The sequence below is a fragment of the Streptomyces sp. GL_140 genome (assembly GCF_057834465.1).
In genome coordinates this window covers 6,128,945-6,235,367 of record NZ_CM174404.1, presented here as the reverse complement: position 1 = coordinate 6,235,367, position 106,423 = coordinate 6,128,945, and the positions used below count along the sequence as shown (strand labels likewise).

General features: G+C 70.3%; 140 protein-coding genes and 2 pseudogenes (2 of these 142 cut by a window edge). 102 read left to right on the top strand and 40 right to left on the bottom strand.

All coding sequences use genetic code 11. The features are described from left to right. Both AC3IYJ_RS29460 and AC3IYJ_RS29455 read right to left on the bottom strand, forming a co-directional pair. On the bottom strand, positions 1–557 hold the start of the coding sequence (locus tag AC3IYJ_RS29460; RefSeq protein WP_489397559.1) for a PucR family transcriptional regulator. It extends 1,024 nt beyond the left edge of the window; the window shows 557 of its 1,581 coding nt (coding positions 1–557); it begins with the start codon at positions 555–557; its stop codon lies off the left edge, out of view. A gap of 140 nt (positions 558–697) precedes the next feature. Further along, on the bottom strand, positions 698–3,037 hold the full coding sequence (locus AC3IYJ_RS29455; protein WP_489397558.1) for an ATP/GTP-binding protein: 2,340 nt from the start codon (positions 3,035–3,037) through the stop codon (positions 698–700). Positions 3,038–3,277: 240 nt separating this feature from the next. Here AC3IYJ_RS29455 and gabT point away from each other — a divergent pair, with 240 nt between their 5' ends. Next, positions 3,278–4,612, top strand: coding sequence for a 4-aminobutyrate--2-oxoglutarate transaminase (gene gabT, locus AC3IYJ_RS29450; RefSeq protein WP_489397557.1), 1,335 nt, complete (start codon positions 3,278–3,280; stop codon positions 4,610–4,612). A 168-nt stretch (positions 4,613–4,780) separates the two neighbouring features. Then, complete coding sequence (locus tag AC3IYJ_RS29445; protein WP_489397556.1) at positions 4,781–5,638, top strand: phosphatase PAP2 family protein; 858 nt, start codon at positions 4,781–4,783, stop codon at positions 5,636–5,638. On the opposite strand, the gene AC3IYJ_RS29440 is transcribed toward AC3IYJ_RS29445, so the two are convergent. The 8 genes from AC3IYJ_RS29440 to AC3IYJ_RS29405 all read right to left on the bottom strand — a co-directional run bounded on the left by AC3IYJ_RS29440 (position 5,623) and on the right by AC3IYJ_RS29405 (position 15,505). Beyond that, positions 5,623–7,470 carry a chitinase gene (locus AC3IYJ_RS29440; protein WP_489397555.1) on the bottom strand — a complete coding sequence of 616 codons (1,848 nt, stop codon included), beginning with the start codon at positions 7,468–7,470 and terminating at the stop codon, positions 5,623–5,625. The two genes, AC3IYJ_RS29445 and AC3IYJ_RS29440, sit on opposite strands and share 16 nt — an antisense overlap. A gap of 85 nt (positions 7,471–7,555) precedes the next feature. Beyond that, a complete protein-coding gene (locus AC3IYJ_RS29435) occupies positions 7,556–8,050 on the bottom strand; it encodes a hypothetical protein (RefSeq protein ID WP_489397554.1) in 495 nt (164 codons plus the stop codon). A 204-nt stretch (positions 8,051–8,254) separates the two neighbouring features. Then, positions 8,255–9,673 carry an NAD(P)/FAD-dependent oxidoreductase gene (locus AC3IYJ_RS29430; RefSeq protein ID WP_489397553.1) on the bottom strand — a complete coding sequence of 473 codons (1,419 nt, stop codon included), beginning with the start codon at positions 9,671–9,673 and terminating at the stop codon, positions 8,255–8,257. A 42-nt stretch (positions 9,674–9,715) separates the two neighbouring features. Then, complete coding sequence (locus AC3IYJ_RS29425) at positions 9,716–10,522, bottom strand: ABC transporter permease (protein ID WP_489397552.1); 807 nt, start codon at positions 10,520–10,522, stop codon at positions 9,716–9,718. Next, on the bottom strand, positions 10,522–11,451 hold the full coding sequence (locus tag AC3IYJ_RS29420; protein WP_489397551.1) for an ABC transporter permease: 930 nt from the start codon (positions 11,449–11,451) through the stop codon (positions 10,522–10,524). Before AC3IYJ_RS29420 ends, AC3IYJ_RS29425 begins: the two co-directional genes overlap by 1 nt. Continuing rightward, the gene (locus tag AC3IYJ_RS29415; RefSeq protein WP_489397550.1) at positions 11,448–12,599 is read right to left on the bottom strand and encodes an ABC transporter ATP-binding protein; all 1,152 of its coding nucleotides are present in this window, start codon (positions 12,597–12,599) and stop codon (positions 11,448–11,450) included. The genes AC3IYJ_RS29420 and AC3IYJ_RS29415 overlap by 4 nt, the downstream gene beginning before the upstream one ends. 76 nt (positions 12,600–12,675) lie before the next feature. Further along, a complete protein-coding gene (locus AC3IYJ_RS29410; protein ID WP_489397549.1) occupies positions 12,676–13,926 on the bottom strand; it encodes a polyamine ABC transporter substrate-binding protein in 1,251 nt (416 codons plus the stop codon). Positions 13,927–13,978: 52 nt separating this feature from the next. After that, on the bottom strand, positions 13,979–15,505 hold the full coding sequence (locus AC3IYJ_RS29405) for a gamma-aminobutyraldehyde dehydrogenase (RefSeq protein ID WP_489402961.1): 1,527 nt from the start codon (positions 15,503–15,505) through the stop codon (positions 13,979–13,981). A 194-nt stretch (positions 15,506–15,699) separates the two neighbouring features. Between AC3IYJ_RS29405 and ybiA the strand changes: the two genes are divergently transcribed. Next, positions 15,700–16,296, top strand: a complete 597-nt coding sequence (ybiA, locus tag AC3IYJ_RS29400; RefSeq protein ID WP_489397548.1) for a riboflavin biosynthesis intermediates N-glycosidase — start codon at positions 15,700–15,702, stop codon at positions 16,294–16,296. Then, positions 16,293–16,733, top strand: coding sequence for an NUDIX domain-containing protein (locus AC3IYJ_RS29395; protein WP_489397547.1), 441 nt, complete (start codon positions 16,293–16,295; stop codon positions 16,731–16,733). Before ybiA ends, AC3IYJ_RS29395 begins: the two co-directional genes overlap by 4 nt. A gap of 34 nt (positions 16,734–16,767) precedes the next feature. Here AC3IYJ_RS29395 and AC3IYJ_RS29390 read toward each other — a convergent pair whose 3' ends face one another. Beyond that, positions 16,768–17,634 (bottom strand): helix-turn-helix transcriptional regulator, encoded by an 867-nt coding sequence (locus AC3IYJ_RS29390; RefSeq protein ID WP_489397546.1) that lies wholly within the window; start codon positions 17,632–17,634, stop codon positions 16,768–16,770. A gap of 152 nt (positions 17,635–17,786) precedes the next feature. On the opposite strand from AC3IYJ_RS29390, the gene AC3IYJ_RS29385 reads away from it, so the two are divergent. Both AC3IYJ_RS29385 and AC3IYJ_RS29380 read left to right on the top strand, forming a co-directional pair. Beyond that, positions 17,787–18,548: an SDR family oxidoreductase gene (locus AC3IYJ_RS29385; RefSeq protein WP_489397545.1), complete on the top strand. Its 762-nt coding sequence runs from the start codon at positions 17,787–17,789 to the stop codon at positions 18,546–18,548. A gap of 472 nt (positions 18,549–19,020) precedes the next feature. Continuing rightward, positions 19,021–20,628 carry a TROVE domain-containing protein gene (locus AC3IYJ_RS29380; RefSeq protein WP_489397544.1) on the top strand — a complete coding sequence of 536 codons (1,608 nt, stop codon included), beginning with the start codon at positions 19,021–19,023 and terminating at the stop codon, positions 20,626–20,628. A 104-nt stretch (positions 20,629–20,732) separates the two neighbouring features. Here the strand turns inward: AC3IYJ_RS29380 and AC3IYJ_RS29375 are convergent, their stop codons facing one another. Beyond that, entirely contained in the window at positions 20,733–21,464 is a 732-nt protein-coding gene (locus tag AC3IYJ_RS29375) for a DUF4190 domain-containing protein (protein ID WP_489397543.1), read from the bottom strand. Positions 21,465–21,573: 109 nt separating this feature from the next. Between AC3IYJ_RS29375 and AC3IYJ_RS29370 the strand changes: the two genes are divergently transcribed. Further along, the gene (locus AC3IYJ_RS29370; RefSeq protein WP_489397542.1) at positions 21,574–22,599 is read left to right on the top strand and encodes an adenosine deaminase; all 1,026 of its coding nucleotides are present in this window, start codon (positions 21,574–21,576) and stop codon (positions 22,597–22,599) included. 27 nt (positions 22,600–22,626) lie between these two features. Beyond that, positions 22,627–23,325 (top strand): glycerophosphodiester phosphodiesterase, encoded by a 699-nt coding sequence (locus tag AC3IYJ_RS29365; protein WP_489397541.1) that lies wholly within the window; start codon positions 22,627–22,629, stop codon positions 23,323–23,325. Positions 23,326–23,370: 45 nt separating this feature from the next. On the opposite strand, the gene AC3IYJ_RS29360 is transcribed toward AC3IYJ_RS29365, so the two are convergent. From AC3IYJ_RS29360 to AC3IYJ_RS29350, 3 genes are all read right to left on the bottom strand, one after another. Continuing rightward, positions 23,371–23,835 (bottom strand): hypothetical protein, encoded by a 465-nt coding sequence (locus AC3IYJ_RS29360; RefSeq protein WP_489397540.1) that lies wholly within the window; start codon positions 23,833–23,835, stop codon positions 23,371–23,373. 83 nt (positions 23,836–23,918) lie between these two features. Further along, positions 23,919–25,097, bottom strand: coding sequence for a polyamine ABC transporter substrate-binding protein (locus tag AC3IYJ_RS29355; protein ID WP_489397539.1), 1,179 nt, complete (start codon positions 25,095–25,097; stop codon positions 23,919–23,921). A 140-nt stretch (positions 25,098–25,237) separates the two neighbouring features. Continuing rightward, positions 25,238–26,677, bottom strand: coding sequence for a gamma-aminobutyraldehyde dehydrogenase (locus tag AC3IYJ_RS29350; RefSeq protein WP_489397538.1), 1,440 nt, complete (start codon positions 26,675–26,677; stop codon positions 25,238–25,240). A 171-nt stretch (positions 26,678–26,848) separates the two neighbouring features. Between AC3IYJ_RS29350 and AC3IYJ_RS29345 the strand changes: the two genes are divergently transcribed. The 6 genes from AC3IYJ_RS29345 (at position 26,849) to AC3IYJ_RS29320 (ending at position 32,880) form a co-directional block, all read left to right on the top strand. Next, positions 26,849–27,352: an Lrp/AsnC family transcriptional regulator gene (locus AC3IYJ_RS29345; RefSeq protein ID WP_384658074.1), complete on the top strand. Its 504-nt coding sequence runs from the start codon at positions 26,849–26,851 to the stop codon at positions 27,350–27,352. Between the two features lie 3 nt (positions 27,353–27,355). Beyond that, entirely contained in the window at positions 27,356–28,717 is a 1,362-nt protein-coding gene (locus AC3IYJ_RS29340) for an aspartate aminotransferase family protein (RefSeq protein ID WP_489397537.1), read from the top strand. Positions 28,718–28,919: 202 nt separating this feature from the next. Continuing rightward, positions 28,920–29,702 carry an ABC transporter ATP-binding protein gene (locus AC3IYJ_RS29335; RefSeq protein WP_489397536.1) on the top strand — a complete coding sequence of 261 codons (783 nt, stop codon included), beginning with the start codon at positions 28,920–28,922 and terminating at the stop codon, positions 29,700–29,702. Then, a complete protein-coding gene (locus AC3IYJ_RS29330) occupies positions 29,684–30,757 on the top strand; it encodes a hypothetical protein (protein WP_489397535.1) in 1,074 nt (357 codons plus the stop codon). The genes AC3IYJ_RS29335 and AC3IYJ_RS29330 overlap by 19 nt, the downstream gene beginning before the upstream one ends. Before the next feature lie 23 nt (positions 30,758–30,780). Continuing rightward, the gene (locus tag AC3IYJ_RS29325) at positions 30,781–31,884 is read left to right on the top strand and encodes an LOG family protein (RefSeq protein ID WP_489397534.1); all 1,104 of its coding nucleotides are present in this window, start codon (positions 30,781–30,783) and stop codon (positions 31,882–31,884) included. Between the two features lie 87 nt (positions 31,885–31,971). Continuing rightward, entirely contained in the window at positions 31,972–32,880 is a 909-nt protein-coding gene (locus AC3IYJ_RS29320; protein WP_489397533.1) for a DMT family protein, read from the top strand. A gap of 32 nt (positions 32,881–32,912) precedes the next feature. Here the strand turns inward: AC3IYJ_RS29320 and AC3IYJ_RS29315 are convergent, their stop codons facing one another. The 9 genes from AC3IYJ_RS29315 to rpsB all read right to left on the bottom strand — a co-directional run bounded on the left by AC3IYJ_RS29315 (position 32,913) and on the right by rpsB (position 42,789). Further along, entirely contained in the window at positions 32,913–33,935 is a 1,023-nt protein-coding gene (locus tag AC3IYJ_RS29315) for an ABC transporter ATP-binding protein (protein ID WP_489397532.1), read from the bottom strand. Continuing rightward, a complete protein-coding gene (locus tag AC3IYJ_RS29310; RefSeq protein ID WP_489402960.1) occupies positions 33,935–35,551 on the bottom strand; it encodes an ABC transporter permease in 1,617 nt (538 codons plus the stop codon). The genes AC3IYJ_RS29315 and AC3IYJ_RS29310 overlap by 1 nt, the downstream gene beginning before the upstream one ends. Before the next feature lie 70 nt (positions 35,552–35,621). Continuing rightward, the gene (locus AC3IYJ_RS29305) at positions 35,622–36,722 is read right to left on the bottom strand and encodes a thiamine ABC transporter substrate-binding protein (protein ID WP_489397531.1); all 1,101 of its coding nucleotides are present in this window, start codon (positions 36,720–36,722) and stop codon (positions 35,622–35,624) included. 250 nt (positions 36,723–36,972) lie between these two features. Next, positions 36,973–38,085 carry a dual-specificity RNA methyltransferase RlmN gene (gene rlmN / locus AC3IYJ_RS29300; protein ID WP_489397530.1) on the bottom strand — a complete coding sequence of 371 codons (1,113 nt, stop codon included), beginning with the start codon at positions 38,083–38,085 and terminating at the stop codon, positions 36,973–36,975. A gap of 131 nt (positions 38,086–38,216) precedes the next feature. Then, a complete protein-coding gene (locus tag AC3IYJ_RS29295) occupies positions 38,217–39,296 on the bottom strand; it encodes a phosphatidate cytidylyltransferase (RefSeq protein ID WP_489397529.1) in 1,080 nt (359 codons plus the stop codon). Next, entirely contained in the window at positions 39,296–39,853 is a 558-nt protein-coding gene (gene frr / locus AC3IYJ_RS29290) for a ribosome recycling factor (protein WP_489397528.1), read from the bottom strand. The genes AC3IYJ_RS29295 and frr overlap by 1 nt, the downstream gene beginning before the upstream one ends. A gap of 99 nt (positions 39,854–39,952) precedes the next feature. After that, positions 39,953–40,732, bottom strand: coding sequence for a UMP kinase (gene pyrH, locus AC3IYJ_RS29285; RefSeq protein WP_330298815.1), 780 nt, complete (start codon positions 40,730–40,732; stop codon positions 39,953–39,955). 162 nt (positions 40,733–40,894) lie between these two features. After that, positions 40,895–41,731 (bottom strand): translation elongation factor Ts, encoded by an 837-nt coding sequence (gene tsf / locus AC3IYJ_RS29280; RefSeq protein ID WP_489397527.1) that lies wholly within the window; start codon positions 41,729–41,731, stop codon positions 40,895–40,897. A 137-nt stretch (positions 41,732–41,868) separates the two neighbouring features. Continuing rightward, positions 41,869–42,789, bottom strand: a complete 921-nt coding sequence (rpsB, locus tag AC3IYJ_RS29275; protein ID WP_489397526.1) for a 30S ribosomal protein S2 — start codon at positions 42,787–42,789, stop codon at positions 41,869–41,871. Between the two features lie 171 nt (positions 42,790–42,960). On the opposite strand from rpsB, the pseudogene AC3IYJ_RS29270 reads away from it, so the two are divergent. Next, positions 42,961–43,404, top strand: a pseudogene (locus AC3IYJ_RS29270) (peptidoglycan DD-metalloendopeptidase family protein); the annotation flags it as partial. A gap of 116 nt (positions 43,405–43,520) precedes the next feature. On the opposite strand, the gene AC3IYJ_RS29265 reads toward AC3IYJ_RS29270, so the two are convergent. The 6 genes and pseudogenes from AC3IYJ_RS29265 to AC3IYJ_RS29240 form a co-directional block, all read right to left on the bottom strand. Beyond that, a complete protein-coding gene (locus AC3IYJ_RS29265; protein WP_489402959.1) occupies positions 43,521–44,078 on the bottom strand; it encodes a TetR/AcrR family transcriptional regulator in 558 nt (185 codons plus the stop codon). A 90-nt stretch (positions 44,079–44,168) separates the two neighbouring features. Further along, positions 44,169–45,005 carry an RNA polymerase sigma factor WhiG gene (whiG, locus tag AC3IYJ_RS29260; RefSeq protein ID WP_489397525.1) on the bottom strand — a complete coding sequence of 279 codons (837 nt, stop codon included), beginning with the start codon at positions 45,003–45,005 and terminating at the stop codon, positions 44,169–44,171. A gap of 209 nt (positions 45,006–45,214) precedes the next feature. Continuing rightward, complete coding sequence (gene dprA / locus AC3IYJ_RS29255; RefSeq protein WP_489397524.1) at positions 45,215–46,402, bottom strand: DNA-processing protein DprA; 1,188 nt, start codon at positions 46,400–46,402, stop codon at positions 45,215–45,217. Then, positions 46,399–47,792: pseudogene (locus tag AC3IYJ_RS29250) on the bottom strand (YifB family Mg chelatase-like AAA ATPase); the annotation flags it as partial. The gene dprA and the pseudogene AC3IYJ_RS29250, both read right to left, overlap by 4 nt. Positions 47,793–47,802: 10 nt before the next feature. Next, on the bottom strand, positions 47,803–48,069 hold the full coding sequence (locus AC3IYJ_RS29245; protein ID WP_489397523.1) for a hypothetical protein: 267 nt from the start codon (positions 48,067–48,069) through the stop codon (positions 47,803–47,805). Positions 48,070–48,262: 193 nt separating this feature from the next. Further along, entirely contained in the window at positions 48,263–48,664 is a 402-nt protein-coding gene (locus AC3IYJ_RS29240; protein WP_489397522.1) for a hypothetical protein, read from the bottom strand. 274 nt (positions 48,665–48,938) lie between these two features. On the opposite strand from AC3IYJ_RS29240, the gene AC3IYJ_RS29235 reads away from it, so the two are divergent. From AC3IYJ_RS29235 to AC3IYJ_RS29130, 22 genes are all read left to right on the top strand, one after another. Beyond that, complete coding sequence (locus AC3IYJ_RS29235) at positions 48,939–49,232, top strand: helix-turn-helix domain-containing protein (RefSeq protein ID WP_489397521.1); 294 nt, start codon at positions 48,939–48,941, stop codon at positions 49,230–49,232. Then, positions 49,229–49,411, top strand: coding sequence for a hypothetical protein (locus AC3IYJ_RS29230; RefSeq protein ID WP_489397520.1), 183 nt, complete (start codon positions 49,229–49,231; stop codon positions 49,409–49,411). Before AC3IYJ_RS29235 ends, AC3IYJ_RS29230 begins: the two co-directional genes overlap by 4 nt. Before the next feature lie 84 nt (positions 49,412–49,495). Continuing rightward, the gene (locus tag AC3IYJ_RS29225; protein WP_489397519.1) at positions 49,496–49,759 is read left to right on the top strand and encodes a hypothetical protein; all 264 of its coding nucleotides are present in this window, start codon (positions 49,496–49,498) and stop codon (positions 49,757–49,759) included. After that, positions 49,756–50,148, top strand: a complete 393-nt coding sequence (locus AC3IYJ_RS29220) for a hypothetical protein (protein ID WP_489397518.1) — start codon at positions 49,756–49,758, stop codon at positions 50,146–50,148. The genes AC3IYJ_RS29225 and AC3IYJ_RS29220 overlap by 4 nt, the downstream gene beginning before the upstream one ends. Beyond that, positions 50,148–50,504: a hypothetical protein gene (locus tag AC3IYJ_RS29215; RefSeq protein WP_489397517.1), complete on the top strand. Its 357-nt coding sequence runs from the start codon at positions 50,148–50,150 to the stop codon at positions 50,502–50,504. The genes AC3IYJ_RS29220 and AC3IYJ_RS29215 overlap by 1 nt, the downstream gene beginning before the upstream one ends. Continuing rightward, positions 50,501–50,752, top strand: coding sequence for a hypothetical protein (locus AC3IYJ_RS29210; RefSeq protein WP_489397516.1), 252 nt, complete (start codon positions 50,501–50,503; stop codon positions 50,750–50,752). Before AC3IYJ_RS29215 ends, AC3IYJ_RS29210 begins: the two co-directional genes overlap by 4 nt. Then, positions 50,749–50,997: a hypothetical protein gene (locus tag AC3IYJ_RS29205; RefSeq protein WP_489397515.1), complete on the top strand. Its 249-nt coding sequence runs from the start codon at positions 50,749–50,751 to the stop codon at positions 50,995–50,997. The genes AC3IYJ_RS29210 and AC3IYJ_RS29205 overlap by 4 nt, the downstream gene beginning before the upstream one ends. A 94-nt stretch (positions 50,998–51,091) precedes the next feature. After that, positions 51,092–51,898 (top strand): PD-(D/E)XK nuclease family protein, encoded by an 807-nt coding sequence (locus AC3IYJ_RS29200; protein ID WP_489397514.1) that lies wholly within the window; start codon positions 51,092–51,094, stop codon positions 51,896–51,898. After that, positions 51,895–52,797, top strand: a complete 903-nt coding sequence (locus AC3IYJ_RS29195; protein ID WP_489397513.1) for a hypothetical protein — start codon at positions 51,895–51,897, stop codon at positions 52,795–52,797. Before AC3IYJ_RS29200 ends, AC3IYJ_RS29195 begins: the two co-directional genes overlap by 4 nt. A 137-nt stretch (positions 52,798–52,934) precedes the next feature. Continuing rightward, positions 52,935–55,457, top strand: a complete 2,523-nt coding sequence (locus AC3IYJ_RS29190; protein WP_489397512.1) for a phage/plasmid primase, P4 family — start codon at positions 52,935–52,937, stop codon at positions 55,455–55,457. A gap of 268 nt (positions 55,458–55,725) precedes the next feature. Then, positions 55,726–56,052: a hypothetical protein gene (locus AC3IYJ_RS29185; RefSeq protein WP_489397511.1), complete on the top strand. Its 327-nt coding sequence runs from the start codon at positions 55,726–55,728 to the stop codon at positions 56,050–56,052. Continuing rightward, positions 56,049–56,486, top strand: coding sequence for a RusA family crossover junction endodeoxyribonuclease (locus AC3IYJ_RS29180; protein ID WP_489397510.1), 438 nt, complete (start codon positions 56,049–56,051; stop codon positions 56,484–56,486). Before AC3IYJ_RS29185 ends, AC3IYJ_RS29180 begins: the two co-directional genes overlap by 4 nt. Then, positions 56,483–57,019 carry a WhiB family transcriptional regulator gene (locus tag AC3IYJ_RS29175; RefSeq protein ID WP_489397509.1) on the top strand — a complete coding sequence of 179 codons (537 nt, stop codon included), beginning with the start codon at positions 56,483–56,485 and terminating at the stop codon, positions 57,017–57,019. Before AC3IYJ_RS29180 ends, AC3IYJ_RS29175 begins: the two co-directional genes overlap by 4 nt. 10 nt (positions 57,020–57,029) lie before the next feature. Beyond that, the gene (locus tag AC3IYJ_RS29170) at positions 57,030–57,236 is read left to right on the top strand and encodes a hypothetical protein (protein WP_489397508.1); all 207 of its coding nucleotides are present in this window, start codon (positions 57,030–57,032) and stop codon (positions 57,234–57,236) included. Positions 57,237–57,285: 49 nt separating this feature from the next. Beyond that, positions 57,286–57,744 (top strand): hypothetical protein, encoded by a 459-nt coding sequence (locus AC3IYJ_RS29165; RefSeq protein WP_489397507.1) that lies wholly within the window; start codon positions 57,286–57,288, stop codon positions 57,742–57,744. Then, positions 57,741–58,046, top strand: coding sequence for a hypothetical protein (locus AC3IYJ_RS29160; protein ID WP_489397506.1), 306 nt, complete (start codon positions 57,741–57,743; stop codon positions 58,044–58,046). The genes AC3IYJ_RS29165 and AC3IYJ_RS29160 overlap by 4 nt, the downstream gene beginning before the upstream one ends. Continuing rightward, positions 58,043–58,216: a hypothetical protein gene (locus tag AC3IYJ_RS29155; protein ID WP_489397505.1), complete on the top strand. Its 174-nt coding sequence runs from the start codon at positions 58,043–58,045 to the stop codon at positions 58,214–58,216. Before AC3IYJ_RS29160 ends, AC3IYJ_RS29155 begins: the two co-directional genes overlap by 4 nt. Continuing rightward, positions 58,213–58,416 carry a hypothetical protein gene (locus AC3IYJ_RS29150; protein WP_489397504.1) on the top strand — a complete coding sequence of 68 codons (204 nt, stop codon included), beginning with the start codon at positions 58,213–58,215 and terminating at the stop codon, positions 58,414–58,416. Before AC3IYJ_RS29155 ends, AC3IYJ_RS29150 begins: the two co-directional genes overlap by 4 nt. After that, complete coding sequence (locus AC3IYJ_RS29145) at positions 58,413–58,823, top strand: hypothetical protein (protein ID WP_489397503.1); 411 nt, start codon at positions 58,413–58,415, stop codon at positions 58,821–58,823. The genes AC3IYJ_RS29150 and AC3IYJ_RS29145 overlap by 4 nt, the downstream gene beginning before the upstream one ends. A gap of 82 nt (positions 58,824–58,905) precedes the next feature. Beyond that, positions 58,906–59,154 carry a hypothetical protein gene (locus AC3IYJ_RS29140; protein ID WP_489397502.1) on the top strand — a complete coding sequence of 83 codons (249 nt, stop codon included), beginning with the start codon at positions 58,906–58,908 and terminating at the stop codon, positions 59,152–59,154. 92 nt (positions 59,155–59,246) lie between these two features. Continuing rightward, a complete protein-coding gene (locus AC3IYJ_RS29135) occupies positions 59,247–59,972 on the top strand; it encodes a hypothetical protein (protein WP_489397501.1) in 726 nt (241 codons plus the stop codon). Between the two features lie 25 nt (positions 59,973–59,997). Continuing rightward, a complete protein-coding gene (locus tag AC3IYJ_RS29130) occupies positions 59,998–60,186 on the top strand; it encodes a hypothetical protein (protein ID WP_489397500.1) in 189 nt (62 codons plus the stop codon). A 39-nt stretch (positions 60,187–60,225) separates the two neighbouring features. On the opposite strand, the gene AC3IYJ_RS29125 is transcribed toward AC3IYJ_RS29130, so the two are convergent. Both AC3IYJ_RS29125 and AC3IYJ_RS29120 read right to left on the bottom strand, forming a co-directional pair. After that, a complete protein-coding gene (locus AC3IYJ_RS29125) occupies positions 60,226–60,480 on the bottom strand; it encodes a hypothetical protein (RefSeq protein WP_489397499.1) in 255 nt (84 codons plus the stop codon). 141 nt (positions 60,481–60,621) lie between these two features. After that, complete coding sequence (locus tag AC3IYJ_RS29120) at positions 60,622–60,915, bottom strand: helix-turn-helix domain-containing protein (RefSeq protein WP_489397498.1); 294 nt, start codon at positions 60,913–60,915, stop codon at positions 60,622–60,624. Positions 60,916–61,071: 156 nt separating this feature from the next. Here AC3IYJ_RS29120 and AC3IYJ_RS29115 point away from each other — a divergent pair, with 156 nt between their 5' ends. From AC3IYJ_RS29115 to AC3IYJ_RS29060, 12 genes are all read left to right on the top strand, one after another. Further along, positions 61,072–61,419: a hypothetical protein gene (locus tag AC3IYJ_RS29115; RefSeq protein ID WP_489397497.1), complete on the top strand. Its 348-nt coding sequence runs from the start codon at positions 61,072–61,074 to the stop codon at positions 61,417–61,419. Then, complete coding sequence (locus tag AC3IYJ_RS29110; protein ID WP_489397496.1) at positions 61,416–61,811, top strand: hypothetical protein; 396 nt, start codon at positions 61,416–61,418, stop codon at positions 61,809–61,811. Before AC3IYJ_RS29115 ends, AC3IYJ_RS29110 begins: the two co-directional genes overlap by 4 nt. Continuing rightward, entirely contained in the window at positions 61,808–62,311 is a 504-nt protein-coding gene (locus tag AC3IYJ_RS29105; RefSeq protein WP_489397495.1) for a hypothetical protein, read from the top strand. Before AC3IYJ_RS29110 ends, AC3IYJ_RS29105 begins: the two co-directional genes overlap by 4 nt. Next, on the top strand, positions 62,308–62,904 hold the full coding sequence (locus tag AC3IYJ_RS29100; RefSeq protein WP_489397494.1) for a hypothetical protein: 597 nt from the start codon (positions 62,308–62,310) through the stop codon (positions 62,902–62,904). The genes AC3IYJ_RS29105 and AC3IYJ_RS29100 overlap by 4 nt, the downstream gene beginning before the upstream one ends. Before the next feature lie 99 nt (positions 62,905–63,003). Then, the gene (locus AC3IYJ_RS29095; protein WP_489397493.1) at positions 63,004–63,240 is read left to right on the top strand and encodes a hypothetical protein; all 237 of its coding nucleotides are present in this window, start codon (positions 63,004–63,006) and stop codon (positions 63,238–63,240) included. A gap of 295 nt (positions 63,241–63,535) precedes the next feature. Then, on the top strand, positions 63,536–63,799 hold the full coding sequence (locus AC3IYJ_RS29090) for a hypothetical protein (protein ID WP_489397492.1): 264 nt from the start codon (positions 63,536–63,538) through the stop codon (positions 63,797–63,799). Between the two features lie 110 nt (positions 63,800–63,909). Continuing rightward, positions 63,910–64,317 (top strand): hypothetical protein, encoded by a 408-nt coding sequence (locus AC3IYJ_RS29085; RefSeq protein ID WP_489397491.1) that lies wholly within the window; start codon positions 63,910–63,912, stop codon positions 64,315–64,317. Positions 64,318–64,347: 30 nt separating this feature from the next. After that, positions 64,348–64,887 (top strand): hypothetical protein, encoded by a 540-nt coding sequence (locus tag AC3IYJ_RS29080; RefSeq protein ID WP_489402958.1) that lies wholly within the window; start codon positions 64,348–64,350, stop codon positions 64,885–64,887. Further along, the gene (locus AC3IYJ_RS29075; protein ID WP_489397490.1) at positions 64,874–66,151 is read left to right on the top strand and encodes a PBSX family phage terminase large subunit; all 1,278 of its coding nucleotides are present in this window, start codon (positions 64,874–64,876) and stop codon (positions 66,149–66,151) included. Before AC3IYJ_RS29080 ends, AC3IYJ_RS29075 begins: the two co-directional genes overlap by 14 nt. Then, a complete protein-coding gene (locus tag AC3IYJ_RS29070; RefSeq protein WP_489397489.1) occupies positions 66,148–66,297 on the top strand; it encodes a hypothetical protein in 150 nt (49 codons plus the stop codon). Before AC3IYJ_RS29075 ends, AC3IYJ_RS29070 begins: the two co-directional genes overlap by 4 nt. Continuing rightward, complete coding sequence (locus AC3IYJ_RS29065; protein ID WP_489397488.1) at positions 66,297–67,883, top strand: phage portal protein; 1,587 nt, start codon at positions 66,297–66,299, stop codon at positions 67,881–67,883. The genes AC3IYJ_RS29070 and AC3IYJ_RS29065 overlap by 1 nt, the downstream gene beginning before the upstream one ends. Next, positions 67,834–68,958 (top strand): phage minor capsid protein, encoded by a 1,125-nt coding sequence (locus tag AC3IYJ_RS29060; protein ID WP_489397487.1) that lies wholly within the window; start codon positions 67,834–67,836, stop codon positions 68,956–68,958. The genes AC3IYJ_RS29065 and AC3IYJ_RS29060 overlap by 50 nt, the downstream gene beginning before the upstream one ends. On the opposite strand, the gene AC3IYJ_RS29055 is transcribed toward AC3IYJ_RS29060, so the two are convergent. Continuing rightward, a complete protein-coding gene (locus AC3IYJ_RS29055; RefSeq protein WP_489397486.1) occupies positions 68,955–69,218 on the bottom strand; it encodes a hypothetical protein in 264 nt (87 codons plus the stop codon). The genes AC3IYJ_RS29060 and AC3IYJ_RS29055 overlap by 4 nt on opposite strands. A gap of 64 nt (positions 69,219–69,282) precedes the next feature. Between AC3IYJ_RS29055 and AC3IYJ_RS29050 the strand changes: the two genes are divergently transcribed. From AC3IYJ_RS29050 to AC3IYJ_RS28965, 18 genes are all read left to right on the top strand, one after another. Continuing rightward, positions 69,283–69,966: a hypothetical protein gene (locus tag AC3IYJ_RS29050; RefSeq protein WP_489397485.1), complete on the top strand. Its 684-nt coding sequence runs from the start codon at positions 69,283–69,285 to the stop codon at positions 69,964–69,966. Positions 69,967–69,980: 14 nt separating this feature from the next. Continuing rightward, entirely contained in the window at positions 69,981–71,180 is a 1,200-nt protein-coding gene (locus AC3IYJ_RS29045) for an SU10 major capsid protein (protein ID WP_489397484.1), read from the top strand. A gap of 1 nt (position 71,181) precedes the next feature. Beyond that, positions 71,182–71,358, top strand: a complete 177-nt coding sequence (locus AC3IYJ_RS29040; protein WP_489397483.1) for a hypothetical protein — start codon at positions 71,182–71,184, stop codon at positions 71,356–71,358. Further along, positions 71,358–71,864 (top strand): hypothetical protein, encoded by a 507-nt coding sequence (locus AC3IYJ_RS29035; RefSeq protein WP_489397482.1) that lies wholly within the window; start codon positions 71,358–71,360, stop codon positions 71,862–71,864. Before AC3IYJ_RS29040 ends, AC3IYJ_RS29035 begins: the two co-directional genes overlap by 1 nt. A gap of 10 nt (positions 71,865–71,874) precedes the next feature. After that, positions 71,875–72,291: a hypothetical protein gene (locus AC3IYJ_RS29030; RefSeq protein WP_489397481.1), complete on the top strand. Its 417-nt coding sequence runs from the start codon at positions 71,875–71,877 to the stop codon at positions 72,289–72,291. Beyond that, complete coding sequence (locus AC3IYJ_RS29025) at positions 72,288–72,608, top strand: hypothetical protein (RefSeq protein ID WP_489397480.1); 321 nt, start codon at positions 72,288–72,290, stop codon at positions 72,606–72,608. The genes AC3IYJ_RS29030 and AC3IYJ_RS29025 overlap by 4 nt, the downstream gene beginning before the upstream one ends. Beyond that, on the top strand, positions 72,605–72,958 hold the full coding sequence (locus AC3IYJ_RS29020; protein WP_489397479.1) for a hypothetical protein: 354 nt from the start codon (positions 72,605–72,607) through the stop codon (positions 72,956–72,958). Before AC3IYJ_RS29025 ends, AC3IYJ_RS29020 begins: the two co-directional genes overlap by 4 nt. Next, positions 72,951–73,373: a minor capsid protein gene (locus tag AC3IYJ_RS29015; RefSeq protein ID WP_489397478.1), complete on the top strand. Its 423-nt coding sequence runs from the start codon at positions 72,951–72,953 to the stop codon at positions 73,371–73,373. The genes AC3IYJ_RS29020 and AC3IYJ_RS29015 overlap by 8 nt, the downstream gene beginning before the upstream one ends. A 73-nt stretch (positions 73,374–73,446) precedes the next feature. Further along, positions 73,447–73,905, top strand: a complete 459-nt coding sequence (locus AC3IYJ_RS29010) for a phage tail tube protein (RefSeq protein WP_489397477.1) — start codon at positions 73,447–73,449, stop codon at positions 73,903–73,905. Beyond that, positions 73,902–74,375 carry a hypothetical protein gene (locus AC3IYJ_RS29005; protein ID WP_489397476.1) on the top strand — a complete coding sequence of 158 codons (474 nt, stop codon included), beginning with the start codon at positions 73,902–73,904 and terminating at the stop codon, positions 74,373–74,375. Before AC3IYJ_RS29010 ends, AC3IYJ_RS29005 begins: the two co-directional genes overlap by 4 nt. Positions 74,376–74,519: 144 nt before the next feature. After that, positions 74,520–77,141, top strand: a complete 2,622-nt coding sequence (locus AC3IYJ_RS29000) for a phage tail protein (RefSeq protein WP_489397475.1) — start codon at positions 74,520–74,522, stop codon at positions 77,139–77,141. Between the two features lie 9 nt (positions 77,142–77,150). Then, a complete protein-coding gene (locus AC3IYJ_RS28995; protein ID WP_489397474.1) occupies positions 77,151–79,859 on the top strand; it encodes a hypothetical protein in 2,709 nt (902 codons plus the stop codon). A gap of 9 nt (positions 79,860–79,868) precedes the next feature. Beyond that, complete coding sequence (locus tag AC3IYJ_RS28990; protein ID WP_489397473.1) at positions 79,869–80,351, top strand: hypothetical protein; 483 nt, start codon at positions 79,869–79,871, stop codon at positions 80,349–80,351. Between the two features lie 64 nt (positions 80,352–80,415). Continuing rightward, the gene (locus tag AC3IYJ_RS28985) at positions 80,416–81,195 is read left to right on the top strand and encodes a peptidoglycan recognition protein family protein (RefSeq protein WP_489397472.1); all 780 of its coding nucleotides are present in this window, start codon (positions 80,416–80,418) and stop codon (positions 81,193–81,195) included. A gap of 9 nt (positions 81,196–81,204) precedes the next feature. Next, positions 81,205–81,468, top strand: a complete 264-nt coding sequence (locus AC3IYJ_RS28980) for a hypothetical protein (RefSeq protein WP_489397471.1) — start codon at positions 81,205–81,207, stop codon at positions 81,466–81,468. Next, positions 81,468–81,728 (top strand): hypothetical protein, encoded by a 261-nt coding sequence (locus tag AC3IYJ_RS28975; protein ID WP_489397470.1) that lies wholly within the window; start codon positions 81,468–81,470, stop codon positions 81,726–81,728. The genes AC3IYJ_RS28980 and AC3IYJ_RS28975 overlap by 1 nt, the downstream gene beginning before the upstream one ends. A 9-nt stretch (positions 81,729–81,737) precedes the next feature. Then, positions 81,738–83,333, top strand: a complete 1,596-nt coding sequence (locus AC3IYJ_RS28970) for a hypothetical protein (protein ID WP_489397469.1) — start codon at positions 81,738–81,740, stop codon at positions 83,331–83,333. 77 nt (positions 83,334–83,410) lie between these two features. Continuing rightward, on the top strand, positions 83,411–84,076 hold the full coding sequence (locus AC3IYJ_RS28965; protein ID WP_489397468.1) for an HAD family hydrolase: 666 nt from the start codon (positions 83,411–83,413) through the stop codon (positions 84,074–84,076). On the opposite strand, the gene AC3IYJ_RS28960 is transcribed toward AC3IYJ_RS28965, so the two are convergent. Beyond that, a complete protein-coding gene (locus AC3IYJ_RS28960) occupies positions 84,057–85,277 on the bottom strand; it encodes an NsdA family TPR-like regulatory protein (protein ID WP_489397467.1) in 1,221 nt (406 codons plus the stop codon). The two genes, AC3IYJ_RS28965 and AC3IYJ_RS28960, sit on opposite strands and share 20 nt — an antisense overlap. 193 nt (positions 85,278–85,470) lie before the next feature. Between AC3IYJ_RS28960 and AC3IYJ_RS28955 the strand changes: the two genes are divergently transcribed. The 4 genes from AC3IYJ_RS28955 to AC3IYJ_RS28940 all read left to right on the top strand — a co-directional run bounded on the left by AC3IYJ_RS28955 (position 85,471) and on the right by AC3IYJ_RS28940 (position 86,655). After that, a complete protein-coding gene (locus AC3IYJ_RS28955) occupies positions 85,471–85,641 on the top strand; it encodes a hypothetical protein (protein WP_489397466.1) in 171 nt (56 codons plus the stop codon). Beyond that, positions 85,634–85,846, top strand: a complete 213-nt coding sequence (locus AC3IYJ_RS28950) for a hypothetical protein (protein WP_489397465.1) — start codon at positions 85,634–85,636, stop codon at positions 85,844–85,846. Before AC3IYJ_RS28955 ends, AC3IYJ_RS28950 begins: the two co-directional genes overlap by 8 nt. 112 nt (positions 85,847–85,958) lie before the next feature. Next, positions 85,959–86,507 carry a glycine-rich domain-containing protein gene (locus AC3IYJ_RS28945; protein ID WP_489397464.1) on the top strand — a complete coding sequence of 183 codons (549 nt, stop codon included), beginning with the start codon at positions 85,959–85,961 and terminating at the stop codon, positions 86,505–86,507. A gap of 13 nt (positions 86,508–86,520) precedes the next feature. Continuing rightward, positions 86,521–86,655 (top strand): hypothetical protein, encoded by a 135-nt coding sequence (locus AC3IYJ_RS28940; RefSeq protein WP_489397463.1) that lies wholly within the window; start codon positions 86,521–86,523, stop codon positions 86,653–86,655. A gap of 42 nt (positions 86,656–86,697) precedes the next feature. Here the strand turns inward: AC3IYJ_RS28940 and AC3IYJ_RS28935 are convergent, their stop codons facing one another. The 4 genes from AC3IYJ_RS28935 to AC3IYJ_RS28920 all read right to left on the bottom strand — a co-directional run bounded on the left by AC3IYJ_RS28935 (position 86,698) and on the right by AC3IYJ_RS28920 (position 89,495). Then, on the bottom strand, positions 86,698–86,940 hold the full coding sequence (locus AC3IYJ_RS28935) for a helix-turn-helix domain-containing protein (RefSeq protein WP_489397462.1): 243 nt from the start codon (positions 86,938–86,940) through the stop codon (positions 86,698–86,700). A gap of 170 nt (positions 86,941–87,110) precedes the next feature. Then, complete coding sequence (locus AC3IYJ_RS28930) at positions 87,111–88,562, bottom strand: recombinase family protein (RefSeq protein WP_489397461.1); 1,452 nt, start codon at positions 88,560–88,562, stop codon at positions 87,111–87,113. 71 nt (positions 88,563–88,633) lie between these two features. Next, positions 88,634–88,900, bottom strand: a complete 267-nt coding sequence (locus tag AC3IYJ_RS28925) for a hypothetical protein (RefSeq protein ID WP_489397523.1) — start codon at positions 88,898–88,900, stop codon at positions 88,634–88,636. 193 nt (positions 88,901–89,093) lie between these two features. Next, positions 89,094–89,495: a hypothetical protein gene (locus tag AC3IYJ_RS28920; RefSeq protein WP_489397522.1), complete on the bottom strand. Its 402-nt coding sequence runs from the start codon at positions 89,493–89,495 to the stop codon at positions 89,094–89,096. 274 nt (positions 89,496–89,769) lie between these two features. On the opposite strand from AC3IYJ_RS28920, the gene AC3IYJ_RS28915 reads away from it, so the two are divergent. From AC3IYJ_RS28915 to AC3IYJ_RS28810, 22 genes are all read left to right on the top strand, one after another. Next, positions 89,770–90,063, top strand: coding sequence for a helix-turn-helix domain-containing protein (locus tag AC3IYJ_RS28915; RefSeq protein ID WP_489397521.1), 294 nt, complete (start codon positions 89,770–89,772; stop codon positions 90,061–90,063). Continuing rightward, positions 90,060–90,242, top strand: a complete 183-nt coding sequence (locus AC3IYJ_RS28910; protein WP_489397520.1) for a hypothetical protein — start codon at positions 90,060–90,062, stop codon at positions 90,240–90,242. The genes AC3IYJ_RS28915 and AC3IYJ_RS28910 overlap by 4 nt, the downstream gene beginning before the upstream one ends. Positions 90,243–90,326: 84 nt before the next feature. Continuing rightward, entirely contained in the window at positions 90,327–90,590 is a 264-nt protein-coding gene (locus AC3IYJ_RS28905; RefSeq protein ID WP_489397519.1) for a hypothetical protein, read from the top strand. Next, complete coding sequence (locus AC3IYJ_RS28900; protein WP_489397518.1) at positions 90,587–90,979, top strand: hypothetical protein; 393 nt, start codon at positions 90,587–90,589, stop codon at positions 90,977–90,979. Before AC3IYJ_RS28905 ends, AC3IYJ_RS28900 begins: the two co-directional genes overlap by 4 nt. Further along, positions 90,979–91,335: a hypothetical protein gene (locus AC3IYJ_RS28895; protein ID WP_489397517.1), complete on the top strand. Its 357-nt coding sequence runs from the start codon at positions 90,979–90,981 to the stop codon at positions 91,333–91,335. The genes AC3IYJ_RS28900 and AC3IYJ_RS28895 overlap by 1 nt, the downstream gene beginning before the upstream one ends. Continuing rightward, on the top strand, positions 91,332–91,583 hold the full coding sequence (locus AC3IYJ_RS28890; RefSeq protein WP_489397516.1) for a hypothetical protein: 252 nt from the start codon (positions 91,332–91,334) through the stop codon (positions 91,581–91,583). The genes AC3IYJ_RS28895 and AC3IYJ_RS28890 overlap by 4 nt, the downstream gene beginning before the upstream one ends. Continuing rightward, positions 91,580–91,828, top strand: a complete 249-nt coding sequence (locus AC3IYJ_RS28885) for a hypothetical protein (RefSeq protein WP_489397515.1) — start codon at positions 91,580–91,582, stop codon at positions 91,826–91,828. Before AC3IYJ_RS28890 ends, AC3IYJ_RS28885 begins: the two co-directional genes overlap by 4 nt. A 94-nt stretch (positions 91,829–91,922) precedes the next feature. Further along, a complete protein-coding gene (locus tag AC3IYJ_RS28880) occupies positions 91,923–92,729 on the top strand; it encodes a PD-(D/E)XK nuclease family protein (RefSeq protein ID WP_489397514.1) in 807 nt (268 codons plus the stop codon). Further along, positions 92,726–93,628 carry a hypothetical protein gene (locus AC3IYJ_RS28875; protein WP_489397513.1) on the top strand — a complete coding sequence of 301 codons (903 nt, stop codon included), beginning with the start codon at positions 92,726–92,728 and terminating at the stop codon, positions 93,626–93,628. The genes AC3IYJ_RS28880 and AC3IYJ_RS28875 overlap by 4 nt, the downstream gene beginning before the upstream one ends. A gap of 137 nt (positions 93,629–93,765) precedes the next feature. Next, a complete protein-coding gene (locus tag AC3IYJ_RS28870) occupies positions 93,766–96,288 on the top strand; it encodes a phage/plasmid primase, P4 family (RefSeq protein WP_489397512.1) in 2,523 nt (840 codons plus the stop codon). Between the two features lie 268 nt (positions 96,289–96,556). Then, positions 96,557–96,883: a hypothetical protein gene (locus tag AC3IYJ_RS28865; RefSeq protein WP_489397511.1), complete on the top strand. Its 327-nt coding sequence runs from the start codon at positions 96,557–96,559 to the stop codon at positions 96,881–96,883. Beyond that, positions 96,880–97,317: a RusA family crossover junction endodeoxyribonuclease gene (locus AC3IYJ_RS28860; protein ID WP_489397510.1), complete on the top strand. Its 438-nt coding sequence runs from the start codon at positions 96,880–96,882 to the stop codon at positions 97,315–97,317. The genes AC3IYJ_RS28865 and AC3IYJ_RS28860 overlap by 4 nt, the downstream gene beginning before the upstream one ends. Next, positions 97,314–97,850 carry a WhiB family transcriptional regulator gene (locus tag AC3IYJ_RS28855; protein ID WP_489397509.1) on the top strand — a complete coding sequence of 179 codons (537 nt, stop codon included), beginning with the start codon at positions 97,314–97,316 and terminating at the stop codon, positions 97,848–97,850. Before AC3IYJ_RS28860 ends, AC3IYJ_RS28855 begins: the two co-directional genes overlap by 4 nt. A gap of 10 nt (positions 97,851–97,860) precedes the next feature. Further along, positions 97,861–98,067 carry a hypothetical protein gene (locus tag AC3IYJ_RS28850; RefSeq protein ID WP_489397508.1) on the top strand — a complete coding sequence of 69 codons (207 nt, stop codon included), beginning with the start codon at positions 97,861–97,863 and terminating at the stop codon, positions 98,065–98,067. 49 nt (positions 98,068–98,116) lie between these two features. Beyond that, on the top strand, positions 98,117–98,575 hold the full coding sequence (locus AC3IYJ_RS28845; protein ID WP_489397507.1) for a hypothetical protein: 459 nt from the start codon (positions 98,117–98,119) through the stop codon (positions 98,573–98,575). Further along, entirely contained in the window at positions 98,572–98,877 is a 306-nt protein-coding gene (locus AC3IYJ_RS28840; protein WP_489397506.1) for a hypothetical protein, read from the top strand. Before AC3IYJ_RS28845 ends, AC3IYJ_RS28840 begins: the two co-directional genes overlap by 4 nt. Beyond that, complete coding sequence (locus AC3IYJ_RS28835; protein ID WP_489397505.1) at positions 98,874–99,047, top strand: hypothetical protein; 174 nt, start codon at positions 98,874–98,876, stop codon at positions 99,045–99,047. The genes AC3IYJ_RS28840 and AC3IYJ_RS28835 overlap by 4 nt, the downstream gene beginning before the upstream one ends. Further along, positions 99,044–99,247, top strand: a complete 204-nt coding sequence (locus tag AC3IYJ_RS28830) for a hypothetical protein (RefSeq protein ID WP_489397504.1) — start codon at positions 99,044–99,046, stop codon at positions 99,245–99,247. The genes AC3IYJ_RS28835 and AC3IYJ_RS28830 overlap by 4 nt, the downstream gene beginning before the upstream one ends. Then, a complete protein-coding gene (locus AC3IYJ_RS28825; RefSeq protein ID WP_489397503.1) occupies positions 99,244–99,654 on the top strand; it encodes a hypothetical protein in 411 nt (136 codons plus the stop codon). The genes AC3IYJ_RS28830 and AC3IYJ_RS28825 overlap by 4 nt, the downstream gene beginning before the upstream one ends. A gap of 82 nt (positions 99,655–99,736) precedes the next feature. After that, entirely contained in the window at positions 99,737–99,985 is a 249-nt protein-coding gene (locus AC3IYJ_RS28820; RefSeq protein ID WP_489397502.1) for a hypothetical protein, read from the top strand. Between the two features lie 92 nt (positions 99,986–100,077). Next, a complete protein-coding gene (locus AC3IYJ_RS28815) occupies positions 100,078–100,803 on the top strand; it encodes a hypothetical protein (protein WP_489397501.1) in 726 nt (241 codons plus the stop codon). Between the two features lie 25 nt (positions 100,804–100,828). Then, entirely contained in the window at positions 100,829–101,017 is a 189-nt protein-coding gene (locus AC3IYJ_RS28810; protein ID WP_489397500.1) for a hypothetical protein, read from the top strand. 39 nt (positions 101,018–101,056) lie between these two features. Here AC3IYJ_RS28810 and AC3IYJ_RS28805 read toward each other — a convergent pair whose 3' ends face one another. Together AC3IYJ_RS28805 and AC3IYJ_RS28800 are read right to left on the bottom strand one after the other, a co-directional pair. Then, the gene (locus AC3IYJ_RS28805) at positions 101,057–101,311 is read right to left on the bottom strand and encodes a hypothetical protein (protein ID WP_489397499.1); all 255 of its coding nucleotides are present in this window, start codon (positions 101,309–101,311) and stop codon (positions 101,057–101,059) included. A gap of 141 nt (positions 101,312–101,452) precedes the next feature. Then, complete coding sequence (locus AC3IYJ_RS28800; RefSeq protein WP_489397498.1) at positions 101,453–101,746, bottom strand: helix-turn-helix domain-containing protein; 294 nt, start codon at positions 101,744–101,746, stop codon at positions 101,453–101,455. 156 nt (positions 101,747–101,902) lie between these two features. Between AC3IYJ_RS28800 and AC3IYJ_RS28795 the strand changes: the two genes are divergently transcribed. The 9 genes from AC3IYJ_RS28795 to AC3IYJ_RS28755 all read left to right on the top strand — a co-directional run. Then, positions 101,903–102,250 carry a hypothetical protein gene (locus AC3IYJ_RS28795; protein WP_489397497.1) on the top strand — a complete coding sequence of 116 codons (348 nt, stop codon included), beginning with the start codon at positions 101,903–101,905 and terminating at the stop codon, positions 102,248–102,250. Further along, positions 102,247–102,642, top strand: a complete 396-nt coding sequence (locus AC3IYJ_RS28790) for a hypothetical protein (protein WP_489397496.1) — start codon at positions 102,247–102,249, stop codon at positions 102,640–102,642. The genes AC3IYJ_RS28795 and AC3IYJ_RS28790 overlap by 4 nt, the downstream gene beginning before the upstream one ends. Beyond that, positions 102,639–103,142, top strand: a complete 504-nt coding sequence (locus AC3IYJ_RS28785) for a hypothetical protein (RefSeq protein WP_489397495.1) — start codon at positions 102,639–102,641, stop codon at positions 103,140–103,142. Before AC3IYJ_RS28790 ends, AC3IYJ_RS28785 begins: the two co-directional genes overlap by 4 nt. Next, complete coding sequence (locus AC3IYJ_RS28780) at positions 103,139–103,735, top strand: hypothetical protein (RefSeq protein ID WP_489397494.1); 597 nt, start codon at positions 103,139–103,141, stop codon at positions 103,733–103,735. Before AC3IYJ_RS28785 ends, AC3IYJ_RS28780 begins: the two co-directional genes overlap by 4 nt. A 99-nt stretch (positions 103,736–103,834) precedes the next feature. Further along, positions 103,835–104,071, top strand: a complete 237-nt coding sequence (locus tag AC3IYJ_RS28775) for a hypothetical protein (RefSeq protein ID WP_489397493.1) — start codon at positions 103,835–103,837, stop codon at positions 104,069–104,071. A 295-nt stretch (positions 104,072–104,366) separates the two neighbouring features. Continuing rightward, on the top strand, positions 104,367–104,630 hold the full coding sequence (locus AC3IYJ_RS28770; protein WP_489397492.1) for a hypothetical protein: 264 nt from the start codon (positions 104,367–104,369) through the stop codon (positions 104,628–104,630). 110 nt (positions 104,631–104,740) lie between these two features. Further along, positions 104,741–105,148 carry a hypothetical protein gene (locus tag AC3IYJ_RS28765; protein ID WP_489397491.1) on the top strand — a complete coding sequence of 136 codons (408 nt, stop codon included), beginning with the start codon at positions 104,741–104,743 and terminating at the stop codon, positions 105,146–105,148. A 30-nt stretch (positions 105,149–105,178) separates the two neighbouring features. Beyond that, positions 105,179–105,718 (top strand): hypothetical protein, encoded by a 540-nt coding sequence (locus AC3IYJ_RS28760; protein ID WP_489402958.1) that lies wholly within the window; start codon positions 105,179–105,181, stop codon positions 105,716–105,718. Continuing rightward, positions 105,705–106,423 carry the 5' portion of a PBSX family phage terminase large subunit gene (locus AC3IYJ_RS28755; RefSeq protein WP_489397490.1) on the top strand. The gene runs 559 nt beyond the window's last position, so the window shows 719 of its 1,278 coding nt (coding positions 1–719); it begins with the start codon at positions 105,705–105,707; its stop codon lies beyond the right edge, outside the window. The genes AC3IYJ_RS28760 and AC3IYJ_RS28755 overlap by 14 nt, the downstream gene beginning before the upstream one ends.

Below are 106,423 nucleotides of genomic sequence, written 5' to 3'. Positions count from 1 at the left end.
GCCCAGTCGGGCGCGGCCGCGACGACGGCTCCGGAGGTGTCGTAGAGGGCGGCCCAGCCGTGCACGTGCGCCGCCAGCTTCGTCAGCAGCTCGGCGGGCCCGTCGGCGGACAGCGCGGCCCGGGTCAGCTCCCGCTGCGCCTCGAAGCCCGCGGTCACGGCCCGGTACTGGTCGGCGGCGAGGGCGGCGGAGACGGCCTTGCTGATGGCGAGGAACGGGGTCCGGCGGGGCACCTCCAGCAACGGCAGGTCCTCCGCCCGCGCGGCCTCGACCAGCGCCTCGGGCACGGCGTCGTAGTTGACCCCGATGGCGAAGCCGATGCCGACGACTCCGGCCGCCGCGAGCCTGCGTACGTAGCGGCGCATCTCCTCGGGGTCCTCCGCGTCCAGCTTCATCGCGGTGATGAGGAGGAGCTCCCCGCCCTCCATGTACGGAACGGGGTCGGCGAGCTCGCTGACGTGGGCCCAGCGCACGGGGGTGTCGAGGCGGCCCTCCCCGGCCCGGACGCTGAGTTTGAGCGCCGAGTGCTGGACGAGTGAGGCGAGGGTGAGCGGCATGGGTACCGGGGCGCCTTAGGGGGAGGAGTGGGTTCGGCGGCGAGATGCCGACGCAGGATTCTCGCCGTGGAATGCCACTGCGGATTTCGCCGTGCCGTATGAAGGGCTCACATTGAGTGTGCCATCCCGTACGGGTCGGCTCAGCTCTCTCCCCCGAGCCGGACCAGCAGCGGAGCGGCCCGCTCGCCGCGCACGGAGGTCAGGGACAGCACCGCGCACCCGGGCGGCACGGCGTGCGCCAGTTCCGACGCCGACCACCGCTCCCGCTCCACCTGCCGCACGGTCACCGCGTCCGTGGTCACGGCCTTGCCGGTGACCAGTTTGCGGAAGGCGTGGATGGCGCGGGTCAGGGGCTGGTCGGCGAAGACCGTCCGGTGGGTGACGTCGCGGGTCTCCACCCACTCGGTGCCCCAGGTCTCGGCGAACCGCTTGCCGTCCCAGGTGGTGATCCCGGAGAAGGCCATCCGGCAGCCGACGGCCCCGAGCAGCGGGGTGCGCAGGGCTTCCGGTACGTCGTCCAGGGTGCGCAGGGTCAGCAGGACCCCCGCGTTCGCCGAGCGGAGCCGCTGGACGCCGCGCACGGTCTCCGCGGTGAGCGTGTGGGAGGCGTCGTCGAAGGCGAGGAAGGCGAAGAGCGAGCGGTCCGTGCGGGCCGCGGCGGCGGCGTTGAACTGGGCGAGGAGCAGGCGGGCCAGCATGCGGGAGGCATCGGCGTGCCCCCGCTCGGGAAGGTCCACCCGGACCCGGAGCGGGTGTTCCAGGGCGCGCAGCGAGAACGGGCGTCCGGCGCCGGTGGTGTCGAAGAAACCGGCGAAGGCGGGCCGGTCCAGCAGCGCGACCCTGTCGGCGAGGGCCGGTCCCGGGTCGGCGGGCGTGCCGTGCTGGCGCGTGCGGGCGTCGAGTTCGCGGAGCATCGGCTCCTGCCCCGCGGCCTCCAGCGCCTCGCGCAGGGCTGCGATCGCCGCGGGCATGTGGTCGAGGAGTTCCCGCAGCTCGGGCACGGACGGGAAGCGGCCGTAGGCCGCCCGGAACGGCCCGAGGAGCTGGGCGAGCGCCGTCGCGGCGCGGCGTACGTCGACCCCGGGGACGTCACCGACGAACCCCTCCGCGAGGAGGATGGCGGCTTCGTCGGGGTCGGTGGCTCCGCCGTAGAGGTCGAGGTCGTAGACGGAGTCGGGGACGCCGATCCGCACGACCACGTCGTAGGCCTCGTCGGGCCCGAGCCGGGCGCCGGCCGATCCGACGGCGACGACGGCGGCCTGTCCGGCCAGCGCCTGAAGGGCCAGCGACTCGACGACCGGACGGACCAGGCGGGTGGTCTTGCCCGCGCCGGAGGGGCCGATGGCGAGCAGCGAGGTGCCGAGCACCGAGGGGTCGAGGGCGAGGCCGCTGCCGCGGCGGGCGTACGGGTTGCGCTCGCTGTCCTCGACGGTGCCCAGGAGCAGCTGCCGGGCCAGCAGATCGTGCCGGGCGGCGCGCACGGGCAGGTCGCGCGCCCCCGACGGGTGGACGCACGCCCCGGCGCCGTGGGCCCGTACCGCGTCGGCGAAAGCCCGCGTCCGCGAGGGGTCGGCCCGCACGGTCTCCCAGGCGCGCCGGATCCGCGCGTAGTCGACGTCGCCCATCCGCCCGGCCCCGGCCTCCGCCCCGAGCCGGTCGGCCGCCTCCCCGAGCCCGGCGCGCCGGACCTCGGTCCACTCGACGAGGTCTTCGGCGGAAGGGCCCGCCGCCGGGCCGGGAGGCGTGGCGCCCGGCTTCGGCCGGTCCTGCGGCGCGGGCCTGCGGGCCAGCCGGAAGAAGAAGACGACGACCGGCGCCGAGACCACCACGTAGACGAGGTCGGCCACCACCTTGATGGTGCCCGCGCTCATGCTCTCGTAGGGCAGGTGGTCGCTGACGAGTCCCAGGACCGTCAGGGTCCTGGTCCAGATCAGCATCAGCACGAACAGCGCACCGGCGGCGGCGCCCACCGCCCTGGCCCGGGGGCCCCGCACGGCGACGAGCCGCTGGAAGGCCAGGTCCCAGGAGCCCAGTCGGCTGAACCAGAGCACGAGCAGACAGGTCACCAGCAGCATGTAGGCCTGGAGCGCGGCGGTCCCGCGGCCGTCGACCGGTGCACCGCCCAGCTGCCACCAGTCCCGGGGGGTCAGCAGCTTGAGGGGCAGGTCGGTGTACGGAATGTAGTTGTTGGTCAGCAGGGACCAGGCCAGCACGCACGCCAGGAACGAGATGACCACCCCGCTCAGCAGCGCTCCGGTCGTGGCCGGCTCGGCCTCCCCGCCCGTGCGCGGGCGGTGCCCGAACCGCCAGAAGCCCGGTTCCGCCTCCGGGCGGGGGGCGCGCAGCCACTGTTCGAGCGACGGGCCGGTGCTGGGCGCGTACGCGGGCCTGGGCGGGGCCGAGCCCGGCGGCGGCCCGGCCGGCCTGGGTACGTGGTCCGCACGGACCTTCTGCCCGTTGTGCGTGCCGTCGGTGTCCATGAACCCCTGCCCCCTGCCCGATACCGCACTGTGCTGCGGGCTCAATCTAGTGGTCGGCACCGCCCTACGGCCCGCACCCCGTCATGATCCACAAGACACGCGCAGTGTCCTTCCTATGGCCGTCACGGACAAGGACACGCGGGCACCACTCCCGAACGGAGCATGCAGGACCCCGCCCCCCGGGCCTAGCCTGCGGACAAAGACACAAGTGCGTCCGAAAACACCCCCCAGGAGCCCCCTATGACCGCTGTCCCGCAGGAGCGCCGCATCGTCACCGCGATCCCCGGCCCCAAGTCGCAGGAGCTGCAGGCCCGCCGCCTTTCGACGGTGGCCGGTGGCGTGGGCTCCGTGCTCCCCGTCTTCACGGCCCGCGCGGGCGGCGGCATCATCGAGGACGTCGACGGCAACCGCCTGATCGACTTCGGTTCCGGCATCGCCGTGACCTCCGTCGGCGCCTCCGCCGAGGCCGTCGTGCGCCGCGCCTCCGCGCAGCTCGCCGACTTCACCCACACCTGTTTCATGGTGACCCCCTACGAGGGCTACGTGGAGGTCTGCGAGGCCCTCGCCGAGCTCACCCCGGGTGACCACGCGAAGAAGTCGGCCCTGTTCAACTCCGGCGCCGAGGCCGTCGAGAACGCCGTCAAGATCGCCCGTTCGTACACCAAGCGCCAGGCCGTCGTCGTCTTCGACCACGGCTACCACGGCCGTACGAACCTCACGATGGCGCTGACCTCGAAGAACATGCCGTACAAGCAGGGCTTCGGTCCGTTCGCCCCCGAGGTCTACCGCGTCCCGGTCGCCTACGGCTACCGCTGGCCGACCGGCGCCGAGAACTGCGGCCCCGAGGCCGCCGCCCAGGCGATCGACCAGATCAGCAAGCAGATCGGCGCCGACAACGTCGCCGCGATCATCATCGAGCCGGTCCTCGGCGAGGGCGGCTTCATCGAGCCGGCCAAGGGCTTCCTCCCGGCGATCGTGAAGTTCGCCAACGACAACGGCATCGTCTTCGTCGCCGACGAGATCCAGTCCGGCTTCTGCCGCACCGGCCAGTGGTTCGCGTGCGAGGACGAGGGCATCGTCCCCGACCTGATCACCACGGCCAAGGGCATCGCGGGCGGCCTGCCGCTCGCCGCCGTCACCGGCCGCGCCGAGATGATGGACTCCGTGCACGGCGGCGGTCTGGGCGGCACCTACGGCGGCAACCCGGTGGCGTGCGCCGGTGCGCTCGGTTCCATCGAGACCATGAAGGAGCTCGACCTCAACGCCGCGGCGAAGAAGATCGAGTCGGTCATGAAGGCCCGCCTCACGGCCATGCAGGAGAAGTACGACATCATCGGCGACATCCGCGGCCGCGGCGCCATGATCGCGATCGAGCTCGTCAAGGACCCGGCCTCCAAGACCCCGTTCCCGGAGGCGGCCGGCGCGCTCGCCAAGGCCTGCCACGCCGAGGGCGTGCTCGTCCTCACCTGCGGCACCTACGGCAACGTGCTCCGCTTCCTCCCGCCGATCGTCATCGGCGAGGACCTGCTGAACGAGGGCCTGGACATCATCGAGGCCGCGTTCGCGGCCCTCTGATCGAACCGGTCGGATCGAACGTCTGACGGGCCCGGTAGAACGCACGGGCCCGATGCTCGATCACTACCGCGGGTAACGGTCGGGCGCTGTGAAGAACGTGTGGGGGGCCGATGGCGGGAGCGTTTTCCTGCTGTCGGTCCCCCTTCCGCTGCCGTACGGTTTCTGCAGATGAGTGAGACACAGCGCCCGCGGGAAACCGAGGGCGATACCAGTACCGGGCTTCCCCAGCGCCGCACTGGTCATGCGTTCGCGCACACTCCTCTCCGATCGGACAGCCGTACGCCCCAAACCCCCCGGGGCGCACGGCAACCCGGTCCGGCCGGCCGTCCCGGAACCACCCCCCCTGTTCCGGGACGGCCGGCCACTCTCCTGCGCCGGGCCCTCGCCGCCTTCACGGCCCCGACCCCCCGCGCACTCGCCGCGCTCTGCGCGCTCTGCTTCGCGCTCTTCGCGCTGATCACCTGGCAGGTCCTCGTATCGGGGCCCCTGCTGACCCTGGACGCCGACCTCAGCCGCGTGCTGGTGCGCACCGTCCCGGACGAGGTCACCCAGCGCCTCTCCGACCTCGGCAACGTCCCGGTCGCGGTGCCCGTCCTGGTCTTCGCGGTCGTCTACGCCGCCCGGCGCGGCAACCGCCTGGGCGCCACGGCCGGGGCGCTGGCCATGACCCTGGTCCCGGCCCTGGTCGTCCCGCTGAAGGAATGGACCGGCCGTCCGGGTCCCCTGGAGCCGTGGGCCGCCGGCTACTACCCCTCGGGCCACACGGCGACCGCCTTCGTGGCCTACACGGCCGCGGCCGTCCTGGTGACCCCGTACCTGCGCGTGCGCTGGCCCCTCCCGCTGGCCGCCGCCCTCACCGCCCTGACGGCCGCGGGCCTGATCCTGCGCGGCTACCACTGGCCCCTGGACGTCCTTGCCAGCCTCCTGATGTGCACCCCCCTCCTGCTCGGGGTGCACCGGGCCGTGACCCTCGGAGGGCGCGGCCCGGCCACCGTCGGCTCCGGGGCCGGTCAGCCGCCGAAGTAGGCGTCGAAGTTCTTCGAGAACTCCCAGTTGCCGAAGCGGTCCCAGTTGACCGACCAGGTCATCAGGCCGCGCAGCCCCGGCCAGGTGCCGTGGGTCTGGTAGCTGCCACAGGTCGTGCCCGCCTTCTTCGTGAGGCAGTCCAGGGCCTTGGTGACCTCCGCCGGGGAGGTGTAGCCGTTGCCCGCGTTGGTCGTGGCCGGCAGGCCGATGGCGATCTGGTCCGGGCGCAGCGGCGGGAAGACGCGGGCCGTGTCGCCAGCGACCGGGAAGCCGGTGAGCAGCATGTCGGTCATGGCGATGTGGAAGTCGGCGCCGCCCATGGAGTGGTACTGGTTGTCGAGGCCCATGATCGAGCCCGAGTTGTAGTCCTGGACGTGGAGCAGGGTCAGGTCGTCGCGCAGGGCGTGGATGACCGGGAGGTACGCGCCCGCGCGCGGGTCCTGGCCGCCCCAGGGGCCGGAGCCGTAGTACTGGTAGCCGAGCTGGACGAAGAAGGTCTCGGGGGCCATGGTCAGGACGAAGTCCGGTCCGTACTTGGCCTTGAGGGTCTTCACGGCGGAGATGAGGTTGACGATCACCGGGGTGGTGGGGGCGCGGAAGTCGGTGTCCCCGGTCGCCAGGGAGAGGGAGTGGCCCTCGAAGTCGATGTCGAGGCCGTTGAGCCCGTACTCGTCGATGATCTTGCTGACGGAGGAGACGAAGGTGTCGCGGGCCGCGGTGGTGGCCAGCTGGACCTGGCCGTTCTGGCCACCGATCGAGATCAGGACCTTCTTGCCCGCGGCCTGCTTGGCCTTGATGGCCGCCTTGAACTCCGCGGCCGATTCCACGGTCGGGCATTCGCCGACCGGGCAGAGCTGGAAGCGGATGTCGCCCGAGGTGACCGAAGTCGGCTCGCCGAAGGCCAGGTTGATCACGTCCCACGAGGCGGGCACGTCGGCCATCCGGACATAGCCCGAGCCGTTGGCGAAGCTGGCGTGCAGGTAGCCGACGAGGGCGTGTGCGGGCAGGCCGGGGTTGCCCGGGTTGCCGCCGCCGTCACTCGGGGTGGTCACCGTCGCGGCGGCGCTCTTCGGGGACTCCCCGGCCGCGTTGACCGCGCTGACCTGGAAGGAGTAGCCGGTGGCCGGGGTGAGGCCGGTGACCGTCGTGGACGTGCCGGTGACGGTGGTCGGGTTCGCTCCGTCCCGGTAGACCCGGTAGGAGGTGGCGCCGGGCACGGCCGCCCAGGAGAGGGCGACCGTCGCCGAGGAGGGGGCGGACGCCGTGAGGCCGGTGGGGGCGGCCGGGGGCTGGGGCTGACCGGGGCCGGAGCCGCCGGGGTCGGGGCCGACGAGGGTGACGTCGTCGGTGAACTGCGGGGGCTGGCCGTACCAGCCCTGCGTGTACACGGTCACGGAGGTGGTGGCCGCGCCGGTACGGAAGCTCGTGCTCAGTTGCTTCCAGGCACCCGGGGTCTGGGTCCAGGTCTGCACGTCCGTGGTCCCGGTGCCGGTGGCGCCGAGATAGACGTAGGCGCCCTGCACCCAGGCGCTGAGGGTGTAGGCGGAGTCGGGCTTGACGGTGACGGTCTGGGAACAGCGGGCGTTGTCCTGCCCGGCCGGGGCGCCCTTGAGGGCGGAACTCCCGCCATGGACGGGGGTGCTGACGACTGCTCCGCTGCCGGCCGAGCAGGTCCAGCCGTCGAGTCCGGCTTCGAAGCCGCCGTTGCGGACGAGGTCGGCGTCCGCGGCCGCGGCCGACGGGCCGATGGCGAGGAGTCCGGCCGCCGCGAGGGCGGCGGCCGAGAGGAGGGACAGGGCCGTTCTTGCGAGGGCACCTCTTGCTGTGCGCACAACTGCCTCCGGTGCATGGGGGGATGGAGCCAGGCCACAGGTGATGGAGTGGGCGCGCCCAAGATGGTCCAGACCAATGTTCTTGTCAAGGCTTCCGGTCCCCCCGCCCCGCACTCCCCTGCCGCACGCCCTCCTGCCCCACGGCGCGGGCCGCCGCCTCGTGCATCGCGAGCTCCAGCACCACCGGATCGGTGAGCGTGCCCAGCCCGTCCGGGACCACCAGCCAGCGGACCCCGCCCGTGGCCCGGCCGGGATACGGGACCACGATCCAGCTCCCGCGCCCCGCTCCCCGTACACCCGTCCCGATCCAGCGGGACGCCGTGCCGGGGGGCACGAAAAAGCCCAGCCGGGTGTCACCGAAGTCGGCGAGCACCGGGCCGGGCCGTTCCAGCAGGAGCTCCAGCACGTCGAGGGTGGCGCGTCCCAGCTCCCCCGGCAGGATCAGCACGTCCCAGCGCCGGCCGGCGGGCAGCAGGGTGACACCGAGGGGGTTGCGCTCCCACTCCCATCGGCAGGCGTCCGGATCGGGCGCCACCGAGACCAGCCATTCCACTGCCACCTTGTCCCCCGGGATCGTCATCGCCCGGCCTCCGCTCTCTTGGTTGCGGTGAAGGTTCTCCACCGGAGAGAGCAGGGCCGGGCTGGAATATGACGCGGGTTCCGCCACTCCATGGCAGTGAGGTGGGTCACAGGTCGAACGGGTTTGCGCGCCCCGGGCGCGTATCCGTCGCTTACCCGATCAACACACCGGCGGGTGGAGGGGCGAGCCCGCCGGGACGACCGCTCAGCTGTCGAAGCCGAGGCCGAAGCGGTCCAGGGTCTTCAGCCACAGGTTCCGGTGGCCGCCCATGCGGTCCGCCCGCGCCAGCGACCACTTGGTCAGCGTGATCCCGGTCCACGCGAAGGGCTCCGGCGGGAACGGCATCGGCTTGGAGCGGACCATCTCCAGCTCCGTGCGCTCGGTCCGCTCCCCCGCCAGGAGGTCCAGCATCACGTCGGCGCCGAAGCGGGTGGCGCCTACGCCGAGCCCGGTGAAGCCGGCCGCGTAGGCCACCTTGCCCGCGTGCGCGGTGCCGAAGAAGGCCGAGAAGCGGGAGCAGGTGTCGATCGCCCCGCCCCAGGCGTGGCTGAATTTCAGCCCTTCCAGCTGCGGGAAGCAGGTGAAGAAGTGCTCGGCGAGTTTGAGATAGGTCTCGGGCCGGTGGTCGTGGTCGGCGTCGAGCTTGCCGCCGAACGGGTAGATCGCGTCGTATCCGCCCCACAGGATCCGCCGGTCGGGGGTGATCCGGAAGTAGTGGAACTGGTTGGCGCTGTCGCCGAGCCCCTGCCGGTTCTTCCAGCCGATCGAGGCCAGCTGCTCCTCGGTGAGCTGCTCGGTCATCAGGGCGTAGTCGTAGACCGGGACCGTCAGCGGGCGCACCCGCTTGACCAGCGAGGGGAAGATGTTGGTGCCCAGCGCCACCCGTCGGGCGAAGATCCGCCCGTACGGGGTGCGCACGGCCATCCCGTCCCCCGAGCCGGCCAGGTCCAGCCCGCGCGTGTTCTCGTAGATCCGCACGCCCAGGCCCATGCAGGCCTCCTTGAGGCCCCAGGCGAGCTTCGCCGGGTTGAGCATGGCGACGCCGTCGCGGTCCCAGATCCCGCCGAGGAAGGTCGGGGAGTCGACCTCGGCGCGCAGGGCGTCGCGATCCAGCCACTGCGAGTTGCCCGCGAGGCCCAGTTTCTCGGCCTCCTCGTGCATCTCGCGCAGTTCCTCGACCTGGTGCGGCTCGGTGGCCACGTCGATCTCGCCGCTGCGCTCGAAGTCGCAGTCGATGCCGTAGCGGGCGACGGCCTCCTCGATGGCGTCGAGGTTGCGGGCGCCGAGCTCCTCCAGCTTCGCCAGCTCGTCCGGCCAGCGGGCCATCCCGTTGGCGAGGCCGTGGGTGAGGGAAGCGGCGCAGAAGCCGCCGTTGCGGCCCGAGGCGGCCCAGCCCGCCTCGTGGCCCTCGATCAGTACGACGTCCCGTGCGGGGTCGCGCTCCTTGGCGAGCAGCGCGGTCCACAGGCCGCTGTATCCGCCGCCGATGACGAGGAGGTCGCAGTGCTCGTCTCCGGTGAGGGCCGGCTGTGCGGCGGGCTTGCCGGGGTCGTCCAGCCAGTACGAGACGGGCTTCGCTTCGGAAAGTGATCGTGCAGCGGTGCGCATGGCGTCTGGGGCCATGTCTTCCAACTCCCTACAGGTGTTGCTTGGGCTGTACAGGTGCTACTTGGGCTGTGCCTTCTTGCGGCGGTTGCCGATCATCTGACCGGCGAGGACCACCAGCACCGCGATGACGAACATCGCCGTGCCGATGACGTTGATCTGTACAGGCGTACCGCGCTGGGCCGATCCCCACACGAACATGGGGAAGGTGACGGTGTTGCCCGAGTTGAAGTTGGTGATGATGAAGTCGTCGAACGAGAGCGCGAACGAGAGCAGGGCGCCCGCCGCGATGCCCGGGGCCGCGATCGGCAGGGTGACCCGCAGGAACGTCTGCACGGGGCCGGCGTAGAGGTCGCGGGCGGCCTCTTCCAGGCGGGGGTCCATGGACAGGACACGGGCCTTGACGGCAGCGACGACGAAGCTGAGGCAGAACATGACGTGGGCGATCAGGATCGTCCAGAAGCCCAGCTGGATGCCCATGTTGAGGAAGAGGGCGAGCAGGGACGCCGCCATCACGATCTCGGGCATGGCCATCGGCAGGAAGATCAGCGAGTTGACCGCGGCGCGTCCCCGGAAGCGGTAGCGGACCATCGCGAAGGCGATGGCGGTGCCCAGGACGGTCGCGCCGATCGTGGCCCACACGGCGATCTGGAGGGACAGGGAGAGGGAATCGCACATGTCGGCGACTCCGCAGGGGTCCTTCCAGGCGTCGAGCGAGAACTCCTGCCAGGCGTAGTTGAACCGCCCGGTGGGGTTGTTGAAGGAGAAGACCGTGACGACGACGTTCGGCAGGATCATGTACGCGAGCGTGCCGAGTCCCGCGATCACGACGAGATTGCGGCGGAGCCAGGTGGTGGCGCTCTTCATCAGACCAGGTCCTCCGTTCCCGCTCGGCGGATGTAGATGGTGACCATGATCAGCACGATGGCCATGAGGATGAAGGACAGCGCGGCCGCCGTCGGGTAGTCCAGGATGCGCAGGTACTGCGACTGGATGACGTTGCCGATCATCCGGGTGTCCGTGGAGCCGAGCAGTTCGGCGTTGACGTAGTCGCCGCTCGCCGGGATGAAGGTGAGCAGGGTTCCGGAGACCACGCCCGGCATGGAGAGCGGGAAGGTCACCTTGCGGAAGACCGTGGCGGGTCGGGCGTACAGGTCCCCGGCCGCCTCGTGGAGGCGGGTGTCGATGCGCTCCAGCGAGGTGTAGAGCGGCAGGATCATGAAGGGGAGGAAGTTGTACGTCAGACCGCAGACGACCGCCATCGGCGTGGCGAGGACGCGGTCGCCCTCGGTCATGCCGAGCCAGCTGGTGACGTCCAGGACGCCGAGCTTGTTCAGGACGCCGACCACCGGGCCGCCGTCGGCCAGGATCGTCTTCCAGGCCAGGGTGCGGATCAGGAAGCTGGTGAAGAACGGGGCGATGACCAGCACGAGAAGAAGGTTTCGCCAGCGGCCCGCCTTGAAGGCGATCAGGTAGGCCAGCGGGTACCCGAGCAGCAGGCACAGGGCCGTCGCGGTGCCCGCGTAGAGCAGCGAGCGCAGGAACTGCGGGTAGTACTCGGTGAAGGCGTCCCAGTAGGTCTGGAAGTGCCAGGTGACCTTGAACCCCTCTTCGAGGGAGCCGGTCTGCACCGAGGTGGAGGCCTGGTAGACCATCGGCAGCACGAAGAAGACGACCAGCCACAGGATGCCGGGGAGCAGCAGCCAGTACGGGATCAGGCGCTTCTTCAGGGACGGCTTGTGGACCGGGGGTTCGGCCGCGGCGGGCGCCTGGGGCGGCGCGGCGGTGGCACTCACGCGGACTCCTCGACCGTCTCGATGCCCGCGTCGATGTCCTGGGCGGCGTCGAGGCCGAAGGTGTGCTCCGGGTTCCAGTGCAGGATCACGTCGGCGCCGGGGACCAGGCGGGCGTCGCGCTCGATGTTCTGGACGTACACCTCCAGCTCCGGGCAGACCTGGCTGTCGATGACGAACTGGGTGGAGACACCGATGAAGGAGGAGTCGGCGATCTTGCCCGCGACCTTGTTGCGGCCGGCCGCGATGGTGTCCTCCTCGTCCGCGTGGACCAGCGAGATCTTCTCCGGGCGCACCCCGACCAGCAGCTTGCCGCCGGCGCGGGGTGTGGTCGAACATCGCGCCGCCGGGACGCGCAGCTTCGTACCCGCCGAGCTCACCATGACGTCGGCCCCGCCGGCTTCCAGGACCTCGGCCTCGATGAGGTTGGAGGTGCCGAGGAAGTTCGCCACGAAGGTCGTCTTCGGGTTCTCGTACAGCTCGGCGGGGGCGCCCAGCTGCTCGACGCGGCCGCCGTTCATCACTGCCACGGTGTCGGCCATGGTCATGGCCTCCTCCTGGTCGTGCGTGACGTGCACGAAGGTGATGCCGACCTCGGTCTGGATGCGCTTGAGCTCCAGCTGCATCTGGCGGCGCAGCTTGAGGTCGAGGGCGCCGAGCGGCTCGTCGAGCAGGAGGACCTGCGGGTGGTTGATGAGCGCGCGGGCGACGGCGACACGCTGCTGCTGGCCGCCGGAGAGCTGGTGCGGCTTGCGCTGGGCGAACTGGCCGAGCTGGACCAGCTCCAGCATGTCGTCGACCTGCTTCTTGACGGACTTGATGCCGCGGCGGCGCAGCCCGAAGGCGATGTTCTCGGAGACGTCCAGGTGCGGGAAGAGCGCGTAGCTCTGGAAGACCGTGTTGACCGGGCGCTTGTACGGCGGCAGGTTCGTGACCTCGCGGTCGCCGAGGCTGACGGTGCCGGTGGAGGGCTCCTCCAGGCCGGCGATCATGCGCAGGGTGGTGGTCTTCCCGCAGCCCGAGGCGCCGAGGAGGGCGAAGAAGGAGCCCTGCGGGATGGTGAGATCGAGCGGATGCACGGCGGTGAAGGATCCGTAGTGCTTGCTGATCCCGGCGAGGCGGACGTCGCCGCCCGCGGTCTTGTCAGTCATGGGCCTGGGCCTTCGGTGGTGTGTCGTGGAAGGGGCAGGTGCCGGTACGGGTGCCGGTGGGGGGCGGCGGGACCCGTCAGGCTCCGATGAGCTTGGCGAACTTCTCCTCGTACGCCGTCTCTTCCTCGCTGGTGAGCGAGCGGAAGGCGTGCGACTTGGCGGACATCGCCTTGTCGGGGACGATCAGGACGTTGTCCGCGAGCGCCGGATCGATCTTGGCCAGCTCGTCCTTGACGCCCTCGACGGGGCAGACGTAGCTGATGAACGCGGCCAGCTGGGCGGCCACCGCGGGCTCGTAGTAGTAGTCGATGAGCTTCTCCGCGTTGGCCTTGTGCCGGGCCTTGACGGGGACCAGCAGGTTGTCGCTGGAGGTGATGTAGCCGGGCGCCGGGATCGCGTACTGGATGTCCGGGTTGCCGGCCTGGAGCTGGATGACGTCGCCGGCCCAGGCCAGGCAGGCTGCGAGGTCGCCCTTGTCGAGGTCCGCGGTGTAGTCGTTGCCGGTGAAGCGGCGGATCTGCTTCTTGTCCACGCCCTTCTGGAGCCGGCCGATCGCCTCGTCGAAGTCGGCGTCCGTGAAGGTCGCAGGGTCCTTGCCCTGGTCGATCAGGGTCATGCCGACGCTGTCGCGCATCTCGGTGAGGAAGCCGACGCGGCCCTTGAGGGAGGGGTCGTCGAGCAGCTGGGTGACCGAGTCGACCTTCTTCCCGCCGGTGGCCTTGGTGTTGTAGGCGATGACGGTGTCGATGCCGGTCCAGGGATAGCTGTGCGCTCGGCCCGGGTCCCAGTCGGGGTTGCGGAACTGCGGGATCAGGTTCGCGTAGGCGTGCGGCAGGTTGGACGGGTCCAGCTTCTGCGCCCAGCCCAGGCGGATGATGCGCGAGGCCAGCCAGTCGGTGACGACGATCAGGTCACGGCCGGTGTCCTGACCGGCCGCGAGCTGCGGCTTGATCTTGCCGAAGAACTCGACGTTGTCGTTGATGTCCTCGGTGTACTTGACCGTGATCCCGGTCCGCTTGGTGAACTCCTCCAGCGTGGGACGCGACTTCTGGTCCTCGCTGGTGTCCATGTACTCGGTCCAGTTGGAGAAGTTGATCTCCTTCTCCTGTGCCGAGTGGTCGTCGGAGGCCGCGGCGGCCCCGCCCTCGCGTTTGGCCGGCGGGATGCCGCAGCCGGCGAGGGTGGAGAGGCCGCCGAGGGTGAGCGCTCCGACTCCGGAGGCGCGCAGCAGCGAACGGCGGGTGAGGGCGCCGCGCCCGCTGGTGAGGCTGCGTCGCATCGCTGCGAGTTGCGGCGCCGAGAGGCGGTCGGGCTCGAACTGCTCCATGGGAGGTGCCCTTTCGGGATGGGTGCGATGCCGCTGGTCCGGCGGCTGGTTTTTATCGGTCCCCGAAGATCGTGCGGTGCCAGTCCTTCGCCGCCACCGCGGTGTTGTCAAACATCACGTGCTTGACCTGCGTGTACTCCTCGAAGGAGTACACGCTCATGTCCTTTCCGAAGCCGCTCGCCTTGTAGCCCCCGTGCGGCATCTCGCTGATGATCGGAATGTGGTCATTGACCCAGACGCAGCCCGCCTTGAGCTCGCGGGTGGCGCGGTTGGCCCGGTACAGGTCGCGGGTCCAGGCTGAGGCGGCGAGACCGTAGGGGGTGTCGTTGGCCAGCGCGATGCCCTCGTCGTCGGTGTCGAAGGGCAGCACGACCAGGACCGGCCCGAAGATCTCCGACTGGACCACCTCGCTGTCCTGGGCGGCGCCGGCGATCAGGGTGGGCCGGTAGTAGGCGCCGTCCGCGAACTCCCCGCCGGGGATCTCGCCGCCGGTGACGACCGTGGCGTAGCCGCGGGCGCGCTCGACGAAACCGGCGACCCGGTCGCGCTGGGCGTGCGAGACCAGCGGGCCGAGGTCGGTGGCCGGGTCGAAGGGGTCGCCGACCCGGACGGTGTCCATCAGCTCGGCCACCCGCGCGACGAAGGCGTCGTGGAGCGGGCGCTGCACGTAGGCGCGGGTGGCGGCGGTGCAGTCCTGGCCGGTGTTGATGAGGGAGGCGGCCACCGCGCCGTTCGCGGCGGCCTCCAGGTCGGCGTCGTCGAAGACGACGAAGGGGGCCTTGCCGCCGAGCTCCAGGTGGAGCCGCTTGACGGTGGCGGTGGCGATCTCGGCGACCCGCTTGCCGATGGCGGTGGAGCCGGTGAAGGAGGTCATGACCACGTCCGGGTGGCCGACCAGGTGCTCGCCCGCGTCCCGGCCCGCGCCGGTGACGATGTTGACCACGCCGTCGGGCAGGCCCGCCTCCTTGGCCGCCTGGGCGAACATCAGGGAGGTCAGCGGGGTGAGCTCGGCCGGCTTGAGCACGATGGTGTTGCCCGCGGCGATGGCCGGGAGGATCTTCCAGGCGGCCATCTGGAGCGGATAGTTCCAGGGTGCGATGGAGCCCACGACCCCGATCGCCTCGCGGCGCACGTACGAGGTGTGGTCCCCGGAGTACTCCCCGGCGGCCTGCCCCTGGAGGTGGCGTGCGGCCCCCGCGAAGAACGCCGTGTTGTCGATGGTCCCCGGCACGTCGAACTCGGTCGACAGCTTGACCGGCTTGCCGCACTGCAGGGACTCGGCGTACGCGAACTCCTCGGCCCGCTCGGCCAGTACGGCGGCCAGCCGGTGCAGCGCGTCGGAGCGCTCGCCGGGGGTGGCGCCGGACCAGCCGGGGAAGGCCCGCTTGGCCGCGGCGACGGCCGCGTCCACGTCCGCGGTGGAGGCCAGCTCGTAGGTGAGCACCTCCTCGCCCGTCGCGGGGTCGACCACCGTGTGTGACCGTCCTGAGGTGCCGGGCCGCAGCTGCCCGTCGATGTACTGCGCGCCTTCGGCGAAGCGGTCCTTGACCTGGACCTTGACCTGGAAGCGGTTGCCCATCACGCTCTCACGCTCTCCGTAGCTACAGTTCGAGCTACAGCTCGAATTGAGTGCCGATCCTGGCAGAGGTGTACCCCTCGGCCAAGTGATTCCGTTGTTGCCTTTTGATTACGCGACGGAATCGGTCGACCATGTGTCGAGGCGCGCCCGAAATCCCGTACGAAGTGTCAGTGGCGGGTGCAAGACTCGCGTGCATGGAGATGATCGACGAACTGATCGGGCAGGTCAGCCGGGGTAAGCGGGTGAAGTTCCTGCCGTTCTGGGGACACCGTCCGCGACCCGACGGGAGGCTCGGCGAGAGCTGCCTGAGCCAGTGGTGGCCGTCCGCGTTCACCGTGGGTGACATCCGGTACGCCACCGCCGAGCACTGGATGATGGCCGGAAAGGCACGGCTCTTCGGGGACGCCGAGGCGGAGCGGGCGGCGCTGGAGGCGAAGAGTCCGGCGGCCGCGAAGAAGGCCGGAAGGCTCGTGCGCGGCTTCGACGACGCGATATGGGAGCGGGAGCGGTTCGCCCTGGTGGTGGCGGGCAGCGTGCACAAGTTCGGCTCCGACCCCGCGCTGAAGGCGTACCTGCTGGGCACCGGGAGCCGGGTGCTGGTCGAGGCCAGCCCGATGGACCGGATCTGGGGCATCGGACTGGCGGCCGACGACGACCGCGCGCTGGACCCGGCCCGCTGGCGGGGGCTGAACCTGCTGGGCTTCGCGCTGATGGAGGCCCGCGAGCGGCTCCGGGCACCGGACGGGGCCGAAGCGGGGACCGGGACAGGGGCCGGGGCGGAGCAGCCGTGACGGGCGGGGCCCGCGTGCCGGCCGAGGACCGGCGCCGGGTGGCCGCGGTGATCATCCGGGACGGCTGCGTGCTGATGGTCCGGGAGCGCGGCAGGGGGGCCACGGGGCGGCACGACGGGCCGGAGTACTGGACCCTGCCCGGCGGCGGCCTCCAGGACGGGGAGCACCCCGAGGACGCCGTCCGGCGCGAGGTCGCCGAGGAGACGGGACTGCGCGCGCTGGACGTGCGCTTCGCCCACGAGGCTCCGTACCCCTCGGGCTGGACCTCCTGCTACCGCGTGGAGGTCGCGGACGGGGAGCCGGTGCTGGGCGTGGATCCGGACATGGAGTGCGACTGCCCCCGGATGGTGGGGCTGATCTGGGTACCGCTGTCCCGGGGGACCGGTGCCGGCGAGGTCGTCATGGTGCCGACGCTGCTGATGCCCGCCACGGTCTGAAGCGGGCCGGGCGGGCCAGGACATCTCTTTCGGACTAGGAAGCCGGAGCGGCCGTGAGGACCGGGGCTGCCTCGGGGGGTGCGTTTTCGGCCAGAGCGGCGAGGCGGCGGGCCGTCTCGGAGCCGGGGCGGGGGCTGTAGACGACCAGCAGCTGGTCGGGTTCTCCCGGCAGCGCGAGGGTTTCGTAGGGGAGCTCCAGGAGGCCCGCCACCGGATGGTTGATGATCTTGACCCCGTGCGACTTCTGCTTGACCGGGTGGCCCGCCCACAGCCGGCGGAACTCCTCGCTGCGCGCCGACAGCTCCCGCGTGAGCTCCTCCAGCACCGGGTCGCCCGGGTGCTGCCCCGCGTCCAGGCGCAGATGGCCGACCGTCTCCTCGGCGATCTGTGCCCACTGCGGGTACAGCGCGCGCGTGGCCGGGTCCAGGAAGACCTGACGGGCGATGTTGCGGGAGCCCTCGGGCACTGCTGAGTGGCCGCTGACGGCGTCCGCGAGGGCGTTCCAGGCCAGGACGTCCATCCGGCGGCCCAGGACGAAGGCCGGAGCCGCTCCGCCGACCGCCTCCAGCAGCAGCCGCACACCGGCCCGTACCTCCTGGACCGCGCCCGGCACCGCTCCGGGGGCCGGGGCCGCGGGGCGGGCCACGGCACGCAGGTGCGCCCGCTCCGTGGGGTCCAGCCGGAGCACGCGGGCGATCGCGTCGAGCACGGCGTCCGAGACGCTGGGGCCCCGGCCCTGCTCCAGGCGGATGTAGTAGTCGACGCTGACCCCGGCGAGCTGCGCGACCTCCTCGCGCCGCAGGCCGGGCACGCGGCGGCGGCCGTGATCGGGCAGGCCCACCTCGTGGGGCTGGATGCGGGCGCGGCGCGAGCGCAGGAAGTCTCCGATGTCCCCGGTCATGGATTTCATCCTATCGGCGGGCCGCTGCCCAGCCTGGTACTGGCAGTCCCAGGAAGAGCGGAGCCCTGGGTGGGCGCGGGCCGCGCCCACAGGCTGGTTCTCACCACCAGACGCCGCCGGGAAGCCGGGGCCGATACGAAGGAGCCTCAGCCATGTCGTACGAATCCCTCCGGGGCCGCACCGCCGTCATCACCGGAGCCGCCGGCGGAATGGGCGCCGCGACCGCGGTGCTCCTCGCCCGGCACGGCGTCCGGGTGGCGCTCCTCGCCCGCCGCAGGGAGCGACTGGAGGAGCTGGCCGACAAGATCCGGGCCGACGGCGGCCGGGCCCTCGTCGCCGGCGCCGATGTCACCGATCAGGACTCGGTGGACTCCGCGGTCCGGCTCGTCCACGCGGAGTTCGGCGCGGTGGACCTCGTGGTCAACGCGGCCGGTGTCATGCTCCCCAACCCGGTCGAGGACGGCCGCGCCGACGAATGGCAGCGGATGCTGGACACCAATGTGACCGGGGCGCTGCGCGTCATCCGCGCCTTCACCCCGGACCTGCTGGCCCGCGCGGCCGAGGGCGCCACCGCCGACCTGGTGAACATCTCCTCCATCGGCGCGCACGTCACCTTCCCCAACTACGCCGTCTACGGCGCCACGAAGGCCGCGCTGACCCACCTCTCCCATTCGCTGCGCACCGAACTCGGCCCGCGCCGGGTGCGGGTGACGAACATCGAACCGGGGCTGACCGACACCGAGCTGGGCCACCACATCGACAACCCGGAGTTGTCGCGGCAGCTGTCCGGGATGTTCGAGGCGATCGGCCCGCTCGCGGCCCAGGACGTGGCGGACCTGATCGCGTACACCGCGAGCCGCCCCCGGCACGTCAATCTGAGCCAGCTGGTGGTCCTGCCCACCGCCCAGGCATAGCGCGGGAACAGCCCTCTAAATACGTGGCGGGCCTCGAACACCGCCTCATAGGATCAGAAGCGTCCAGGTGCGGAGGCGAGACCTACTTCCACTGTTAATGGGGCGGCCGCGGGTTCGAGTCCCGCCATCGGCTTCGGGCCGGTGTAGCTCAGTTGGTAGAGCACCTTTGTGGTTTCGCCGAACTCGATCTCTGGACAACTGCGTCACGCACCTCCCGGTGCGCGGGCAGCGGCTACTTCCTCCAAAGAAATCACGCCGCCGCCACTTCTTTCTCGGGAGGCACACGCGTGGAATACCCGGTGCGCAGGCAACGGATACTTCGGATCAGCGGGTCGCGGGTTCAAATCCCGCCCGGCCACGGCCGGTAGCTCAGAGGTTGGAGCAGCTGACTTCTTCCGTCGCCGACCCTCGATCTCGGGCATTCCACGCGTCACGCCTTCCCCCAATGCCCAATGAATTCGGGGGAATTCTCATGTCCCGCTTCAACCTGCGCCGACGCGCGGCGCCAGCGCCCGCCGCTCCGGCTTCTCCGGCCTCTCCGGTCCGTTCCACCGGGGCCCGCGCCCGCAACCACCACGGCAGCCCCGGCTTCGTCCGCGATCCGCGCTCCGAGCTCTTCCTGCTGGCCGTCTCCAACTTCGTGACGCAGCAGACCGCTTACGAGGCCGGCGAGGCCCGGGACGACCGGTTCGCCGCGCTCGTGCGCACCCTCGCCGTCGAGGATCCCGAGTGGACTGCGGGTCTGCTCGGCTGGCTCCGCGGCGACGGCAACATGCGTACCGCCTCGCTCGTCGGCGCCGCCGAGTACGTCAAGGCGCGGCTGGACGCCGGAGCGACCGGCGGGCCCTCGAACCGGCAGGTCGTGGACTGCGTACTGCGGCGCCCCGACGAGCCCGGCGAACTGCTCGCGTACTGGACGGCCACCTACGGGCGCAACGTGCCCAAGCCCGTCAAGCGCGGGATCGCCGACGCCGTACGCCGCCTCTACTCCGCGGCCTCGCTGCTGAAGTACGACACCGCGTCCAAGGACTACCGCTTCGGGGACGTCCTCAACCTGGTGCACGCCTCCCCCGACCCGGCCAAGCCCTGGCAGGGCGAGCTGTTCCGCCACGCCCTCGACCGCCGGCACAGCCCGGAGACCGCCGAGGTCCCTGCGGACAACCGCACGCTCGTCGCGCACCGGACCCTGATGGAGCTGCCGGTGGCGGAGCGCCGGGATGTGATCACCTCCGCCGACGGAGCCGAGCGGCTCGCCGCGGCGGGCATGACGTGGGAGGCCCTGGCCGGCTGGCTGCAGGGGCCGATGGACGCGGCCGCCTGGGAGGCGGTCATCCCGTCCATGGGTGCGATGGCGCTGCTGCGCAACCTGCGCAACTTCGACCAGGCCGGGGTCTCGGACGAGGTCGCCGCGCAGGTGGCGGCCAAGATCTCCGACCCGCAGACCGTCGCCCGGTCCCGGCAGTTCCCCTTCCGCTACCTGGCCGCCTACCAGCACGCGCCCTCACTGCGCTGGGCGTACCCGCTGGAGCAGGCCCTGGGGCACTCGATGGCCAACGTGCCGACGCTGCCCGGCCGGACCCTGATCCTGGTGGACCGATCCGGGTCGATGTGGTCGCCGCTTTCGGACCGCTCGCAGCTGAACCGGGCGGACGCGGCGGCGGTCTTCGGGACGGCGCTGGCCCTGCGCGCCGAGGAGGCGAGGCTCGTGCAGTTCGGCACCGGCAGCAAGGAAGTCGCGTACAGCCGGGGCGAGTCGGTGCTGAAGGTGCTGGAGCGGTACGAGGATCTCGGCGGCACGAACACGGCGCAGGCCGTGCGCACGCACTACGCGGGGCACGACCGGGTGCTGATCATCACCGACGAGCAGGCCACCTACACATACGGCGGGGACCCGACCGCCCTGGTCCCGGACACCGTCCCGGTGTACACGTGGAACCTGGCCGGATACCGGGTGGGCCACGCGCCCTCCGGGTCGGCGAACCGGCACACCTTCGGCGGGCTCACCGACGCGGCCTTCCGCATGGTGTCCCTGATCGAGGACGGCCGGGACGCCGCGTGGCCGTGGGCGGACGCCGCCTGACGGGGCGGCCCAGCCGGGTACGGCGACGGGGTCGGACCGGAGCAGTGACGCTCCCGGTCCGGCCCCGTCGCCGTACATCCGTGCACCCGTGGGCCTCCGGCGGCTCAGCCCCGGTAGACGACCTTGGTGTTCGAGTAGTTCGTCGAGTAGTCCGAGTCGCTGCCGGACCCCGATTCCCCGTACATGATGCCGAAGACGGCGAGTGCGATGAACAGGCAGCTGACCACGATGCCGACGGTGCCCGTGATGATGCCGGCCAGCGCCATGCCGTCGTTGTCGGCTTCACCGCGCTTGGCCTTGCCGCGGCCCAGCACGCCGAAGATGACGGCCGGGATCCCGAAGAGGATGCCGCCGTAGCAGCTGATCACGGCGATGATCCCGAGCACGAGCGCGGTGACGCCGAAACCGTTGCTCTTGTGCGCGTACCCCGGATATCCGGGGTAGCCCTGGTATCCGGGGTAGCCGGGCTGACCCGGGTACGGGGCCTGCGGCGCGGCCGGCGGGGCGGGATAGCCGTAGCCCCCGGGATCCGGCTGGGCCGGGTAGCCGTAGCCGCCGGAGGCGGGCGGCGCCGGATATCCGTAGGCGGGCGGCGGACCGGGCGCGGGCTGCGGCGTCTGCGCGGGCCCGAACGCGGGCGGAGCGGCCGCCGGCGGCTGGCCGGCCCCCGGCGCGTCCTGCGGTGCGTCGGCGCCCGGCATCCCCGCGATGGTCTGCTGGTCGTGGACCCCGGGCGCGCCCGGCGTACCCGGTGAGGCCTGCTGTTTGCCCAGCTCGACCGCGGGCCGCTCCGGCGGCGCCCACGGGTCTCGCGACTCGGGGCTTTGTTCGGTCATACGGCACCCCCCTCTCGTACAGCCATGCTAAGCGGTGCCCAGGACACCCCCGTCCTTCCCTACGATGAAGCCAGTTCCGTCCGCACCACTCCCTCCCGGAGGCACCCTCATGCCCGACCTGCACCCCTTCATCGCGGGGCTGCCCAAGGCCGAACTGCACGTCCACCACGTCGGGTCGGCCTCGCCCCTCATCGTGGCCGAACTCGCCTCCCGGCACCCCGACTCGAAGGTCCCCACGGACCCCGAGGCCCTCGCCGACTACTTCACCTTCACCGACTTCGCGCACTTCATCGAGGTCTACCTCTCCGTCGTGGACCTCGTCCGCACCCCCGACGACGTACGCCACCTCACCTTCGAGGTTGCCCGGGACATGGCCCGGCAGAACATCCGGTACGCCGAACTCACCGTCACCCCGTACTCCTCCACCCGCCGCGGCATCGACGAGAAGGCCTTCATGGCCGCCATCGAGGACGCCCGCAAGGCCGCCGAGGCCGAACTCGGCGTCATCCTGCGCTGGTGCTTCGACATCCCCGGCGAGGCCGGGCTGGAGGCCGCCGCCGAGACCGCGCGTCTCGCGGTCGACCTGCGCCCCGAGGGCCTGGTCTCCTTCGGGCTCGGCGGCCCGGAGATCGGCGTACCGCGCCCGCAGTTCAAGCCGTACTTCGACGCCGCCCGCGCCGCCGGCCTGCACAGCGTGCCGCACGCCGGCGAGACCACCGGCCCCGGAACCATCTGGGACGCGATCCGCGAGCTGGGCGCCGAGCGCATCGGCCACGGCACCAGCGCCACCCAGGACCCCGAGCTGCTCGCCTACCTCGCCGAGCACCGCATCGCGCTGGAGGTCTGCCCGACCTCCAACATCGCCACCCGCGCCGTGACCGACCTGGACCTCCACCCGGTCAAGGAGATGGTGGCGGCCGGTGTGCTCGTCACCATCAACAGCGACGACCCGCCGATGTTCGGCTCCGATCTCAACAACGAGTACGCGGTGGCCGCCCGGCTGCTGGACCTCGACGAACTCGGCCTCGCGCAGCTGGCGAAGAACGCCGTGGAGGCCTCGTTCCTGGACCCGGCGGGCAAGGCGAAGCTCACCGCCGAGATCGACACGTACACCTCCGCCTGGCTGGCGCCCTGACGGCTGCGCACACCTCTGGCCGCAAGAATGGGGCGCATGCGCACCCTGACTGCCGTAGGCCACCGCGGGGATCCCTACCGCGTCCGCGAGAACACCCTCGCCTCGATCCGCTCCGCGTTCACCCGCGGGGCGGACGCGGTGGAGATCGACGTACGGACGACCCGCGACGGGGTCCCCGTACTGCTCCACGACGAGAGCCTCCAGCGGTTGTGGGGTCATGACGTGCGGCTCGACGCCGTCACGGCCCCACAGCTCAAGGAGCTGACGCAGGGCGGGATTCCGACCCTGCGCGACGCCCTGATGGCCGCGGGCGCGGGCCGCGTCATGATCGACCTGCCGGGCGCGAGCGCGGAGACCGTTCGGACGGTCTTGGGCCAGGTCCGCGAATGCGGGGCGCGCGACCGTACGTACTACTGCGCGGGCCCGGACACCATGCTGGCGGTCCGCGCCGCCGATCCGGGCGCCGAGCTCGCACTGACCTGGACCACGCTCTCGCCGCCGCGCCGGATCCTGATCGACGCGGTGGCCCCGACCTGGCTCAACTACCGTTTCGGGCTGGTCGGACGGGAACTGGTGGACGCCCTGCACCGCGACGGCCTGCTGGTGTCGGCCTGGACCCCGGACACCAAGCGGTCGATGCGCGCGCTGATCGCGGCGGGGGCCGACTCGATCACCACGAACCGGGTGGACGTGCTGGGAGCCGTACGGGCCGGGCTCGGCCGGTGACGCGCGCGGCCGGGCACCGCGACGGCGGCCTTCGCCGAGCGGCCGTCAGGCAGGCATCGCTTCCAGCCGCTTGATCATGCGCCGCAGGAGCAGCAGGGGGATCACCCCGAAGACGCCGAACGACATGTCGATGACGCTCCACCAGAAGGGGATCCCGCGGATCGGGCCGCAGATCAGGGCCAGCGGTATCACTCCGAGGCAGGCGATCATGCCGGCTTCGACGATCCAGACGTTGCGGACGGGGTCGCGGTGGACTCCGTAGAAGAAGACCGCGATCACCAGGTGGGCGAAGGCGAGCCAGTCGGTGCCGTAGAGGAGGAAGGGGTAGTCGCGGTCGGCCCGGTCCAGCCCGTCGCCCACGCGGCGCAGCCAGTCGTGGGAGAGCAGGGAGTTGACCCAGTGGAGCTCGTTCACCAGGGGGAAGGCCGTGATCCCGCTGAGGACGAGGCAGACGACGAACAGGACCAGCCAGGCACGGATACGCCGCTCAAGGGCGTTTCTCTCGCTCATGGGGTCAGCGTACGCAGGTTTCTGAACACGTTCAGCAGAAGTGCTGAACGTGTTCAGTCCTGTGGCCGGACCGTGATCGTCCCTCAGAGTCCGACGATGGCGTTCCACCGCTTGGCGAGGGGCGCGCGCTCGGCCGAGGAGATGTCCCGGGCCAGGACGAGGCGCTTGCGCATCTCGTCGTCGGGGAAGATCAGCGGGTTCTCGGCGAGCTCGGCGGTCTCCTTGTCCTCGGAGGCTGCGAGGACCTCGCGGGCGGCCGGGACCGGGCAGACGTAGTTGACGGCGGCGGCGAGCTTCGCGGCCACCTCGGGGTCGTAGTAGAAGTCGATCAGGGCCTCGGCATTGGCCTTGTGGCGGGCGAGGTTGGGGATGAGCATGCTCTCCGCCCAGAGCTCGGCGCCCTCCTCCGGGACCACGAACTCGATGTCGGGGTTGTCGGCCTGGAGCTGGATCACGTCGCCGGAGTAGGCCTGACAGGCCAGGACGTCGCCCTTGCTGAGGTCCGAGGTGTAGTCGTTGCCGGTGAAGCGGCGGATGTGCCTCTTCTTGACCATGCTCTCCACCTGGTCGCACATCCGGTGGAAGTCGGACTCGGTCCACCGGGTGACGTCGACGCCGTTGCCCTGCATCAGCAGGGAGAAGGACTCGTCGAGGCCGGAGAAGAGCGTCACCTTGCCGGCCAGGTCCGGGTGCCAGAGGTCCTTGACCGACTTGATCTCCCGGCCGAGCGCCTTGCGGTTGTAGGCGATGCCGGTGATCCCCGACTGCCAGGGGACGGTGTGCAGCCGGCCCTCGTCGAAGGCCGGGGAGCGCAGCTGCGGGTCCAGGCGCTTGGCCACGTTGGGCTGCGCCGAGCGGTCCATCGTCTGGGCCCAGCCCAGGTGGACGAAGCGGGCGGCCATCCAGTCGCTGACCACGACCAGGTCGTGGCCGGTCTCCTGGTGGTTCATCAGGGACGGGCTGACCTTGCCAAAGAACTCGTCGTTGTCGTTGATCTCCTCGGTGTACCGGACGTCGATGCCGGTCTTCTCCGAGAAGGCGTCCAGCGTCGGGCGCCGGTTCTCGTCCTCGTCGTCCGTGTCGATGTAGAGCGGCCAGTTCGAGAAGGAGACGCTCCGGTCGCGTGCGGAACGGTCTTGGCCCTCCCGCCGGTACTCGGGGACGAAGGCGGCGGGGACGCCACAGCCGGTGAGAGCGGCCAGCAGGCCCGCGGCACCGAGGCCGCGCATCGCCGCGCGGCGGGAGAAGGCGAGTTCAGGCATGGCCAAAGCCTCGGTGAACGCGAAGGGGCGGGCAATAGACATGTTGTCTACTACCCGCCCCTTCAAGGCTGTGGCCTGATCAATGCGGCGGCCGCCCGGCCGCCCGGCCGGACCCGGCCCCGGGCCTCAGTGCCCTCGGATCAGCCGTCGAGCGAGGTCATGACGTGCTTGATGCGCGTGTAGTCCTCGAAGCCGTAGGCGGAGAGGTCCTTGCCGTAGCCGGACTTCTTGTACCCGCCGTGGGGCATCTCGGCGACGAGCGGGATGTGGGTGTTGATCCACACGCAGCCGAAGTCGAGGTTCTTGGACATCCGCATCGCGCGGCCGTGGTTCTTGGTCCACACCGAGGAGGCGAGGGCGAACTCGACGCCGTTCGCGTACTCCAGGGCCTGGTCCTCGTCCGTGAAGGACTGGACGGTGATGACGGGGCCGAAGACCTCGTTCTGGATGATCTCGTCGTCCTGCTTGAGGCCGGAGACCACGGTGGGGGCGTAGAAGTAGCCCTTCTCGCCGACCTGGTGGCCGCCCGCCTCGACCTTGGCGTGGGCGGGGAGCCGCTCGATGAAGCCCGCGACCTGCTTGAGCTGGTTCGGGTTGTTCAGGGGACCGTAGAGCACGTCCTCGTCGTCCGGCTGACCGGTCTTGGTGTCGGCCGCGTTCTTGGCGAGCGCCGCGACGAACTCGTCGTGGATCGACTCGTGGACCAGTACGCGGGTGGCCGCGGTGCAGTCCTGGCCGGCGTTGAAGAAGCCCGCGACCGCGATGTCCTCGGCGGCCTTGGCGATGTCGGCGTCCTCGAAGACCACGACCGGGGCCTTGCCGCCGAGCTCCAGGTGGACACGCTTGACGTCCTTGGAGGCGCTCTCGGCGACCTGCATGCCGGCGCGCACCGAACCGGTGATGGAGGCCATCGCCGGGGTGGAGTGCTCGACCATGGCCTTGCCGGTCTCGCGGTCGCCGCAGACGACGTTGAAGACGCCCTTGGGCAGGATCGAGCCGATGATCTCGGCCATCAGGACGGTCGACGCCGGGGTCGTGTCCGAGGGCTTGAGGACCACGGTGTTGCCCGCGGCGATGGCCGGGGCGAACTTCCAGACGGCCATCATCATCGGGTAGTTCCAGGGCGCGACCTGGGCACAGACGCCGACCGGCTCGCGGCGGACGATGGAGGTCATGCCCTCCATGTACTCGCCGGCCGAACGGCCCTCGAGCAGACGGGCGGCGCCCGCGAAGAAGCGGATCTGGTCCACCATCGGCGGCAGCTCCTCGCTGGCCGTGAGGCCCAGCGGCTTGCCGGTGTTCTCCGACTCGGTGGCGACGAGCTCGTCCGCGCGCGCCTCGAAGGCGTCCGCGATCTTCAGCAGCGCCTTCTGGCGCTCGGAGGGGGTCGCGTCGCGCCATGCCGGGAAGGCCGCCGCGGCAGCGGCCATGGCGGCGTCCACGTCCGCCTGGCCGGAGAGGGGAGCGGTCGCGTACGCCTCGCCCGTGGCGGGGTTGACCACCTCGGTGGTCCGCCCGTCGGCGGCGTCCTTGAACTCCCCGCCGATGTAGTTGCGCAGACGACGCAGTTCGGTGGTCACTACAGCCACACTCCTGTGATCACATGTCCAATGGTTGAGACAGCTACTCAGCCTAGCGCCTCGGACGCCGTTTTCGACAGGCCCACGCACCACGAACTACGGAATCAGTGAGATCTGACTCCTGAAACAACGAATTACATCGTTCTCACCTTGCGGAACGGACGACTCCTCGTGCAGAGTGAGGGCGTGGTCAGTCGAAGCGCAGATTCCAGGAACAGACAACCGTCCCCTTCGGTCGATGCTGTGTCCCTGGCGATCATCGAGCAACTGCAGGAGGACGGTCGCCGTCCCTATGCAGCCATCGGCAAGGCCGTGGGCCTGTCCGAAGCCGCGGTGCGCCAGCGAGTACAGAAGCTTCTCGACCAGGGCGTCATGCAGATCGTCGCCGTCACCGACCCGCTCACCGTGGGGCTGCGGCGCCAGGCGATGGTCGGCATCAACGTCGAGGGAGACCTCGACCCCGTGGCAGACGCGCTGACCGCGATGGCCGAGTGCGAGTACGTGGTCATGACCGCGGGCTCGTTCGACCTGATGGTGGAGATCGTCTGCGAGGACGACGACCACCTGCTGGAGACGATCAACAAGAAGATCCGCGCGCTCCCCGGCGTGCGATCAACCGAAAGCTTCGTTTACCTGAAGCTGAAGAAACAGACCTACATGTGGGGAACTCGATAGCCCGTGAGCCAGGACCTCTCCAAGACCGCCTACGACCACCTGTGGATGCACTTCACCCGCATGTCGTCGTACGAGAACTCGCCCGTCCCCACCATCGTGCGGGGTGAAGGCACCTACATCTTCGATGACAAGGGCAAGCGCTACCTGGACGGTCTCGCCGGACTGTTCGTGGTCAACGCCGGTCACGGCCGCAAGGAACTGGCCGAGGTCGCCTACAAGCAGGCCCAGGAACTCGCGTTCTTCCCCATCTGGTCGTACGCGCACCCCAAGGCCGTCGAGCTGGCCGAGCGCCTCGCGCACTACGCCCCGGGCGACCTGAACAAGGTCTTCTTCACCACAGGTGGCGGCGAGGCCGTCGAGACCGCCTGGAAGCTCGCCAAGCAGTACTTCAAGCTCAAGGGCAAGCACACCAAGTACAAGGTCATCTCCCGCGCGGTCGCCTACCACGGCACCCCGCAGGGCGCGCTGTCCATCACCGGTCTGCCGGCCCTCAAGGCCCCCTTCGAGCCGCTGGTTCCCGGCGCTCACAAGGTACCGAACACCAACATCTACCGCGCCCCGATCTACGGCGACGACCCCGAGGCCTTCGGCCGCTGGTGCGCCGACCAGATCGAGCAGGAGATCCTGTTCGAGGGCGCCGACACCGTCGCCGCCGTCTTCCTGGAGCCGGTGCAGAACGCCGGCGGCTGCTTCCCGCCGCCGCCCGGGTACTTCCAGCGGGTCCGCGAGATCTGCGACGAGTACGACGTGCTGCTCGTCTCCGACGAGACGATCTGCGCGTTCGGCCGTCTGGGCACGATGTTCGCCTGTGACAAGTTCGACTACATCCCGGACATGATCACCTGCGCCAAGGGCATGACCTCGGGCTACTCCCCGATCGGTGCCTGCATCATCTCGGACAAGCTCGCCGAGCCGTTCTACAAGGGTGACAACACCTTCCTGCACGGCTACACCTTCGGCGGACACCCGGTGTCCTCCGCGGTGGCGCTCGCCAACCTCGACATCTTCGACAAGGAAGGCCTCAACCAGCACGTGCTGGACAACGAGGACGCCTTCCGCTCGACGCTGGAGAAGCTGCACGACCTGCCGATCGTCGGCGACGTCCGCGGCAACGGCTACTTCTACGGCATCGAGCTCGTCAAGGACAAGGTCACCAAGGAGTCCTTCACGGACGAGGAGACGGAGCGCGTGCTCTACGGCTTCCTCTCCAAGGCGCTCTTCGAGAACGGCCTGTACTGCCGCGCCGACGACCGTGGCGACCCGGTCATCCAGCTGGCCCCGCCGCTCACCGCCGACCAGGGCACCTTCGACGAGATCGAGGGCATCCTGCGCCGCGTGCTGACCGAGGCCTGGACCAAGCTCTAACCAGCGCCGTCCGCGAGCAGTAACGAGCAGTAACGAGCAGTAACGAGCAGTAAATAGTCCGACCACACGGCCCGGATCCTCCGTTCGAGTGAGAACGAGGGGGTCCGGGCCGTGTGCTGTCACCATCCAAGACGTTCATCTCTTTACATCTCATTGCGGCGCCAGTGACCTACGCGGCTCCGCTTCGTTCCCCCGGACGGAGGTGTACGCCATGGTGGCTCCACCGGACAAAGCTCCGCCAGACAATGCCCCGCCCCAGGAGGACGTGCTCTGGGCTCGGTCCCTGCACTACTCCCACAGCGGGTCGCCCGGCCTCATCGGGGTCTCGATCGGCGTCCGCGCGGGTGAGGTCCTCGCCGTCACCGGCCCCCGCGGCAGCGGCAAGACCACGCTGCTGCGCTGCCTGTCCGGGCAGCTGCTGCCCGAACAGGGCGAGGTCTGGTTCAACAGCGTCCCCGTGCACACCATGGGAGCCCTGGCCCGCGAGCGGCTGCGCCGCGACCGGTTCGGCTGGATCGGCCCCGAGCCGCAGCTGCTGCCCGAGCTCCGGGTCTGGGAGAACGCCGCCCTGCCGCTCCTGATCGCGGGCGCGAGCCACCGCAGCGCCAAACGGGCCGCCTGCGAATGGCTGGACCGCCTCGACATCGGCGCCTTCGCCCGCAAGCACCCCGGCGCCCTCAACCGTGCCGAGTCCCAGCGCGTCGCCCTCGCCCGCGCCCTCGCGAGCGAGCCCGCCGTGATCTTCGCCGACGAGCCCACGGCCCCCCTGCACCGCGCCGATTGCGCCCTGCTGCTCCGTACGCTCACCACCGCGGCCCGCTCGCACCGCATCACCGTGGTGCTGGCCACCCACGACGAGGAGACCGCGACCGTCGCCGATCGGCGGGTCGCCCTGCTCGACGGACGCCCGGCCGCGGCCGCCGCCCACCAGACCGTCTTCCCCCAGCCCCCGGAGGACCAGGCCGCGTGCTCGCTCTCCGCCTAGCCCGCGGCTCCCGGCCGCTCGTCCAGCTCCGCCGGCTGCTGGTCGCCGCAGCCTCCGCCGGCAGCGGCTTCCTGCTGCTGTACGTGCTCGCGGAGGCCACCGCCCGGCCCGCCGGATCGTTCCCCCGGCTGCTGTGGGCCCTGGTGCCGCTCGCCGTCACCGTCCAGTTCGCCGTCGCCGTGGCCCGTACCGACCCCGCGACCGCGCCCCGGGACGGGCTGGACGCGGCCGGGCTGGGCCCCGTACGGCTCACTCTGGTCGCGGCGATTTCCACCGCCGTCGCCTGCACCCTCGGCAGCGCCGTGGCCCTGGCCGTCTTCCTCCACCTGCGCGGGGACGTGGCCGGGCTGCCCTTCGACGGAGCGGGAGCCGGGCTGCTCCACGCGGAGCAGCCGCTGCCCGTCGCCGCCGCCCTCACCCTGCTGGCCCTGCTCCCGCTGGCCGCCTCGGCCGCCACCGCCCTCGCCCTGCGCCCCCGCCCCCGGCCGGCCCCGCAGACCGTGCTGCCCTGGGGCATCGCCCTCACCGCCTGCGGACTCGCAGCCCTGGCCTACGCGGGGCCCGGCGGCGCCGGACTCCCGGCCGGCTGGGCACTGACCGCCGCCGGGCTCGCCCTCGCCGGTCCCGGCCTCGCCTACGCCTGCGGGGCACTGGTCCAGTCCGTACGCCCGGGCGCGCTGCGGCTGCTGGCCGGCCGGAGCCTCCAGGAGGAGGCCCCCCGGCTCGGCGCCCCGCTCGGCGTCCTGTGCGCGGTCGGCGCGTGCGCCCTCAGCGCCCTGGCCCTGCGCGACCGCGGCGGCCTCCAGGTCCCGCTCGGACCGCTGACCGCACCGGCCGCCGCCCTGGTCGTGCTGTGCGCGGCCGCCACCCTGCTGATCTCGGCGGTCGAGGTCCGCCAGGCCCGCGCCGCCACCCGGGCGACCCTGACCGGCATCGGCGCCCCGGGCAACGTGCTGCGCAGCGCCGCCACCGTACGGGGGCTCGCGCTGGCGGCCGGGTGCCTGCCGCTCGTGTGGGGTGTCGCACAGCTGACGTCACTGGCATTGACCCGCTGAGGCGAGCCCTTAGGGTGGGCCGAATGGTCAATGGATACATCGAGACCGAGATCGAGACACTCGCCGAATTCGACCGGGTCGTGGCCCGCGGCTCGCTCAGCGGGTACCGGATCCAGTCGGTGAACCTGCTGGAGCGCACCTTCGCGCTGCTGTCCGCCGACACCTCCTCGGCCGTGTTCCTGGGCTGCGCGATGGAGCCCGACGCCTCGGTGAAGGTGCGCGCGGACGGCGCGCTGGTCTTCCAGCCCATCCCCGACTTGCCGTTCAACCCCTACCGGGGGCTGCTGTACACGGCCGAGGAGCTGTTCTCGGGCCTCTCCGGCGGCTACGAGGCCACCCCCGACGCCGAGGCCTACGCCTGGTTCCAGGAGACCAAGTCGGACGGCGACATCTTCTCCTCGATGCTGCGCTCCATCCACGACGACGCCATCTCCGACGCCCTCGACGAGCACCTCGACGGTGCCCGCGTGGTCGGTGTGATGGGCGGCCACGCCATGGCCCGCGGCGGCGCCGAGTACCGGGGCGCGGCCGAGCTCGGCCGGACCCTGACCCGCTCCGGGCTGACCGTGGCCACCGGCGGCGGGCCGGGCGCGATGGAGGCGGCCAACCTCGGCGCCTACCTCGCCGGAGCCCCCGACGAGGCCCTGCCGCAGGCCCTGGCGATCCTGGCCGAGGCCCCGTCCTTCGCCCCGTCGGTGTCCGACTGGGCGCGGGCGGCCTTCTCCGTACGCGAACGCTGGCCTGCCGGACCGGACGGTGACTCGGTGGGGATTCCGACCTGGTTCTACGGGCACGAGCCGCCGAACGCCTTCGCCGGACACATCGCCAAGTACTTCGCGAACGCCACCCGGGAGGACGGGCTGCTCGCCCGGTCCAACGCGGGCGTGGTGTTCCTGCCGGGCGCGGCGGGCACCGTCCAGGAGATCTTCGACAACGCGACGCCGAACTACTACGAGTCCCGCGGCGAGCCCACCCCGATGGTCCTCGTCGGCCGCACCCACTGGACCGAGCACCTGCCGGCCTGGCCGCTGCTCCAGGCGCTCGCGCGGGGCCGCGCGATGGAGTCCCGGATCGCGCTCGTGGACTCCGTGGACGAGGTTCCGGCGGTACTCGCCCAAATGTCCTGACCCCGCGAGGCAACTTCGCGGCCCTTCCACACGTCTGGCAGAGGTACGCATACCGCAAAACCTGCCAGACGTGAACGGAGCCCTCGGGTGCTCATAGGCCTGCTGACCGCGATCGCGGCGTCCATCTGTTACGGCACGGGATCCGTCCTGCAAGCCGTCGGCTCCCGGCGGGCGGCCAGGGCGACCCCTGCCGCCGCGGGAGTCACCCAGCATGGCGGCCCGAACCTCTCCTCCACCGCGAAAGCCGCGATGACCTGGGAGTTCATCGTCGGCACCATCCTGGACTTCGTGGGCTTCGGCCTGGGCGCCATGGCGGCCCGTCTGCTGCCGCTGTTCCTCTCACAGACCGTCATCAGCGCCAACCTGGTGATCACGGCCGTGCTGAGCGTGAAGATGCTCGGGATCCGGCTGACCCGCAAGGAATGGACCTCGATCGGCGTGGTCTGCACCGCGCTGGTCCTGCTGGCGACGGCGGCGGGCCACGAGGGCGGGCACCACGCTCCGTCGGCCACCCACTGGTGGCTGCTGGGGGTGACCCTGCTGATCATCATCGGCGGCACGGTGGCCGTACGTTTCCTCGGCGCCCGCGCCGCGATCCTGGCGGGCCTGCTGTCGGGTCTGGCCTTCGGCGCGCTGGGCGTCGGGGTCCGCATCCTGAACGGCATCGAGCCCTTCTCGCTCGCGTCCCTCCTCGCCGACCCGGCGCTCTACGCCATCGTCGTGGCGGGCGCCGGCGGCATGTACCTCCACACGGTGGCGCTCCAGATCGGCTCCGTGAACGGGGCCACCGCCGCCCTGGTGGTCGGCGAGACCGTCCTGCCGGGTGCGATCGGCGTGCTCTGGCTGGGTGACGCCTCCCGCCCCGGCATGGCCTGGCTGGCGGTGCTCGGCTTCGTCCTCGCGGTCACGGGCGCGGTGGCGGTGGCCTGGTACGGCAACCACGAGGGCGCCGAAGCCGCCGCCGAACCGGAGGAATCCAGCCTCGCCGGCGTTTGAGGCGCGGGGTCCGCGGCGGAGCCCCAGGCCCCCTACTCCCCCGGCAGGACGACCACTTCTGCCGGGGCGAAGGTCACCGCGACCCGGTCCCCGACCGCGGGGGCTCCGGCCAGTCCGCACTCTGCCTCCAGCACCGGCCCCGCCGCCGGCCGCAGCAACAGCGCGACGTGCGTCCCCCGGAAGGTCCGCGACACCACCTCGCAGCCCAGCCCTTCGGGCGCGAGTACGACCCCCGCCGGCCTGATCAGCACGCGGCGCTCCCCCTCCGGGGATCCGGCCGGTACCGGGACCCTGCCCCACGGGGTCGCGGCCGCCCCGCCCGAGACCACGGCCGAAGCCACGTTCTCGAAGCCCAGGAACCGGGCCACGAACTCCGAGGCGGGCCGCTCCCAGACCTCCAGCGGGGTCCCCGCCTGCGCGATCCGCCCGTCCCGCATCACGACCACCCGGTCGGCCAGGGCGAAGGCCTCCCCCTGGTCGTGCGTGACGGCCAGCACGGTCGTCCCCAGCCGGGAGAACAGCCCCTGCAGCTCGACGACGAGGCGCTCGCGCAGCCCCCGGTCCAGCTGTCCCAGGGGCTCGTCCAGCATCAGCAGCCGCGGGGACGGGGCCAGCGCCCGCGCCAGCGCGACGCGCTGCTGCTCGCCGCCGGAGAGCGAGGCCACCGCGCGGCCCTGGGCCCCGGGAAGCCCGACCAGCTCCAGCAACTGGGCCACCTGGCCCTCGTAGGCCGTCTTCGAGGAGCCCCGCATCCGCAGTCCGAACGCGACGTTCCCGCCCACGTCCCGGTGCGGGAACAGCTGGTGGTCCTGGAACATCAGGCCCACCCCCCGCCGGTGCACGGGCACTCCGGCCTGGTCGGCGCCGCCGAGCAGCACCCGGCCGCCGGAGACGCGCTGGAGCCCGGCCACCACCCGCAGCAGGGTGGACTTTCCGCTGCCGCTCGGCCCCAGCACGCACACGGTCTCGTGCTCGGCGACCTCCAGGTCCACGGCGTCCACGACCGCACGCTCACCGAAGCGGACCGACACCCCTTCCAGCTGAAGCAGGGTCATCAGAACTCTCCGGAGGTCTTGTCGGGCCGCAGGCGCTCCAGCAGCAGCAGGGACACCGCGCACACCAGCATCAGGATCGTGCTCAGGGCCATCGCCTGCCCGTAGTTCATCTCCCCGGCCCGTCCCAGCAGCCGCGCCACGGCGACCGGCAGCGTCGGATGGTCGGGCCGTGCGATGAAGACGGTCGCCCCGAACTCCCCGAGGGACACCGCGAAGGCGAAGCCCGCCGCGATCAGCAGGGCCCGGCGCACCATCGGCAGGTCGACCTCGCGCCAGGCCCGCAGCGGCGAGGCCCCGAGCACGGCGGCGGCCTCGCGCAGCCGCCCGTCCACCGCGCGCAGTACGGGCAGCATGGTCCGTACGACGAAGGGCACGCCGACCAGCGCCTGCGCCAGCGGCACCAGGATCCACGAGGTCCGCAGGTCCAGCGGGGGCTTGTCGAGGGTGATGAGGAAGCCGAAGCCGACCGTGACGGCCGACACGCCGAGGGGCAGCATCAGCAGGGCGTCGAAGCCCCGTACGAAGCGGCCCCCGCGCCGGGTCAGCGCGGCGGCCGCGAGCCCGCCGACGACCAGCGCGATGGTGGTGGCGGCGAGGGCGTACTGGAGGGAGTTCCAGATGGCCTCCAGCGGCGGCACCAGGAAGGTTCCGCCGCCGGCGCCCACTTGCTGGAGCGCCCGGTAGAAGCCGAATCCGTAGCCGCCGGGGGCGTCGAGCGAGCGCTCGACCAGCACGGCCAGCGGCGCCACGATCAGGAGCAGAACCGTCAGCAGCACCCCGCCGAGCAGGGATCGCTGCGCCCAGCCGCGCGGCCGGTGCGTGGTGCGCCCCGGGTCCACGAGCCGCAGCGCGGTCTCCCGCTTGCGCACGGTCCAGGCGTGCACGCCGAGGATCGCTCCGACGGCAAGGAATTGAACCATCGTCAGCACGGCGGCCGTCGGCAGGTCCAGGAGCTGCGCGGTCTGCCGGTAGACCTCCACCTCCAGGGTGGAGTACGCGGGCCCGCCCAGGATCTGCACGACGCCGAAGGAGGTGAAGGTGAACAGGAACACCATCAGCGAGGCGGCGGCCACCGCCGGGACGAGCGCGGGCAGGGTCACCCGGCGCCAGGCGGCGAACCGCCCGGCGCCCAGTACCCGGGCGGCCTCCTCCTGGCGCGGGTCCAGCTGCGCCCACAGCCCGCCGACCGTGCGGATGACGACGGCGTAGTTGAAGAAGACGTGCGCCAGCAGGATCGCCCAGACGGTCGTGTCGAGGCGGATCCCCCAGACCTCGTCCAGCAGGCCGTTGCGTCCCACCAGTGCCAGGAAGGCGGTGCCGACCACGACGGTCGGCAGCACGAACGGCACGGTCACGAGCGCCCGCAGCAGTTGTTTGCCGGGGAACTCGAAGCGCGCGAAGACGTACGCGCCGGGGAGTGCGATCAGGAGCGTGAGCGCGGTCGAGGCGAGCGCCTGCCAGGTGGTGAACCAGAGCACCTCGCCGATGTCGGGCCGGGCCAGCACCTCGCCGATCCGGCCGAACTGCCAGCCGTCGTCGGTCTTGAGCCCGCGCCCGACGATCGCGGCGACGGGATAGGCGAAGAACAGCCCGAAGAAGACGAGCGGCACGGCCATCAGACCGAGCCTGACGGCCGTGGCCCGCCCGCTCTCCTTCGCGGGAGCACTCACTCGGCTCACGCGTCCGCTACTTGACGACGAGCGTGGACCAGGTCTTGACCCACTGGTCACGGTTCTTCGCGATGGCGTCGGGCGCGACCGTCTCCGGCTTCTCGATCACGACGCCGTGCTTCGTGAACAGCTCCGGCAGCTTCGCGTCCTTGGTCACCGGGTTCACGAACATCTGGAGCGGCATGTCCTCCTGGAACTTCTTGGAGATCAGGAAGTCCAGGAGCGCCTTGCCGCCCTCCTCGTTCTTCGCGCCCTTGAGCAGGCCCGCGAACTCGACCTGGCGGAAGCAGGTGCCGGTGGCGACGCCCGTGGGGGCCTCGGCCGGCTGCGGCTCGCCGTAGAGCACCTCGACCGGCGGGCTGGAGGCGTAGGAGACGACCAGCGGGCGGTCGCCCTTGGCCTTCTTGCCGCCCGCCGAGCCGGAGAAGCGCTCGTTGTAGGCCTGCTCCCAGCCGTCGACGACCTCGACGCCGTTGGCCTTGAGCTTGCTCCAGTAGTCCTTCCAGCCGTCGTCGCCGTACTTGCCGACGGAGGCGAGGAGGAAGCCGAGGCCGGGCGAGGAGGTCGCGGCGTTCTCGGTGACCAGCAGGTTCTTGTATTCCGGCTTGATCAGGTCGTCCAGCGTCTGCGGCGGGGCGATCTTCTTGTCGGCGAAGTAGGCCTTGTCGTAGTTGACGCAGATGTCACCGGAGTCGATCGGGGTGACCCGGTGCTCCTTGTCGAGCACGAACTCCGGCTTCACGTCGGACAGGCCCTTGGCCTCGTACGGCGTGAAGATGCCGTTGTCGAGGGCGCGGGAGAGGAGCGTGTTGTCCACGCCGAAGAAGACGTCGCCGCGCGGGGAGCCCTTGGTCAGGATCTCCTGGTTGAGCGCGGCACCGGCGTCGCCCGACTTCAGGACCTTGACCTCGTAGCCGCTCTGCTGCTCGAACTCCTTGAGGACCGCGTCGGTCACGTTGAAGGAGTCGTGCGAGACGAGGGTGATCGTCTTGGACTTGGGCGCGTCGCTCGCGCCGGACGCGGACTTGTCCTTGGTGTCGCCGCCGCAGGCGCTGAGCGTGCTGACGCCGAGCGCGGCCGCGAGCGCGACGCCCGCGATCTTCTTGGTGGTGCTCACTGGTGATTCCTCCTGGGATGTCCAGGAGAAGACGCGGCCCTGCCCGGCGCTCTGTGGAGCGGACGCCGGGCAGGGCGCAACAGCTTGAGTGGTGACCGAACTTCCTACCCCGAATGACCGGGGCGAGGTTCAGAGGGTCTGCGGTGACGGTTACCGCACTCTCAGCGCTGTGGCGCTCCCCTGTCGGAATATGAAGTTTGTTCGGCCACAGGGTACCCCGTGGCCGATTGCAAGCCTTAATTGGCGAAAATCAGCGCTCCGACGCAGCGAGCTGCCCGCACGCGCCGTCGATCTCCTGGCCACGGGTGTCGCGTACGGTCACGGGCACTCCGTGGCGGGCGATGGCGTCCACGAAGGCCTTCTCGTCCTCGGGCCGCGAGGCAGTCCACTTCGAGCCGGGCGTCGGGTTCAGCGGGATCAGGTTGACGTGCACCCGCTTGCCCTTGAGCAGCTTGCCGAGCAGGTCGCCGCGCCAGGCCTGGTCGTTGATGTCGCGGATCAGGGCGTACTCGATGGAGATCCGGCGGCCCGACTTCTCCGCGTACTCCCAGGCCGCACCGAGCACCTCGCGCACGTTCCAGCGGGTGTTCACGGGGACGAGGGTGTCGCGCAGCTCGTCGTCCGGCGCGTGCAGCGAGACGGCGAGGCGGCACTTGAAGCCCTCGTCGGCGAAGCGCAGCATGGCCGGGACCAGGCCCACGGTGGAGACGGTGATGCCGCGCTGGGACAGGCCCAGGCCGTCGGGCTCCGGGTCGGTGAGGCGGCGGATGGCGCCGACGACGCGGTTGTAGTTGGCGAGCGGCTCGCCCATGCCCATGAAGACGATGTTCGACAGCCGGGCCGGGCCGCCGGGCACCTCTCCGTCGCGCAGGGCGCGCATGCCGTCGACGATCTGGTGGACGATCTCGGCGGTGGACAGGTTGCGGTCGAGACCCGCCTGGCCGGTGGCGCAGAACGGGCAGTTCATGCCGCAGCCGGCCTGCGAGGAGATGCACATGGTGACCCGGTCGGGGTAGCGCATCAGCACGGACTCGACGAGCGTCCCGTCGTGCAGCTTCCACAGGGTCTTGCGGGTGGTGTCGTCATCGCAGCTGATGTGCCGGATGACGTTCATCAGGTCCGGCAGCAGCTCCTGCTGGAGCTTCTCGCGGGACGCCGCGGGGATGTCCGTCCACTCCGCCGGGTCGTGCGCGTACCGGGCGAAGTAGTGCTGCGAGAGCTGCTTGGCCCGGAACGGCTTCTCGCCGATCGCGGCGACGGCCTCCCGGCGCTCCTCGGGGGTGAGGTCGGCGAGGTGCCGGGGCGGCTTCTTCGCTCCACGGGGGGCGACGAAAGTGAGCTCTCCCGGAACAGGGCGGGCCATGGCAGGTACTCCTTGTAAGACGAAAGGCGCGCCGCAGAAGCAGCGCGCCCTCCAAGAGTAACCGCCCGGCCTGTACGGGCGCCTTTTAGCAGGTCAGCCGGTACAGAGCAGGTCAGCCGGTACCGCGCAGGTCAGCCGGTACCGACGAACGCCGCCAGCAGCAGCCACACCACAGGAGCCGTCGGAAGCAGGGAATCCAGCCGGTCCATGATCCCGCCGTGGCCCGGCAGCAGCGTGCCCATGTCCTTGATCCCGAGGTCCCGCTTGATCATCGACTCGCCGAGGTCACCCAGCGTGGCGCTGACCGCGACCGCGAAGCCCAGTACCAGGCCCTGCCACCAGGAGCCCCCGTCGATCAGGAACTCCATGCACAGCGCGCCGGCCCCCATCGCGAAGGCCACCGCTCCCAGGAGCCCCTCGCGGGTCTTGCCGGGGCTGATGCGCGGGGCGAGCTTGGTCTTGCCGAAGCGCCAGCCGACCGCGTAGGCCCCGGTGTCGCTGACCACGGTCAGGACCAGGAAGGTGACGACCCGCTGCGGCCCGTCGTCGGCGGTGAGCAGCATCGCGACGAAGGTGGCCAGGAAGGGGACGTAGAACGCGGCGAAGACACCGGCCGTGACGTCCTTGAGGTAGTCCTCGGGCGGTTCGGTCATCCGCCAGACCAGGACCGCCAGGGCGGTCAGGGCCATGGCCACCCAGGCGCCCTCGGCGCCGCGGACGTACCCGGCGATGACCATCGCCGCGCCGCCGATCGCGAGCGGGACCAGCGGGGCCTTGATGCCCTTCTTCTCCTGGAGCCGGGAGGTGAGCTCCCACAGGCCCACGACGACCGCCACGACGACGACGCCGACGAACACCGCCTTGACGATGAACAGGGAGGCGAAGATCACCGCGCCGAGGCCGACGCCCACCCCTATGGCGGCGCGCAGGTCCCGCCCCGCACGCTTCTTCTGGGGCGGCGGGGAGGAGTCCTGCGGGGCCTGCGAAGGCGGGGGCGGCGGAGGGCTGGGCATGGGCTCCTGCGGCGGCGTTTCGGCGCGGAAGAGGGAGCCGCCGTCAGCGGCGGCCCCCCGATCGCGTGCTTCCCGGTCGTCGAAGTCACGGCCGGCGGCATCGGGCACGATGGGCATGGGCCGAGTGTGCGGGCCCGCCTGCGCATCGTATGCGGGACCCGCCGGAACCGGCTCCGGCTGCCAGGAAGTGTCGTTCATCAGACTTCGAGGAGCTCGGCTTCCTTGTGCTTGAGCAGCTCGTCCACCTGCGCGACGTACTTCGCGGTGGCGTCGTCGAGCTCCTTCTCGGCGCGGCGCACCTCGTCCTCGCCGGCCTCCTTGTCCTTCACCATCTTGTCGAGGGTGTCCTTCGCCTTGCGGCGAACGGCGCGGATGGAGATCTTGGAGTCCTCGGCCTTGGTCTTGGCGACCTTGATGTACTCCTTGCGGCGGTCCTGCGTCAGCTCGGGGAAGCTCACCCGGATGATGCGGCCGTCGTTGCTGGGGTTGACGCCCAGGTCGGAGTCGCGGATGGCCTGCTCGATGTTGCGCAGGGCCGACGCGTCGAAGGGCGTCACGATGGCCATGCGCGGCTCGGGCACCGCGAAGGACGCGAGCTGGTTGATGGGCGTGATGGCGCCGTAGTACTCCGCCACGATCTTGTTGAACATCGCCGGGTGCGCACGGCCGGTGCGGATCGCCGCGAAGTCTTCCTTGGCGACGACGACGGCCTTCTCCATCTTCTCCTCGGCCTCGAGGAGGGTTTCTTCGATCACCACGTGCTCCTGCATATCAGAAATGGATGGTTCAGGCGGGCGGAGCCGGCTCGGCCCGGCAGGGCGCGAACCGGCAGCGGTGTGCTCGGCCCGGAGTGCTCAGGCCCGGGTGCCCTGGTCGCTCACGAGCGTGCCGATCTTCTCACCCTTGACCGCGCGGGCGATATTGCCCTCCGCGAGCAGCTCGAAGACCAGGATCGGCAGCTTGTTGTCACGGCACAGCGTGATGGCGGTGGCATCGGCGACCTTGAGGTCGCGCGAGAGCACCTCGCTGTACTCCAGCGCGTCGAACTTCACCGCGTCCGGGTTCTTCTTGGGGTCGGAGTCGTAGACCCCGTCGACGCCGTTCTTGCCCATGAGCAGGGCTTCGGCGTCGATCTCGAGGGCACGCTGCGCGGCCGTGGTGTCGGTGGAGAAGTAGGGCATGCCCATGCCGGCGCCGAAGATCACGACGCGGCCCTTCTCCAGGTGGCGCACGGCACGCAGCGGGATGTACGGCTCGGCGACCTGACCCATGGTGATGGCGGTCTGGACGCGGGAGTCGATGCCTTCCTTCTCCAGGAAGTCCTGGAGGGCGAGGCAGTTCATGACGGTGCCGAGCATGCCCATGTAGTCGGACCGGGCCCGGTCCATGCCGCGCTGCTGGAGTTCGGCGCCGCGGAAGAAGTTGCCGCCGCCGATCACGACGGCGATCTCCGATCCGTCGCGGACCACCGCGGCGATTTCACGCGCGATGGCATGGACGACGTCGGGGTCGACGCCCAGTCCTCCGCCACCGGAGAAGGCCTCGCCCGACAGCTTCAGCATGAAGCGGCGGCCCTTCTTGTCCTGGTCGCTCTTGTCGTCGGAAGCGGTGTGGGGGTCCACGCCCTGATTCATGGAGATCTCCTCGTGCACATACGAAGAAGGCCATTGCCGGTGGGTCCTCGCGGTTCCCTCTACGGCAATGGCCTCCTCGTCAGATCTGCGGTCGTCCTGCGCGAGCGCGGGCGACTGCTTCAGACCCTACCGGGGTCCGGTGTCCGTCGCGTACGGACGGACTCAGATGCCGACCTTGATGCGCGAGAAGCGCACCAGGTTGACACCGGCCTCGTCCAGAACCTTCTGGACGGACTTCTTGGCGTCCAGGGCGTAGGCCTGGCCGAGCAGGGTGTTGTCACGGAAGAAGCCGTTGACGCGACCCTCGACGATCTTCGGAAGGGCAGCCTCGGGCTTGCCCTCCGCGCGGGTGACCTCTTCGGCCACACGACGCTCGGACTCGACGACCTCGGCCGGAACGTCCTCGGCGGACAGCCACTTCGGCGCGAACGCGGCGATGTGCTGCGCGACGCCGCGGGCGACCTCGGCGTTCTCCTTGTCGAGCTCGACCAGGACGCCGATCTGGAACGGCAGGTCGGGCATCGTGCGGTGCATGTACGCCGAGACGTAGCCGCCGGTGAACTGCGCGAAGCGGTCCAGGACGATCTTCTCGCCAAGGTTGGCGTTGGCCTCGTCCACGAACGCCTGGACCGTCTTGCCGGGGGCGATCTCGGACGCGAGCAGCGCCTCGATGTCGGCCGGGGAGGTCGCGGCGATGTGGTTGGCCAGCTCGTTGGTGACAGCCAGGAACTTGTCGCCCTTGGCGACGAAGTCCGTCTCGCACTTCAGCTCGACGAGGACACCGGAGGTGTTGTCGTCGGAGATGACGGAGACGACCGCACCGTTCTCGGCAGAACGGCCTTCGCGCTTGGCGACGCCCTTCTGACCCTTGATACGGAGCGCCTCGACGGCCTTGTCGACGTCACCGTCGGCCTCGACCAGCGCGTTCTTGCAGTCCAGCATGCCGACGCCGGTGAGCTCGCGGAGCTTCTTGACGTCAGCGGCGGTGTAGTTCGCCATGAGTCTGTGATTCTCTCTCGAAGTCGTAGATCTACGGGTGAACGGCGGAGGAGGCGCGCTCGTGGCGCGACCCTCCCCCGCCGTCATCGTCCGTGCTGTGAGTGCCCGGCGCGTGAACGCCGGGCGCTCTCAGTGGGTCAGGCCTGCTCGGCGTCGGCGGCCGGAGCCTCGACGACGGCCTCGGCGACAACCTCAGCCTCGGCGGCCGGGGCGGCCTCGGCCTCGACGGCGGGGGTCTCGACAGCGGCCTCGGCCGGAGCCTCGGCGTCGTCGGCCTTCTTCTCGCCCTCGAGCAGGTCGCGCTCCCACTCGGCGAGCGGCTCGGCAGCGGCCTTCTCGCCCGGCTTCGAGTCACCAGTGGCGGCACCGGAACGGGCGATGAGGCCCTCGGCGACGGCGTCGGCGATCACGCGGGTGAGCAGGGTGACGGAGCGGATCGCGTCGTCGTTGCCCGGGATCTTGTAGTCGACCTCGTCGGGGTCGCAGTTGGTGTCGAGGATCGCGACGACCGGGATGTGGAGCTTGCGCGCCTCACCGACGGCGATGTGCTCCTTCTTGGTGTCGACGATCCAGACAGCGCTGGGGACCTTCGACATCTCGCGGATACCACCGAGGGTCTTCTCCAGCTTGATCTTCTCGCGAGAGAGGACCAGGAGCTCCTTCTTGGTGAGACCCGAGGCGGCGACGTCCTCGAAGTCGATCGCCTCAAGCTCCTTCAGACGCTGAAGGCGCTTGTAGACGGTGGAGAAGTTGGTGAGCATGCCACCCAGCCACCGCTGGTTGACGTAGGGCATACCAACGCGCGTCGCCTGCTCGGCGATGGCCTCCTGGGCCTGCTTCTTGGTACCGACGAACATGATGGAACCGCCGTGGGCGACGGTCTCCTTCACGAACTCGTAGGCGCGGTCGATGTACGACAGCGACTGCAGCAGGTCGATGATGTAGATGCCGTTGCGCTCCGTGAAGATGAAGCGCTTCATCTTCGGGTTCCAGCGGCGGGTCTGGTGACCGAAGTGGACGCCGCTTTCCAGCAGCTCCCGCATCGTTACGACGGCCATGGCCATCTCCTTGTTTTCTCGGTTTGGTTCCTGACGCCCCTGTCGCGCCCTGCCCCCGAAGAAGGGGACCGAGAGACGCTGTCACCCGGCTGCCTGAGCGGCCGGTGCTGGGGCGTGCGAAGTCGACCCGGTGACCCGGATCGCCACAAGAAGTGTACGGGACCCGGCGGTATGCCGGGTGACGTGCTTTTCCACAGCCGCTCGGCTGTCCACAGGCCCGTCGGCCGACCGCCCGCGGGCGGGACCCTGAGCAGCATGACGACGCTCTTCCTCACCCTGCTGCTGACCCTGTCCCTCACCGCCGCGGCCCCCGTGGGCTCCGGCGCGCGACCCCTCCCGTCGCCACTGACGGTGGTCCGCTGGTGGGATCCGCCCCCGACCCCGTACGCGGCGGGCCACCGCGGAGTGGACCTGGCGGCGCCGGTGGGCGCGGAGCTACGGGCGGTGGGGCCGGGCCGGGTCCACTACGCCGGCCGGGTGGCGGGGCGCGGAGTCCTCTCGCTCACCCTGCCGGGCGGCCTGCGCACGACGTACGAACCGGTCCGCCCCCTGGTCGCGGAGGGCGCCGAGGTCACCACGGGCCAGCCGGTCGCCGTCCTCACGGACGGCTCGCACTGCCCGGGACAGCCCTGCCTGCACTGGGGCCTCCTGCAGGGCGAGGCCTACCTCAACCCCTTGGCCCTGATCCCGAGGGCCACGCCCCGCCTGCTCCCCCTGGGGCCTGTCGGGCCCTATCCGCCGACGCCCCGCAGGGCCATCGCCACGGCCGCGTCGGTGATCACGCAGGGGTCCTCGCCCGAGGCCGCCTCGATCCGGCGGACGGCGGCGTCGACGACTCCCTGCAGCAGCATCGCCGCCAGCCGCGGCTCCTTCTGGCCCAGCGCCCCCAGGGCCTCCACGATCATCGCGATCAGCCCGCCGTGGGCCGCACGGATCTTCTCCCGCGCCCCGGCGTCCAGCTCACTGGCCGAGATCGCCACCACCGCACGGTGGCGCCGGTCCCCCACCAGCCCGAGCTGGCTCCGCACATAGGCCTCGATCTTCGCCTCCGGCGACTCGGCCTCGGACATCGCCGCCTCGATCTCGGCGGCCCACACGGGAAAGTCCGCCGCGCAGAGCTCTTCGACGACGGCCGCACGGGAGCGGAAGTACTCGTACACCGAGGACCGGGCGAGGCCGGTCCGCTCGGCGAGGGCGGGGAAGGTCAGCGCTTCCGTACCCCCTTCTGACAGCAGGGAACGCGCGGCGTCCAACAGGGAGCCACGCTGCATCGACCGGTGCTCGGCCACGGAGGCCGCTCGAATCCTGGGCACGCTTCCACTCTACGGACGTACCGCAAGGCCGTCTCACGCTCGGTGCGGGCTCCGCTCGGCCCGCGCTCAGCGGCCGACGTCCGCCAGCTTCGCCCGCAGCTGCAGTACCGACTTGGTGTGGATCTGGCTGACGCGGCTCTCGGTGACGCCGAGGACATTGCCGATCTCGGCGAGCGTGAGGCCCTCGTAGTAGTAGAGGGTCACCACCGTCTTCTCCCGCTCGGGCAGTGTGTTGATGGCCCGCGCGAGCAGCCGCCGCAGCTCCCGGTCCTCCGCGACCTCGACCGGATTGTCGGCGGCGGTGTCCTCCAGGGTGTCCATCAGCGAGAGGCGGTCGCCGCCCTCCCCGCCGGCGTGCAGCAGCTCCTCCAGGGCCACCACGTTGGCCAGCGACAACTGGCTGAAAACCGCGTGGAGTTCCTCCACCGCGATGCCCATCTCCCGCGCGACCTCGTTCTCGGTGGGGGTGCGCCGCAGCTGGGCCTCCAGCGTGGCGTAGGCCCGCTCCACGGCCCGCGCCTTCTGCCGCACCGAGCGGGGGATCCAGTCCAGCGCCCGGAGTTCGTCGATCATCGCGCCCCGGATCCGGGTGATCGCGTACGTCTCGAACTTGATGGACCGTTCGATGTCGAACTTCTCGATGGCGTCGATCAGTCCGAAGACCCCGGAGGAGACGAAGTCGGCCTGTTCCACATTGGGCGGCAGGCCGACGCTGACCCGGCCCGCCACGTACTTCACCAGGGGCGAGTAGTGCAGGATCAGCTGCTCCCGCAGCCGCTCGTCGGCCGTCTCCTTGTACGAGCGCCAGAGCACCTCCAGGGACGAGGGCGCGGTGGACCGCTCGCCGGCTCGTGCGGCGGGGGGCACCGCAGCGCGGTCAGACCCTGAGGTGTGCTGGGGCATGCTTCGCCTTTGCCGGAGCCGGATTCCTTGGGAGCGTAGCGTGACGGAAGTGTCGCGGTGCGCGAAGGGTACGGGATCGAGGGGGCCCGCAAGGGCGCCCGGACTCGCGCGGGCGGCCCGGGACCGGCGCCTGGCGCACGGTCCCGGCGAGTGCCACCGGGAGGACCGCGTCTCTCATCGGCTTCACTCTTACACCGGAACGCCCCAGGTCAACGACCGCCTCGCCGGGTGGCGCCGGTTTGTGTGCCTCCTCCCCGCGGTGCCCTCGTCAACTGCCATCCGTCGCCCTGCCGTTCGACGAACCCCAGAGAGTGAAGTTCGTACAGTCTGCCGATGACTTCATCGGCGGCGGTGCCCGCGGCGAGGGCCACCTCCTCCGGGTCGGCGAGCCGGCCGACCGGAAGGGCTTCGAGCACCCGCAGGGTGCCGGAATCCAGAAGGTCCCGGGCGATCACCGGGCCGCGCCGCTCGGGCGCCAGCTCGCCCATCCCTCCGACGAGCTCGATGACCTCCGCGGCGTCCGTGACCAGCACCGCCTCCCCGCGCAGCAGCTCGTGCACCCCGGCCGAGAGCCCGCTGGTCGCCGGGCCCGGGATGCCCATGGTGAACCGCCCCAGCGCCTGGGCCCGCCGGGCAGTGACCAGGGATCCGCTGCGGTGGGCCGCCTCCACCACGACCGTGCCCCGGGTCAACGCGGCGATGACCCGGTTGCGCAGGACGAACCGGCTCGGCGTGGGGTGGCTCCCCGGCGGCAGTTCCCCGAGCACGAGCCCCTGGGCGGCGATCCGGCCGAGGAGTCCGGCGTGGCCGCGCGGGTAGGGCACGTCCACCCCGCAGGCCAGCACGGCGGCCGTGGCGCCGCCCGCGGCCAGGGCGCCCCGGTGGGCGGCGCCGTCGATCCCGTACGCCGCCCCCGAGACGACCACCCAGCCGCGCTCGGCGAGCCCGGCGGCAAGGGTCTGGGCCATGTGTGCCCCGTACGGGGTGCAGGCGCGCGCCCCGACGACGGAGACCGAGCGCAGCGCCCAGGTCCGCAGGCTCGGCCGGCCCCGCACCCAGAGCCCGACGGGCCGGGCGTCACCGAGATCGTCGAGCTGGGTCGGCCACTCCGCCGACGGCGGGCAGACGAACCTCCCGCCCGCCTCGGCGGCGGCCGCCAGGTCCCGCCGCGGGTCGGCCAGCGCCGCCCGTCTGCGGTAGCCGGCCAGCCGCTCGGCGCCGACCCCGCTCAACACCCCGGGCTCCGGCTCGGGTCCGGTCAGCAGCCGTATCAGCCCGACGGCCCCGTGCGCGCGCAGCCAGCGCCCGCCGTGCTCCTCCCCGGGCTCCAGCACCCGGGTCAGCGCAGCCCTCGCCAGCACCTCCGGCCCCGGCTCCGGCCCGGGCGGGCCCGTCATGAGCCGGGTCCCATCGTCGCCGTCGCTCCGCGGGCGATGCCGGTGCGCAGTTCCAGGGCGACGGCCACGTCCAGCGGGTCGGGGCGGTCGTGACCGCGCAGGTCCGCCACCGTCCAGGCGACCCGGAGCACCCGGTCCAGGCCCCGCGCGGTCAGCAGTCCGCGCTCCAGGTCCCGCTCCGCCGTGGCCATCGCACCCGGACCGGCCGGCCAGCGGGTCCGCAACTCGTGGCCGGGCACTTCGGAGTTGAGCCGCCACGGGGTCCCGGCCAGCCGGACCGCGGCCCGATCCCGGGCTTCCCGGACCCGGTCGGCGACCAGCGCCGTGGCTTCGCCCCGGCCGCCGCGGCCCAGCAGATCGGAGCGGGTGACCGGCTCGACCTCCACCCTGAGGTCCACCCGGTCCAGCAACGGCCCCGACAGCCGGGCCTGGTAACGCCGGATCACCGAGGCCGGGCATTCGCAGCCGGCCCCGTGCAGGGTGTGCCGCCCGCACGGGCAGGGGTTGGCCGCGAGCACCATCAGGAACCGGGCCGGCAGCCTCACCACCCCGGCGGCCCGCGCGATGACCACGTGCCCCGCTTCGAGGGGTTGTCGCAGCGCGTCCAGGACCTTGGTGCTGAACTCCGCCGCTTCGTCCAGGAAGAGCACTCCCCTGTGGGCCAGTGACACCGCCCCGGGTCTGGGCACCCCGGCCCCGCCCCCGACGAGGGACTGCATGGTCGCCGAGTGGTGCGGGGCGCAGTACGGGGGCCGGGCGACGAGCGGTTCGCCCGGGGGCAGGAGGCCCGCGACCGAGTGGACGGCCGTGACCTCCAGGGAGTCCTGCCGGGTGAGCGGCGGCAGGATCCAGGGGATCCGCTCGGCGAGCATCGTCTTGCCGGCGCCCGGAGGTCCGCTCAGGAAGATGTGGTGGCCCCCGGCGGCCGCGACCTCCAGGGCCCGGCGGGCGCAGTGCTGTCCGGCGACGTCCGCGAGGTCGGGGAAGTCCCGCCCGTCCTCGGCGCCCCGGGCGACCCCCGTGCCGAGTCCGGCACCGGGGACGACCAGCCCGGCCAGCATCGGGTCGGGCCGTCCAGGCCCGTCCGGTGGATCCTCCTCGGGCACCTCCCCGTCGGTCAGCACCGCGATCAGCTGCCGCAGGCTGCGCACGCCGAGCACCGAGACGTCCGGGACCAGCATGGCCTCGGCCGCGCACTGCTGCGGGACCACGACCTGCCGGTATCCGGCCTCGGCTGCGGCGAGCACCGCCGGCAGGATCCCCCGGACGGGTCGCACCCGGCCGTCCAGGCCGAGCTCCCCGATGAGGACGAGATCGGCGATGACGCCGGGGTCCACCACCTCGGCGGCCCCCAGCACCGCCGCCGCCACGGCCAGGTCGAAGGCCCACTAAAGGCAGTTTTAAATCTCGGGGTGCGCCCGCACCTCTTCGACCGGATCCATCGGGTTGTAGAGGACAGCCATGCCGACCTGAGTCGCGTGGGCGAGGTGATCGGTGAGTTCCTTGGCGAGCTGCTCGCTGCCGTGGTCCGGGTGGACGGCGAGGACCGTCTTACCGCGAAGCTGAATGGGGATCATGGCGTAGCCGTCCGGTACGAGCGCGGAGACGACTACTTCAGCTTCCACTGGGCGCGGACGCTCCCGATGGGTGTACTCACTGTCAGCCATGCGACCCCCTTGGCGCTGCCTGCGTCACAAACCGCGCACAAGTTCGAATGCGAGCGCGCAAATGCAGACTATCGGACCTAACGCGCCCCCAGGCGGTGCCGCCAATGGTGTCGCATTGAACGGCTTCTGACTACACCGAGCATATGAAAACTACAGAGCGTGTTCAGCCCGCTGGTGGCATATGCCTCGATGTCTATTCCTGTCGGGTGAACGATTCAATGAGTCGCTGAAGCTGCTCACGCTGGGTAGGCGTCAGCGGCGCAAGGCTGTCGACGAGCGCACGCGCCTCACCCGACGCGGACCACTCAACGTCGACACCGAAGAACTCGGCGCCAGCGGCGTCCTGCACTTTCCCAAGCGGCACGTCGAGGCCGACGGCCAGTCCCCGCAGCATCGGGTAGTCCGGGATCTGCACCGGGAGGTCGGTCGCGAGGCGGTGAAGCCAGGAGGATTTCACGGTCTGCTCGCCGGTTTCCGGGTCGATGCAGCGCGCGGCGAGCTTGTCGTAGCTCAGCCCGAGAGTGTTCTTGCGGTCGCGCGCGAGGTCTCTCAGCTGGCTTCGCCCCGCCGCAGGGGAACGATCTTGTGCAGCCATGAGGGTCATCCTGCCACTCCGAGTCATGTCATGGGCCGTGGGGTGTCCATGCGACCAGTGAGGCGGTCCACCTATCCCCCCAAGTGGCGGGGGGTCTGCCATCCCACTCGCCGGACAGAGTGTCCATGCAGTGCAGCGGCGCACGCTAGGGCGCAAAGCAGAGTTTGGCCAAATTCACACGCCACACCCAAGAGGCTGGACGTGACGTCCAAGCTATGCAATGCTTCATCCATCCAAGCAGTGCAACAATTCACTGCACGAGGTGGACGCATAGATGTCTGACCACAAGCCCATTCCGCTCTTCCGACTCGTCGACCGAGACCTCCTGGCCAAGCTCATGGAACGCACCGGCACCGGCGCCGCAGTTACCGGCCGCGAGCTCGCCACGAAGGCCGACGTTTCACACAGCACCATCGGCAACCTACTGACAGGCGAGCAGGAAGCAGTCTTCTACCCGACCGCCTGCGAGATCGCATCGGCCATCGGCGTAGATGTCCTGATCCTGTTCACCCCCACGGGGCGAGCTACCCGCCACTCGGGCCGCTCCCGGCTGCGAGTGCCGGCGTGACCGCCACTTTCAGCCGCACAGCCGCCCAGCAGCGCCTCGGCCCCGCCGCAGTGCAGGCCATCCGCGAACTCGTGGCTGCGGCTCCGCCGCTCAGCCCCGACACCCGGGCCCAGATTCAGTCGCTCTTCGACACCGCACGGCCTGCCACCGGTCCGGCTGGCCTGCCCATCGCCGCCTGACCCCATGAAAACGGGGCCGCCCGGACGGCTAGGTCCGAGACAGCCCCGGCATTCCTCACCAACACCGAGAAGACGAGGAACACCATGAACCACCAGCCTACCGTCACCGGCCTCCCCGGCCAGAGCGGCATCACGCACCACATTCCCGTCCCGCTCCCGGCCCCGCCGGTCGAGCTGTACAGGGACCTGCGTGGCTTCGTGTGGCGGCTCGTCGAGGACGGCCAGGACGGCCGCCTCTTCGTCCCGGAGCAGGTGAACCCCGCCAACTGCCCGCGGATGGTGTGGGCCCGCGAGGACGAACTCGCCGAGGTCGTCGGCCCGCTGGTCCGCCTGGAGCGTGCGGCGTGAACACCCAGTCGATCGGCAGCGCGTCCCGTGTGATCTGCGAGGCCATGGGCCGCCCGAACGCGGTCCCGGCGACGATCGCTGTGGCGCTGGACGCGAACGGGCTGCTGAACACCGTGGAGACGGCCGCCGAGTTGGTGGCGCTGCGGGACCGGGTGGCCGAGCTGGAGGCCCTGGAACCCGCCACGTACCAGACGTGCCCCACCTGCCACGCGGCGTACCGGTACGGCACACCGTGCAGTACCTGCGCATTCCAGGCCCAGGTGGCCGCTGCCCGGAACTCGATCGCCACCGAGTTCCCGCACGTGGCCGCGCTCCTCGCCGAGGACCCGCACGACGGGCCCCTCCACCACGACTACCGCCTCGGCCACGACCTCCCGGAGACCTCCTGATGAGCAACCTGCCCGTTGACGGCCCGTACCGGATCGGCGTCACGCCTCTGCCCGGCGGCGCCCGCATCGACATCAACCACTACCTCACCACGGTGCTCGTCTCCCTTGCCGAGCTGGCCGCCGAGGACGGCAAACAGCTCCTCCACCAGCTCCAGGACATCGCCGCCGCACACGCCGCCTCGTCGGGCGCCGACTCCCACGGCGCCCACGAGCGGGACACGCTCGTCGAGCAGCTGCTCACCGAGGTCGGCCACGAGTGCGCCATGAGCGTCTACGGCGCCGGGGTGTCTCGGCTCGCGTCGGCTCTGCTCGTCGCCGGACGCCGGTCGGTACCGAGGCAGCGGGGTGCCGCGTGAACGCCCTCAACCGTATTCGCTGCGAGCCCAGCATCAAGGCCCTGCCGAACCGGTGGCGGCCCGTCTACATCCAGCAGGACGGGGAGCCGGATGGCATCGCCCCAGTCTGCTCCGACGAGGACCACGAGGACGCCGACGCGGACGGCGGCGTGTACGGATGCTGCCCGGAACCGCTCATCGAGGTCCCGGACCCGCACCTCGCCGAGTACCTGGCCGCGCTCCTGAACGCGGACCGAGGTGACCGATGAACGCGGCCGCGCCGGCCCCGGCCGATACCCGACTGCCCGTGCTTCGCACCGCGGCCGCGGAATGGCTCGGGCAGTGGACGACCCGCCGCGTGCAGCACCTGTACGCCGCGCACTTCGGGCCCGGCCCATGGCGCCAAGCCGCCCGCGAGGACCTCGCGGAGCTGCACCGGCAAACGCTGCTGCACCTCCACGACGAGGACCCGGGGCGCCGCTTCTACACCGTGAACACGTACGGAGGCATCTGATGTTCATCCGCCGCAGCACCTACCAGCGGCTCGTCGCCCGCGCCGAGGCCTACAGCCAGGCCTACGTGGACGCGCGCCGGGCCGGGGTGGCGAAGTGATCGCGACCGGCAGCGACGAGTACGGCGAGCAGCTGGCCGCGCGCATCGGCCAGCTCATCATCGACGCGGACAAGAACTCCGGCCGCAGCCGTCAGCGGGCGATCGGCCCCTCCGAGGTCGGCGAGCCGTGCGAACGCCAGCTCACCTACAAGATCCTCGACTGGCCCGAGACCAACACCAACCGCGACCCCATCGCCGCGATCATCGGCACCGGATTCCACATGTGGATGGCCGAGAAGTTCGAAGCCCGCCAGACGCCCATGCCCGACGGGCAGCCCCGGTACCGCATCGAGGAACGCGTCACCGTGCGCCAAGGACACACCGAGGCCGCCACACTCACCGGCAGCTCGGACCTGTTCGACCGGCTCGCCCTGCTCAACAACGACTGGAAGCTCGTCGGCAAGAGCAGCCACGACAAGTACCGGCGGCAGGGCCCCGGCGAGAAGTACCGCGTCCAAGCCCATCTCTACGGCCTCGGCCAGGAGAACGCCGGACACCGGCCCACCCGCGTCGCCGTGACGTTCATCGGCCGACACCACGAGCTGATGGTCCACGTGTGGTCCGAGCCCTACGACCGCAGCATCGCCGAAGCCGCGCTCGCCCGCCTCGACCGGATCCGCGACACCGCGGCCGGACTGGAGCTCGACCACCACCCCGAGAACTGGCGGCTCATCCCCATCCCCAACAAGCCGAACTGCCGGTTCTGCCCCTGGCTCAAGCCCGGCAGCGACGACCTCGCCGCCGGATGCCCTGGACAGCCCAGCACCAACCCGGGCGCCTCGCTTGAGGCCTTGATCGCATGACCGCCCGGTTCGTGCGCCAGCGCCGCTGCGTCATCTGCGACCACCGCGTCCACGCCGTGCCCGACCGGCGGCCGCCCGCGCAGTGGGACTCGCGATGCGACGAAGGGTGCGAGTGCACAACCGCCTACTGCCAGCCGTACCGGGTCTACACGGACGGCACCACCGATCGACGGGACATGGGCCCGTTCGGCACCAGCAACCAGCAGGAGCAGAAGCAGATGACGACACCGCAGCAGTACCAGGCCCCCTCCGCTGACGACTTCCTCATGGGCGGAGGCGGCGCCCCCAGCGCCAAGTTCCCCACCCCGGGAACCAGCCTCACGGGCCGAATCACCGAGCGGCCCACAGTCGAGCAGCAGCGCGACATCAAGGACGGCACGCCCAAGTTCTGGTCCGACGGCAACCCCATGAACCAGCTCGTCATCACGGTCCAGACCGACCAGCGCGACCGTGAGATTGAGGAGGACGACGGCCGGCGGCGGCTGTTCGTCAAGGGCCAGCTCAAGAACGCGGTCGCCGACGCGGTCCGTGGGGCCGGAGCCCGCGGCCTGGAAGTCGGCGGGATCCTCACCGTGACCTACACCCACGACGGCCAGGCCACACAGCGCGGGTTCTCCCCGCCGAAGCAGTACACCGCGCAGTACGTCGCCGCAGTCGCCGCTGAGCTGCACGCACTGGACCCCGGCACCGTGCCCACGCCTCCCCAGCAGTACACGGCGCCGCCAGTGGCCGCACCCGCGCCGCAGTACACGGTGCCCGTCCCGGCCCCCGTTCAGCAGCCCGCGTCGGTGGCCGCAGCGCTCAGCCCGGAGCAGCTCGCCAACCCGGCCATCGCCGCGCTCCTCGCCCAGCAGGCCGCACAGCAGGCGCAGGCCGCGACCACTCCGCCGCCGTTCTAGCCGCCGTTCGGGGCTGCGCGACCACCGCTCCGCAGCCCCGAACGGACCAACCCGCCTCGGACCCGGCGTGACGCCGCCGAATCGACTCCGGCCCGAGGCACTGCACCCGACACCGCACCACGGCACGAGGAGCCATCTTGAGCGACACCGCACCCGACATGCTCGCCGCAGCCCTTGCGCTGCACGCGGCTGGCTGCTCGGTGGTCGCCGTCCGCACCGACGGCTCCAAGAGACCTCAGGGCGACTGGAAGCGGGCGCAGACTGAGCGGGCCTCGGAAGGCCTCGTCCGCTCCTGGTTCACCGGTGGCCACCCCGGAGTCGGTGTCGTCTGCGGCGCCGTGTCCGGCGGCCTGGAGATGCTGGAGCTGGAGGGCCGCGCCGTCGACGAGGGCGTCCTCACGCAGCTCGTCGACATCCTCGCCAACTCCGGCATGGCCGAGCTGTGGCAGCGCATCGCCACCGGCTGGCTGGAGCGCTCCCCCTCCGGCGGCCTCCACCTCCACTACCTCGTCACCGGCGGCGCCCCGGGCAACACCAAGCTCGCCAGCCGCCTGGCACGCGAGGACGAGCTCACCGACGACGAGCGGGACGTCCTCGTCCGGCACCCCCGCAAGAGGCTCCTGCGCGGCCTCGTCGAAACCCGCGGCGAGGGCGGCTTCGTCGTCACCGCGCCCAGCCATGGCACCGTCCACGCGACCGACCGACCCTACGAACTCCTCGCCGGGGGCCCGGCCACACTGCCGACCATCACCGCCGACGAGCACCGAGCGCTGCACGCGGTGTGCCGGATGCTCGACACCGTCCCGACCGACGAACACCTTGATCACTTTCCCGCTACCGCGAAAGTGATCACCGAGCCCCTCGACGAGGCCGCCGCGTTCCTCTTCGGTAGCAGCCCGGCCGGAACCGGGGCCAGCGGACTCACCCCCGGGGACGATTTCGAGCAGCGCGCCAGCTGGACCGACATCCTCACCCCGCACGGCTGGCGCCTCATGTTCGTCTCCGGCAGCACCTCCTATTGGCAGCGCCCCGGGAAGGACGGCCGGGAACCTTCGGCGACCACCGGCCGTGCCATGGACCGCGACCGGCTGTACGTCTTCACCACCTCGACCGAGTTCGTTGCCGAGCGCCCCTACACGAAGTTTGGCGCCTACGCCCTCCTCAACCACGGCGGCCAGCACTCCGACGCCGCACGCGAGCTCCGCCGTCAGGGCTACGGTGCGCCCGCACCCGAGCCCGTACGCCACCTCACTGCAGTCCCCAACCCCCGGCCCTCGATCGACGGCACGGCCGCACTCAACGTGGTCCAGCACCCAGCCACCGAGATCGGGCCCGAGACCTACACGCGGACCGACGACGGGAACGCTCTGCGCCTCGTCGACCTCCACGAGCAGGAGGTCCGCTACGTGCCGCAGCGCGGCCGCTGGCTCCGCTGGGACGGACACCGGTGGGCATGGGACGAAGCCGGGGCCGTCCGCGAAATGGCCCGAGCCATTGCCCGCGACCTCCCCAACGGCGAGGGCGAGGCCAAACACCGCGCGCGCTCCCTCTCCACCGCAGGCATCGCCGCAATGGTCACCATGGCGCAGACCGACCCCCGCATCGTCGTCCACGCGGGCCAGCTCGACGCGCACCGCATGCTGCTGAACACCCCGAACGGCGCCGTCAACCTCAAGACCGGCACACTGTCCGCCCCCGACCCGGACGAGATGCACACCCGCGCCACCCGCGTCGCCCCCGACGAGACCATGGCCACCCCGAAGTGGGACCGGTTCCTCGCGCAGACCTTCGGCGACGACCAGGAACTCCGCGGCTACGTCCAGCGCATGGCCGGGTACGCGGCGTCCGGGTCCGTGCGCTGGCACATCCTTCCCTTCCTGCACGGCCCCGGCGGCAACGGCAAAGGCGTGTTCCTCAACGTGCTCCGCTCCGTCCTCGGCGACTACGCGGCCACCGCCCCGAACGCATTCCTCATGGCCGGGGCCCAGCGCCACGAAACGGAGATCGCCCGGCTCCACGGGCTGCGCCTCGTCATCGCGTCCGAGGTCAACCAGGAGGCCAAGTTCGACGAGGCCAAGGTCAAGGAGCTCACCGGCGGCGACGGCCTCACCGCACGCTTCATGCGACAGGACCACTTCACCTTCGAGCCCACACACAAGCTGTTCCTGATGGGCAACCACCAGCCCCGCGTCTCCGCCGGCGGCAAAAGCTTCTGGCGGCGCCTGCGGCTGATGCCCTTCACCCGCACCCCGAGCGAGGTGATCGAAGACCTCGACCTCATGCTCATCGCCGAGGAAGCCCCCGGGATCCTCGCGTGGATCGTCGCCGGAGCCGCCGAGGTGTTCCGCGACGGCCTACAGGACCCAGCCTCGGTCACCGCGGCGACCGCGCAGTACGCCGAGGAGGAAGACGCGCTCGCCCGCTTCCTCACCGAAGCCTGCTCCGTCGGCGGCGGCGCGCACGTCCGCACACTCACCGACCGGTTCCGGAAGGCGTATGAGCAGTGGTGCCGCGTGGAGGGCGAGGAGCCCATCGCCGCACGGCAGCTCGGCCGCGAACTGCGCCGGTTCGAAATCGTCCGCAAGCCCAGCAACGGCAAGTACGCGTACATCAACGTTGCACTCAACGCGCCCTCCGCTGACGAGGAGGACGACGAATGATCACCCTTCAAGTGCCATCACAGTGCCGTTGCAGTGCCATCAAAGTGCCGTTGAAAGTGCCGTTGAAATCAGTACGTCTTTGCAGCTCACAGACGTGCAGTGCCATCAGTGCCGTTGAAAACAGCTATCCAGCTCCGTACGCACACAAGAGCATTGATGCTCAGAAACTGGCACTAACGGCACTGACGGCACTGCCACCCCGGATGACCTGCGGAAACAGCAGTGCCATCAACGGCACTGCAACGGCACTGCCCTCCGGCGGCACCCGATGACCCATCCCGGCGTCGCCGCAAAGATCGCAGCCTCCGCAGACCACGCGATCGAACGCACCTGCCCGCGCTGCAGCGCCCTGATCCTCACCGCGTGGGCCGGCCGTACTGCGGCCCTCCACGTGGTCGCCGACGCGGAACCCATCGACCTCGCCACGGAAATCCAGGCCCGCATGACCGGCCGGCTCACCTGGCGGCTGCTCACCAGCACCCTCGGCGTCCGCCGCATCGTCTGGCGCGACCCACTCACCGTGCCCCACCACCAACACCCCGTACTCCGAGACCACCGCTGCCCCCCGCAGCCAGTACAGGAGGCCCTGCTGTGACCCGACACTTCGCCATCCACCTCCCAGCAGGGATGGCCCTGCTCAACGCAAACCAGCGCCCGCACCACGCGGTCAAGGCGAAGCTCACCGCGGCCATCCGCGGCGCTGCGATGGAGGCCTGCTCCGAGGACCCGACGATGCACGCCGCGTTGGCACAGGCCAACCCCGGGCCCGTGCTGCAGCGCGCCTACATCCTCGGAGTGCTCCACCCTCCGTCGCGCCGCCGCGCCGACCCGGCCAACTGGTATCCGAGCTTCAAAGCCGCAGTCGACGGGCTCGTCGATGCAGGGGTGCTGGAGGACGACGACCACACCCACCTTGTCGGCCCCGACATGCGCATCGGCCCCGTGGTCAAGGGCGGCCGCATCAGCCTGCACATCCAGGAAGTCGACACCGTCACGTTCGCCGCGTTCCAGTGGAGGACCGCATCATGATCAACGACGAGTGGACGCGCCACGACAACCCCCGGCCCTGCACCAACGACCCGGAGCTGTGGTTCTCCACGAGGTCCGAGGACAAGCGGAAGGCCCGCGAGTTCTGCGCTGGCTGCCCGTTGCTCCAGCCGTGCCGGGACTACGCGCTCGCCACCCGCCCGACACACGGAATGTGGGGCGGCCTCACCGCGAAGACCCTCCGACCCGGGGCAGTACCGGTCACCCCGCGGCGCGACAGCAAGACGCCTGTGGACTGCGACAGCCCTACCTCGTACGCGCAGCACCGGCGTCGCGGCGAAGTCTGCGAGCCATGCCAGGCCAAGCGTGCCGCGCAGGTTGAGAGCAGCCGCCGAGCCCGGTTGGAGCGCGAGCACACCCTCCACGGCGGCTCGATGACCGGCTACAACGCACACGTCGCCCTCGGCGAACAGCCCTGCCTGCTCTGCCGCGCAGTCAACGCACGCCGCCTCGCCGCACGCCGCGCCGCGCTCCGATCCCCTCAGACCGGCCGCAGCCGCGCCGACGCCGCCTGAAAGGCCCGCCATGCCCGAGACACGCGAGACCTATGGCCACGAACCCACCCTCAGCTTCATCGACGGCCGAGCCCTCGCCAACATCTGCCCCCGCTGCCACACCACCACCACGCACTACGACGAGGCCTACCAACCCACCCGCTACACCCGCCCCGTCCGCTGGCCCTGCGGCACCGCTGTGCTCCTCGGCCTCACAGAACCCCCAGACGCCGCCTGACCGGCTCACATCCGGTTCCCCGATCCGCGCGCGCAACAAGGAGACCCGCATGACCAACCGGTTCGAGTTCACCGACGAGGACGGCGACCGCCTCACCTGCCGCCCCATGCTCGGCATCCCCGCCATCCTCCTGAAGACCAGCCCGAACGGTGTGGTCATCCCCCTGGCTCGGCTGGAGGAGCTCGTGAACGGCGAGCGCGACATGGCCCGCCAGGCCGGCGGACAGACGCCGGAGCCGCACGACGAAGCGCTCTGCGGGCACTGCGATGTCCCGAGGGCCAGCCACCACCACCCGTGGACCAGCACCAGTGACGTGATCGCCAACGACCCGCAGAGCGCTGCCGAGCAGCTGGCCGCCGCGTTCACCGTCGCCGAGCGGCAGTTCCTCACCTTCGCCCTCGACCTCGCCTCCGACCACATGGCCGACCGGGGCGACGAGTTCAGCGACGAGGACGAGGCCGCGCTCGACCGGTTCCGCGCCATGGCGGTTGGGGAGGCCGGAGCATGAGCCAGCAGCAGCCCCCCGCCCTGCCCGACTTCCTCGTCGGCTACCTCGCCCAGCAGGACGCCTACCGCTTCACCGCGGTGAACCAGATGCTGCGCGGCTTCACCGAGCGCGAGGTGCTGCTCATCAAGGAGGCCGCCGTCATGGGCTGGGTCCAGGGCCGCATGCACGCGGAGCAGAAGGTACCGGGAGACCGCCAAATCCTGTTCACCGTGGCCGACGGGTGCCGGGCCCACGCCGACCTGTACCCGACGATCACCGGCTGGACCCCGAGCGTCGACGAGGACGACGGGGAGGAGCCGTGAGCGGCTGGGCGGTGGTTGGCCTCGCGCTCGGCGGCTGGTTCGTCCTCGCTGTCGCCCTGGGTCTGCTTCTGGGCTACGCCATCCGCCGCAACACCCGAACCCCCAACCGCGCCGTACGAGGCCCGCACGCGACCACGTGGGGCCGCCAGAAGACCAGGAGCCGACGATGACCGAGCTCACCACCCCCTTCGACAGTGCCCTCGACCGCGTGAACGAAGCCACCACCAACCTCACTCGGCTCACCACCACCCTCGGTAAGCCCCGCAACCTCACGACCAGCGAAGCCCTCGCGGCTGTCCAAGCCCAGGGAACTCTTGCGGTGGCCTCCGCCCTGCTCGCCCTCGTCGAGACCCTGCGGAGCCAGCCGTGACCGAACAGCCCGTCCGGCACACCGCCGACACGATCACCGACACGGCACTCGACGAGCTGTACGCCGAACGGGAGCGCTACCGGCTGGCGTGGACCAGTGCCCGCAGCCGGGCCGGCGGTGCCCGCATCGCATGGCGCTGCTGGTTCCGGCTCGCAGAGAAGCGCCGCACCCGCGCCGAGCAGGCCGAAGCCGCCATCGCCCGCGTCCGAGAAGTGCTCGCACCGCGTAGCTGGCCGTACGCCGAGGTCCGCGCTCGTGACCTCCGTAGAGCCCTGGACGGCCCGCCAACGAGCCCTGAGACGCCACCGAAGCACCTTGCGAAGGGAACGAACGCCGAGGACTGCCCGGCCTGCGAAGGCACCAACCCCGACTACCCATTCCTCTGCCCCGGACCGGAGACCCCGTGAGCCTCGACATCACCGTCGTCATTTGCGTGACCCTGATCATCCTTGCCCTGATCGGCGCCAAGAACCGGAAGGGCGAGTAGCCGTGGCCCGCTCAATCGGCATGGCCGCCGACGCCACCGTCTTCCGCGCCGTCATCACCATCACGAATCGCGACGGCACCGAGGACACCAAGCACGAGGGCCCGTACGGCTCCATCGGCGCCGCCCGAGCCCGCGTCACCTTCTGGACGAACTACCTCACCGAGCTGGACGAGGAGACGTTCAAGCCCACCGGCAAGAGCCGCGCACACGGCTACGTCGAAGAGGGTTCCGTCGCCTGGAAGCCCGCCTGAGACATGCGTGAGGGGCGCATCCACCGTCCGCCACAGACCGGATGCGCCCCCAGGTGATCCCACCGTACCCCCGCCCAGCCACGGGAGCACCGATGCACACCACCAGCCCCGCCACAGAAGCCCTCATCACCATCGCCACCCTGTGGCCGCACCTCGACGACGCCCTCGACCAGCACGGCGCCGCAACCTGGCCGCCCGCCGGCCGCATGAGCACGTACCTCGCCAGCCTCGACCAGGCCGACCGCGAGGAAGCCGCCGCTCTCCGCGCGCTGGAGCGCAGCCCGGAGCAGGTCGGCGAGACCCGGGCGCCGCTGTCCATCCGGGTGCTGGACACCGCACGCCTCGTCGAGACCACGCTCATCCACTGCGCCGACACCCTCGCCCCGCAAATCACCCGGCCCGCGCTCAGCCACGCCCCGGCGGACTGGCGGGCCCGCGGCTGGTCACCGGTCGACCGGGCGCTCCGCAACCAGTGCGCCGACGACGAGCAGGCCGACCCGCGACGCTGGCGCTACGTTGGGCTCCGGACCGCCGAGTATGCCGCCGGGTGGCTGCACGCCCGCGTGAGCGACGAGGAGGGGCCGTTCCGACCGCTCACCGCCGCGCAGCTACTCCACGTCGAGCAGGTCGCCGCGGGCTGTGCCGAGCGCATCAAGTCCGCCCTCGACCTCACCGCGCGCACGGTCCCGGCGGCCCGGCCATGCCCGAGCTGCTTCGGCGAGGTGACCGTCCTGGCCGGCGGCGGCCGGGACCCCGAAGCGCGCTGCGCGGGCGCCTGCGGCCGGGTGTGGACCCTCGCCAACACCATGGCGGCGTAGGGGGCCGACGAGGCAGAGTGACGCCATGACGACGCACGCGTATTTCAGAGGCGGGTTCCGCGACGGCCACACCGAGCCGCTCAACACCGACGACGAGGTCCGGACGATCGTCTACGGGCGGAGCGACGGGACTGCTGTGGCGTACATCAATGTTCAGGAGACCAAGCTCATCGACGGCGTCCCACACGCCGTGTACGAGCTGCGCACCCGCTGAACGGGCGGCTCCGGGGTCCGCACTCCGGGGCCGCGTAGGTCACGGCAGGTCAGTAGGCGGCGGCTCGTACTCGGCCTCGTAGACGTGCGGGCCGTCGCCCTGCCACTCGATCAGCGTCGAATCCGCGAAGACCAGCTGATCGGGGTCCGGGAGCTCAGCCCTGCGCAGGAACTCCACCAGGTCCGCATCCGAGTGCGCGACGCCGAGGACCATATCGATGCCCTGCACGCGGATCGTCACCCGCCGGCCACCCGACGCAGCGATCCGGTGTACGACGATCGGCGCATGCTCCATCCGTCCAGCCTGCCGCCGGACAGATCTAAGCGCATCCGGACAGCAGAGAGCCCCGTTCCCGTCGCCGGGAACGGGGCTGATCACTTTCGCGGAGCCTCGAAAGTGACAAGCGTTTTCACTTTGGCGGCATCCGCAAAGTGATCACTCGGCGGCCTGCTTCGGCCGGTGCGACCCTGACCCGGAGTAGCCGCGGAACACGTCCTGCACGGTGCTCAGCTTGCATCCGAGCCGGTCGGCGATCTGCCGGTACGAGAGGCCGTTGCCGTCATCCCACAGCCGGATGATCAGCTCGCGGCGTTCGGCCGACCACACCTTGTTGCGCAGCACCTGCGCGGCCATGATCCGATTCTGCGCCCGCACGCGCGCCTCAGGGTCGGTGATGCGCTCGACCTCATCCAGGGCTTCCGTCACCCGCTGCACCTCCTCGTCGCTCACTCCAGCCCCTTCGTTCGGGCAGGCCGCTTGCCATCACTGTAGGGGCCCCCTACAGTCGTGAGCAAGCAGTCCACACACTGCTCAACAAGTCGGCCCCGGCCGGAGTTCGCACCTCCGCCGGGGCCGGCCATCCACCTGCACGAACAGGGGACAGCCATGACACACCGTACCCAGCTCAGCCAGGCCGAAGAAGCCCTCCGCCAGGCGACCCGCGACGAGACCGTCAAGGACACCGACGCCCTCTCGGACCTCATCACCGCCGTTGCCGACCGGCTCAGGCAGGAGCACCCGACCAACCCGGCCACCATCGTCGACCTCGACGACCTCGCCGCCGAAGTCACCTGGGTCCACGTCAAGCACCGCTCGTACCGCGGCCACATTGACCGCGCCCGGCACGGACTCCTCCACCGACTCGTGTTCGGGGCCCTGCTCATGCCGCGCCCCACCGAGACCCGCGGCGAGCTCGCACTTCGCCTCCTCGACTTTGCCGGGGCCGGCCGATGACCAGCCCGACCGAGGTCGCCACCCGGCGTGCCACCGTGCGCCGCCTGGCGCAGACTGGCGCATCCTCCCGGCGCATCGCCGACGAGCTCGGCGTCTCCAAGGACACCGTGCTCCGCGACCTGCGCCAGACCGAAGCAGCACCAGCCACCCACCGCGAGCGCCTGGCGCAGCGCGTGGCGCAGTCCGCCGCAGCCGTGCGCCACCTCAGCGCCGCAGTTCAGGACGTTGTCGACGCCCGCCCGGCGTACACGCTCACCGACGATGCGACAGCGGCGCACTGGGCTGGCGCACTCCGCGCCGCCGCGGCGCAGCTCCTGGCGCAAGCCGACGCGTTCGCCGACTGCTACCCGAGCGTCACCCTGGCCGACCGCGCACCCCGGAGTACCCCGTGATCACCCCAACCCTCGGCGGCGTCCTCTTCGGCATGATCTTCCTCGTCTGGGAAATCGCCCGCTGGTACCCCGGCATCAAAGCCCTCCGTGCCGACCCGGTACGCCACGCTGGCGACCTGCTCCCCTTCATCCTCTGCTGGGGCATCGGCGCTCTCAGCGTCATGGTCGTGGGCGGCATCGTCGGGTTCCTCGGCGACATCGCCCTGTGGGGCATGAACACCTTCGGCGACGGCATCCTCATCTTCGGCGTCGGCGCCAAGACCGGCACCGCACCCGGCACCGCTGCCGCACCCCTCACCGAGGGCGGCCTGTTCATGACCGCCCTCGTCCTCGTCGCGTTCATCGCCCGCCGCAACTTCGGCGCCACCGGCTCCAAATGGCGCGGCTGGCTCTCCGGAATCGGCCTCGCGCTGACCGGCAGCATTGCCCGGTATGCCGCGATCCCCCTGGCTTCCGCCGCGAACCTGTCCGGCATCTGGCTTACGGGGATGATCCGGTGAACGCTACCGAGCCGTCCACCGCTGACGAGGAGCACGCGGGCGGGCGGGTCGCGGGCGGCTGCGTCCTCGCGGTCGCCCTCGGCGGCGCCGGAGCGGTGGCCTACGCGGTCCCGGACGTCGCCTACTTCGTGACCGGGCTCCTGACGGCCGCCGGGTACCGCATGGCCCGCTCCTGGGCCGCCGGGCGCCGCACGGAAGCGAATGCGGAGCCGGTCGACATTGTGCCCGCGCTTCAGGGCCTGGCCGCGAACGGCGGCCACGTTCTTCTGACCCGGCTCCAAGAGGCCGCCGGACTGCCCGACACCAAGGCCGTGCGTGCCCTCCTCAGCGAGGCGGGAGTCCGCGTGCGGGCCGGGGTCCGCGCGGGCGGCCGCAATGGGCCTGGCGTCCATCACGACGATGTGCCGCCCCTTCCCGCACGCGAGAGTGGCGCCCCTTCCGGCGGTTGTTTGTGCAGTTCAGGGACCAACACCAACGCCAACAACGGCCCGCCGGAGGGGGCCCGAGCGGGGTTGCGTGTAGAGGCCATCGGCCAGGCCGGAGCCGTCGTCCGAGTCCCCTCCGAGTCTCGCACGTACAAGGTCGGGGGGTGAGCCACATGGACTACTGCGCAGACTGCGGATGGTGGACCAAGCCCGGCTGCGGGCACTGATGAAGTCCAAGCCCTCACCGGAGCAACGATGATGGACGGCATGAGCGAGCCGCACAGTCCCATGTACCGCCACAACCTCCGCTTCGAGAATCACAGCAAGGTCGTCGACTGGGAGCCAGGGTCCATGTGGGCCGAGCAGGTACCGACAGACGAGACCACGGTTACATGCGCGTGCGGCCTCAACACCGGAGCGGTCCCGAGCAACGAGGCACGCCTCGTCTACGAGGAGCACCGCAACCTGATCCGCGACGAGATCGCCGCCGGGACCATCGACTGAATCGAGCCACGCACGAGGGGTGTTGTACCGGCCATCCCGGGCGTAGCGTGAGCCCCACACCGCCGAGGGGGCCATCCTCGGAGAGCCCCGACCGTGCGCTGACACGGTCGGGGCTCTTCTGCACCTAGTTGCAAAACCGGCGCCCGTGCCCCATCCTGGCCTCACGTCCGGCGTGCCTGGACATCGAAGCCCCGCCACCGCGCGGGGCTTTCGCGCGTTACAGACCGGTCACACGCCAGACGCCCCCACACCCCCAGTGCAACGATGCGGCTCCACCACCGCACCAGGGGGCATCATGGGCTTCATCAACAACGCCAAGGGCGAGACCGCCGCCAAGGCAGCTGCCGCTGCATACACCGCTGGCCGCCAGGTCTTCGCCTTCAAAATCATCGAAGCGAACACGAACAGCCGCAGTACGGGCCCCATGATCGGCGTGGCTGAGCAGATCGAAGGCATCGAAAGCCAGGGCTGGCACCTCACCAACATGGCTGGCGCCGAAGGCAAGGCCCTGGGCAGCGAGCGCACCGCGCTCCTCTGCCTCTTCCGCCGCCGCCAGTAGACCCCCACGCCCAGCACACCCGGAGCCCCGCCAATACACGCGGGGCCTTCGTGCGTCACAGGTCAGTCACAGCCACCACACAGACGCCTGTACCCGGACACAGTGACGCGATGCGCACACACCACAGCATCACCATCCTCGCCGCAGCCGGCGTCCTCGCCCTCACCGCGTGCAACCCGCAGGCCACCAGCACCGGCCGGCCCGCACCCAGCAGCCCGCCGGCCGCCGCACCAACCCCCGCGAGCAGCACGCCTGCGGCGCCCAAGGCCTCAGCCCCCGCGCCCGCTCAGGGCACTGTGCCCAACGCGGTCGGTCAAGTCCTCCAGGCTGCCCAGGACAACGCGCAGGCCGTGGGCTTCTACCTCCTCGGCTCCACTGACGCCCTCGGCCAGAGTCGCCACCAAGTCCTCGACCGCAACTGGAAAGTCTGCTCCCAGACGCCCGCCGCCGGCACGATGACGGCCACGAGTACGAAGCTCGTGTTCCACACGGTCAAGCTCGAAGAGACCTGCCCCTGAGATGAACCGGAGGTGGTGACCGTGGCCGCGATGGGCGACAACCAGTACAACGGCGCCAGGGTCACCACCGAGGAACTCGACGAGCTCCGCCGCCTCCACGCGCAGGGCCTCGGCCGGAACGAGATCGGCCGCGCCATGGGCCGCAGCCAGCGCACCATCAGCGTCTACGCCGCCCGCCTCGGCCTGGCCTTCGACCGTACCGCCACCGAGGAAGCCACCCGAGCCCGCAAAGCGGACCTGGAAGAGAAGCGAGTCATCCTCGCCGAAGCCCTCACCGACGACGCGCTCGCCCTGTCCGCGCAGGTGTGGGAGCCGACGACAATCCACTCCTTCGGCGGCAAGGACCACACGTACAACAGCCGGGACATCCCCGAGCCGCTCGCCGCGGACAAGCGGTCGCTGATGGCCGCCGCCGCAGCCGCCGCCGCGCAGTCCGTACGCCTCGTCCCGCCGGCCGAAGACTCCGGGGCCGCTGACGCCCGCTCGATGCTCGGCAAGCTGTTCCAGGGCCTGGCTGAGGCGGTGAAGGAGGACCAGGGCAGCGAGGAGGCCGAAGGTGAGTCTCCTTGACGCCCTGCCCCTGTCCCGCAAACAGATCCTGTCCATCGTCCAGGCCGATGCCCGCATCAACTTGTGGGAGGGCTCGGTCCGGTCCGGGAAGACCATCGCGTCGCTGCTCCGCTGGCTGATCTACGTTGCCGACGCACCGACCGGCGGCGAGCTCGTCGTGGTCGGCCGGACCCGCGACTCCCTGTACCGCAACATCATCGGCCCGCTGATGAACAGCGACCTGTTCGGCGAGCTCGCGCAGCAGGTCAAGTACACCAACGGCGCACCCATCGCCTACATCCTCGGCCGGGCCGTCCACGTCATCGGCGCCAACGACGCCAAGGCCGAACCCAAGGTCCGCGGTATGACCTGCGCCGGCGCCTACGTCGATGAGCTGACCACCCTCCCGAAGGCGTTCTTCGACCAGCTCGTCGCCCGCTGCTCCGTCCCTGGCGCGCAGATCTTCGCGACGACCAACCCGGACAACCCGGGGCACTGGGTGAAGCGGGACTACCTGAAGCGGGCCGCCGAGACCCGGCTGTCGTCGTGGCACTTCGTCCTCGATGACAACCCGTTCCTCGACCCCGCCTACGTCGCCGCGCTCAAGTCGACCTACACCGGCCTGTTCTACCGGCGGAACATCCTCGGGCACTGGGTGCAGGCCGAGGGCGCGATCTACGACGCGTTCGACGAGCAGCGCCACGTTGTCGCAGAGGTCCCGCACATCGCCCGCTGGCTGTGCGACGCCATCGACTACGGCACGACGAACCCCTACTCCGATCTCCTGATCGGCCTCGGCGTCGACAACCGGCTGTACGTCGTGTCCGAGTACCGGTGGGACTCCCGGGCCCAGCGCCGCAAGAAGACCGACAGCGAGTACAGCCGGGCACGCCGTGCCTGGCTCCAGGGCGTGCCCCATCCGCAGACCAACGTCCTCGGCGTCCAGCCGGAGTGGACGATCGTCGACCCGTCCGCCGCCTCCTACATCGAGCAGCTTCACCGAGACGGCGTGTCCGGCGTCATGCCAGCCGACAACACCGTCCTCGACGGAATCCGGACGGTCGGCTCCCTCATCGCCGGGGACCGGCTGCGGATCCACACCTCCGCGCGCGGGTTGATCGAGGAGATCCCCGGCTACTCGTGGGACGACGAAGCCGCCGAGAAGGGCGAGGACAAGCCCATCAAGCTCGACGATCACAGCTGCGATGCGTTGCGGTACGGCGTCCGTACGACCGAGGCCCTGTGGCGGCCGCACATTCCGACTCTGCTGGAGGTGGCCGCGTGACCGTCGACCAGGCGATCAGCAACGCCGTCCGGATCCTCCAGGCTGCCGAGACCGAAACGAATCTGGCCCTCATGGAGCGCCTCGACCAACTCGCATGCTCGTGGCTGTCCATCGCCAACCTGCTGATGGAACGGGAGCGTGCCTGATGCCCCTACCCACCGCAGATCAGGCCTGGCCGCCCACAGACTCGCGCGTGCAGACCGCGATGGCCGACTGGGACGCCTGGTTCTCCGCCGACCCCGACCGGCTGGAGCAGCGCTACGAAGGCCGCGGCTACCGCAGTGGGGACCGTCCGGCGCAGTTCGCCACGGGCGTTCGGGGGCGCCTCGCCCGATGGTTCTGGGGCAACCCGACCACCGCCGGACAGAAGCGCACCAAGCTCCACGTGCCGCTCGCCGGGGACATCGCCCGGACCTCCTCCGAGCTGCTGTTCTCCGAACCCCCCAAGCTGACCAGCGCGAGCACGGCCACGCAGGACCGCCTCGACGAGCTCGTCGAGAAGGGATTGCACCCCACCCTGCTGGAGGCCGGCGAGCTCGGCGCGGCCCTCGGCGGCGTGTACCTGCGCATCGTGTGGGACGAAGACGTCGCCGACCGACCGTGGATCGCTCCCGTGGCCGCAGACTGCGCGGTCCCCGAGTTCACGTACGGGCGGCTGCGCGCCGTCACCTTCTGGACGCTCCTCGCCTCCGACGACCCCAACGACCGCAGGGTCTGGCGGCACCTGGAGCGCCACGAGCGCGGTGTCATCTACCACGGACTGTACGAGGGCGGTACAGGCAGCCTCGGCCACCCCGTCCCCCTCGAAGACCACCCCGCGACGGCCCCGCTCGCCAACATGGTTGACGCCGAGGGCGGCATCGAAACCGGCGCCCCCGACCACCTCACCGCCGCCTACATCCCCAACGTCCGCCCCGCGCGAGCCTGGCGACACATCCCGTCCGCCGCCTACTGGGGCCAGTCCGACTTTCAGGGCATCGAGGGCATCCTTGACGCCCTGGACGAGACGTACTCCTCGTGGATGCGGGACGTCCGGCACGGCAAGAGCCGCATCGTTGTTGCCAACGCCCTGCTCCAGTCCGCCGGGCCCGGCCAGGGCGCCACGTGGGACGAGGACCAAGAGATCTACTCCGGGCTGAACATGCTCCCGAGGGCGGGCGACCCCAACCCGATTACGCCCGTCCAGTTCCAGATCCGGGTAACTGAGCACCGCGACACCTGCGCCGAACTCGTCGAGCAGGCCGTACGCCAGGCCGGCTACTCCGCCTCGACGTTCGGGGCGACCGGTGACGCGGCTGCGGTCACCGCAACGGAGATCCGGGCCCGGGAACGCCGCAGCATGGCCACCCGCGCCCGCAAAGCCTTGTACTGGAAACCCGCGGTCGCCGACATCACGGCCGCGCTCCTCGCCGTCGAGGCTGGGCCGCTGTTCGGTGTCGCCGGGCTCGACCTGGAACCCCCGGACGTCGAGTTCCAGGACTCCATCAGCGACAGCCCTGGCGAGATCGCCGCAGCCGCCGAGCTGCTGCGCCGGGCCGAGGCCGCGTCCACGGACACCCTCGTCCGCATGATCCACCCCGACTGGGACGACGACCAGGTCAAGGCCGAGGTCAAAAAAATCCAGGGCGAGGCCGGACGGGTCGTTGCAGACCCGGCCATGACCGGTGCGGAAGGGGGAGGCCATGCCGGTTTCCCCAGCCCTGGCGGAGGACCTGGCCCACAGGGTCCGTGAGCTGTACGCCGCAGCCGAGGGTGTGCTCCTGGAGCGTCTCGCCGCCGCGCTGGAGGCGGACATCGACTCCCCACGGTGGGCCGAACTCAAGCTCGCCTCGATCGGCAACCTGCGAAACGCCGTCGAGGAGATCTCGGCCGCACTTCAGGACGACACCACGGGCGCGGTTGCCGAAGCCCTGATTACGGCCTACAACCGGGGTCGGCAAGCCGCTGTGGTCGAGCTCGGAGCGCTGGATATCGGTCGGGAGCTCGCCGCCCGGCGGGCCCTGCCCAATGCGCCGGCCGTCGACCGGCTCGCCGCCTCGTACGCGCAGGACACCCGCCCGCTCTACCAACGGATCACCCGGTCCGTCGTCGACACCTACCGGTCGATTGTGGCCCGGGTGTCCGGAGCCCAACTGCTTACCGGCATCACCCGCCGAGACGCCTCACAACGGGCCCTCGACCAGTTCGCGGCCCGCGGCATCACCGGCTTCACCGACTCGTCCGGCCGCAACTGGGACATGGCCTCGTACGCGGAGATGGCCGTCCGATCCGTCACGGCGCGCGCCGCGATCGAAGGCCATATCGACTCGCTCGCCGAGATCCGAATCGGGCTCGTCATCGTCTCGGACGCGCCGCTCGAATGCCCGCTCTGCCGGCCCTGGGAAGGCGAAATCCTCACCCTCGGCGCCGAGTCCGGGCCCCACACGGTTCGGGCGCAGCATGAGCTGCACGACGACGGCCGCACGATCGCCGTTCACGTCGCCGGGTCACTGATCGAGGCCCGCGCCGCTGGCCTCTTTCACCCGAATTGCAGGCACTCACTTGGCGCCTACCTGCCCGGGGTGACCACCCGACCGCCGCACCATGCGACGCCGGGCACCACCTACGAGGACACCCAACGGCAGCGGGAGATCGAGCGGCACATCCGCTCCTGGAAACGCCGGGCCGCTGCCTCGATGGACGAGCAGGCCCGCCGCAAGGCTCAGGCCAAGATCCGCGACTGGCAGAAGGCCGCGCGCGAGCACGTCGCCGCGCACGACGACATCCGCCGCAAGCCCGCGCGCGAGCAGATCAGGGCCGCCCGCTAGTCCTCGACCTCGCCGTCCTCGGCACTCGCCTCGAAGAGCGCGGCTTCAACGTCGAGCCATTCGTCGGTAGTGACCTCGCTGCCCTCCGCAGCCTCAACGACGGCACGGCTGGCAAGGGCCATCAGGGCCCTAACCACTCCGTCCTTGTCCTCCGACATTTCCCAGAGGGCCGCTTCACCGCTGGTGTCCTCGCGAAGGAACGCCTTCACCAGCCCCACAGCGGTCCGGAACGCTTCCTCGAACTCAGCTTCGTCTGTCATGTGCGGACGATATCCAGCACCGCTTACGGCCGCACGGCCGGGGCAAACCCGCATGGGAGCACACATGATCACCCCTTTCAGGCACACCCTCGCCACGCACCCGGCAGGCGCGATCCTCGGCTACCGCATGGACGGCCGACCGATCCACGTCATCGCGGGTGGCAGCGACGAGGGCGCCGGCGCCGCAGGTGGCACCCCGCCCGCCGGTGACCCCGGCACCCCGCCCGCAACGCCCCCGGCCACACCTCCGGCCGCCCCCGCCCCCGGCGGTGACGACACGGACTGGAAGGCCGAGGCCCGCAAGTGGGAGAAGTGGGCCAAAGAGAACAAGGGCGCCCGCGAAGAGCTGGACGCCCTGAAGGCTGCCAGCCAGACCGAGCAGGAGAAGGCCGTCACCGCGGCGGAGAAGTCCGGCCGCACGGCAGCCGCCGCCGAGTACGCCACCAAGCTCGCCGCCGCTGAGTTCCGGGCCGCCACCGCGGCCGCCGGGCTCGACCTCGGTGAGGCCTCCGAGCTCATCGACACCTCGCGGTTCGTTGCGGACGGCGAGGTCGACACCGACGCCATCAAGGCCGCGGTGAAGAAGCTCGCCAAGCTCGCCCCCCGCAGCCCCGGCCGGTCCGGCGCGGACCACGGGGCCGGCGGCGAGACCCCCGCGTCCCTCGACAAGCAGATCGCCGAGGCGACCGCACGGCGGGACTTTGCGACCGCCATCCGACTCAAGCGGCAACGCGCCGCGACCACATGACCTGAGGAGACACCATGGCCGGGATCACCGGGATGGGTACGACCTTCAACCTTCCCAACTACGCCGGCGAGCTGTTCGCGCTCACCCCGGATGACACCCCGCTGCTGTCCGCGATCGGCGGTCTGACCGGCGGTGGCATGACCACGGCCGTGGAGTTCGAATGGCAGACCTCCGACCTCCGCGACCCGGCTCAGCGGGTCCAGGTCGAAGGCGCGACCGCGCCGACCGCTGAGGAGCGGGTCCGCGCGAACGTACGCAACCTGGCCCAGATCCACCAGTCGAAGGTGTCCGTCAGCTACACCAAGCAGGCCGCGTTCGGGCAGCTCGCCACCCCTGGCAGCGCCCCGTTCCGGTCCGTGGACGGCGACAACCCGATCTCCACCGAGCTGGACTGGCAGATCGCGCAGGAGCTCAAGTCCATCGCCCTGGACGTGAACTTCTCGTTCATCAACGGGCGCTACAGCAATCCGACGACCAACGCGACCGCCCGCAAGACCCGCGGTCTGCTGGAGGCCATCACCACCAACCGGATCGCGCGGGCCACCGTCGTAACCGGCGCCACCTCGGCCACCGACACCGTCACCGCGACGGCGCACGGCATGTCCGACGGCGACAAGATCGTGTTCGTCATCACCGACGCCATGACCAACGTCGTCGCCGGCCGCGTCTACTACGTCGTCTCCAGCGCGACGAACACCTTCAAGGTCGCGACCACGTCCGGCGGCGCCGCGCTGACCCTGGGCACCGCCACGGGCATCTCGTACAACAAGCCCTGGGCAACGACCCTCACGTCCGACCACGTGTCGGACCTGATCCAGCTCGCCTACGACAACGGCGGCATGTCCGAGCAGGCCACCGCGACGCTCCTGTGCAACAGCATCCAGAAGCGCGCCATCACCAAGGCGTACTCCTCGGCGTACGGTCAGTACACGGAGACGTCCCGCACCGTCGGCGGCGTCAACGTCCAGACCATCGTCTCGGACTTCGGCACGCTGAACCTGATGATGGACCGGCACGTCCCGCAGGACACCATCCTCGCCGTGTCCCTGGAGCAGCTCGCCCCCGTCTTCCTCAACGTCCCCGGCAAGGGCGTCATGTTCGAGGAAGAGCTCGCCAAGACCGGCGCGTCCACTGACGTACAGCTGTACGGCGAGATCGGCCTCAAGTACGGGGCCGAGCGCGCCCACGGCGTCATGACCGGCCTGAAGGTCTGACGTGGCCATCTACGAACGACGCTCCGGCGACCACATCGCCGAGAGTGTTCAGCCGGTCCCCGGTTCGGACGCGGAAGCCGCCTACGCGGCCCTCGCCGACGACCCGGCGTCCGGCTGGCGTGTGGTCGAGGAGACCAAACCCAAGCGCACGTCCAAGGCCCAGAAGGAGGAGGGCTGATGGCCCTGACCACCACAGTCGGCGTGACCGTCGACGGGATCTACACCAAGGCTGGGGACCTGTCCACGGCCTCCGACAGCATGTCGAAGCGGTACGGCGCCTATCTGGCGAGCGGCACCGGCGCCGGAAAGGCGGACCTCCGCTTTGCGGACACGCGCACGCTCACCGCGTCCGCGACGGAGGACATCGACCTCGCGGGCAGCCTCGTGGACATCTACGGGGCGACGCTGACGTTCGCCAAGGTCAAGGCGATCATCATCTCCGCGGCGGCCGGGAACACCAACAACGTGATCGTCGGCGCGGGCACCAACCCGTGGATCACTGCCCTGAACGCCACCGGCACGCTCACCCTGCGGCCGGGCGCCTGCGTGGCGCTGTTCGCGGGCGCGGCGGATGCCACGACCTACGCGGTCACGGCGGCCACCGGCGACGTCCTGAAGGTCACCAACTCGGCGGGCTCCACGTCCGTGACGTACGACATCGTGATCATCGGCTCCAGCGCGTAGGAGGTGGCCCATGGCCCGTATCTACGCCACCGCCGAGCAGTACGAGACGTACACGGGGGCGGACGCCCCTGCGGACATCGACTCCCGGCTTGCTCGCGCGAGCCAGATGCTCGACGCGCAGGTGTTCCGGCTCTGCGCATACGCCGTCGGCGACACCGGCCTCCCCACGGACACCGTGGTCGCAGCCGCATTCGCCGACGCAGTGTGCGCGCAGGCCCAATGGGGCGTCGAGGTCGGCGACACCGTCGGGGCGGCCGGAGTGGGCTACGGCTCGGCGCAGATCGGCTCGGTCAACCTCGGCCGGTCCGTCACGGCCGTGTCCGGCGACGACTCCCCGGCCCGGCAGATCGCCCCCGCAGTGTGGGACGCGCTCCGGGCCCCGGACCTCACCCCGGACCGGATCCAGCTCGGGGCGGTGGCCTGGTGAGCACCATCCCCGGCTGGCTCCTCCGCTACACGATCACCATCGAGGCGTACACCGGCGAATCGGCGTACGGACCCCAGTACGCGGCCCCCGTCACCGCGCGGGCCTACGTCGAGGAGACGACCCGCACGGCCCGGACCAAGGACGGCGAGGAGATCACCTCGACGGCCACGAGGGTCTGGTTGTTTCCCACCCAAGCCTGCCCGCCCGAGTCGCGGGTGACGCTGCCTTCTGGGCGGGTCGCCTCGGTCATCACCTCCACCCTCTACGCGGGCGCCGGCCTGCCGACTCCGGACCACCGGGAGGTGACCTGCACGTGAGCCAGTACGCGCGCATGAGCTGGCAGGGCGGCCGCCTCGGAGCGTCCCGGCGGGGGCAGGCGGCGGCCGAGGAGGGTCTCCAGAAGGCCTTGGAGCATCTCCTCTTTGAGTCGCGGAAGCTGGTCCCGCTGGACGAGGGCACACTTGAGCGCAGTGGGCGCGTGACCCGCGACGGCCTCAACGGAGCCGTCACGTACGACACCGTGTACGCCCGGATCCAGCACGAGAACCTGGACTACAAGCACCTGCCGGGCCGCATGGCGAAATATTTGGAAATCCCGCTCAACAGGGATAAGGACGTCATGCTCCGGCTGATGGCGGTCCCCCTGCGGAGGTGGCTGCGTGGCTAGCCTCCTCGACGGTCTGGCCCGCCATCTGGCCGCTCAGGGCCTCGGCGTCTACGACGAGACCGGCGTCACCGGCAGCATTTTCCTCGAAGCCAAGCCGTCCACCCCGGACGTCTGCATCGTCCTAACCATCTACGACGACGGCGCCGAGGCCGACAGCCAACTCGGCTACGACGAGGTACCCGTGCAGGTCAAGGTTCGTGGCACTACCGACCCGCGCGTAAGCCGTGACCTCTGCCAGGACATCCGCTCAGAGCTCCACGGCCTTGGCGAAACCACCCTGCCCGACGGCACGTACTTGCTCCTCTCCCGCGCGAACCAGGCCGTGGCTGGTCTCGGCACGGACGAAAACCGGCGCCACGAGCACGTCTGCAACTGCCGGATGCGTGTTCGCAGCGTGACCGCGCACCGCGTCTGACCCCACCCCCCTTTCCTTCAGCCCGTACGGCACTGCCGGCGGGCTCCTCGCCATGCCCGGAGGAGACACAGCCATGGCAGTGAACACGTACAACGCGCGCGACGCGCGTTTTCAAATCGAGGACTACAACGCACCCGGCACGTGGGTGGATATCGCGATCGGTGCGATCAACACGTGGACCAAGAGCGAGGAGGAGGAGACCACCGACGTCACCACCTTCGGGTCCCTGGGCCAGTCCGAGTCGTACAAGATGCAGATCGGGAAGAGCGTGCAGCTGGAAGGGTTCCGGCTGCGGGACCCGGTGACTTTCGCCCTCGACCCTGGTCAGACCATCGTCGAGGGCATGAACGAGCGACTGGGTCCGGACTCGCTGACCGGCTTCCGGTACGCGCACAAGGACGACACGTCCTGGGTGGTGTTCACCAAGGCCCGCATCACGCTCGGCGACCAGGGTGGCGGCAACAACGACGAAGTGTCGTGGTCAGCGACATTCACGAGGTCCGGCCCGAGCACCACGGCGGTCAAGTCGTGACGGCCCCTCGCGCCACCAAGGCGCAGTCCTGGGAGGACTTCAAGGCCGAGGCCTTCGGGGCCCGCACCGAGATCATCGAGGGCGTCACCGTCCCGGTCCCCTCGGACATCCCGCTCAACTTCGCCGCCCTGTTCTCCACGCTCGGCGCCGAGTCGGAGATCTCCGACTTCGGTGACGCCGTCGGCCTGCTCTACGGCGAGGGCGTGTTCGAGCAGTGGGTCGAAAACGGCATGGGCGCCATCGGCCTGCTCACCGCCCTGATGTGGGGCTACATGCAGGGCAACGGCAAGACCGACGTCGAGTTCGGCGACGCATTCCAGCTCGTCACCAGCGACGACCCGGGAAAAGCAGCGGCCGCGCTCGTCGGGAACCGAGCCGCACGGCGATCGCAGTCCAAAACCACTGGTGGGCGATCGTCGCGGACTTCCGCCGCGAGTACGGGATCCCCGCGGGCGCGATCCCGCACCTAGGCGAGCGCGAGTTCTGGCACCTCGTCTGCGGTCTCTCCCCGGAAGCCATGTTCAGGCGGGTCGCGGCCGACGACCTCTCGGTCATCGATGACGACGCCCTGATCCGCGCTGCCCTTCGCAGCTGACCACGAAGGGCGGCACCCCATGGCCATGACCGTCGGTGAACTCGTCGGCTACGTCCGCGCGGACTCCTCCGACTGGACCCGCGGCCTCGCCCGCGCGGAACTTGCCGCCCAGGGATTCACCGTTGACGCGGCCGGCCGCCTGCGCAACCTTGCGGGGCACTTCGTTGCCGAAGCCTCCGTGATGAACCAGGCCCTGGGGACTGTCGAAGAGGGCCTGGAGGACGTCTCCACGCAGACCTCGGAGACTGCGGCGGTCGTCGAGGTCGAGACCCGCACCATGGCCATGCGCTTCCGGGCGCTGGCGCGCGCCGCCGACGATCTGGGAACCTCGCTCGGGGCGCGTCTCGGCCGGGCCGTGAGCAGCCTGCGCAACATCAACATCGACACCGACCGGCTCGGCTCCATGGCGGGTCGCATCAGTGGCGTCGCGATGTCCTTCGCGAAGGTCGGCGCCGCGATTGGCGCGGCCGGGCCGCTGGTGGCCGGGCTGGCCGCGACGGTGGTCCAGATCGCCCCGGCGGCTCTGGTCGCCGTGTCCGGGCTTGTGGCTCTCAAGCTGGCGACGGGCGCGCTCAAGCTGGGCATGGTGGGTGTGGGCGACGCGGTCAAGGCCGCGATGGACCCTTCGGACCCGCAGGCCTTCGAGGAGGCCATCAAGAACCTCGCACCGTCTGCCCGTGCTTTCGCGCGCGAGGTCCGCACCCTCCAGCCCCAGCTGAAGAGCATTCAGCAGACCGTGCAGCAGGAAATGTTCCGCGACCTGGACACGGTCCTCCGCGACCTGGGCAAGACCACCCTGCCGATCCTCAAGTCCCAGCTCAAAGAGACCGGCATCACCCTCAACTTCATGGCCAAGGGCGTCGGTGACGCGGCCATCGAAATGAGCCGCAACGGCACCCTCGGCAAAGCCCTCTCGGGGGCAAACGAAGGCCTCGCCAACCTGTCGCAGGCCCCCGGGCTCGTGGTCCGGGCCCTGGGCCAGGTCGCTGCAGCAGCCGCGCCCAGCTTCGCCCGGCTCACCGAAGCCGCGGGCGCCGGCCTGAACACCCTCTCCGGCCGCCTGGACAAGGCGTTCGCGTCGAACAAGATGCAGCAGGCCATCGAGGACGCGATCACCGTCTTCAAGCAGCTCTTCGACGTCGTCGGCAACGTCGGCTCGATTGTGGGGTCCGTCTTCTCTGCCGCCCGTACCACCGGCGGCGACTTCCTCGGCGTCCTCACCCAGATCACCGGGGCGATCGCGGAGGCCTTCGCCAGCCCCGCCGTGCAGGGCGCTCTCCAGGCGATCTACGGGACGATGGCGGTGCTCGCCCAAACCGTTGGCCCGCTCCTCATCACCGCGCTCAAGGCCATCGCCCCGGTGTTCACGGCGCTCGGTCCGCCCGTCCAGCGGCTCATCGAGATCCTCGGGGCCGCCCTCGGCCCGATCATCGCCGCACTCGGCCCCGTCCTGGAGGCCGCCGCGGAGGCTGTCGGCGCGCTCCTCGACGCGGTCGGCCCCCTGATCCCGGTGTTCGCGAGCCTGATCGTGGGGCTCCTGCCTGCGCTGACACCGATCCTCAAACTGGTCGCGAACGTCTTCAAAATGCTGGCCCCGCTGGTCGCGCAGCTCGCGGGTGTCCTGATGTCCGCGCTGACGCCGATCCTGGCCGCTCTGATCCCGGTCCTGGAACCGATCCTCGACGCGTTCATGACGCTCACCGAGGCCATCCTGCCGATCCTGTCGGCGCTGATCAGCGCACTCGCCCCGGTCATCACGCAGCTCGCCGGGATCTTCGCGCAGTTGATGGTGGCGCTGGCTCCGGTCATCGCACAGCTGGTGCTGCTGGTCGCGAAAGTCCTGACCGACATGACACCAATGCTGATCACCGTCATTGGCTGGATCGGCAAACTCGCCGAAATGTTCGCTGGTGAGCTCGGCCGGGTCATCAACACCGTGGTCCTGCCCGCCATCGAAGCCATCGTGGCGCTCCTCAAGGGCGACTTCAGCGGAGCGTGGGACGCCGCGAAGAGCATGCTGAGTGGCGTCCTCGACTTCTTCGTCCGAGCGTTCATTGAGCTCCCCGGCCGCGCTGGCTCGGCGCTCGCCGGACTCGCGGGCGCACTGTGGGACCGCGTCCAGGAGGCTGGCGGCCGGATGATGGACTCGGTCCGGCAGAAGAAGAACGAGTTCGTGGACTGGATCCGTGGGATCCCCAGCGCCGCCCAGAACGCCCTTGGTGACCTCGGCAGCATCCTGTGGAACGCGGGCGCCCGCCTGATCAGCGGGTTCATCGAAGGCATCCGGTCGAAGATCGGATCCATCAGGTCCACGCTCAGTGGCATTACAGGCATGTTGCCCGATTGGAAAGGGCCGGCTGATGTCGATGCCCGGATCCTTACCCCCGCCGGCCGCAGCATCATCGAGGGGTTCCAGCGGGGCATCACCGCGCAGACTCCGGCGCTTCAGCAGCAGCTCGGCGGCCTCACGGGCGCCCTGCCGGGGATGGCCCTCGGCCCAGCGGGCGCGGGCGGCCTTCAGGGAGGTGGGGGGCAGCCTCGCACGATCATCGAGTTCGAAGGACCAGAGGCCTTCAAGGCCCTGATCCGCCGCATTGTCCAGGTTGATGGGCGCGGGTCCGTCCAGACCGCTTTCGGCTAGGAGGCCCGCATGTCAGTACCCGACGCCCGCGTCGAGCTCCAGATCGCCGGCACGTGGACGGACGTCACCAACGATGCCCTCCACGCGGGCGCAATCCGGTACAGCTGGGGCCGTCGCGGGGAAGGGTCCCAAACGGACCCTGCGGCAGCCTCGTTCGCACTCCGCAACCCTGACGGCAAGTACAGCTCCCGGAACCCGGGCAGCCCGTATTTCGGGCAGTTGGGCCGCAACACGCCCGTGCGCCTTACGCACGGTGGCGGAACCGTGGGGCTTGTCATCCCGAGTGGGGTCCGAGGAGGCGCGACCACTCCCGACGCGGCAACCCTCGACATCGTGGGCGACATCGACGTCCGTGCCGATCTCACTCCAGCCCATTGGGCAGGAGCGAGCAGCGCCAACAGCTTTGGCGTCCTGGGCAAGTACAACACCACCGCGAATCAGCGCTCATGGCTGCTGTGGCTCCACGAGGACGGGGTGGCCGAGTTCCGGTGGTCCACCGACGGGACCACTACCGCCAACGCCACCTCTAGCCAGCCCGTACCGTTCGGCCCCGGCGAGCGCGGAGCCCTCCGGGCCACGTTGGACGTCAACAACGGAAGCGGCGGCTACACCGTCGTTTTCTACACCGCGCCCACCATGGCAGACCCCTGGGTACAGCTCGGCACCAGCACCGTCACCACCGCCGGCACCACATCAATCTTCAACTCGACCGCTGTTGTGGAAGTGGGGGACATCGCCACCTCCACGCTTGCGGCCACCTCCCGCCAGTACCACTCCATCGAGATCCGCAACGGGATCGGCGGATCTGCTGTCGCCAACCCGGTGTTCAGCGCGCAGGCCAGCGGCACCACTACGTTTGCTGACCCAGCCGGACGAACATGGACCGTCGGAAACGGCGCGGAAATCACCTCCCGCCGTATCCGCGCCGTCCTGGAGGCATCCTCATGGACACCACAGTGGGGTGCGGGCGGCCACGACGTCACCACCCCCGTTGAGGCGGCCGGCATCCTGCGGCGCCTCGGCCAAGGCGCGAAAGCCCTGGCCTCGCCACTGCGGCGCAGGATCCCCACGGTAGGGGCTCCGGTCGCCTACTGGCCGCTGGAGGACGGCCGGTCTGCCCTCCAGGCCTACTCGCCACTGCCGGCCGTGTCACCGCTGGCCGTATCCGGATTCGAGTTCGCCGCAGACAACACACTCCTCGGATCCGCGCCGCTTCCCCGCATCACGGCATCTGCCAGCATGCTCGGCGTGGTCCCGGCCCACACCGCTACGGGACAGTGGCTCGTTGCTTGTGTCTTCTACTGGGCGACCCCGCCCGCCTCGCCCACCGTCCTCATGGACTTCGCGACCACGGGAACTGCCGCTCGCGTCGTCCTCACCGTCGACAACGGCAGCCTCTCCCTCGACGGATATTCCAGCACCGGCGCGAGCTTGTTCAGCGTGCCTTCGGTAACCACTGGTTTCGGATTCCATGGCGCCTGGACCCGTCTGGAGATCAACGCCGAGCAGACGGGCGGGAACACCCGGTACCGGATCGGCTGGGTCGACGTGTCGGGGGGCGGCTTCGGAAACGACACCACCATCGCCGCGACCGCAGGAACCGTGACCACGATCGGCACCTCGTTCGGCGCGCTCGCGGCCGACGTGCGCCTCGGCCACCTCGGAGTGTTCGCCAGCTCGAACACATCCGTCTACGACCGTGCCGATGACGGCTGGTTCGGCGAAACCGCAGCCGCCCGATTCCGCAGGCTGGCCACCGAGGAGAACGTGCCAGCCATTGCCGGGACCGCCCCGACCCAAATGGGCCCCCAACGCTCTGAAACCCTCCTAACCCTGCTCGGCGAATGCGAGACCTCGGATGGCGGGATCCTGTACGAGGACCGGGAACGGGCGGGCCTTATCTACCGGGGCCGCACCACCTTGTACAGCCAGACCCCGAGGCTGACCATCCCCTACGCGCAGCTCGCGCCGCCGCTGAAACCGGTCGACGATGACCGGCACCTTCGCAACGACCGCACCGTGAGCCGCGTTGGCGGCTCGTCCGCGCGGGCCGTCCTGACAAGCGGTTCCCTGTCGACTGCGGCCCCGCCGTCAGGTGTCGGCACCTATGACGACTCCCAGACCATGAGTTTGGCCTCTGACGGCCAGTGCGAGGACATTGCCCACTGGCTGCTACATCGAGGCACCTGGGATGAGGCCCGGTATCCGAGCGTGCGGATCTACCTGCACAAATTCCCAACACTCATCCCGGCGGTGGCCGCGCTCCAGCCGGGCGACATCATCCGCATCACCGGTCTGCCTGCGTGGCTTCCACCTGGCCCTCTCGATCTGATGGTCGAGGGCGGCGACGAAGAGCTGAAGACGTTCGAGTGGACAGTCACGCTGGCATGCTCGCCGGCGGGCCCGTGGACCGTGGCCGTGGTCGACGACCTCGTCACCGGCCGGGCCGACACCGACGGCTCGACCCTCGCCTCGGGCGTCACGTCGACCGCGACGTCCCTGTCGGTTGCAACCGTGGGCGCACCGCTGTGGTCCACCTCGGGCGCCGAGCTCCCTGTCGACATCGAGGTCGGCGGCGAGGTCATGCGGGTGACCGCGATCTCGGGCGCGGCCAGCCCGCAGACGTTCACCGTGACCCGCTCGATCAACTCGATCGTCAAGGCGCAGTCCGCCAGCGCGGACGTTCGCCTCGACCAGGCCCCAATCATCAGCTACTGAGGAGGCGCCATGGCGTACACAGGATGGGTCGCCGGACTCCGGACCACCGCAGCCCGCCTCAACGCGATCAGCGCAATCTGGACGCCGTACACGCCCACCTGGACGTCCTCGACCGGCGCCGCGGTCTCTCTCGGCAATGGCACTCTCGACGGCGAGTACGCGCTGGACGGCGGCCTCTGCCACGTCAGGGCCTCGCTGGTGGGCGGGAGCACTACAACGTGGGGTGGCGGCCAGTTCAGGTTCGCGCTGCCCTTCGCGTGTGCTTCGCTGGCCAGCTCCAGCATGTCGTACGTCGGTAGCGCCCTGGCCCTCGACCCCGGCGGCGCCTACTACCCGGGGGTCTCGCGCGTCCTGTCCGGCGACAGCTTCGCCATGGCCCTGTCGTCGACCGCCGCGAGCGGCGCGACGCCGGGCGAGTGGAACGCCACTCGACCCTTCACCTGGGGCAACACGGACAACTTGTCCATCTGCCTCGTGTACAAGCCTGCGTAGCCACCCCGCCACCCACCGCCCCGAGCCTGATGGCCCGGGGCTTTTGTCATGTCTTGGAGGTGTCATGGCCTGGTACCCAGGCGCCGAGAAAATGGAGCTCCAACCGGAGTCCGATTCCCAGCCCGCAATTCGACCGACGCAGTTCATCATGCACTCCGTCGCAGCCCCGTGGGACGAGAATCGGATCTACGCCTACTGGCGCGATTCGACGAACCTCGAAAGTCACTTCGGCCTCGACTACGACGGCTCACTCGGCCAGTACATCGGCACCCAGACCAGGGCTGATGCCAACTACCGAGCCAACCTTCGGCCGGACGGCACCGGCGCGGTATCGATCGAGACTGCCTCGAACGACGACGCCACCGACCCGTGGACACCGGAGCAGGTCGAGCAGCTGATCCGGCTCGGCGTGTGGCTCCACCAGGAACACGGCCTCCCGCTGCGGGTGTGCCAGACCGCCGACGACCCCGGATACGGCCACCACCGGCTGCACACGGCATGGGCCGTGTCCGGCACGGACTGCCCCGGCGACGCCCGCGTGCAGCAGTTCAAAAAGATCGTCTTCCCGGGCATCGTCGCCCGCGCGACCGGCGCCCCCGACCCGTCCCAGGAGGACGACATGGCAACCCCGAACGAGCTCTGGTCCTACAAGGGCACCGGCGAACCCATCGACGCGTACGGCTACCTGGTCACCGCGAGCAAGCGGGTGGCCGTCCTGTCCGACCAGGTGGCCGCGCTGACCACGAAGGTCGCCGCGTTGGAGACCACGGGCCTCACCCCGGAGCAGGTCGCCGCCATCGCCAACGCCGTCGCGGACGTTCAGGCCGCACGCCTCACCAACTAGGAGACCTCCATGACCAGCCCGTTCCCGCCCGTCGATTCCATCCTCAAGACCGGCGCCACGTACGCCAAGGACGTCGCCGAGCGCACCATCTGGACGTTCGCCGCAGCCACCGGCGGCCTCCTCGTCGCGTCCGGTCCGGCCGATATGCTCCACGGCTCCTTCTGGCAGTCCGTTGGCACGGCCGGCATCGTCGCCGCGGGCACCTTCGTCAAGGGGCTCCTGGCCCGGCTGGTCGGTGACCCGAACAGCGCGTCGACCGCCAAGGGGGTCTAGTGACCACCCCCGATCCGGGCGTCTACATCAGCTCCGCACAGATGTATGGGGAGGTGAGGGGGCTGACGCAGACCGTAGGGCGGATCGAGTCCAAGCTCGACGGCATCCTCGACGACACGAAAGACCTCCGCCGTGACTTCGCGGATCACGAGACGCGGATTCGCACCCTGGAGCGGTCCCGCTGGCCCCTGCCCACCCTTGGCGTCCTCGCCGGGGTCGGCGGAGCCGTGACCGGGGCACTCGCCCTCTTGGCCCGGTAGGAGGACACCATGTCGACCAGGCGCACCGTCACCGGCAGCGTGGCGGACATCTTCACTGACCTCGGCGCCCCGGTGACCGTCACCCTGGCATGCCTGCCGCGCCGCTGGACCGACGAGACCGGCAACCGGCTGCTCGTCGGCCCGGACCATCCAGTCACCGTCACGGCCGGCGCGTGGTCGGCGTCGCTGATCCCCACGGACGCGGCAGGGATCGAGCCCGCGACGGGCCGCTACTACCGGATCACGGAGTCCCTTGCCGGGGTTCCGGTCCGGGTCCGGACGTTCGCGGTCCCAACGGGCGACGGTTCACCGCTCGACATCCTCGACCTCGTCGTCGCCGACCCGGGGCTCCCGGGCTACGTGCGGGGTGCTGCAGGTCCGGTCGGGCCTGCGGGGGCTCCGGGAGCGAACGGCGCACCCGGCGCTGCAGGAGCCCCGGGAGCGAAGGGCGACACGGGCGATACGGGGCCGCAGGGGATCCAGGGCATTCAAGGCCTGCAGGGCACCGCAGGCACTGCCGGAGCCGCGGGGGCGACGGGCCCTCAGGGCGCGATCGGTGCGTCCGGAACGGTCGTCACGACCAGCGGGGCCACCATCACTGACGGCACCATCACTGATCTGCCCTCGTCCACGCCGTGGATCATCGTGCAGACGAGCGCGGGCACGCCGCTCCAGTGCACCATCCCCGCAGCAGTCGGCGACCGCATCGACGTCGACCTCGCCATGATGTACAACGGCGCCCACTTCATGGACGTCGCCCTACTCACCAGCGGCGGGGCTGTCTCCATCTACGGCGGCTCCGGCACGAGCACACCGCTGGCCGAGGGCGCGCCATGGCTGTACCCGAGCACCAGCTTTTCGAAGGTGACGAGCCAGTTCTTCGTGGTGCAAGCAGGCCACATCGACGGCTCCGGAAACATCACCGTGGCCCTCGTCCACAGTGGCACCGCCGCCGGCCGGGTCTACGCCAACACCGTCTATCCGTGGCGGATGAGGCTCTGGAACTTCGGCGCGGTGAACGGTTCGGCCGCTGGCTCTTGGCTGCCGCGCCCGTCGGAGCAGGGGCTCATCACGTGGACTGGCGACCCCAACGATGCCGGGCATGTGACGGCGCAGAGCAGCGCGGGTGTCGCGGGCCGGATCACGTTGGTCAAGATCCCGATCCGGGAGCAGGTCACCGTCGCGAACATCTGGTTGGGCCTGTCCGGTGTCGACGCGGGCGCCTCGCTGAGCAACTGCTACCTCGGCCTGTACGACAGCACAGGAGCCCTGAAGGGTGTCACTGCGGACATCTCCTCGTTGCTGATGTCGGGCGCTACGGCCAAGGCCCTGCCGCTCGCCACGCCGTTCGTTGCGGCACCCGGCAACTACTACATCGCGATGCTGCTCGGCAACGGCTCCACCTGGACGACCAACTCGCTCACCTTCAAGGCCACCGGGGCCGGGATCTCGGTGAACGCGAACCTGACGGCGCCGAACCTCCGCTACTCCACGATCCTCACCGGACAGACGTCGTTGCCGTCGAGCCTGACGCTATCGAGCCAGGCAACCAGCACGATCAACACCGGCTGGGGATCCCAGTGGTACGCCCTCTCTGGACCCTAGGCAGCACGATGCCCCCTCTCGCCTACGGGCGGGAGGGGGCGCTTTCGTGCGTTCGGCCCCGTGGATAGGCTGCTCGCATGACGATTCGCGCTGTGGTGTTCGATGTCGGTGAGTGCCTCGTGGACGAGACCCGGGAGTACGGCACCTGGGCCGACTGGCTCGGCGTCCCCCGACACACCTTCGCCGCGATGTTCGGCGCCGTGATCGCACAGGGCCGCGACTACCGCGAGGTCTTCGAGCCCTTCAAGCCCGGCTTCGACCTGACGGCCGAGCGGGAAGCACGTGCTGCCGCTGGCCTCCCGGAGTGGTTCGGCGAGAACGACCTCTACTCGGACGTCCGCCCGGCGCTCGCGCAGCTCCGCGCGGACGGCCTGTGGCTGGGCATCGCCGGGAACCAGACCGTTCGGGCGGGCGGTCTGCTCCGCGAGCTGTTCACGAAGGATGTCGACCTGATCGGTACCTCGGACGACTGGGGCGCGAGCAAGCCGGATCCGGAGTTCTTCGAGCGGGTCGCCGCCGTCGTCCCGGCCGCCCCCGGCGAGATCCTCTACGTCGGCGACCGCGTCGACAACGACCTCCGCCCCGGCGCCGCCGCGGGCATGCACACCGCGCTCATCCGCCGGGGCCCGTGGGCCACGATCCAGTGGAACACCGCCGAGGCCCTCGAACTGCCAACGTTCCGCGTCGAGAGCCTCGCCGAACTGTCCCCTCGGATCACCGAGTTCAACAGGCGAGAGCGCTGACGACGGCACCCCAGCCGTAGAGACGATCATCGAGGTCGCGGACGTACTGCTCGTGTTCCCACGGAGCGAGTGCGCGCCGCACCTCGCGGACCCGCTCCAGCCCGGTGGCGTACCAGTGCGTCTCCAGCAGCTCCAGCGCGCGAAGCGCGTACCGCGCCGCGTCCTCCGGGCGTCCGGCGGCGGCCTCGACCGCTCCGAGGTCTCCGAGGATGACGGTGCGCTGCTTGTCGGCGTCCTCCGGAAGCTCGTCGAGGACGTGGAGCAGCGTCTCGCGGGCCTGCGGCAGGTGCCCGGCTGTGAGCTGGGTATTGCCCTTGAACGCGGCAAGCCGGACGGGGCTGAACCAATCCATCCACTCGGGGGTGGGGCCTGCGTCGTCCTCGACGACGGTCTCACCGTGGGCGATGAGGTTGAGGGCGGCTCGCGTGTCCCCGCAGCGGGTGGCGCATTCGGCCTCGACGGCATCGAGCCAGGCCACGAACTGGCCGCTGGCTTGGCCGCGCCGGGCGTAGGTGCGGGCCGCGACCATGCGCTCTGTGGCGGCGGAACACTGCCCAGACCATCCGGGGATGAACGCCATGTGCGCCAGGATCGCGGCGCCGAGCAGCGTGTCGTCGGCCTCGCCCGCGGCTTGGAGAGCACGGACCCACGTGTCGCCGGCCCGGGTGGGCTCGCGGAGGTCGAAGAACTCGATCCGGCCTGCCAGGAGCCAGCTCTCCGAGAGAGCCACGGCGAGGGTCTGACGCGTTCTGCCGGTAGTCGCGTCGAGGAGCTGGCCGCCGAGGGTGGCATGTGCTGCAACGGCCGGGTGCAGGACCGACGGGGTGACGGTCCAGTACAGCCGTCGGTGTGCCCGGGTGACCGCAAGGAAGTCGGAACCGGCGGTGGCTGGTTGTGGTGCGCTCGAGGCGCGCAGCGGTCCGCGGTTCGCAGGGGCGATAAGGCTGGTGCTGGTCTGCGGTCCGGTACCGGGCGGCACGTTGAACCCGAGCTCGTCGAGGGGGCGGCCGAGCAGGTCGACGAGTGCCTGCCGCACGTCGGTCTGCGGCAGGGGCGGGTTCTCGGCTTCGTAGCGGCGGGCCTGCCGTAGGCCGATGTGGATCCCGCGGGCGGCGAGGGCGTCGACGAGTTCCTGCTGGGTCCGGTAGCCGGCGGCCTGGCGGGCCGCCCGGAAGCGCGCGTTGCCGGTGGGTCGGGTCATTCCAACTCCCGTAGTGGGTAGGTGTCCTGACCTACTGTCTCAGGACGCCCTCTTGACTGCCATGGTTCACCAGAATGGGGGCAGCAAAGCCCTATTTGAGGACCCAGAAAGGCCGCTCTGAAGTCCTAGCAATAGGACTTTCCTAGGTCCATGGTGTCTCTCACCACCCGTTGACGACGGTAGGGAGTGACCCGTGACCAGCCCGACCCACAGCTGCGCCCGCGGCGTATGGAACCTCGACACCCCGGACGATCCCCGTATGGGCATGGCTGAGGTGGTCGAGCCGAGCGCTGATCTCCTTGACCGGGCGCAGGCCGGCTGGGCGCGATTCACCAGCACGGATGGAGACGAGTCCGATGGCTAAGCCGGGAGAGCACCTGGCCCACCCGCTCCTGAACCAGCGGGTCCGCGATATTGCCTCCGGTACGGAGGGCCAGCTCATGGCCGTCGTGTATGAGGAGGTCCGCCGCGTCTATGGCGACCCCCAGTACGCGCCAATCGCATACATCCGAATGAAGTCCGGTCTGGAGCTGTCGACCTCGGAACGCAACGTCGAGGCCACCGGATGACCGGGCTTCCGCAGCAGCTCTGCTACGTGCTGATCGTGCTCGGCATCCTCGCCGTGATCGTCGTCGGCACCACCTGACCCGCACCTTCCTGCACATGACCTAGGGGAGAAGCATGTCCAGTCCCGTACCGAACCCTGTCCCGCCGCCGTGCATCAGCCAGCCCGGCAACCCGCAGCCGTCCGGCGTCCTGACGGCCACCGCCCCCGCAAGCGCGCGGGCTCTGCTCAGCGATGCCGAGTTCAACGGCGTCATGCACACCGTCCTGGATAACAACCCCGGCATGGCCATGGACCTCGCCTCCCGCATCGTTGTCGACGCGCTGGCGTTCCTCGCCACGGCCGCCCGGACCCCGGCGGGTCTCGTACCGTCCCGTGTCGTGGACGAGGGCTGGCACGCGCTCGTACTCCACACCGCCCTCTACCAGTCGCTGTGCTTCCGACTCTGCGGCGGCTTCATCCACCACCTGCCGGAGCGGCCCGACCCCACCAACCGCTCACACAGCTCCGTCGAGCGCACCGTCGCCGCGATCGAGGCCGCGGGCTACAGCGTCGACGCGGACCTGTGGCGCGGCCCGGAGGACACCCTCGTCACCGTCGCCGCTTCCTGCCGTCACTCGGACGACGGCGGCCCGATCGTCATCATCCCCAAGCCCAAGGGCTGAGTAGGCTGCCGCCATGAACGAGTGGATCGACCCCCGGTACGCCGACCTTGTCGAGGCCCTGCACGAGGCATTGCGCGCTCAGGACCCGACCCGGCAAGGACCTGCGCCGGTCCGCGGGTTCGTCGTGGCGGAGCCTGACGAGAGCTGATCTGAGAACCGCCCCGGCCGACAGTTCCCCCTCCGGCCGGGGCTACTCCCGGACGAGGTGCGCGAGCGGTACGCCGATGGCGTCCGCGATGAGGATGAGCGTGTCGAGGAGCGGGCTCGCCTGGCCCTGCTCGATACGGACGTACGTTGCCCGGTCCATGTCGCCAGCTTGCTCGGCCACGAACTGCTGTGTCAGCTTCCTGTCCGTCCGGGCCTGTCGAATCTGTTCGCCGATGCGTCGTCGTCTGGCGAGGACGTGAGCGGGTACAGGGTGGGCACGGGACACCCGTACACGCTGACGTGATCATGAACTGATGTATGTAGGGTGCACCCTACATCGACTCATCTCCCGCAAATGTGGGCATCAGCCTGCACACCAGACCGGCCCTCCCAGTCCTGCCCCCCAGGCGGCGGGAGCGGCCAGCGGGGCCCCCGCCTGCCAGCGGGGGCCCTGCTTCATTTCCACGCGACCTGCACAGAATTCGGGTCCCAATACCCGCCACCGGGCTGCCGGCCCCGGCGGGCCCGGTTGATGGTCACGGTCATCAGATACGAGATCACCGCCCGCTTCCGAGACAGATCCAGCCCGTTCCACGCTTCCTCAACGTCCTCCGCCGTGAGCAGGGCGGCCACCGGATTCACCTTGACCGCACGCGACAGCACCTCTTCCGCTGCGGCAATCCGCTGCCGCGCAGCCTCGGACGCCAGAGTCCACGACCGCATATCCAGCTCTCCACGCCCCAGAGCGCCCGCCAAGCCGTCCAGGGTGAACCGTGCCTGCCTCCGGTCCTCCTGGGCGCCCCGTACATCCACAGGGTCCTCACGGGTCGCCAGAAGGTCTGCTGCATCAGGGAGGGAGAGCCGGTCAAGCACGGCGAGTTGAACGACATCGTCTACGAGGTCTCGCCGACGGCTCACGTGCTTCTGCGACCGGCACCGGTAGTTGAGCATCCGTTCCCGATCGGGGTGGTTGCCGCTGCCGTCCGTGGACGAAATCACGCTCTTGCCGCAGGTCCCGCACACGTAGAGGCCCGTACCGAGGGCAACCCTGGCGTTCCCGGCTGGCCCGATCTTGCGGCTCGGGTCCTTGAGCATGGCGACAACACTCCGCCATGTCGGCTCGTCCAGCGCGGCAGGCCACTGGGCCGGCCCCACCTCCTCACCCCTGTGTACGACGATGCCCGCGTTGCGGGGGCGTAGGAGCATCTTGCGGATCTCGGAGGCACTCCACTGCCCGCCGGTACTCGTGAGGGCTTCACGGGCCCGCAGATCCCGCTGAATGGAGTACAGGGAGGCTCCGGCGAGAACGCTGCGTGCAGCGTGCTGGATGCACTCCACCTCGGCAGGGATGGGCGTCATACCGTCGACCTCCCAGCCGAAGGGCCGTCGGCCGCCGAAGTGCTTACCCATTTGCGCCATCTGATCCCGGGCGCGCTTCTGTCTTTCGACCATCCGCTCGACCTCGTACCGAGCCTGCACTCCGAGCTGCCGGGCGATCATCCGTCCGGTGGCAGTGGTGAGGTCTAGGTGGCCCGCCTTGACCGTGCGCGTCTCGACGCGCCGCGGCTCGCAGATGTCGATGTACCGCTCGAGCTCGGCAGGCGACCGGTGGAGGCGGTCCGTGTGCCAGGCGATGACGCACTCGCCAGCGCCCGCCTCGAGCCCTTGGAGCATCCGGATGTAGTCCGGGCGTGGCTTGCCCGAGTAGGCCGAGAGGTCGTTGTCTTCGAAGACTTCGACGACGCGGTACTCGGTGTCGCTGTTGCTGAGCTGTTCGGCCAGTGCGTAGCCGTCTTCGATCTGGCGGTCACAGCCGAGTCCGGCGCCCTCGCGGTCCGAGCTGATGCGGGCGTAGAGGTAGCAGCGGACTACGCGGCGCCCTGTCGGGCCGGTGTTCTGTGACTCCATGCCTCTATGCTCGCACTTTAATTCCGTCTTTCGTGGGCCTTTGCTAGGTCGAAGGCCCACTAAAGGCAGTTTTAAATCTCGGGGTGCGCCCGCACCTCTTCGACCGGATCCATCGGGTTGTAGAGGACAGCCATGCCGACCTGAGTCGCGTGGGCGAGGTGATCGGTGAGTTCCTTGGCGAGCTGCTCGCTGCCGTGGTCCGGGTGGACGGCGAGGACCGTCTTACCGCGAAGCTGAATGGGGATCATGGCGTAGCCGTCCGGTACGAGCGCGGAGACGACTACTTCAGCTTCCACTGGGCGCGGACGCTCCCGATGGGTGTACTCACTGTCAGCCATGCGACCCCCTTGGCGCTGCCTGCGTCACAAACCGCGCACAAGTTCGAATGCGAGCGCGCAAATGCAGACTATCGGACCTAACGCGCCCCCAGGCGGTGCCGCCAATGGTGTCGCATTGAACGGCTTCTGACTACACCGAGCATATGAAAACTACAGAGCGTGTTCAGCCCGCTGGTGGCATATGCCTCGATGTCTATTCCTGTCGGGTGAACGATTCAATGAGTCGCTGAAGCTGCTCACGCTGGGTAGGCGTCAGCGGCGCAAGGCTGTCGACGAGCGCACGCGCCTCACCCGACGCGGACCACTCAACGTCGACACCGAAGAACTCGGCGCCAGCGGCGTCCTGCACTTTCCCAAGCGGCACGTCGAGGCCGACGGCCAGTCCCCGCAGCATCGGGTAGTCCGGGATCTGCACCGGGAGGTCGGTCGCGAGGCGGTGAAGCCAGGAGGATTTCACGGTCTGCTCGCCGGTTTCCGGGTCGATGCAGCGCGCGGCGAGCTTGTCGTAGCTCAGCCCGAGAGTGTTCTTGCGGTCGCGCGCGAGGTCTCTCAGCTGGCTTCGCCCCGCCGCAGGGGAACGATCTTGTGCAGCCATGAGGGTCATCCTGCCACTCCGAGTCATGTCATGGGCCGTGGGGTGTCCATGCGACCAGTGAGGCGGTCCACCTATCCCCCCAAGTGGCGGGGGGTCTGCCATCCCACTCGCCGGACAGAGTGTCCATGCAGTGCAGCGGCGCACGCTAGGGCGCAAAGCAGAGTTTGGCCAAATTCACACGCCACACCCAAGAGGCTGGACGTGACGTCCAAGCTATGCAATGCTTCATCCATCCAAGCAGTGCAACAATTCACTGCACGAGGTGGACGCATAGATGTCTGACCACAAGCCCATTCCGCTCTTCCGACTCGTCGACCGAGACCTCCTGGCCAAGCTCATGGAACGCACCGGCACCGGCGCCGCAGTTACCGGCCGCGAGCTCGCCACGAAGGCCGACGTTTCACACAGCACCATCGGCAACCTACTGACAGGCGAGCAGGAAGCAGTCTTCTACCCGACCGCCTGCGAGATCGCATCGGCCATCGGCGTAGATGTCCTGATCCTGTTCACCCCCACGGGGCGAGCTACCCGCCACTCGGGCCGCTCCCGGCTGCGAGTGCCGGCGTGACCGCCACTTTCAGCCGCACAGCCGCCCAGCAGCGCCTCGGCCCCGCCGCAGTGCAGGCCATCCGCGAACTCGTGGCTGCGGCTCCGCCGCTCAGCCCCGACACCCGGGCCCAGATTCAGTCGCTCTTCGACACCGCACGGCCTGCCACCGGTCCGGCTGGCCTGCCCATCGCCGCCTGACCCCATGAAAACGGGGCCGCCCGGACGGCTAGGTCCGAGACAGCCCCGGCATTCCTCACCAACACCGAGAAGACGAGGAACACCATGAACCACCAGCCTACCGTCACCGGCCTCCCCGGCCAGAGCGGCATCACGCACCACATTCCCGTCCCGCTCCCGGCCCCGCCGGTCGAGCTGTACAGGGACCTGCGTGGCTTCGTGTGGCGGCTCGTCGAGGACGGCCAGGACGGCCGCCTCTTCGTCCCGGAGCAGGTGAACCCCGCCAACTGCCCGCGGATGGTGTGGGCCCGCGAGGACGAACTCGCCGAGGTCGTCGGCCCGCTGGTCCGCCTGGAGCGTGCGGCGTGAACACCCAGTCGATCGGCAGCGCGTCCCGTGTGATCTGCGAGGCCATGGGCCGCCCGAACGCGGTCCCGGCGACGATCGCTGTGGCGCTGGACGCGAACGGGCTGCTGAACACCGTGGAGACGGCCGCCGAGTTGGTGGCGCTGCGGGACCGGGTGGCCGAGCTGGAGGCCCTGGAACCCGCCACGTACCAGACGTGCCCCACCTGCCACGCGGCGTACCGGTACGGCACACCGTGCAGTACCTGCGCATTCCAGGCCCAGGTGGCCGCTGCCCGGAACTCGATCGCCACCGAGTTCCCGCACGTGGCCGCGCTCCTCGCCGAGGACCCGCACGACGGGCCCCTCCACCACGACTACCGCCTCGGCCACGACCTCCCGGAGACCTCCTGATGAGCAACCTGCCCGTTGACGGCCCGTACCGGATCGGCGTCACGCCTCTGCCCGGCGGCGCCCGCATCGACATCAACCACTACCTCACCACGGTGCTCGTCTCCCTTGCCGAGCTGGCCGCCGAGGACGGCAAACAGCTCCTCCACCAGCTCCAGGACATCGCCGCCGCACACGCCGCCTCGTCGGGCGCCGACTCCCACGGCGCCCACGAGCGGGACACGCTCGTCGAGCAGCTGCTCACCGAGGTCGGCCACGAGTGCGCCATGAGCGTCTACGGCGCCGGGGTGTCTCGGCTCGCGTCGGCTCTGCTCGTCGCCGGACGCCGGTCGGTACCGAGGCAGCGGGGTGCCGCGTGAACGCCCTCAACCGTATTCGCTGCGAGCCCAGCATCAAGGCCCTGCCGAACCGGTGGCGGCCCGTCTACATCCAGCAGGACGGGGAGCCGGATGGCATCGCCCCAGTCTGCTCCGACGAGGACCACGAGGACGCCGACGCGGACGGCGGCGTGTACGGATGCTGCCCGGAACCGCTCATCGAGGTCCCGGACCCGCACCTCGCCGAGTACCTGGCCGCGCTCCTGAACGCGGACCGAGGTGACCGATGAACGCGGCCGCGCCGGCCCCGGCCGATACCCGACTGCCCGTGCTTCGCACCGCGGCCGCGGAATGGCTCGGGCAGTGGACGACCCGCCGCGTGCAGCACCTGTACGCCGCGCACTTCGGGCCCGGCCCATGGCGCCAAGCCGCCCGCGAGGACCTCGCGGAGCTGCACCGGCAAACGCTGCTGCACCTCCACGACGAGGACCCGGGGCGCCGCTTCTACACCGTGAACACGTACGGAGGCATCTGATGTTCATCCGCCGCAGCACCTACCAGCGGCTCGTCGCCCGCGCCGAGGCCTACAGCCAGGCCTACGTGGACGCGCGCCGGGCCGGGGTGGCGAAGTGATCGCGACCGGCAGCGACGAGTACGGCGAGCAGCTGGCCGCGCGCATCGGCCAGCTCATCATCGACGCGGACAAGAACTCCGGCCGCAGCCGTCAGCGGGCGATCGGCCCCTCCGAGGTCGGCGAGCCGTGCGAACGCCAGCTCACCTACAAGATCCTCGACTGGCCCGAGACCAACACCAACCGCGACCCCATCGCCGCGATCATCGGCACCGGATTCCACATGTGGATGGCCGAGAAGTTCGAAGCCCGCCAGACGCCCATGCCCGACGGGCAGCCCCGGTACCGCATCGAGGAACGCGTCACCGTGCGCCAAGGACACACCGAGGCCGCCACACTCACCGGCAGCTCGGACCTGTTCGACCGGCTCGCCCTGCTCAACAACGACTGGAAGCTCGTCGGCAAGAGCAGCCACGACAAGTACCGGCGGCAGGGCCCCGGCGAGAAGTACCGCGTCCAAGCCCATCTCTACGGCCTCGGCCAGGAGAACGCCGGACACCGGCCCACCCGCGTCGCCGTGACGTTCATCGGCCGACACCACGAGCTGATGGTCCACGTGTGGTCCGAGCCCTACGACCGCAGCATCGCCGAAGCCGCGCTCGCCCGCCTCGACCGGATCCGCGACACCGCGGCCGGACTGGAGCTCGACCACCACCCCGAGAACTGGCGGCTCATCCCCATCCCCAACAAGCCGAACTGCCGGTTCTGCCCCTGGCTCAAGCCCGGCAGCGACGACCTCGCCGCCGGATGCCCTGGACAGCCCAGCACCAACCCGGGCGCCTCGCTTGAGGCCTTGATCGCATGACCGCCCGGTTCGTGCGCCAGCGCCGCTGCGTCATCTGCGACCACCGCGTCCACGCCGTGCCCGACCGGCGGCCGCCCGCGCAGTGGGACTCGCGATGCGACGAAGGGTGCGAGTGCACAACCGCCTACTGCCAGCCGTACCGGGTCTACACGGACGGCACCACCGATCGACGGGACATGGGCCCGTTCGGCACCAGCAACCAGCAGGAGCAGAAGCAGATGACGACACCGCAGCAGTACCAGGCCCCCTCCGCTGACGACTTCCTCATGGGCGGAGGCGGCGCCCCCAGCGCCAAGTTCCCCACCCCGGGAACCAGCCTCACGGGCCGAATCACCGAGCGGCCCACAGTCGAGCAGCAGCGCGACATCAAGGACGGCACGCCCAAGTTCTGGTCCGACGGCAACCCCATGAACCAGCTCGTCATCACGGTCCAGACCGACCAGCGCGACCGTGAGATTGAGGAGGACGACGGCCGGCGGCGGCTGTTCGTCAAGGGCCAGCTCAAGAACGCGGTCGCCGACGCGGTCCGTGGGGCCGGAGCCCGCGGCCTGGAAGTCGGCGGGATCCTCACCGTGACCTACACCCACGACGGCCAGGCCACACAGCGCGGGTTCTCCCCGCCGAAGCAGTACACCGCGCAGTACGTCGCCGCAGTCGCCGCTGAGCTGCACGCACTGGACCCCGGCACCGTGCCCACGCCTCCCCAGCAGTACACGGCGCCGCCAGTGGCCGCACCCGCGCCGCAGTACACGGTGCCCGTCCCGGCCCCCGTTCAGCAGCCCGCGTCGGTGGCCGCAGCGCTCAGCCCGGAGCAGCTCGCCAACCCGGCCATCGCCGCGCTCCTCGCCCAGCAGGCCGCACAGCAGGCGCAGGCCGCGACCACTCCGCCGCCGTTCTAGCCGCCGTTCGGGGCTGCGCGACCACCGCTCCGCAGCCCCGAACGGACCAACCCGCCTCGGACCCGGCGTGACGCCGCCGAATCGACTCCGGCCCGAGGCACTGCACCCGACACCGCACCACGGCACGAGGAGCCATCTTGAGCGACACCGCACCCGACATGCTCGCCGCAGCCCTTGCGCTGCACGCGGCTGGCTGCTCGGTGGTCGCCGTCCGCACCGACGGCTCCAAGAGACCTCAGGGCGACTGGAAGCGGGCGCAGACTGAGCGGGCCTCGGAAGGCCTCGTCCGCTCCTGGTTCACCGGTGGCCACCCCGGAGTCGGTGTCGTCTGCGGCGCCGTGTCCGGCGGCCTGGAGATGCTGGAGCTGGAGGGCCGCGCCGTCGACGAGGGCGTCCTCACGCAGCTCGTCGACATCCTCGCCAACTCCGGCATGGCCGAGCTGTGGCAGCGCATCGCCACCGGCTGGCTGGAGCGCTCCCCCTCCGGCGGCCTCCACCTCCACTACCTCGTCACCGGCGGCGCCCCGGGCAACACCAAGCTCGCCAGCCGCCTGGCACGCGAGGACGAGCTCACCGACGACGAGCGGGACGTCCTCGTCCGGCACCCCCGCAAGAGGCTCCTGCGCGGCCTCGTCGAAACCCGCGGCGAGGGCGGCTTCGTCGTCACCGCGCCCAGCCATGGCACCGTCCACGCGACCGACCGACCCTACGAACTCCTCGCCGGGGGCCCGGCCACACTGCCGACCATCACCGCCGACGAGCACCGAGCGCTGCACGCGGTGTGCCGGATGCTCGACACCGTCCCGACCGACGAACACCTTGATCACTTTCCCGCTACCGCGAAAGTGATCACCGAGCCCCTCGACGAGGCCGCCGCGTTCCTCTTCGGTAGCAGCCCGGCCGGAACCGGGGCCAGCGGACTCACCCCCGGGGACGATTTCGAGCAGCGCGCCAGCTGGACCGACATCCTCACCCCGCACGGCTGGCGCCTCATGTTCGTCTCCGGCAGCACCTCCTATTGGCAGCGCCCCGGGAAGGACGGCCGGGAACCTTCGGCGACCACCGGCCGTGCCATGGACCGCGACCGGCTGTACGTCTTCACCACCTCGACCGAGTTCGTTGCCGAGCGCCCCTACACGAAGTTTGGCGCCTACGCCCTCCTCAACCACGGCGGCCAGCACTCCGACGCCGCACGCGAGCTCCGCCGTCAGGGCTACGGTGCGCCCGCACCCGAGCCCGTACGCCACCTCACTGCAGTCCCCAACCCCCGGCCCTCGATCGACGGCACGGCCGCACTCAACGTGGTCCAGCACCCAGCCACCGAGATCGGGCCCGAGACCTACACGCGGACCGACGACGGGAACGCTCTGCGCCTCGTCGACCTCCACGAGCAGGAGGTCCGCTACGTGCCGCAGCGCGGCCGCTGGCTCCGCTGGGACGGACACCGGTGGGCATGGGACGAAGCCGGGGCCGTCCGCGAAATGGCCCGAGCCATTGCCCGCGACCTCCCCAACGGCGAGGGCGAGGCCAAACACCGCGCGCGCTCCCTCTCCACCGCAGGCATCGCCGCAATGGTCACCATGGCGCAGACCGACCCCCGCATCGTCGTCCACGCGGGCCAGCTCGACGCGCACCGCATGCTGCTGAACACCCCGAACGGCGCCGTCAACCTCAAGACCGGCACACTGTCCGCCCCCGACCCGGACGAGATGCACACCCGCGCCACCCGCGTCGCCCCCGACGAGACCATGGCCACCCCGAAGTGGGACCGGTTCCTCGCGCAGACCTTCGGCGACGACCAGGAACTCCGCGGCTACGTCCAGCGCATGGCCGGGTACGCGGCGTCCGGGTCCGTGCGCTGGCACATCCTTCCCTTCCTGCACGGCCCCGGCGGCAACGGCAAAGGCGTGTTCCTCAACGTGCTCCGCTCCGTCCTCGGCGACTACGCGGCCACCGCCCCGAACGCATTCCTCATGGCCGGGGCCCAGCGCCACGAAACGGAGATCGCCCGGCTCCACGGGCTGCGCCTCGTCATCGCGTCCGAGGTCAACCAGGAGGCCAAGTTCGACGAGGCCAAGGTCAAGGAGCTCACCGGCGGCGACGGCCTCACCGCACGCTTCATGCGACAGGACCACTTCACCTTCGAGCCCACACACAAGCTGTTCCTGATGGGCAACCACCAGCCCCGCGTCTCCGCCGGCGGCAAAAGCTTCTGGCGGCGCCTGCGGCTGATGCCCTTCACCCGCACCCCGAGCGAGGTGATCGAAGACCTCGACCTCATGCTCATCGCCGAGGAAGCCCCCGGGATCCTCGCGTGGATCGTCGCCGGAGCCGCCGAGGTGTTCCGCGACGGCCTACAGGACCCAGCCTCGGTCACCGCGGCGACCGCGCAGTACGCCGAGGAGGAAGACGCGCTCGCCCGCTTCCTCACCGAAGCCTGCTCCGTCGGCGGCGGCGCGCACGTCCGCACACTCACCGACCGGTTCCGGAAGGCGTATGAGCAGTGGTGCCGCGTGGAGGGCGAGGAGCCCATCGCCGCACGGCAGCTCGGCCGCGAACTGCGCCGGTTCGAAATCGTCCGCAAGCCCAGCAACGGCAAGTACGCGTACATCAACGTTGCACTCAACGCGCCCTCCGCTGACGAGGAGGACGACGAATGATCACCCTTCAAGTGCCATCACAGTGCCGTTGCAGTGCCATCAAAGTGCCGTTGAAAGTGCCGTTGAAATCAGTACGTCTTTGCAGCTCACAGACGTGCAGTGCCATCAGTGCCGTTGAAAACAGCTATCCAGCTCCGTACGCACACAAGAGCATTGATGCTCAGAAACTGGCACTAACGGCACTGACGGCACTGCCACCCCGGATGACCTGCGGAAACAGCAGTGCCATCAACGGCACTGCAACGGCACTGCCCTCCGGCGGCACCCGATGACCCATCCCGGCGTCGCCGCAAAGATCGCAGCCTCCGCAGACCACGCGATCGAACGCACCTGCCCGCGCTGCAGCGCCCTGATCCTCACCGCGTGGGCCGGCCGTACTGCGGCCCTCCACGTGGTCGCCGACGCGGAACCCATCGACCTCGCCACGGAAATCCAGGCCCGCATGACCGGCCGGCTCACCTGGCGGCTGCTCACCAGCACCCTCGGCGTCCGCCGCATCGTCTGGCGCGACCCACTCACCGTGCCCCACCACCAACACCCCGTACTCCGAGACCACCGCTGCCCCCCGCAGCCAGTACAGGAGGCCCTGCTGTGACCCGACACTTCGCCATCCACCTCCCAGCAGGGATGGCCCTGCTCAACGCAAACCAGCGCCCGCACCACGCGGTCAAGGCGAAGCTCACCGCGGCCATCCGCGGCGCTGCGATGGAGGCCTGCTCCGAGGACCCGACGATGCACGCCGCGTTGGCACAGGCCAACCCCGGGCCCGTGCTGCAGCGCGCCTACATCCTCGGAGTGCTCCACCCTCCGTCGCGCCGCCGCGCCGACCCGGCCAACTGGTATCCGAGCTTCAAAGCCGCAGTCGACGGGCTCGTCGATGCAGGGGTGCTGGAGGACGACGACCACACCCACCTTGTCGGCCCCGACATGCGCATCGGCCCCGTGGTCAAGGGCGGCCGCATCAGCCTGCACATCCAGGAAGTCGACACCGTCACGTTCGCCGCGTTCCAGTGGAGGACCGCATCATGATCAACGACGAGTGGACGCGCCACGACAACCCCCGGCCCTGCACCAACGACCCGGAGCTGTGGTTCTCCACGAGGTCCGAGGACAAGCGGAAGGCCCGCGAGTTCTGCGCTGGCTGCCCGTTGCTCCAGCCGTGCCGGGACTACGCGCTCGCCACCCGCCCGACACACGGAATGTGGGGCGGCCTCACCGCGAAGACCCTCCGACCCGGGGCAGTACCGGTCACCCCGCGGCGCGACAGCAAGACGCCTGTGGACTGCGACAGCCCTACCTCGTACGCGCAGCACCGGCGTCGCGGCGAAGTCTGCGAGCCATGCCAGGCCAAGCGTGCCGCGCAGGTTGAGAGCAGCCGCCGAGCCCGGTTGGAGCGCGAGCACACCCTCCACGGCGGCTCGATGACCGGCTACAACGCACACGTCGCCCTCGGCGAACAGCCCTGCCTGCTCTGCCGCGCAGTCAACGCACGCCGCCTCGCCGCACGCCGCGCCGCGCTCCGATCCCCTCAGACCGGCCGCAGCCGCGCCGACGCCGCCTGAAAGGCCCGCCATGCCCGAGACACGCGAGACCTATGGCCACGAACCCACCCTCAGCTTCATCGACGGCCGAGCCCTCGCCAACATCTGCCCCCGCTGCCACACCACCACCACGCACTACGACGAGGCCTACCAACCCACCCGCTACACCCGCCCCGTCCGCTGGCCCTGCGGCACCGCTGTGCTCCTCGGCCTCACAGAACCCCCAGACGCCGCCTGACCGGCTCACATCCGGTTCCCCGATCCGCGCGCGCAACAAGGAGACCCGCATGACCAACCGGTTCGAGTTCACCGACGAGGACGGCGACCGCCTCACCTGCCGCCCCATGCTCGGCATCCCCGCCATCCTCCTGAAGACCAGCCCGAACGGTGTGGTCATCCCCCTGGCTCGGCTGGAGGAGCTCGTGAACGGCGAGCGCGACATGGCCCGCCAGGCCGGCGGACAGACGCCGGAGCCGCACGACGAAGCGCTCTGCGGGCACTGCGATGTCCCGAGGGCCAGCCACCACCACCCGTGGACCAGCACCAGTGACGTGATCGCCAACGACCCGCAGAGCGCTGCCGAGCAGCTGGCCGCCGCGTTCACCGTCGCCGAGCGGCAGTTCCTCACCTTCGCCCTCGACCTCGCCTCCGACCACATGGCCGACCGGGGCGACGAGTTCAGCGACGAGGACGAGGCCGCGCTCGACCGGTTCCGCGCCATGGCGGTTGGGGAGGCCGGAGCATGAGCCAGCAGCAGCCCCCCGCCCTGCCCGACTTCCTCGTCGGCTACCTCGCCCAGCAGGACGCCTACCGCTTCACCGCGGTGAACCAGATGCTGCGCGGCTTCACCGAGCGCGAGGTGCTGCTCATCAAGGAGGCCGCCGTCATGGGCTGGGTCCAGGGCCGCATGCACGCGGAGCAGAAGGTACCGGGAGACCGCCAAATCCTGTTCACCGTGGCCGACGGGTGCCGGGCCCACGCCGACCTGTACCCGACGATCACCGGCTGGACCCCGAGCGTCGACGAGGACGACGGGGAGGAGCCGTGAGCGGCTGGGCGGTGGTTGGCCTCGCGCTCGGCGGCTGGTTCGTCCTCGCTGTCGCCCTGGGTCTGCTTCTGGGCTACGCCATCCGCCGCAACACCCGAACCCCCAACCGCGCCGTACGAGGCCCGCACGCGACCACGTGGGGCCGCCAGAAGACCAGGAGCCGACGATGACCGAGCTCACCACCCCCTTCGACAGTGCCCTCGACCGCGTGAACGAAGCCACCACCAACCTCACTCGGCTCACCACCACCCTCGGTAAGCCCCGCAACCTCACGACCAGCGAAGCCCTCGCGGCTGTCCAAGCCCAGGGAACTCTTGCGGTGGCCTCCGCCCTGCTCGCCCTCGTCGAGACCCTGCGGAGCCAGCCGTGACCGAACAGCCCGTCCGGCACACCGCCGACACGATCACCGACACGGCACTCGACGAGCTGTACGCCGAACGGGAGCGCTACCGGCTGGCGTGGACCAGTGCCCGCAGCCGGGCCGGCGGTGCCCGCATCGCATGGCGCTGCTGGTTCCGGCTCGCAGAGAAGCGCCGCACCCGCGCCGAGCAGGCCGAAGCCGCCATCGCCCGCGTCCGAGAAGTGCTCGCACCGCGTAGCTGGCCGTACGCCGAGGTCCGCGCTCGTGACCTCCGTAGAGCCCTGGACGGCCCGCCAACGAGCCCTGAGACGCCACCGAAGCACCTTGCGAAGGGAACGAACGCCGAGGACTGCCCGGCCTGCGAAGGCACCAACCCCGACTACCCATTCCTCTGCCCCGGACCGGAGACCCCGTGAGCCTCGACATCACCGTCGTCATTTGCGTGACCCTGATCATCCTTGCCCTGATCGGCGCCAAGAACCGGAAGGGCGAGTAGCCGTGGCCCGCTCAATCGGCATGGCCGCCGACGCCACCGTCTTCCGCGCCGTCATCACCATCACGAATCGCGACGGCACCGAGGACACCAAGCACGAGGGCCCGTACGGCTCCATCGGCGCCGCCCGAGCCCGCGTCACCTTCTGGACGAACTACCTCACCGAGCTGGACGAGGAGACGTTCAAGCCCACCGGCAAGAGCCGCGCACACGGCTACGTCGAAGAGGGTTCCGTCGCCTGGAAGCCCGCCTGAGACATGCGTGAGGGGCGCATCCACCGTCCGCCACAGACCGGATGCGCCCCCAGGTGATCCCACCGTACCCCCGCCCAGCCACGGGAGCACCGATGCACACCACCAGCCCCGCCACAGAAGCCCTCATCACCATCGCCACCCTGTGGCCGCACCTCGACGACGCCCTCGACCAGCACGGCGCCGCAACCTGGCCGCCCGCCGGCCGCATGAGCACGTACCTCGCCAGCCTCGACCAGGCCGACCGCGAGGAAGCCGCCGCTCTCCGCGCGCTGGAGCGCAGCCCGGAGCAGGTCGGCGAGACCCGGGCGCCGCTGTCCATCCGGGTGCTGGACACCGCACGCCTCGTCGAGACCACGCTCATCCACTGCGCCGACACCCTCGCCCCGCAAATCACCCGGCCCGCGCTCAGCCACGCCCCGGCGGACTGGCGGGCCCGCGGCTGGTCACCGGTCGACCGGGCGCTCCGCAACCAGTGCGCCGACGACGAGCAGGCCGACCCGCGACGCTGGCGCTACGTTGGGCTCCGGACCGCCGAGTATGCCGCCGGGTGGCTGCACGCCCGCGTGAGCGACGAGGAGGGGCCGTTCCGACCGCTCACCGCCGCGCAGCTACTCCACGTCGAGCAGGTCGCCGCGGGCTGTGCCGAGCGCATCAAGTCCGCCCTCGACCTCACCGCGCGCACGGTCCCGGCGGCCCGGCCATGCCCGAGCTGCTTCGGCGAGGTGACCGTCCTGGCCGGCGGCGGCCGGGACCCCGAAGCGCGCTGCGCGGGCGCCTGCGGCCGGGTGTGGACCCTCGCCAACACCATGGCGGCGTAGGGGGCCGACGAGGCAGAGTGACGCCATGACGACGCACGCGTATTTCAGAGGCGGGTTCCGCGACGGCCACACCGAGCCGCTCAACACCGACGACGAGGTCCGGACGATCGTCTACGGGCGGAGCGACGGGACTGCTGTGGCGTACATCAATGTTCAGGAGACCAAGCTCATCGACGGCGTCCCACACGCCGTGTACGAGCTGCGCACCCGCTGAACGGGCGGCTCCGGGGTCCGCACTCCGGGGCCGCGTAGGTCACGGCAGGTCAGTAGGCGGCGGCTCGTACTCGGCCTCGTAGACGTGCGGGCCGTCGCCCTGCCACTCGATCAGCGTCGAATCCGCGAAGACCAGCTGATCGGGGTCCGGGAGCTCAGCCCTGCGCAGGAACTCCACCAGGTCCGCATCCGAGTGCGCGACGCCGAGGACCATATCGATGCCCTGCACGCGGATCGTCACCCGCCGGCCACCCGACGCAGCGATCCGGTGTACGACGATCGGCGCATGCTCCATCCGTCCAGCCTGCCGCCGGACAGATCTAAGCGCATCCGGACAGCAGAGAGCCCCGTTCCCGTCGCCGGGAACGGGGCTGATCACTTTCGCGGAGCCTCGAAAGTGACAAGCGTTTTCACTTTGGCGGCATCCGCAAAGTGATCACTCGGCGGCCTGCTTCGGCCGGTGCGACCCTGACCCGGAGTAGCCGCGGAACACGTCCTGCACGGTGCTCAGCTTGCATCCGAGCCGGTCGGCGATCTGCCGGTACGAGAGGCCGTTGCCGTCATCCCACAGCCGGATGATCAGCTCGCGGCGTTCGGCCGACCACACCTTGTTGCGCAGCACCTGCGCGGCCATGATCCGATTCTGCGCCCGCACGCGCGCCTCAGGGTCGGTGATGCGCTCGACCTCATCCAGGGCTTCCGTCACCCGCTGCACCTCCTCGTCGCTCACTCCAGCCCCTTCGTTCGGGCAGGCCGCTTGCCATCACTGTAGGGGCCCCCTACAGTCGTGAGCAAGCAGTCCACACACTGCTCAACAAGTCGGCCCCGGCCGGAGTTCGCACCTCCGCCGGGGCCGGCCATCCACCTGCACGAACAGGGGACAGCCATGACACACCGTACCCAGCTCAGCCAGGCCGAAGAAGCCCTCCGCCAGGCGACCCGCGACGAGACCGTCAAGGACACCGACGCCCTCTCGGACCTCATCACCGCCGTTGCCGACCGGCTCAGGCAGGAGCACCCGACCAACCCGGCCACCATCGTCGACCTCGACGACCTCGCCGCCGAAGTCACCTGGGTCCACGTCAAGCACCGCTCGTACCGCGGCCACATTGACCGCGCCCGGCACGGACTCCTCCACCGACTCGTGTTCGGGGCCCTGCTCATGCCGCGCCCCACCGAGACCCGCGGCGAGCTCGCACTTCGCCTCCTCGACTTTGCCGGGGCCGGCCGATGACCAGCCCGACCGAGGTCGCCACCCGGCGTGCCACCGTGCGCCGCCTGGCGCAGACTGGCGCATCCTCCCGGCGCATCGCCGACGAGCTCGGCGTCTCCAAGGACACCGTGCTCCGCGACCTGCGCCAGACCGAAGCAGCACCAGCCACCCACCGCGAGCGCCTGGCGCAGCGCGTGGCGCAGTCCGCCGCAGCCGTGCGCCACCTCAGCGCCGCAGTTCAGGACGTTGTCGACGCCCGCCCGGCGTACACGCTCACCGACGATGCGACAGCGGCGCACTGGGCTGGCGCACTCCGCGCCGCCGCGGCGCAGCTCCTGGCGCAAGCCGACGCGTTCGCCGACTGCTACCCGAGCGTCACCCTGGCCGACCGCGCACCCCGGAGTACCCCGTGATCACCCCAACCCTCGGCGGCGTCCTCTTCGGCATGATCTTCCTCGTCTGGGAAATCGCCCGCTGGTACCCCGGCATCAAAGCCCTCCGTGCCGACCCGGTACGCCACGCTGGCGACCTGCTCCCCTTCATCCTCTGCTGGGGCATCGGCGCTCTCAGCGTCATGGTCGTGGGCGGCATCGTCGGGTTCCTCGGCGACATCGCCCTGTGGGGCATGAACACCTTCGGCGACGGCATCCTCATCTTCGGCGTCGGCGCCAAGACCGGCACCGCACCCGGCACCGCTGCCGCACCCCTCACCGAGGGCGGCCTGTTCATGACCGCCCTCGTCCTCGTCGCGTTCATCGCCCGCCGCAACTTCGGCGCCACCGGCTCCAAATGGCGCGGCTGGCTCTCCGGAATCGGCCTCGCGCTGACCGGCAGCATTGCCCGGTATGCCGCGATCCCCCTGGCTTCCGCCGCGAACCTGTCCGGCATCTGGCTTACGGGGATGATCCGGTGAACGCTACCGAGCCGTCCACCGCTGACGAGGAGCACGCGGGCGGGCGGGTCGCGGGCGGCTGCGTCCTCGCGGTCGCCCTCGGCGGCGCCGGAGCGGTGGCCTACGCGGTCCCGGACGTCGCCTACTTCGTGACCGGGCTCCTGACGGCCGCCGGGTACCGCATGGCCCGCTCCTGGGCCGCCGGGCGCCGCACGGAAGCGAATGCGGAGCCGGTCGACATTGTGCCCGCGCTTCAGGGCCTGGCCGCGAACGGCGGCCACGTTCTTCTGACCCGGCTCCAAGAGGCCGCCGGACTGCCCGACACCAAGGCCGTGCGTGCCCTCCTCAGCGAGGCGGGAGTCCGCGTGCGGGCCGGGGTCCGCGCGGGCGGCCGCAATGGGCCTGGCGTCCATCACGACGATGTGCCGCCCCTTCCCGCACGCGAGAGTGGCGCCCCTTCCGGCGGTTGTTTGTGCAGTTCAGGGACCAACACCAACGCCAACAACGGCCCGCCGGAGGGGGCCCGAGCGGGGTTGCGTGTAGAGGCCATCGGCCAGGCCGGAGCCGTCGTCCGAGTCCCCTCCGAGTCTCGCACGTACAAGGTCGGGGGGTGAGCCACATGGACTACTGCGCAGACTGCGGATGGTGGACCAAGCCCGGCTGCGGGCACTGATGAAGTCCAAGCCCTCACCGGAGCAACGATGATGGACGGCATGAGCGAGCCGCACAGTCCCATGTACCGCCACAACCTCCGCTTCGAGAATCACAGCAAGGTCGTCGACTGGGAGCCAGGGTCCATGTGGGCCGAGCAGGTACCGACAGACGAGACCACGGTTACATGCGCGTGCGGCCTCAACACCGGAGCGGTCCCGAGCAACGAGGCACGCCTCGTCTACGAGGAGCACCGCAACCTGATCCGCGACGAGATCGCCGCCGGGACCATCGACTGAATCGAGCCACGCACGAGGGGTGTTGTACCGGCCATCCCGGGCGTAGCGTGAGCCCCACACCGCCGAGGGGGCCATCCTCGGAGAGCCCCGACCGTGCGCTGACACGGTCGGGGCTCTTCTGCACCTAGTTGCAAAACCGGCGCCCGTGCCCCATCCTGGCCTCACGTCCGGCGTGCCTGGACATCGAAGCCCCGCCACCGCGCGGGGCTTTCGCGCGTTACAGACCGGTCACACGCCAGACGCCCCCACACCCCCAGTGCAACGATGCGGCTCCACCACCGCACCAGGGGGCATCATGGGCTTCATCAACAACGCCAAGGGCGAGACCGCCGCCAAGGCAGCTGCCGCTGCATACACCGCTGGCCGCCAGGTCTTCGCCTTCAAAATCATCGAAGCGAACACGAACAGCCGCAGTACGGGCCCCATGATCGGCGTGGCTGAGCAGATCGAAGGCATCGAAAGCCAGGGCTGGCACCTCACCAACATGGCTGGCGCCGAAGGCAAGGCCCTGGGCAGCGAGCGCACCGCGCTCCTCTGCCTCTTCCGCCGCCGCCAGTAGACCCCCACGCCCAGCACACCCGGAGCCCCGCCAATACACGCGGGGCCTTCGTGCGTCACAGGTCAGTCACAGCCACCACACAGACGCCTGTACCCGGACACAGTGACGCGATGCGCACACACCACAGCATCACCATCCTCGCCGCAGCCGGCGTCCTCGCCCTCACCGCGTGCAACCCGCAGGCCACCAGCACCGGCCGGCCCGCACCCAGCAGCCCGCCGGCCGCCGCACCAACCCCCGCGAGCAGCACGCCTGCGGCGCCCAAGGCCTCAGCCCCCGCGCCCGCTCAGGGCACTGTGCCCAACGCGGTCGGTCAAGTCCTCCAGGCTGCCCAGGACAACGCGCAGGCCGTGGGCTTCTACCTCCTCGGCTCCACTGACGCCCTCGGCCAGAGTCGCCACCAAGTCCTCGACCGCAACTGGAAAGTCTGCTCCCAGACGCCCGCCGCCGGCACGATGACGGCCACGAGTACGAAGCTCGTGTTCCACACGGTCAAGCTCGAAGAGACCTGCCCCTGAGATGAACCGGAGGTGGTGACCGTGGCCGCGATGGGCGACAACCAGTACAACGGCGCCAGGGTCACCACCGAGGAACTCGACGAGCTCCGCCGCCTCCACGCGCAGGGCCTCGGCCGGAACGAGATCGGCCGCGCCATGGGCCGCAGCCAGCGCACCATCAGCGTCTACGCCGCCCGCCTCGGCCTGGCCTTCGACCGTACCGCCACCGAGGAAGCCACCCGAGCCCGCAAAGCGGACCTGGAAGAGAAGCGAGTCATCCTCGCCGAAGCCCTCACCGACGACGCGCTCGCCCTGTCCGCGCAGGTGTGGGAGCCGACGACAATCCACTCCTTCGGCGGCAAGGACCACACGTACAACAGCCGGGACATCCCCGAGCCGCTCGCCGCGGACAAGCGGTCGCTGATGGCCGCCGCCGCAGCCGCCGCCGCGCAGTCCGTACGCCTCGTCCCGCCGGCCGAAGACTCCGGGGCCGCTGACGCCCGCTCGATGCTCGGCAAGCTGTTCCAGGGCCTGGCTGAGGCGGTGAAGGAGGACCAGGGCAGCGAGGAGGCCGAAGGTGAGTCTCCTTGACGCCCTGCCCCTGTCCCGCAAACAGATCCTGTCCATCGTCCAGGCCGATGCCCGCATCAACTTGTGGGAGGGCTCGGTCCGGTCCGGGAAGACCATCGCGTCGCTGCTCCGCTGGCTGATCTACGTTGCCGACGCACCGACCGGCGGCGAGCTCGTCGTGGTCGGCCGGACCCGCGACTCCCTGTACCGCAACATCATCGGCCCGCTGATGAACAGCGACCTGTTCGGCGAGCTCGCGCAGCAGGTCAAGTACACCAACGGCGCACCCATCGCCTACATCCTCGGCCGGGCCGTCCACGTCATCGGCGCCAACGACGCCAAGGCCGAACCCAAGGTCCGCGGTATGACCTGCGCCGGCGCCTACGTCGATGAGCTGACCACCCTCCCGAAGGCGTTCTTCGACCAGCTCGTCGCCCGCTGCTCCGTCCCTGGCGCGCAGATCTTCGCGACGACCAACCCGGACAACCCGGGGCACTGGGTGAAGCGGGACTACCTGAAGCGGGCCGCCGAGACCCGGCTGTCGTCGTGGCACTTCGTCCTCGATGACAACCCGTTCCTCGACCCCGCCTACGTCGCCGCGCTCAAGTCGACCTACACCGGCCTGTTCTACCGGCGGAACATCCTCGGGCACTGGGTGCAGGCCGAGGGCGCGATCTACGACGCGTTCGACGAGCAGCGCCACGTTGTCGCAGAGGTCCCGCACAT

Bases quoted from the DNA above. Each gene is read 5' to 3' on its own strand.
- AC3IYJ_RS29455 (WP_489397558.1), bottom strand. From the start codon at position 3,037: ATGGACACCGACGGCACGCACAACGGGCAGAAGGTCCGTGCGGACCAC.
- gabT (WP_489397557.1), top strand. From the start codon at position 3,278: ATGACCGCTGTCCCGCAGGAGCGCCGCATCGTCACCGCGATCCCCGGC.
- AC3IYJ_RS29445 (WP_489397556.1), top strand. From the start codon at position 4,781: ATGAGTGAGACACAGCGCCCGCGGGAAACCGAGGGCGATACCAGTACC.
- AC3IYJ_RS29435 (WP_489397554.1), bottom strand. From the start codon at position 8,050: ATGACGATCCCGGGGGACAAGGTGGCAGTGGAATGGCTGGTCTCGGTG.
- AC3IYJ_RS29430 (WP_489397553.1), bottom strand. From the start codon at position 9,673: ATGGCCCCAGACGCCATGCGCACCGCTGCACGATCACTTTCCGAAGCG.
- AC3IYJ_RS29425 (WP_489397552.1), bottom strand. From the start codon at position 10,522: ATGAAGAGCGCCACCACCTGGCTCCGCCGCAATCTCGTCGTGATCGCG.
- AC3IYJ_RS29415 (WP_489397550.1), bottom strand. From the start codon at position 12,599: ATGACTGACAAGACCGCGGGCGGCGACGTCCGCCTCGCCGGGATCAGC.
- AC3IYJ_RS29410 (WP_489397549.1), bottom strand. From the start codon at position 13,926: ATGGAGCAGTTCGAGCCCGACCGCCTCTCGGCGCCGCAACTCGCAGCG.
- AC3IYJ_RS29405 (WP_489402961.1), bottom strand. From the start codon at position 15,505: ATGGGCAACCGCTTCCAGGTCAAGGTCCAGGTCAAGGACCGCTTCGCC.
- ybiA (WP_489397548.1), top strand. From the start codon at position 15,700: ATGGAGATGATCGACGAACTGATCGGGCAGGTCAGCCGGGGTAAGCGG.
- AC3IYJ_RS29390 (WP_489397546.1), bottom strand. From the start codon at position 17,634: ATGACCGGGGACATCGGAGACTTCCTGCGCTCGCGCCGCGCCCGCATC.
- AC3IYJ_RS29385 (WP_489397545.1), top strand. From the start codon at position 17,787: ATGTCGTACGAATCCCTCCGGGGCCGCACCGCCGTCATCACCGGAGCC.
- AC3IYJ_RS29380 (WP_489397544.1), top strand. From the start codon at position 19,021: ATGTCCCGCTTCAACCTGCGCCGACGCGCGGCGCCAGCGCCCGCCGCT.
- AC3IYJ_RS29375 (WP_489397543.1), bottom strand. From the start codon at position 21,464: ATGACCGAACAAAGCCCCGAGTCGCGAGACCCGTGGGCGCCGCCGGAG.
- AC3IYJ_RS29370 (WP_489397542.1), top strand. From the start codon at position 21,574: ATGCCCGACCTGCACCCCTTCATCGCGGGGCTGCCCAAGGCCGAACTG.
- AC3IYJ_RS29365 (WP_489397541.1), top strand. From the start codon at position 22,627: ATGGGGCGCATGCGCACCCTGACTGCCGTAGGCCACCGCGGGGATCCC.
- AC3IYJ_RS29360 (WP_489397540.1), bottom strand. From the start codon at position 23,835: ATGAGCGAGAGAAACGCCCTTGAGCGGCGTATCCGTGCCTGGCTGGTC.
- AC3IYJ_RS29355 (WP_489397539.1), bottom strand. From the start codon at position 25,097: ATGCCTGAACTCGCCTTCTCCCGCCGCGCGGCGATGCGCGGCCTCGGT.
- AC3IYJ_RS29325 (WP_489397534.1), top strand. From the start codon at position 30,781: ATGGTCAATGGATACATCGAGACCGAGATCGAGACACTCGCCGAATTC.
- AC3IYJ_RS29315 (WP_489397532.1), bottom strand. From the start codon at position 33,935: ATGACCCTGCTTCAGCTGGAAGGGGTGTCGGTCCGCTTCGGTGAGCGT.
- AC3IYJ_RS29310 (WP_489402960.1), bottom strand. From the start codon at position 35,551: ATGGCCGTGCCGCTCGTCTTCTTCGGGCTGTTCTTCGCCTATCCCGTC.
- rlmN (WP_489397530.1), bottom strand. From the start codon at position 38,085: ATGGCCCGCCCTGTTCCGGGAGAGCTCACTTTCGTCGCCCCCCGTGGA.
- AC3IYJ_RS29295 (WP_489397529.1), bottom strand. From the start codon at position 39,296: ATGAACGACACTTCCTGGCAGCCGGAGCCGGTTCCGGCGGGTCCCGCA.
- pyrH (WP_330298815.1), bottom strand. From the start codon at position 40,732: ATGAATCAGGGCGTGGACCCCCACACCGCTTCCGACGACAAGAGCGAC.
- tsf (WP_489397527.1), bottom strand. From the start codon at position 41,731: ATGGCGAACTACACCGCCGCTGACGTCAAGAAGCTCCGCGAGCTCACC.
- rpsB (WP_489397526.1), bottom strand. From the start codon at position 42,789: ATGGCCGTCGTAACGATGCGGGAGCTGCTGGAAAGCGGCGTCCACTTC.
- whiG (WP_489397525.1), bottom strand. From the start codon at position 45,005: ATGCCCCAGCACACCTCAGGGTCTGACCGCGCTGCGGTGCCCCCCGCC.
- dprA (WP_489397524.1), bottom strand. From the start codon at position 46,402: ATGACGGGCCCGCCCGGGCCGGAGCCGGGGCCGGAGGTGCTGGCGAGG.
- AC3IYJ_RS29245 (WP_489397523.1), bottom strand. From the start codon at position 48,069: ATGGCTGACAGTGAGTACACCCATCGGGAGCGTCCGCGCCCAGTGGAA.
- AC3IYJ_RS29240 (WP_489397522.1), bottom strand. From the start codon at position 48,664: ATGGCTGCACAAGATCGTTCCCCTGCGGCGGGGCGAAGCCAGCTGAGA.
- AC3IYJ_RS29235 (WP_489397521.1), top strand. From the start codon at position 48,939: ATGTCTGACCACAAGCCCATTCCGCTCTTCCGACTCGTCGACCGAGAC.
- AC3IYJ_RS29225 (WP_489397519.1), top strand. From the start codon at position 49,496: ATGAACCACCAGCCTACCGTCACCGGCCTCCCCGGCCAGAGCGGCATC.
- AC3IYJ_RS29215 (WP_489397517.1), top strand. From the start codon at position 50,148: ATGAGCAACCTGCCCGTTGACGGCCCGTACCGGATCGGCGTCACGCCT.
- AC3IYJ_RS29205 (WP_489397515.1), top strand. From the start codon at position 50,749: ATGAACGCGGCCGCGCCGGCCCCGGCCGATACCCGACTGCCCGTGCTT.
- AC3IYJ_RS29195 (WP_489397513.1), top strand. From the start codon at position 51,895: ATGACCGCCCGGTTCGTGCGCCAGCGCCGCTGCGTCATCTGCGACCAC.
- AC3IYJ_RS29185 (WP_489397511.1), top strand. From the start codon at position 55,726: ATGACCCATCCCGGCGTCGCCGCAAAGATCGCAGCCTCCGCAGACCAC.
- AC3IYJ_RS29175 (WP_489397509.1), top strand. From the start codon at position 56,483: ATGATCAACGACGAGTGGACGCGCCACGACAACCCCCGGCCCTGCACC.
- AC3IYJ_RS29170 (WP_489397508.1), top strand. From the start codon at position 57,030: ATGCCCGAGACACGCGAGACCTATGGCCACGAACCCACCCTCAGCTTC.
- AC3IYJ_RS29165 (WP_489397507.1), top strand. From the start codon at position 57,286: ATGACCAACCGGTTCGAGTTCACCGACGAGGACGGCGACCGCCTCACC.
- AC3IYJ_RS29160 (WP_489397506.1), top strand. From the start codon at position 57,741: ATGAGCCAGCAGCAGCCCCCCGCCCTGCCCGACTTCCTCGTCGGCTAC.
- AC3IYJ_RS29150 (WP_489397504.1), top strand. From the start codon at position 58,213: ATGACCGAGCTCACCACCCCCTTCGACAGTGCCCTCGACCGCGTGAAC.
- AC3IYJ_RS29135 (WP_489397501.1), top strand. From the start codon at position 59,247: ATGCACACCACCAGCCCCGCCACAGAAGCCCTCATCACCATCGCCACC.
- AC3IYJ_RS29130 (WP_489397500.1), top strand. From the start codon at position 59,998: ATGACGACGCACGCGTATTTCAGAGGCGGGTTCCGCGACGGCCACACC.
- AC3IYJ_RS29125 (WP_489397499.1), bottom strand. From the start codon at position 60,480: ATGGAGCATGCGCCGATCGTCGTACACCGGATCGCTGCGTCGGGTGGC.
- AC3IYJ_RS29115 (WP_489397497.1), top strand. From the start codon at position 61,072: ATGACACACCGTACCCAGCTCAGCCAGGCCGAAGAAGCCCTCCGCCAG.
- AC3IYJ_RS29110 (WP_489397496.1), top strand. From the start codon at position 61,416: ATGACCAGCCCGACCGAGGTCGCCACCCGGCGTGCCACCGTGCGCCGC.
- AC3IYJ_RS29095 (WP_489397493.1), top strand. From the start codon at position 63,004: ATGAGCGAGCCGCACAGTCCCATGTACCGCCACAACCTCCGCTTCGAG.
- AC3IYJ_RS29090 (WP_489397492.1), top strand. From the start codon at position 63,536: ATGGGCTTCATCAACAACGCCAAGGGCGAGACCGCCGCCAAGGCAGCT.
- AC3IYJ_RS29085 (WP_489397491.1), top strand. From the start codon at position 63,910: ATGCGCACACACCACAGCATCACCATCCTCGCCGCAGCCGGCGTCCTC.
- AC3IYJ_RS29080 (WP_489402958.1), top strand. From the start codon at position 64,348: ATGGGCGACAACCAGTACAACGGCGCCAGGGTCACCACCGAGGAACTC.
- AC3IYJ_RS29065 (WP_489397488.1), top strand. From the start codon at position 66,297: ATGCCCCTACCCACCGCAGATCAGGCCTGGCCGCCCACAGACTCGCGC.
- AC3IYJ_RS29060 (WP_489397487.1), top strand. From the start codon at position 67,834: ATGCCGGTTTCCCCAGCCCTGGCGGAGGACCTGGCCCACAGGGTCCGT.
- AC3IYJ_RS29055 (WP_489397486.1), bottom strand. From the start codon at position 69,218: ATGACAGACGAAGCTGAGTTCGAGGAAGCGTTCCGGACCGCTGTGGGG.
- AC3IYJ_RS29050 (WP_489397485.1), top strand. From the start codon at position 69,283: ATGATCACCCCTTTCAGGCACACCCTCGCCACGCACCCGGCAGGCGCG.
- AC3IYJ_RS29045 (WP_489397484.1), top strand. From the start codon at position 69,981: ATGGCCGGGATCACCGGGATGGGTACGACCTTCAACCTTCCCAACTAC.
- AC3IYJ_RS29035 (WP_489397482.1), top strand. From the start codon at position 71,358: ATGGCCCTGACCACCACAGTCGGCGTGACCGTCGACGGGATCTACACC.
- AC3IYJ_RS29030 (WP_489397481.1), top strand. From the start codon at position 71,875: ATGGCCCGTATCTACGCCACCGCCGAGCAGTACGAGACGTACACGGGG.
- AC3IYJ_RS29010 (WP_489397477.1), top strand. From the start codon at position 73,447: ATGGCAGTGAACACGTACAACGCGCGCGACGCGCGTTTTCAAATCGAG.
- AC3IYJ_RS29000 (WP_489397475.1), top strand. From the start codon at position 74,520: ATGGCCATGACCGTCGGTGAACTCGTCGGCTACGTCCGCGCGGACTCC.
- AC3IYJ_RS28995 (WP_489397474.1), top strand. From the start codon at position 77,151: ATGTCAGTACCCGACGCCCGCGTCGAGCTCCAGATCGCCGGCACGTGG.
- AC3IYJ_RS28990 (WP_489397473.1), top strand. From the start codon at position 79,869: ATGGCGTACACAGGATGGGTCGCCGGACTCCGGACCACCGCAGCCCGC.
- AC3IYJ_RS28985 (WP_489397472.1), top strand. From the start codon at position 80,416: ATGGCCTGGTACCCAGGCGCCGAGAAAATGGAGCTCCAACCGGAGTCC.
- AC3IYJ_RS28980 (WP_489397471.1), top strand. From the start codon at position 81,205: ATGACCAGCCCGTTCCCGCCCGTCGATTCCATCCTCAAGACCGGCGCC.
- AC3IYJ_RS28970 (WP_489397469.1), top strand. From the start codon at position 81,738: ATGTCGACCAGGCGCACCGTCACCGGCAGCGTGGCGGACATCTTCACT.
- AC3IYJ_RS28965 (WP_489397468.1), top strand. From the start codon at position 83,411: ATGACGATTCGCGCTGTGGTGTTCGATGTCGGTGAGTGCCTCGTGGAC.
- AC3IYJ_RS28960 (WP_489397467.1), bottom strand. From the start codon at position 85,277: ATGACCCGACCCACCGGCAACGCGCGCTTCCGGGCGGCCCGCCAGGCC.
- AC3IYJ_RS28950 (WP_489397465.1), top strand. From the start codon at position 85,634: ATGGCTAAGCCGGGAGAGCACCTGGCCCACCCGCTCCTGAACCAGCGG.
- AC3IYJ_RS28945 (WP_489397464.1), top strand. From the start codon at position 85,959: ATGTCCAGTCCCGTACCGAACCCTGTCCCGCCGCCGTGCATCAGCCAG.
- AC3IYJ_RS28940 (WP_489397463.1), top strand. From the start codon at position 86,521: ATGAACGAGTGGATCGACCCCCGGTACGCCGACCTTGTCGAGGCCCTG.
- AC3IYJ_RS28930 (WP_489397461.1), bottom strand. From the start codon at position 88,562: ATGGAGTCACAGAACACCGGCCCGACAGGGCGCCGCGTAGTCCGCTGC.
- AC3IYJ_RS28925 (WP_489397523.1), bottom strand. From the start codon at position 88,900: ATGGCTGACAGTGAGTACACCCATCGGGAGCGTCCGCGCCCAGTGGAA.
- AC3IYJ_RS28920 (WP_489397522.1), bottom strand. From the start codon at position 89,495: ATGGCTGCACAAGATCGTTCCCCTGCGGCGGGGCGAAGCCAGCTGAGA.
- AC3IYJ_RS28915 (WP_489397521.1), top strand. From the start codon at position 89,770: ATGTCTGACCACAAGCCCATTCCGCTCTTCCGACTCGTCGACCGAGAC.
- AC3IYJ_RS28905 (WP_489397519.1), top strand. From the start codon at position 90,327: ATGAACCACCAGCCTACCGTCACCGGCCTCCCCGGCCAGAGCGGCATC.
- AC3IYJ_RS28895 (WP_489397517.1), top strand. From the start codon at position 90,979: ATGAGCAACCTGCCCGTTGACGGCCCGTACCGGATCGGCGTCACGCCT.
- AC3IYJ_RS28885 (WP_489397515.1), top strand. From the start codon at position 91,580: ATGAACGCGGCCGCGCCGGCCCCGGCCGATACCCGACTGCCCGTGCTT.
- AC3IYJ_RS28875 (WP_489397513.1), top strand. From the start codon at position 92,726: ATGACCGCCCGGTTCGTGCGCCAGCGCCGCTGCGTCATCTGCGACCAC.
- AC3IYJ_RS28865 (WP_489397511.1), top strand. From the start codon at position 96,557: ATGACCCATCCCGGCGTCGCCGCAAAGATCGCAGCCTCCGCAGACCAC.
- AC3IYJ_RS28855 (WP_489397509.1), top strand. From the start codon at position 97,314: ATGATCAACGACGAGTGGACGCGCCACGACAACCCCCGGCCCTGCACC.
- AC3IYJ_RS28850 (WP_489397508.1), top strand. From the start codon at position 97,861: ATGCCCGAGACACGCGAGACCTATGGCCACGAACCCACCCTCAGCTTC.
- AC3IYJ_RS28845 (WP_489397507.1), top strand. From the start codon at position 98,117: ATGACCAACCGGTTCGAGTTCACCGACGAGGACGGCGACCGCCTCACC.
- AC3IYJ_RS28840 (WP_489397506.1), top strand. From the start codon at position 98,572: ATGAGCCAGCAGCAGCCCCCCGCCCTGCCCGACTTCCTCGTCGGCTAC.
- AC3IYJ_RS28830 (WP_489397504.1), top strand. From the start codon at position 99,044: ATGACCGAGCTCACCACCCCCTTCGACAGTGCCCTCGACCGCGTGAAC.
- AC3IYJ_RS28815 (WP_489397501.1), top strand. From the start codon at position 100,078: ATGCACACCACCAGCCCCGCCACAGAAGCCCTCATCACCATCGCCACC.
- AC3IYJ_RS28810 (WP_489397500.1), top strand. From the start codon at position 100,829: ATGACGACGCACGCGTATTTCAGAGGCGGGTTCCGCGACGGCCACACC.
- AC3IYJ_RS28805 (WP_489397499.1), bottom strand. From the start codon at position 101,311: ATGGAGCATGCGCCGATCGTCGTACACCGGATCGCTGCGTCGGGTGGC.
- AC3IYJ_RS28795 (WP_489397497.1), top strand. From the start codon at position 101,903: ATGACACACCGTACCCAGCTCAGCCAGGCCGAAGAAGCCCTCCGCCAG.
- AC3IYJ_RS28790 (WP_489397496.1), top strand. From the start codon at position 102,247: ATGACCAGCCCGACCGAGGTCGCCACCCGGCGTGCCACCGTGCGCCGC.
- AC3IYJ_RS28775 (WP_489397493.1), top strand. From the start codon at position 103,835: ATGAGCGAGCCGCACAGTCCCATGTACCGCCACAACCTCCGCTTCGAG.
- AC3IYJ_RS28770 (WP_489397492.1), top strand. From the start codon at position 104,367: ATGGGCTTCATCAACAACGCCAAGGGCGAGACCGCCGCCAAGGCAGCT.
- AC3IYJ_RS28765 (WP_489397491.1), top strand. From the start codon at position 104,741: ATGCGCACACACCACAGCATCACCATCCTCGCCGCAGCCGGCGTCCTC.
- AC3IYJ_RS28760 (WP_489402958.1), top strand. From the start codon at position 105,179: ATGGGCGACAACCAGTACAACGGCGCCAGGGTCACCACCGAGGAACTC.